Below are 89,102 nucleotides of genomic sequence, written 5' to 3'. Positions count from 1 at the left end.
CTGCGGCACGACCGGTGGCGCGGGCCCGAGCGGCGGCTCCGGCGTCCCCGCGCCGGCCGGTGCGGCGCCGCCGGACTCCTCGGCCGGGGACGGGCCGCCGGAGCCGAGGTAGTCGTCGGCATCCTCGCGCGGGTCCTGGCCCTGGCCGGACTGGTTCGGATCCCCCGATGTGGTCACGTGTGCGTCTCCCGACGGGTGTGCATGCCGGACACTTCACCCTTACGCGGAGAGCAGCCCAGAAAGGGCGTGACACGGTAAAACCGCGTCCATGCTTGGGACACCATGCGTTTAACGACCACCGGTACGGCCCCGCAACGGGCCCCGGGTGCACGAGCAGCGAAGCGTCCGACCTAAACTGAGGCACGTGCTGAAAGGCGACGGCCGGCTCGGCCATGACCTGGACCCCACCGATCGAGCTCCGCAAGACGCCTGTGGCGTCTTCGGCGTGTGGGCGCCAGGCGAGGAAGTGTCCAAACTCACCTACTACGGGCTGTACGCGTTGCAGCATCGCGGCCAGGAGTCCGCGGGCATCGCGGTCAGCGAGGGCAGCCGTATTCTCGTCTACAAGGACATGGGCCTGGTGGCCCAGGTCTTCGACGAGTCCGTGCTCGGGACCCTGCGGGGGCACCTGGCGATCGGCCACTGCCGCTACTCGACGACCGGGTCGAGCGTGTGGGAGAACGCGCAGCCCACGCTGAGCTCCACCGAGGTCGGCGGCCTCGCCCTGGCCCACAACGGCAACCTCATCAACACCGCTGAGCTGTCCCAGCGCCTGGCCCCTGGCGCGACGCGGGCCACCACCGACACCGAGGTGCTGGCCTCGCTGCTGGCGCAGGACCGCAGCAAGTCCGTCGAGGACGCGGCCGCGGAGCTGCTGCCGCAGGTCAAGGGCGCGTACTCGCTCGTGTTCATGGACGAGACGACCCTCTACGCGGCGCGCGACCCGCAGGGCATCCGCCCGCTGGTGCTGGGCCGTCTGGAGCGCGGCTGGGTGGTCGCCTCCGAGACGGCCGCCCTCGACATCGTCGGCGCCACGTTCGTGCGGGAGATCGAGCCCGGCGAGCTGCTCACGATCGACGAGCAGGGCGTCAGGTCGCGCCGCTTCGCGCTGGCCGAGCCCAAGGGCTGCCTGTTCGAGTACGTCTACCTCGCCCGCCCCGACACCACGATCGCCGGCCAGGGCGTCCAGGTGACCCGCGTCGAGATCGGCCGCGTGCTGGCCCGCGAGCACCCGGTCGACGCCGACCTGGTCATCCCCACGCCCGAGTCCGGCACGCCCGCCGCCGTGGGCTACGCCGAGGAGAGCGGCATCCCCTACGGCCAGGGCCTGGTCAAGAACTCCTACGTCGGCCGCACCTTCATCCAGCCGTCGCAGACCATCCGCCAGCTCGGCATCCGGCTCAAGCTCAACCCGCTGCGCGAGGTCGTGCGGGGCAAGCGGCTGGTCGTCGTCGACGACTCGATCGTGCGCGGCAACACCCAGCGCGCGATCGTCAAGATGCTGCGCGAGGCCGGGGCCAAGGAGGTGCACGTGCGCATCTCCTCGCCGCCGGTGTCGTGGCCGTGCTTCTACGGCATCGACTTCGCCACCCGTGCCGAGCTGATCGCCGGCTCCCTGTCGGTGGAGGAGATCCGGGACTCGCTCGGCGCCGACTCGCTCGGCTACATCTCGCTGGAGGGGCTGACCCGCGCCACCACGATCCCGGCCGACCGGCTGTGCCGTGCCTGCTTCGACGGCTCCTACCCCATCCCCATCGACCAGGACAACGTCGGCAAGTACGTACTGGAGAGCAAGGCGTGACGAGTTACGAGGCCGCCGGCGTCGACATCGAGGCCGGCGAGCGCGCGGTCGCGCTGATGAAGGACAAGGTCGCGCGCTCGCGCAGGCCCGAGGTGGTGGACGACGCCAGCGGCTTCGCCGGGCTGTTCGACGCCTCGGCGCTGCTGAAGTACCGGCGGCCGCTGCTGGCGACCTCCACCGACGGCGTGGGCACCAAGGTGATGATCGCCCAGCGCTACGGCAAGCACGACACGATCGGCATCGACCTGGTCGGCATGGTCCTGGACGACCTGGTGGTGTGCGGGGCCGAGCCGCTGTTCATGACCGACTACATCGCCTGCGGCAAGGTGGTGCCCGAGCGGGTCGCCGAGATCGTCGGCGGCATCGCCGAGGGCTGCCGGCTGGCCGGCGCGGCCCTGGTGGGCGGCGAGACGGCCGAGCACCCCGGCGCGATGGGGGCCGACGAGTACGACCTGGCGGGCGCCGGCACGGGCGTCGTGGAGGCGTCGGCCATGCTCGGGCCCTCGCGGGTGCGCGCGGGCGACGTGGTGCTCGGCCTCGCCTCCTCGGGCGTCCACTCCAACGGCTACTCGCTGGTGCGTCACGTGGTGCGCGAGGCGGGGCTGTCGCTGGACGCGGAGCTGCCCGAGCTCGGCCGGCCGCTCGGCGAGGAGCTGCTGGAGCCGACCCGGATCTACTCCCTCGACTGCCTGGCCCTCGCCGGGGCGGTGGAGGTGCACGCGTACGCGCACATCACGGGCGGCGGTGTCGAGGGCAACCTGTCGCGCTCGCTGCCCGGCCACCTCGACGCGCTGCTCGACCGCTCCTCCTGGACGCCCCCGGCGATCTTCGAGGTGCTCGCCGGGCACGGCGGGATCGCGCGGAAGGACATGGACCGCACGTTCAACCTGGGCGTCGGGATGGCGGCGATCGTCGCCCCCGAGGTCGCAGACGAGGCGGTGCGGCTGCTCGCCGAGCGCGGGCTGCCCGCGTGGGTGCTCGGCGAGGTCGTGCCCGGCTCAGGCCAGGCCCGCTACCGCTGAGCCGCGAGTGAGCCGCGCGGCACGACGAAAGCCCCACGGGCGAATGCCCGTGGGGCCCTGCTCGATGGACACGCGGCCCCACCCGACGCGGAGGTCACGCCAGGAGATGGGCCACGTCAACCAGAAGCACGTCAACCAGGAGAACGTCTACCGGCGGCCGGACGTACGGTCATCGTCGTCGTCTCCGCTCACATACTCGTCCGCGTAATCGGAGTAGCGATCCGCGAGCTCGTCGTTGAGGTCGTCGGCGTCGTCACTGCTGGAGTCTCCGACCCCGAGTTCATCGCGAAGACGGTCAAGATCCGTGCCACCGCTGTTGTACTTCAGCTGGCGAGCAACCTTGACCTGCTTGGCCTTTGCTCGGCCGCGCCCCATTGGCTCGACCCCCTCATGTGGGGTCGTCCCCGACCCCTCGTCGCTAACGCACCACACGCTGACGCCACCTGACTATGGGCGTCAGCCTATCGTTCGCCTATTACCGTACCTGTTTTGTGCCCAGCTCGGTACGTCGTATGGGCGCGGGGCGTCAGTGGCCCAGCCAAATGGCCCGAATCCGCCCGACTTCCGACATTCTGCGCTCGGCTAGCCTATCGGCTGCGACGGCCGGAGGGACGCCCTCATCGCCCGCGATCGCGAAAATCTTCAGCGTCGTGTCGTAGATCTGGGCGGCCTTCGCCCTGGCGCGTTCCATGTCGAAGCCGCGGAGCTCGTCGGCCACCTGGATGACGCCGCCGGAGTTGACCACGTAGTCGGGCGCGTACAGGATGCCGCGCTCGGCGAGCTGCTTCTCGACGCCGGGATGGGCGAGCTGGTTGTTGGCCGCGCCGCAGACGATGCTCGCCCGCAGCCGCGTGACCGTGGCGTCGTCGAGGGCGCCGCCCAGCGCGCAGGGGGCGAAGACGTCGATGTCGGCGCCGGTCAGCGCCTCGGCGTCGGCGACGACGTCCACCTCGGGGTGCCGCAGCCGCACGCGCTCCACGGCGCGCTCGTCCACGTCGCACACGACGACGTCGGCGCCGTCCTCGCGCAGCAGCTCCACCAGGCGGTGGCCGACCTTGCCGACGCCCTCGACGCCGACCCGCCGGCCGCGCAGCGTGGGCGCGCCGTACACCCGCTCGGCCGAGGCCCGCATGCCCTGGAAGACGCCGAAGGCGGTGAGGATGGAGGAGTCGCCGGCGCCGCCCTGGGCGAGCGTGCGGCCGGTCACGAAGCGCGACTCCCGCGAGACGATGTCCATGTCCTCGCTGTAGGTGCCGACGTCGCAGGCGGTGACGTAGCGCCCGCCGAGCGACTCGACGAACCTTCCGTAGGCGCGCAGCAGCGCCTCGCTCTTGTCGCGCGACGGGTCGCCGATGATGACGGCCTTGCCGCCGCCGTGGTCGAGCCCGGCCAGCGCGTTCTTGTAGGACATGCCGCGGGAGAGGTTGAGCACGTCGGCGAGCGCGGCCTGCTCGCTCTCGTACGGATAGAACCTCGTGCCGCCGAGGCCGGGGCCGAGGGCCGTGCTGTGGACGGCGATGATGGCGCGCAGGCCGCTGCGCGGGTCGGCGCAGAACACGACCTGCTCGTGCGCGTCCTTGTGAGACGGGTCGAAGACGTCGGTCACGGTAGTGACTCCCTGTCCGGTCCACCGCATCTTCGCGGCGGAGATCACCTCTCAGGGTAGTGGCCGCAACGGTGCAAGCAGGTTGTCTTCATGACACGATGCCTCCGTGCTGCCCTATGCCGCGTATCTCCGCGTCTACGAGCCGTTGACCGCATTCCCCGAGCCCGAGCAGAAGGCATGGGCCGAGTACGCCGACTCGCGTGACCGTCCGCGCCGCGCCAACGCCCTGAACGCGGAGCACGGCGAGTCGATCAGGCGTCTGCTCGGCAGGCCGCCTCACCCGGTTCCCGCCCAGGAGAGTCCCAACGCCTATCTGCGGCGAGTGGAGGACCGTCTCTACGTCTGCCCCTGGCAGACACGGCTGCGCTCCTGGATGGCGTTCTCACGGCTGCGCGGCGCCACCCCGGCCAAGCTGATGGACCGTCTCGTCCCCAAGGCGATCTCCGACCAGACGGCCGACGACTTCGACCGGTACAAGCGGGCGGCCGGCTCCTCCGCCCTGCGCACCCACATCCGCACGACGGCCTGGCACGTTCCGTCGTCGTGGTTCGTGCCGTTCGACGGCAACGAGCGCTGGCTGGTGCTCGGCGGCTCGGCCCCGGGACAGGACGTGACCACGGCCACGGGGCGCAACCTCATCTACGTCACCTCCATGGCGCAGGCCCGCAGGCGCGCGGCCAGGGCTCTGCAGGTGCTGCGGCGGCACCTGGGCGAGGTGTCGGCCCACCTCGACGTGGAGGACGTGGCCCGCTGGCTGGAGGAGTTCCACCCGCACTCGCTGGTCGAGCTCGACTACGGCGGCCTGGTGCACCTCATGGACGACGACGCGCTGCAGGCGGACCAGTCGGTGGCGGAGCTGTCGGCGGCGCTCACGGGCCTGGACACGGGTCAAGAAGAGCTTGCCTACGCCATGTACCAGAGGGTCAACCTGCGCTGGAAGTCAATGCAACTTCTGGAATCTGCCAACTGAACCCCAATACAACCGTCTGACCTGCATGAGTGGGTCATGACTAGCGGCTACTCGCTTCTGCGAACTGAGCAGTTTGCCGTTTTCACTGCGATACCACGAAACGTGTCGCTAGAATCACCGAGCGTGACATCGCCATGGGGGCGGGCAGTTGGGTCAAAGAAGGGCTCGCCAATCGCTCTGCGTGGCGGTATGGTCACTTCGGGTGATGCCGCATATGGGCCAGAAAAGCCGCACGCTTTGGGCCATAGGGGGACATCCGTGACACGCGCAAAGGCAGTCACAGGATCGCTGAGCCGGTCCACACGGAGGAGAGGCCGCACAAATGTCAGCTCGTACACCCGAGGCCGAGCCGCTGCTCACGCCCGCCGAGGTCGCGACCATGTTCAGGGTCGACCCCAAGACCGTCACCCGGTGGGCCAAGGCGGGCAAGTTGACGTCGATCCGCACCCTCGGAGGACACCGGCGTTACCGGGAGACCGAGGTTCGGGCGCTTCTGGCGGGGATTCCGCAGCAGCGCTCGGAGTAGTGCCGAGGTCGTCACGGACCTCAGGGGGGTTGAACGGTGGGCCTGGCCGGCGGTCCGGTCCACCACTGTGACGACGGACGTCGCTCTGGGAAGTTGGCGCCGCCCGCCCGGCGCCACTCTTCCGGCCGTACTTCCCGGCCGGTCCACCGGCCGGCGCGGCACATGTCCCCCGGCCCCTTCGGGCCCGGCCTACCCCGGCTGGTCTCCCGTCAGCGCGTGAAGCAGCCGGGCGGCCTCGCCGTCGCGGCGGGCGGCGACACCCAGCAGGGCCACCATGTCCTCCACGAGGAGCCGCTCCAGCTCCGCGCGCTCGATGTCGCGGTTCTCCAGCCAGTCGAGCCCCGCCGTCTCCACCGAGGCGATCCACGAGCGCAGCGTCGCCCGTAGCACCGGGCTCGGCTCCGCCACGCGCATCTGCCGCTGGATCAGCAGGAACAGCCGCCCGCGCACGCCGTCGACGATCTCGCCGACCTCGCCCGCGCGGTTCGCCGGGCCGCCACGGAGCAGGGCCGCGTAGCCGGCCGCGTGCTGCTCCACGAAGTCGAAGTAGCGCGCGATCCCCGCGGCCAGCTCCTCCAGCGGCCGGCCGCTCCCCTGCGGCCGCAGTCGCGACTCCAGCAGCTCCGCGGCGCTCCTCAGCGCGGCCACGTAGAGCTCCTGCTTGCCGCCGAAGTAGTGGTAGACCAGCGCCCGCGACGCTCCCGCCGCCGAGGCGACGTCGTCGATCGAGACGTGCTCGGCGTCGCGCCTGCTGAACAGCTCCAGGGCGGCCGTTATCAGCTCCTCGCGGCGACGGTCGACGCTCAGCCTGCGCCGCGCCGGCCGCGGCGTCTCTGTCACAGGGAGCTCTGCCACAGGGAGCACAGTATCCGACCAGATGCGGCCATAGCGGACAGGTGTCGTCATGGTCAATATGAGGCTTCCCTAACCCCAGGCCGTACCCTGCGGGGAACTCGATCGTTTGGTGAGACAGGTGCCCAACTTCGCATCGCGGGGGAGACCCATGTCAGGACCACCCGTCAAGTCTTCAACCATCAACGACCTCCGGGAGCTACCCCGGCCAAGACCCACCATCCGGAACGTCGCCGAGCGCGCCGGCGTCTCCAAATCGCTGGTGTCGCTCGTGCTCCGCGGCTCACCGCACGTGAGCGAGCACCGGCGGCAGGCCGTGCTCCAGGCGGCCCGCGAGCTCGGCTACCGGCCCAACGCGGTCGCGCGCAGCCTGGTCGAGGGCCGTACCCACCTGGTCGGCGCGCTCGTCGCCGACCTGCACAACCCCCTCTACGCCGAGGTCCTCGACGGCCTCCAGGAGAGCCTGCACGGCGACGGCCTGCGCATGCTCATCGGCAACAGCCAGTGGGACCCCGCGTTCGAGGACGAGGCCGTGGAGGCCTTCCTGGAGCTGAGGGTCGACGGGCTGGTGCTGTTAGGCATCGCGCCGACCAGCGAGACGCTGATGGAGGCCACCAGCTACACCCCCACGGTCGTCGTGGGGGAACGTGACATCGACCTCGGCGGCGTCGACATCGTGGTCGACGACGACCAGCTCGGCGCCCGCCTGGCCATCGACCACCTGGTCGAGCTCGGCCACAAGCGGATCGCCCACATCGAGGGCGCCCGGCCGACCCGCTGCGAGGGCTACCTCGTGGCCATGCGGCGGCACGCGCTGGCGCCGTACATCATGGTCGAGGCCGCGGACTCGACCGAGGACGGCGGGCGCAAGGCCGCGCTCGCGCTGCTGACCCGCGACCCCAGGCCCACGGCGATCTTCGCCGCCACCGACGCGGTGGCCCTCGGCGTGCTCTCGGCCGCCGCGGAGCTGGGCCTCGCCGTGCCCGGCGACCTGTCGGTCGTCGGTTACGACAACACCCAACTGTCCGCCTCGCACCACATCTCCCTCACCTCGGTCGACCAGCCGCGCCGTGCCATGGGGCGCTCGGCGGCGGCACTGCTCAGCGACCGCATCGGAGAGCCCGGCAAGGTCGCGCGGCTGCGCCAGGTCACCCCCGAGCTCGTCGTACGGCGCAGCACGGGCCCCGCCTAAGAGCGGTCAAAGGCTCGGTCAACACACCCGGCATCCCGGCCTCCTGGAGGTTTACTCGTCAGGTCATGCGATACGCGGCCGTACATGGTGCGGTCGCGAATCTGATCCGGGGGACAGTCATGCGTGATCCAGAACTGGTTTCCTGCGCCCAGCGCGCCGCGTCCGAGCTCGAACGCGCCTGGGCGCAGTGGCGGGCGAGCCGGGGCCGTGCCGGGGACAACGGCGCCGAGTCCGTGGCCGGGTACGTCGCCCACTCCCTCGACCACCCGTGGGGGCGGCCCCGCGTCGTGCTCGGCCTCGACGCCGAGGACGCCCGGGAGCTCGCCGCCCTCCTCCTCCAGCGCCAGGAGGTCGCCGAGCGCGTCTGGTGACAGCCGTGGACGGATCGGGCACGGGCGCGGACCGATGCCTTCGGCGGCGAACGCGCCGGGCCGGCGCGCGTCGTGACGTAAGTTGGAGCGTATGCGTGCTCTTCCCGTCACCCTTCTCGCCGCCTGCGGCCTGATCGCCTCCGCGTGCGGCACGGCCGCCACGGCCGGCGTCCCGGCCTCCGGCGTCCCCGCCGGGCAGGCGCGGTCGGCGACCGCGTCCACGGCAGGCTCCACGGCGGCCTCCACGGGGACCCCCACGGCGGGGCCGGGTGCGGGCCGGACCGGTGAGACCGGCGGGGCCAAGCCGCTCGCCGGCAAGGTCGTGGTCGTCGACCCGGGCCACAACGGCGGCAACTACCGCGACCCGAAGGCCGTGAACCGCAAGGTCAACGTGCTGACGCAGTGGAAGGCGTGCGACACCACCGGCACGTCCACCAACGACGGCTACACCGAGGCGGCGTTCACCTGGGACGTCTCCAACCGGCTCGTCAAGATCCTCAAGAGCCGGGGCGCCACGGTCAAGCTGACCAGGTCCGACAACGACAGCGTGGGCCCGTGCATCACCCAGCGGGCCGCGATCGGCAACCGCGCCAAGGCCGACGCCGCGATCTCCATCCACGGCGACGGGTCCGCGCCCGCCAACCACGGCTTCCACGTGATCATGCCGAAGAAGATCGGCGGGCCGGTCGACCCGGTCATCGGCGACTCGCGCAAGCTGGGCGTGGCGGTCCGCGACTCCTTCCGGCAGGGCACCGGTCTGCCCTACTCCACCTACATCGGCAGCAAGGCGCTGGACTTCCGCTCCGACCTCGGCGGCCTGAACCTCTCGACCGTGCCGAAGATCTTCATCGAGTGCGGCAACATGCGCAACGCCGCCGAGGCGGCCAAGTTCCGCGACCCGGCGTTCCGGCAGCGGATCGCCCTGGCGCTGGCGAACGGCATGCAGCACTATTTGCAACCGTGATTCCTCTTCCCCGCCTGATCCGCCACCTGTCCGGTTCCTTCGAGGTGACCCCCGGGTCCGTCGTCTCCGGGCCGGCCGCGCCGGTCGACGCCGTGCGCCTCGCGCTCCCCGGGCTCGACCTGCGGCCCGGCGACTCCGGTGACATCGACGTACGGCTCGACCCGGCTCTCGGGCCGGAGGCGTACCGGCTGGTCACCGGGTCGCGCGGGGTGGAGATCACGGCGGGCGGGCGGGCCGGGGCCTTCTACGCCGCGCAGACCCTCCACCAGCTCCTGCCCGACTCCTCCTACCGGGCGCCGGCCGGGCCCGGCCACGAGGGCGGGTGGAGCGTCCCGGGGGTGCGGGTCGAGGACGAGCCGCGGTTCGCCTGGCGGGGACTCCACCTGGACGTGGCCCGGCACTTCTTCCCCAAGCGCGAGGTGCTGCGCCTGGTGGACCTGATGGCCGCGCACAAGCTCAACCGGCTGCACCTGCATCTCGTGGACGACCAGGGCTGGCGGGTGGAGAGCAGGGCGTACCCGCTGCTGCACGAGGTGGCCTCGCACCGGCCGCGGACCGCGAGCCACCAGCGGGGCGAGCCCGAGTCCTACGACGGCGTCCCGCACGGCGGCCACTACAGCCTGGCCGACCTGGCCGAGATCGCGGCCTACGCGCGGGCGCGCGAGGTCGTGGTGGTGCCGGAGATCGACGTGCCCGGCCACGCCTCGGCCATCCTGGCGGCCTACCCGTCGCTGGGGGCCACCGGTGAGCGGTACGAGGTGCTGGACCGCTGGGGCATCTCCCCCGCGATCCTGTCGCCGCTGCCGCCGACCGTGGAGTTCCTGACCGCGATCTTCGACGAGCTGGCCGGCGCCCTGGGCGCGACGCCGTTCTTCCACATCGGCGGCGACGAGGTGGTGCTCGACCACTGGGCGGCCTCGCCCGAGATCGACGCCTACCGGCGGTCGCTGGGGCTGGACTCGATGCCGGCGCTGCAGGCGTGGTTCCTGCGGCGGCTGGCCGACGCCCTGGCCGAGCGGGGCTCGCGGGCGGTGGTGTGGGACGAGGCGTTCGTCAGCGGGGAGCTGCGGCCCGACACGGTCGTCATGCCGTGGCGCGGCATGGGCGTCGGCCGCCGCGCCGCCGCGGCGGGCCACGACGTGGTGGCCACGCCGGTGTTCCCGCTGTACTTCGACTACGCCGAGTCGGCGTCGCCGGACGAGCCGGTGGCGATCGGCGACGAGATCACGGTGGCGGACGTGGCGGCGTTCGTCCCGGCGCCCGCCGACTGGACGGACGAGGAGCGGTCGCGGGTCCTCGGCGCGCAGGCCCAGCTCTGGACCGAGCGCATCCCCGACGCCCGCGTGCTCGACTACCGGGCCTGGCCGCGGGCGTGCGCCCTGGCCGAGGTCGTCTGGGGCGGCGAGGCGGGCCCGGACTTCCCCGACCGGCTGCGGGCGCACCTGGGGCGGCTGGACGCCCTCGGGGTCGAGTACCGTCCGCTGGACGGGCCGCGGCCGTGGCAGCGGCGCCGGCCGCACCGGGCGAGCGCCACGCGGGTGGCGGACGTCATGGAGCGGCTCGACCGCATGACCCACGACGCGGAGTCCACGCGGCCCAGCGTCTAGGTCACAGCCCCGGGGTCACAGCGCCGGGGTCACAGCGTGGGCGTGCGGTCGTTGAGTATGCGCTGGTAGACGCGGTGGTCGCGCCACTGGCCGTCGATGTGGATGAAGTTCGGGGCGACGCCGTACGGCTCGAAGCCGGCCTTCTCCAGCACCCGCTGGGAGGCCACGTTGTCCAGCAGCGTGGCCGCCTCCACGCGGTGCAGGCCCAGCCGCTCGTCGGCGTCGCGGCACACCGCCGCCACGGCCCTGGTGGCCAGGCCGCGGCCGGTGTAGCCGGCGTCGAGCCAGTAGCCCAGGTTGGCGCTGTGGAAGGCGCCGTACACGATGCCGGACACGTTCATGCAGCCGACGATCCGGTCGCCGTCCGCCAGCACCCACGGCATGAGCCGGCCGTCGCGGCACTGCTGGAGCTGCGCCTCCAGCCGCTCGCTCTGGCCGGTCAGGGTGAAGAAGGTGTCCGGCCTGCGCGGCTCCCAGCGCCGCAGGTGGTCGCGGTTGCGTACGTAGGCGTCGGTGAGCGCCTGCGCGTCGTCCTCGGCGACGGGGCGCATGACGACGTCGTCTGCCAGCGAGATCCTCACCGTCCAACCCTAGGGCCGCCCGCGCCCCCGGCTCTCACAGAGGTCCCGCCGACACGGGCGTCCGGGCGGCCCGGCGGTCAGGAGCCGGTGCGGGTGCCGGTGCGGGTGCCCGGACCGGGGGCCGTGGCCGAGCCAGGGGCGGTGCGGCCGATGACCTCGGTGACGGAGGTGAGGCCGTGGCGGCGGATCCGGCGCGAGAGCTGCCGGTGGATGTGCGAGGCCCACAGCGGCCCGCCGTACACCCAGCCGGTGTACCCCTGCACGAGCGTGGCCCCGGCCAGCAGCCGCTCCCAGACGTCGTCCACGTCCTCGACCCCCCCGACGGAGACCAGCGTGAGCCGGTCGCCGACGCGGGCCCGCAGCCGCCGCAGCACCTCCAGCGAGCGCGCCTTGAGCGGCCGGCCGGACAGCCCGCCCGTCTCGCCGCTGTGCCTGATCGTGGTGTTGGTCGCGATGATGCCGTCCAGCCCCAGCTCCAGGGCCAGGTCGGCGACCGCGTCCACGTCCTCGTCGGCGAGGTCGGGCGCGATCTTCACGAGCAGCGGGGTACGGCGGGGCGTGCCGTCGGCGACCTCCTTGACCGCGGTGAGCAGCGGGCGCAGCAGCGAGACGGCCTGGAGGTCGCGCAGCCCCGGCGTGTTGGGCGAGCTGACGTTGACCACGAGGTAGTCGGCCAGGGGCGCGAGCTCCTTGGCGCCGGCGACGTAGTCGGCCGCCGCCTCGGACTCCGGCACCACCTTGGTCTTGCCGATGTTGACGCCGACCACCACGGGCACCCCGCGGACGCGGCGCAGGCGGCGGGCGGCGGACGCGGCGCCGGCGTTGTTGAAGCCCATGCGGTTGACGACCGCCCGCTCGGCCACCAGCCGGAACAGGCGGGGCCGCGGGTTGCCGGGCTGGCCGTGCGCGGTGATCGTGCCGACCTCCACGTGGCCGAACCCGAGCGCGGCGGCCCCCTCGGCGCACGCGGCGTCCTTGTCGAAGCCCGCGGCGAGCCCGAGCGGGCCGGGGAAGTGGACGCCGAACGCGCTGACACGCAGCGCCGGGTCGTGGGGCGCCAGGGCCCTGTGGAGCAGCCGCTTGACCAGCGGCAGCGCCGACAGCAACGCGAGGGCGCGGACGGTGAGGTGGTGCACGGCCTCGGCGTCGAAACGCCGCAAGACCTGCGTGAACACGAGGCGATACATCACGCGTCAGGCTACCAAGCCGGCCTCGTGGGCGATGATCGCGGCCTGCACCCGGTTGCGCACGTCGAGACGGGTGAGGATGGCGCTGACGTACGCCTTCACCGTGCCCTCCACGATGTGCAGCCGTCTGGCGATCTCCGCGTTGGACAGGCCGGCGCCGAGCAGGGCGAGCACCTCGCGCTCCCGCTCGGTCAGCGCCTCGACCCGGTCGCGGGCCGCCGCGCCGCGTGACACGCGCCCGGCGGCGAGCTGGGTGATGACGCGCTGGGCGACCTTGGGCGACAGGTACGCGGCGCCGCCCGCGACGGCGTGGACGCCGGCGATCAGCTCCCGCGGGTCGCCCGACTTGAGCAGGAAGCCGCTGGCGCCCACGTCGATGGCCTTGGCGATGTAGTCGTCCTCGCCGAACGTGGTGAGCATCACCACGGCCGTCCCCGGCGCCGCCCGGCGGATCTCGGCGGCGGCGCCCAGCCCGTCGAGCCTGGGCATGCGGATGTCCAGGAGGGCCACGTCCGGGTGGTGGCTGATGGCCAGGTCCACCGCCTCGCGGCCGTCCCCCGCCTCGGCCACCACGGCGAGCGTCGGATCGGTGGCGAGGATGGCCCGCACCCCGGCCCGGATCATGGCCTCGTCGTCAGCCAGGAGCAACCGGATCATTCCCCTATAGTGCCGCACATGGCACAGGTGAAGCTTTACGGGCGCAGGGACGTGTGGGCGGGACGGCAGCGCGAGGTGTCCGACCTCGTCCACTCCTGCCTGGTGGAGGCGTGGGGGCTGCCGGAGGAGAAGAGGTTCCACCGGTTCCTGCTGCTGGACGCGGACGACCTCATCTGCCCGCAGCGCGGCGACGGCTACCTGATCATCGAGGTGCTCTGCTTCACGGGGCGCAGCGACGAGGCCAAGCGGGCGCTCATCCGGGCGATCTACGACAGGTGCCCGTACCCCGCCGATGACGTGGAGATCACCATCGTCGAGATGCCCAAGGTCAACTGGGGCATCCGCGGGGTGCCGGCGGACGAGCTGTCCCTGCCGTACAAGGTGGAGGTCTGACGGAAGGGCGGACGTCGCCCGTCACGACCTCGTAAGGGTTGCCCCGGGTCGCGAGCTCTACGGTCGGTCACATGAAGATCGCCCTGGAGGCGGCATGACCACCATCGTGACCATCGCCAAGGAGCCGGTGGCCGGGCGGGTCAAGACCCGCCTCACCCCGCCGCTGAGCCCGGCCCAGGCCGCGCTCCTCGCCGAGGCGGCGATCGAGGACACCCTGCGGACCGTCGCCGCCACTCCCGCCGGTCAGCGGGTGCTGGCCCTGGACGGGCTGCCCGGGAGCTGGCTGCCGCCCGGCTTCGTGGTGATCCCCCAGCGCGGGACCGGTCTGGACGAGCGGCTGGCCGCCGCCTTCGCCGACTGCCGGCGGCTCCGGCCGGAGCCGGTGGTGCTCATCGGCATGGACACCCCGCAGGTGACCCCCGGCCTGCTGCGCGACGCGGCGGAGGCGCTGACGGAGTGTGACGCGGTGTTCGGCCCGGCCGCCGACGGGGGGTTCTGGCTGCTGGGGTTGCGGCGGCCCGATCCGGGGCTGCTGCTGGGCGTGCCCATGTCGCGGCCGTACACCGGGGCCGCGCAGCTCGAACGGCTCTCCCGGGCCGGGCTGGCGGTGCGGCGCCTGCCCGAGCTGACCGACGTGGACACCGCGGCCGACGCCTTCCGGGTGGCCGCGGAGACACCGGCCTCCCGGTTCGCCGCGACGCTGCGCGGGCTGGCGGGCTCCCCCGAGGCACGGGTCACCGAGGCACGGGCCACCGAGGCGGGCGCGCTGCGATGATGGGAGAGATCTACGCCGACGCCCTCGGCGGCGCCCCCGTCGAGATCGAGCACGTCGACGGGGCCCGCGCCGTCCTGGAGGCCGCCCGCTGGCTGGCGCCCATGGACGGCGACGAGGCCATGCTGCGCCGGTGCGCCGGCCCGACCCTGGACATCGGGTCCGGCCCCGGGCGGCTCACCGTCGCGCTCAACCGCCGCGGCGTCGCGGCCCTGGGCATCGACATCACGCCCCACGCCGTACGACTGACCCGCCGGGCGGGCGGCTTCGCCCTGCTGCGCAGCGTGTTCGACGAGCTGCCCGGCAGCGGCCGGTGGGAGACGGCACTGCTCGCCGACGGCAACATCGGCATCGGCGGCCACCCGAACGTCCTGCTGCGCAGGGTCAGGGAGCTGGTACGGCCCGGCGGCGAGGTCATCGTCGAGGTGGAGCCGCCGGGCGTGGCCAGCCGGGTCGAGCGGGTGCGGCTGCGCCGCGGGAGCACCGTGGGCGAGTGGTTCGGGTGGGCGGTGGTGTCGGCCGACGACATCGCGCGGGTCGCCCGCTCCAGCGGCTTCGCCCTGGCCGACTGCTGGGAGGAGCTGGGGCGCTGGTTCGCCGGCCTGCGCTGAAGCCCGGAGCCCGTCATCCCATGCTGCCCAGCACCACGGCCCCGGCCCCGAGCGCGAGCGCCAGCGGGACGGCCCACCACCGGGGCGCGGGCCCCGCACGCAGAACCCTCACCCCGTACGGGACCAGCGCCACGCACAGCCCGGCGACGGCCAGGACCGACATCGGGCCGGTCCCCTTGAGCACCCCGATCGGCAGCGCCGTCATCAGCCCGAGGGCGACGCTCGGCACGAGCCCCAGCGTCCCGGCCCGCCACAGGCCGGCAGCCAGCACGGCCCAGCCGAAGAGCACCGCCATGTTGAACGGCTGGAAGACGTGGAACGCGCCGTAGGCGTCGGCCACGGCCCGCTGCGCGGAGGCCAGGCCCTGGACGTCCACGAGCTGGAGGGCCAGGTGGCTCACCCCGGCGTGGAAGGCGCGGGCGAACAGGCCGCACAGCACCATCACCCCGCCGCAGAGCACCAGGCGGGAGGCGGGCGAGCGCCGGACCAGCCCGAGCACACCGGGCCAGAGCAGGACGCTCCCGAGGGCGAAGCACCCGTACGAGGCGGACATCAGGGTGGGGGCGTCGGCGAAGGCGGCGAGCTGGGCGGGGAAGAAGCCGTCGTACTCGACGCGGAGCAGCACGCCGGCGAGCATGAGGACGGGCGCGAGAACCAGGCTCACGCCTTCGGCCCAGCGGCCGGGGAAGTCGGTCATGGGTACGATCCAAGCCGCCGACAGGCTCCGTATCACTGGGGCAGGGGCGAGGGTCAGGGGTAGACCTGGGTGGACGGTATGGTCCGACTCATGAGCACTCACTATGACGTCGTCGTTCTCGGCGCGGGTCCCGGAGGGTACACGGCCGCGGTCCGCGCCGCCCAGCTCGGGCTGCGCGCAGCGGTCATCGAGGAGAAGTACTGGGGTGGCGTCTGCCTGAACGTGGGCTGCATCCCCTCCAAGGCGCTGCTGCGCAACGCGGAGCTGGCTCACATCTTCCACAACGAGGCCAAGACCTTCGGCATCAGCGGCGAGGTCTCCTTCGACTACGGCGCCGCCTTCACGCGCAGCCGCAAGGTGGCGGACGGCCGGGTCAAGGGCGTCCACTACCTGATGAAGAAGAACGCCATCACGGAGTACGACGGTCGCGGCACCTTCCTGGACCCCAACTCGATCCAGGTGAACGGCGAGACGATCACGTTCGACCATTGCATCATCGCCGCCGGCGCCACCACCCGGCTGATCCCCGGCACGTCGCTGTCGGAGCGCGTGGTGACGTACGAAGAGCAGATCATGACCGGCGAGCTGCCGGGCAGCATCATCATCGCGGGCGCGGGCGCGATCGGCGTGGAGTTCGCGTACGTGCTGCACAACTACGGCGTCAAGGTGACGATCGTGGAGTTCCTCGACCGGGTGGTCCCCCTGGAGGACGAGGAGGTGTCGGCGGAGCTGGCCAAGCGCTACAAGCGGCTCGGCATCGAGATCCTCACCTCCACGCGGGTGGACGCCATCGACGACAACGGCTCCTCGGTCAAGGTCACCGTGACGCGCGACGGCCGGCAGGAGGTGCTGGAGGCCGACAAGGTGATGCAGGCGATCGGCTTCCAGCCGCGGGTCGACGGCTACGGCCTGGAGAAGACCGGCGTGGCCCTCACCGACCGGGGCGCCATCGCGGTCGACGGCCGCTGCCGGACGAGCGTGCCGCACATCTTCGCCATCGGCGACGTCACGGCCAAGCTGATGCTGGCCCACGCCGCCGAGTCCATGGGCATCATCGCGGCCGAGACCATCGGCGGCGCGGAGACCATGGAGCTCGACTACGTGATGATCCCCCGGGCGACCTACTGCCAGCCGCAGGTGGCGAGCTTCGGCTACACCGAGACGCAGGCCCGTGACCTGGGCTACGACGTGAAGGTGGCCAAGTTCCCGTTCACCGCCAACGGCAAGGCCCACGGCCTCGGTGACAGCGGCGGCTTCGTCAAGGTCATCAGCGACGGCAAGTACGGCGAGCTGCTCGGCGCCCACCTCATCGGGCCCGAGGTGACCGAGCTGCTGCCGGAGCTCACCCTGGCCCAGCAGTGGGACCTGACGGTGCACGAGGTCGCGCGCAACGTCCACGCCCACCCGACGCTCGGCGAGGCGGTCAAGGAGGCGATCCACGGCCTGGCCGGCCACATGATCAACATGTAGGGACATTCCTGACGAGATCGGTACGGCCGCCGCCGTACCGATCGTGCCTCGGCCTCTCCGGAACGTGCTCAGGCTTTGGCGACCGCCTCCCGTACGGCGGGGACGACCTCCCTGGCCCAGCGGCCGAGCAGGAGAGGGTCCGGCCCGGCGTGGCCGGCCGAGAAGAGCATGAAGCCCGACGCGCCGTGCTCCAGCACGGCCCCGGTCAGTTCCTCCACCCACTGCTCGGCGGAGCCGCCGATCCAGCGGCCGTCTCGGTCACGCGTGGCGGGCAGCGGCCGGTCGGTGATGCGCCCGGGGAAGTTGAAGACCGTGCGGATCTCGCCCGGGTCGCGGCCCACGGCCGCCGCCGCTTCGTCGATGACCGGCCGGGACGCCCGGTACCGCTCGCTGAGCCAGTCCGCCGCGTGGCCGGGGATCCAGCCGTCGGCCACCCGCCCGGTGGCGGCCAGGGACTTGCGGCCCACCGATCCGGTCCACACGGGCGGCGCGGCCACGGGAGCCGGCTCGATCTGGTTCACCTGGTAGTGGCGGCCCTGGTAGGTGACCGGGGGGCCACCGCCCGACAGCAGCTTGACCAGGGTGATCGCCTCCTCGAAGGCGTCCACGGCATCGCCCGGTGACAGCTGCGGCACCCCCATGGCGGCGATGCGCTCCCACAGCCCGCCCGCGCCCATGCCGAGCACGACGCGGCCGCCCGACAGCGCCGACAGCGACGTCACGCTCCGCGCCAGCATGGCCGGAGGCCGGGTCGGCAGGTTGGTGACGTTGGCGAAGCCCGTGATGCGCTCCGTGCGTCCCAGGATGAAGCCGAGCGCGGCGTAGGCGTCGAGGCGCTCGCCGATGTAGGGGTGGTCCGACAGCGAGAAGAGGTCGAGCCCGTCGCGGTCGGCCTCCTGGGCCATGCGCAGCAGCTCGGTCAGCTCCCCGATGCCGCTGTGCGCGCCGAAGCCGAAGAGGACTTTCCTGTCCATGGGTGTTCCGCCTTTCCGTCAAGCATGTTCAGTGGTCACCAGGCGCGGGCCTCGGGCGGCCCGGGCGGGTGTGTCGCACGTCTTCCGGTCCTTCAGGCCGCGCTGAACTGCTCGGTGAAGCGGCCGGTGAACAGGTCGGCGCCCTTGTACTCCGAGACGGTCGTGGCGGGGACGACGGCGGGACCGTCGGGTGTGGGCAGCTGGCCGGCGCCGCCGCGCGGTCCGAGCGGGAGCAGGATCATGGGGTCGGCCGCGGCCCGGTAGGTGGCCGTGGGCCGCTCGCCGCGCAGCTGGGCGATGATGTTCCGCGCCACGACCTCGGCGTGCTGCATCGCGTACCCGGCCATCTTCGCCTCGGGGACGTCGGTGATGTCGCCGATGGCGTAGACGTGCTCGTACCCGTGGATGTTGAGGGTCTCGGTGACAGGGACCTGTCCCCGCGGCGTGCGGGTCGTCAGCCGGCCGTCGGCGAGGTAGTCGCTGTTGACGCGCACGCCGTGGGCGCGGAACCAGATGTCGGCGGTGATGTCGTCGCCGCCGGTGGTGGTGACGGTGAAGGTGCGGCCTGGCCTGGCTCGGTCGCCGGCGGCGCGGTCAGGCCGGTGCCCAGCCGTAGCCGGATGTCCAGCTCGTCGAGCTGGCGGTGCAGGTCCTGGCGCAGCTCCGGCTGGAAGGCGGGCAGCAGCCGCTCGGCCGGGTCGACGACGGTCACCTGCGCCTCCCGGGGATCGACAAGGATGACGCCCGCCTCGGACTCCAGCGCCTTGGCGACCGCCGAGCCCCCGTAACCGCCGCCGATGACCGCGACTGTACGACGCATGATTCACTCCCCCACATGCAAAAACGAGTTTCAGTTCGTGACACGAACAATAATAGTTCGTCACACGAACTGCAACTCGTCTCGGGAGCTGCGGGGCGTTCTCAGTGCTCGGCGAGGGACCCTTCGCCGGGCTCCCGGAAGACGACCGGGACCTTGTTGTCCAGCACGATCCGGGCGAGCAGGCCGGCGAGCGTGTCGCGTTCGGCGGCGCCGAGCCCTTCCGTCAGCCGCTCGACGCGCCGGCAGGTCTCGACGTAGAAGTCCCTCGCGAGCCTGTCCCCGCGCCGGGTCAGCGCGACCCGCACCGCGCGCGAGTCCTGCGGGTCCGGCCTGCGCTCGACCAGGCCGTTGCGCTCGGTGCGGTCCACCAGGCCGGTCAGGCTCGACTTCGCCAGGCCCAGCATCGCGCCCAGCTCGCTCATGCCGTACGGCTGCGGCATCAGCACGCACAGCAACTGACCCTGCTGCGAGGTGAGGCCGTACTCCCGGGCCGACTCGGCGTACACGGCATTCACCAGGAACGTGGACCGCACCAGCCCGGCCACAACCCCTATCTGGCCATCGTCATCTTTAACCACTCGGCCAGGATAACATCAAAGCGCCACACAGTTCGTGAGACGAACTTTGACTTTCCAGGCCAGGAGCTGATTCAGGCCAGGAGGAGCGCAACGCCGGTGAGCACGAGAGCGGCGGCGCAGGACAGGCTGCGCACGTGGTTCCAGCGCGTCCAGCGCGGCGAGTACGCCGCCCAGTCCATGTCGCCGGCCTCCAGCGCGTTGTTCATCGGCACGTTGAGCGCGGCCGTCGTCGCCAGCGTGCCGAGCCCGTAGACGGCCGCGGCCGCCAGGCACAGGATCCCCGCCGCCGCGCTCCCGCCCGCGAGCAGGAACACCCCCGCGGCCAGCGACGCCGCCGGCGCCAGCAGGAACACCGGCAGGAACCACGGGTTGAGAATCGTCCGGTTGACGCTCCGCATGGCCGCCGTGGCCTGAGCCGGCTCGACGGCGTCGAGGGCGGGCATGACCGTGGTGGAGAAGGCGTAGAAGAGCCCGGCCATGAGCCCGTTGAACAGCAGGGAGATGATCGCGAAGGCCGTGGACATGACCTGATCATCCCAGTCTTCCGCCGGGCCGGCGCCACCGGGTGAGCCGCTACCAGGTGACGGTGGGACTCTCCTTGCCGCCGCCCCAGTCGCGCGCGCCGGTCGGCTTCCACCGCTGTCGCACGTCGTGCAGCTCCCCGACCCTGGCCACGTGGACCTTGACCGGGCCGCACATGGCGACGCCGTTGGCCGCCGGTGGGACGTCCACGCAGATGAGCGGCTGGGACGCGACGTGCTCGGCTTCGGTGTTGTAGAGCTGCACGTGGATGTTCCCGTCGCCCGCGGCCTTCTTGAGCTTGCCCTTCATGAGGATCGTGTCGCCCACCACGGCGATGCACGGCGACATCAACGCGCTCGTGCCGGGCCCCGCGGAGACCCAGGGGCGGCACTGCCATTCGGGCGTCGTGCCCCGGCTCGTGGTGTCGGTCTTGTCGGTGCCGTCGTCGGGCTTGACCTCGGTCGCGGTCTTGGAGTCGTCCGGCTCGGGCGACCGCACGCGCTCGCTGGTCCTGGTCGGCCCGGTGTCCGGCTTGTCGGCCGTCTTCCTTTTCGGCTCGGTGGACGGCGGCTCCGCGGGCACGGTCGTGCGGTCCCGCACCGGGTGCGTCTCGCCCTTCTTCGGCTCGCCGCTCTTCCCGGTGCCGGGGGTGGAGACGGGGGTGTGCGGCGTGGACCCCACGGGCAGCGACTGTACGGCCAGCGGTTGCCGGGACGCGGGGTCGTGGGACGTTCCGGACGCCGGGGCGCGCCAGGGGGCCACGACCGCGACGACGGCGGCGCTGGCGGCCAGGGCGACGGTGACGGCGCCGAGCACGGTCATCCGCCGCCGCGACCGGCCCGTGGGCGCTCCCGGACCGTGCGTGGGCTCGGTGGGCGCATGGGGCCGGCGGGGACCGGATGGTCCGGTGGTCACGGCGGGCCGGACGTGACCCGTCGCGGGCGGGGCGCCAGGCGACAAGGGCGACGGGGCGAGGGGCTCCGAGGTGACCGAGGGGGCATCGGAGCGCGAGACCGCCGGAAGCGCGGGCACGCCCGCCAGCGCCGGCCCGGCGTCCCGGAGCGCCGCCGCCACCGCTCCGGCCGGCGGCCGGGCGGCCGGGTCCTTGGCGGCGCACGCCGAGACGAGCGCCCACAGCGTGTCCGGCATCCCGGGCAGCCGCCGGGGCACGGCCATGGCGTGCTGCCGGATCAGCACCATCGGGTGGTCGCCCACGAACGGCGGCCGCCCGGCGAGCAGCTCGTACAGGATCAGCCCGAGGGCGTACACGTCCACGGCAGGCGTCGCGGCACCGCCGTCGGCCACCTCGGGCGCCATGTAGACGGGCGTGCCGATGACGGCGCTGGTCTGGGTGAGGCCGGGGCCGTGGAGGATGCGGGCCACCCCGAAGTCCGTCAGCCGTACCTGTCCGGTGGCCCGGTCGAGCAGGACGTTGCCGGGTTTGACGTCGCGGTGGACGATCCCGAGGTCGTGGGCGGCGGCCAGGGCTCCGGCCGTCTGCGCCAGCAGCCCGGCCGCCTCGGCCGGGGGCAGCGTGCCGCGCCGCTGGACCAGCGTGCGCAGATCACCGCCCTCGACGAGGTCCATCACGAGCGCGAGCCGCTCACCCTCGACGACGAAGTCGCGGATCGTGACGATGTTGGGGTGACGTAGGCTGCGCATCACCTGACGTTCCTGGACGAACCGCAGCACCAGGTCCTGGTCGGCGCTGAGGCCGTCGCGCAGCAGCTTGACCGCCACCACCTCGCCGGAGTCCCGGTGCCGCGCCCGCCACACGGTGCCCATCCCACCGGCGCCGATCTCGTCCATGAGCACGTACCCGCTGCCCAGTGAGATCTCGGGCCCGTCTGCCATCAACCGCTTTCCCCCTCCGAGAATGGAGATCACAATAGTCAGGAAGATCCCGTTGCAGAAAGATGGGCACATGCCGCCCGTCACGATCGCGCCCTTCGCCACCCACCGGCTCGACCTGCTGCCCCTGGCCGTCGAGCACGCCGCCGAGATGGCCGTGGTCCTCGCCGACCCCGCGCTGCACGCGTTCATCGGCGGTGAGCCGCTGGACGAGGACGCGCTGCGGGCCCGCTACGCGCGCCTGGCCGCCGGATCGCCCGACCCCGCCGTGTCCTGGCTCAACTGGGTGATCGGGGTGCGGGACGAGGGCCGTCTCGCCGGGTACGTGCAGGCGACCGTCACCGCGGAGTCCGTCGCCGAGGTCGCCTGGGTGGTCGGCACCGGCTGGCAGGGCCGGGGCATCGCCACCGAGGCCGCGCGCGGGCTCGTCGGCTGGCTCCAGGACGCCGGAGCGCGCACGATCGTCGCGCACGTCCACCCGGACCACGCGGCGTCGGCCGCCGTGGCCGCCTCCGCCGGCCTCTCCCCCACCGACGAGTGGCAGGACGGCGAGGTCAGCTGGGTTCACATGCCAGAACCATCGAACACGCCGGAAGTATCACACCCACGCACAGCCCGGTGACCTCTGAGATCTGAACGGGCCGTCCGGGGTACGCGCTGCACCCGATGGTGCAGCCGGGCTAGTCGCAGGTACGGGTGCTGACGGGCGTGGTGACGGTGGCGGACTGGCGGGCGTCGGAGGACACCTCCGAGGCGGTCAGCACGTACCCCGTGTCCTTCTGGCCGACGACGACGCCGAAGACCACGCCCAGCACCCGGCCGCCGGTGTCGAGCAGCGGCCCTCCGGAGTTGCCCTGCTCGACGGTGCCGCGGATCACGTAGACGTCCCGTGACACGTCGCCCTCGTGGTAGATGTCAGGGCTGAGAGCCTCCCGGCGGGCGGCGATCCTGGCCGGCTGTGGCGCGTACCCCCGCCCCTGGGGGTAGCCGGCCACGATGGCGTCGTCGCCCTTGACCGCCTCACCGTGGAAGGCGAGCAGCGGCAGCCCGGCATTCGGGACGTACAGCACCGCGATGTCCCGCCGCGGGTTGAAGCGCACCACCGTGGCGGGGCGCGCCTGCCCGGTGTGGTCGATGACCTGGAGGGCCGTGTCCACGCCCGCGACGACGTGCGCGTTCGTCATGACGTGGTCGGGCGCGAACACGAACCCGGTGCCCTCGATCTGCTTGGCGCAGGAGCTCGCCGTGCCCCGCACCTGGACGATCGCGGCCCGCGCCTGCTGGAGCCCGGCGCCGCCGAGCACCGCCGGGTCGGGCGGCTCCACGTCCACGACGTCGCCCCGGATGGCGTCGAGCACGGGCGGGAATTCGGACCGGTCAATGAATTTCTTGAACGGTTTCTGCCAGGCTCTCACGCCGTCCGGCATGGCGCCGTCCACGGTGGACAATAACAACGAGCCGCGAATCTGCTCCACGACCGGCGTGAATGTGCTGGCGACCAGCAGGCTGCCCACCATCCAGGAAATGACGAGCACCGACAGCACCCCGGCTATTGTGCCGCCCACCGCGTCCACCACCTTGGCCGGCGGCCGCCGTACATATGAACGCACCACGGCGCCCAGGGTGGACGAGAGGAGCTGGCCCAGCAGGGCCGCCACCAGCACGACCACCACCGCGACCAGCGCCTGCATGACGTCCCCGTCGACCAGGGCGCCGGCGATCGGCGGCGCCACGTACACGCCGAACACGCATCCGCCGACGAAACCGACGAAGCTCATCACCCCGAGGATGAATCCCTGCCGATAACCCGAGAAGCCGAATGCGACCGCCATGGCGAGCAGAACGAGATCCAGCAGATCACCACGCACGCGGCCAAGGAAACCACAGGCTCATCCCCTTTCCCAGCCTCGTTCTCCCGCGGCACGGGCGGCCCGGGAAAAGGGACGGAGAAAAGGACGCCGTTTCCGGCGATTTCGGCTGCGGGCTCAGCCGCCGAACATCGCGACGGCCTCGCGCCCGTGCTTCTGGTTCTCCTCGACGTACGGCCTGAGCTCGTCCTCGTACGCGCGGAAGGCGGCGGCGTGGTCGCCGGCCGACGCGGCCAGGTGCCGCGCCAGCGCGTGCGCTCCGATGAGGGCCTGGGAGGTGCCCATGCCCGAGGTCGGCGCGGCGCAGTGTGCCGCGTCGCCCACCAGCACGATCCGGCCGTCCGACCAGAGGTCCATCTCCACCTGGCACGCGGAGGAGAAGAGGAAGTCGGACGCCCCGTCCATCTCCTCCAGCAGGCGCGGCACCACCCAGCCCGCGCCCGCCAGCCTCTCCCGGACGATCTCCTGCTGCCGGTCGCGCTCCAGCAGGTCGAGCGCCGCCGAGTCGGTGGCGAAGGACAGGCTGACCGTCATCCGGTCGGCGTCGGCCGCGCTGAACAGGTAGACGGCCCTGCCGGGAGCGCTGTGCAGCAGTCCCGCGTGGTCCAGGCCGAGGTGGTTGGCCGTGGTGAAGCCCACTCCGGACATGCCGAGGTGGCGGACGAACCGGTCGTGCGGGCCGAACGCCAGCCGCCGCACCGTGGAGTACACGCCGTCGGCGCCGACGACGAGGTCGAAGGTGGCGGCCTCGCCCCGCTCGAACCCGACGTGGACACCGGTGTCGTCCTGCTCGATCCGGTCGATCGAGTCGCCGAACACGTACCGGACGTCCGCCTCGGTGATGCGGTGCAGGATGCGGGTCAGCTCCCGCTTCGGCACCTCCAGGTCACCGGCGAACGCCTCGACGGGCAACTCGCCGACCTTCCGCCCCTCCTCGTCCACCAGGTCGGTGCCGCGCATCCCGGTCTCGCAGCCGCGCACCTCGTCGAGGATGCCCATCCCCTCCAGGACGTCGAACGCGGCGCCGCGGAAGTCGACCGCGTACCCGCTGTCGCGCAGGACGGGCGCGCGCTCCACCACCGTCACCTCGTGACCATGACGGTTCAGCCAGTACGCCAGAGCAGGCCCGGCGACACTGGCGCCGGAGACGAGGACCTTCACGTTCATGCTCCTTCAGGGATACCGACAAGGCCCCCAGCATGGAATACCGTGCGCAACCGCAACAATGACAAAGTTCGCACCACACCATCAACACCGACTTAACGATCCAGAGGGATCATGGAGCTTCGCGACATCGAGATCTTCCTGACGCTGGCCGAGGAGCTGCACTTCGGGCGCACGGCCGAGCGGCTGCGCCTCACCCCGGCCCGCGTCAGCCAAGCGATCAAGAAGCAGGAACGCAGCCTCGGCGGCCTGCTCTTCGAGCGGACCAGCCGCACCGTGCGGCTGACCCCCCTCGGCCGCCAGCTCCGCGACGACCTCCAGCCGATCCGCCTCGCCCTGCGCGAGACCATGCGGCGGGCCAGGGCCACCGCCACCGGCACCGCTGCCACGCTGCGGATCGGCATGATGTCCGGCAACCTGCATGACCTGCGCCCCTACTGGGACGCCTTCCGCGCCCGCCACCCGAGGTGGGAGCTGCAGTTCCGGCACGCCCCGTTCGTCGATCCCTTCGGCGGGCTGCGCAGGGGCGAGGTGGACGTGCTAGTGACCTGGTCGCACATCGAGGAGCCGGACCTGACCGTGGGGCCGGCACTCCACAGCGAGCGCAGGGTGCTGGCCGTGGCGGCCGGTCACGAGCTGGCCGGACGGCCTTCCGTCACGCTGGAGGCCCTGGCCGACTTCCAGCACTCCGGGGCCGTATCGGTCCCCGACTACTGGGAGGCCGGCTATGTCCCCTTCCACACCCCCTCCGGACGCCCCATCGAACGCGGCCCTGCCGGCACGAGCGCCGAGGCGGTCCTGACGCTGGTCAGCAGCGGCGAGGTCGTCAACATCTTCCCCGCCCACGCCTCCCGCTACTGGGCCCGGCCCGACATCGTCTGGCTGCCCGTCACCGACATGGACCCGTTCACCTCCAGCCTGGCGTGGCGGGGCGAGGCGGAGAACGACGTCATCCGCGCCCTGGCCGACGTGGTCCGCGACCTGGGCGTACCAGGAGCACTGTGACGCGGTCAGCCGCCTATCGCCAGGGCCGCGTGGAGCGACCCTTGCTCGTCCAGACGGCGGAGCATGCAGTCGGCCAGGTCGGCCCTCGACACCCGGAGGCGCCGCGCACGCGGTCGATCGCGCTGCGGTAGGAGCCGGTACGCGGCCCCTCGGTGAGCGGCGGCGGGCGGACGATCGTCCAGTCGAGCCCGCTCGCCCGGACGACGTCCTCCATGCGGAGCATGTCGGCGAAGGGGTTGCGCGGCACCCGGCCGAGAACGGGCTTGAACACCAGGCGGGTCACGGGGCCGTCGCCCTCGGTGATCATGCCGTTGGCGGTGACCACGACCAGCCGCCGCGCCCCCTCGGCCGCCGTCGCCCTGACAATGGAGATGGTGCGTCGGCGCAGATCGTGGTGGGCGCGCGCCCCTGCGGCCCGAGCGCGGACACCACCGCGTCCCGTCCCGCGACGGCCGGACGGAGGTCGTCCGGGTTCATGACGTCCGCCCGGAGCACGGTCAGGCGGGGACCGTATCGGGGCGAGCCTCGCCGGGTCGCGGACCACGGCCGTCACGTCGTGGCCGGCCTCCAGCGCCTGCTCGACCACTCGCCGCCCGGTGCGGCCGGTGGCTCCGAAACAGTGATCCTCATCTCGGCCCCCATGGTTGGTTGATGATCACTAACTTCGCCAGGATGGGTGGACGCCTCCCGCCCTGTCAGCTCCGGGCGGGTCAGTCGTCCAGCACCGTCAGGTCGAGGGCGTTCAGCCGGTCCGGGTCCGACAGCACGTCGACGGCGGCGATCTGCCCGCCCGCGACGGTGAAGGCCATGACCGAGATCGGCCGCTCCTGAGCGACGACGACGATCCCGGCGGCGCCGTTGATCAGCGCCGGCCGCGCGAACGGCGAGAGCCGGCCGAACGTGACCGCCTGCGCGGCCACCGCCCGCGCACCGGAGATCAGGACCGTCTGGCGGGCCCGCGCGGTGCCGCCGTCGGAGCGCAGCACGACGTCCGGGTGCAGCACCGAGACCAGCGCGTCGAAGTCGCCGTCGCGGGCGGCGGCCAGGAACGCGTTCACGACGTCCCGCTGGCGGCCGAGGTCGGGGTCCGGAGAGGGCGCCTGCCCTTGCACCCGGCGGCGGGCCCTGCTGGCGAGCTGCCGCGCCGCGGCCGGCGACCGCTCGATCATCGGGGCGATCTCCTCGAACGGCACGGCGAACATGTCGTGCAGCACGAACGCCAGCCGCTCCGCGGGCGTCAGCGTCTCCAGCACCACCAGCATCGCCAGCCCGACCGAGTCGGCCAGCACCGCCTGGCGCTCCGGGTCCGCACCGTCCTCGGAGCTGATGATCGGATCGGGGACGCGCACCTCAAGGGGGTCCTCGCGCCGATGCTCGCGCGAGCGCAGCGCGTTCAGGCACACCCGGGCCACCACCGTAGTCAGCCACGCCCCGAGGTTCTCCACCTCGCTGGTGTCGGCCCGGTTGAGCCGTAGCCAGGCGTCCTGCACGGCGTCCTCCGCCTCGCTCACCGAGCCGAGCATCCGGTAGGCGACCGCTCGCAGCTGAGGCCGGTGCTCCTCGAAACGATCCGTCAGCCAGTCCTGCCCGTCGGCCCTGGTGTCCACCGTGTCACGTTCCTTCCTCGCGGGGTTCGTAACGGTAGACCCGCGAGAACCGGCCGATGTGACGGAGCCTTTCCCGTCGCCTCCCATCCACCGATCGGTGGATGTCCACGGCGTCGTACGTCGGCGACTCTTCTGCCATGGCAGTCATCGAGATCAACGACCTGCGCAAGACGTTCAGGAGCGGCACGGCGGTGGACGGCGTCTCCCTGACCGTGGAGCGAGGCGAGATCTTCGCGATCGCCGGCCCCAACGGAGCGGGGAAGACCACGATCGTGGAGTGCGCGTCCGGGCTGCGGCGGCCGGACGGCGGCACCCTCCGCGTCCTGGGCCTGGACCCGCACCGCGACCGGCGCGAGTTGCTCCAGCGCATCGGCGCCCAGCTGCAGGAGGCCGCCCTGCCCGACGCGATCAAGGTCGGCGAGGCCCTGCGGATGTACGCCTCCCTCTACCGCAAGCCGGCCGACTGGGCGGCCCTCATGGACGAGTGGGGCCTGGCGGACAGGAGGAACGCCCGCTTCGCCGATCTGTCCGGCGGCTGGAAGCAGCGGCTGTTCATCGCCCTGGCCCTGGTCGGCGCCCCGGACGTCGTCTTCCTCGACGAGCTCACGACCGGCCTGGACCCCGACAGCCGCCGCACCACCTGGGGCCTGATCCGGGACATACGCGAGCGCGGGGTCACCGTCGTGCTCGTCACCCACTTCATGGACGAGGCCGAGGCGCTCTGCGACCGCATGGCGATCGTCGGCCGGGGCCGCGTCATCGCCGAGGGGACCCCGCGCGAGCTGATCGCCGAAGCGGGGGCCGGCTCTCTGGAGAACGCCTACTTCGCACTGACGGGAAGGGCCGGAGGAGAAAGCGCATGAGAGGTTTCACGCACGTCATCGCGGTCGAGCTCAAGCTGATCATGCGTGATCCGATGTCGGGGTTCTTCGCCCTGGCCTTCCCGGTGATCATGCTGTGGGTCAAGCTCCGCGGCGGGAACAAGCCCCTGCCCGGCGGGGTGCCAGTCGTGGACGCCACGGTGCCGATGCTCATCGTCTTCGTCATCGGCCTGGCCGCCCTGGTCGTCCTTCCCGCCACGCTGGCCCAGTACCGGGAGCGGCGCGTGCTGAAACGGCTCCGCGTCACGCCGGCCTCGCCCGCGATGCTGTTCGGCGCCCAGTGGGTTGCCCACATGCTGCTGGCGGTGCTCGGCACGGCCCTGCTGACGCTCATCGGGCTGACCGCCTACGGGCTGACCGCGCCCGCGGACCCCGGGAGCGTGCTGCTGGCATGGCTGCTGGGCGCGCTGAGCCTCGGCGCCATCGGTCTCCTCGTCGGCTCGCTCGTCCCGAGTGGCCGCACCGCGACCGTGATCGGGCTGAGCGTGTTCTTCCCGATGGTCTTCCTGTCCGGCGCCGTCATTCCCCGCGAGACCATGTCCGGCCCGATGCGCGCCATCGGCGACCTGACCCCCATGGCGCCCGCCGTCCAGGCGATCCGCGACGGATGGGCCGGCGCCCCGGTGTCCCCGGCTACCCTGGGCGTCATGGTCGCGGTATTCGCCGTCTTCGGCGGCGTCGCCCTCAGGACCTTCCGATGGTGATCGCCGGCGACGCGGTCGTCTCCCGCTGGGACCGCGTCCAGGCCGCCGTGCCGTACCTGCTCGTCCTGATCCCGGCGGTTTTCGCCCTGCTGCGGGAGTGGCGGCCGGAGGTGCTGGCGCCGGCGCTGTTCGCCGCGGCCTGGCACTGGCTGATGGTGACCTCGCACCCCGCCCGGACCTCACGGCCGGCGCTCGTGACGGTCTACTTCGTCGTGCTGCTCGCCACCGTCGGGACGCTGGTCCGGCTCGACACCGTGTTCACGGTGACCGGCATAGGAGTTTTCGTCCAGTGCTTCGCCCTACTGCCCGGCTGGTGGGCGTACGGAGGGGTGGCCGTGACGGTCGGGGTGCTGATCGCCTCCCGCCCGCAGACCGGGCGGACACCGAGCGAGCTGTTCCTCTCCTTCGTCGTCGGGGTCGTGGTCGCCTCCACCGTCGGCCTGATCATCCACACCATCGCCGACCAGAGCGAGAAGCGCCGGACGATGATCGCGCAGCTGAGGGAGACGGGCGCCAAGCTGGCCGCGCTCGCCGAGGAGAACGTGAGCCTGCAGGCCCAGCTCCTGATCCGGGCCCGTGAGGCCGGCGTGCTCGGGGAGCGGCAGCGGATGGCCAGGGAGATCCACGACACCCTCGCGCAGGGCCTGACCGGGATCCTCACCCAGTTGGAGGCCGCCGACGAGGCGCTCGGCGACGTGCCGGCCACCCGCTCGCGCCTGGACACGGTACGCGCCCTGGCCAGGGAGAGCCTGACCGAGGCCCGGCGGTCGGTCCAGGCGCTGCGCCCGGCGCCGCTGGACGAGGCCCAGCTTCCGGCCGCCCTGCACGACGTCGCCGCGCGATGGTCGCGGAGCAGCGGCGTGCCCGCCTCGGTGACCGTCACCGGCGAGGCCCGGCCGCTGCACACGGAGGTGGAGGCCACCCTGCTCCGGGTGGCCCAGGAAGCGCTGGCCAACGCCGCGAAGCACGCCTCGGCGGGCCGGGTCGGCCTCACCCTGTCGTACATGGAGGATGTCGTGGCCCTGGACGTGCGCGACGACGGGTCCGGCTTCGTCCCCGAGGAGACGAACCCCCTCAACGGGGGCGGCTTCGGCCTCGTCGCGATGCAGCAGCGCGTCACCCGCCTCGCCGGGACCTTCGCGATCGAGACGGCCCCCGGCCAGGGAACCGGCGTCTCCGCCACCGTTCCCGCCATCCCCGCCGGCTCCGGCCGGGGCTGGTGAGCCGTGCCGGTCCGTATCGTCGTCGTGGACGACCATCCCGTCGTACGCGACGGGCTGCGTGAGATCTTCGCCGCCTCCGACGACTTCGAGGTCGTCGGCGAGGCCGCCGACGGGGCCGAGGCGCTCGTGGTGGCCCTGCGCACCAGGCCCGACGTCGTGCTGCTGGACCTGCGCATGCCGAAGATGGGCGGGGCTGAGGTCATCCGCCGTCTGCGCGAGCAGGCGCCCGGCATCCGGGTGCTGGTCCTGACCACCTTCGACGACGACGCCGACGTCCTGCCGGCGATCGAGGGGGGCGCCACCGGGTACCTGCTCAAGGACACCCCGCGGGCCGACCTGCGCCGCGCCGTGCTGGCGGCGTCCCGTGGGGAGACGGTGCTGTCCCCGGTCGCGGCCGGAGCGCTGACGCGGAGGGCCCGCGCGCCGGAGCCGCGGACGCTGAGCCGCCGGGAGCTGGAGGTGCTCGCGCTCATCGCCCGCGGCGCGACCAACCGTGAGGTGGCCGGGCAGCTGTTCATCACGGAGGCGACGGTCAAGACGCACCTGCTGCACGTCTTCGCCAAGCTGGAGGTCGGTGACCGGGCGGCGGCGGTCGCTGCCGCCTACGAGACGGGCCTGCTCAGGCCGTCCCCCGGCGGCTGACGGAAGCCCGCGGGTAGCGAGCCCTCGATCACGCCAGGCGCGGGAGCAGCAACTGCCCGATGGACACGACGCCGACTCCGAGGACGAGGACGCGCAGCACCGGAGGCTTCAGACGGCGGCCCGCCGTGGCCCCGATCTGGCCGCCCAAGGCGGAACCGCCGGCGAGGAGCGCGACGGCCGTCCAGTCGAAGTCCGCGACGACGAGGAAGAGGAGGGCGGCGACGGTGTTCACGACGGCGACCAGGACGTTCTTGACGGCGTTGAGGCGCTGCGCGCTGTCGTCGAGGAGCATGCCCATGAGCGCCATGTAGATGATGCCCTGGGCGGCGGCGAAGTAGCCGCCGTAGACGCTCGCCAGCGTCAGCCCCGACGACAGCAGCAGGCCACCGCCGCGGTGGCCGGGCTCGCCCGTCACCTCGCGGCGACGCCGCACGTGCCTGCTGATGCGGGGCTGGAGGACGACCAGGATGAGCGCGAGAGCCACCAGGGCGGGCACGACGCTCTCGAACGCCGTGCTGGGCAGGGTCAGCAGGAGAATGGCACCCGCGAGCCCGCCGATCCCGGCGCCGACGCCGAGCCGCGCGACCCGCCGTCCCTGCCCGGCCAGCTCCCTCCGGTAGCCGATGGCCCCGCTGACCGAGCCGGGGATCAGTCCGAGCGCGTTCGAGACGGTGGCGGTCACGGGCGGCAGGCCGACGGCGAGGAGAACGGGAAAGGTCACCAGCGTGCCCGAGCCGACGACGGTGTTGACGGCCCCGGCGATGACGCCGGCCCCCAGGACGGCGAGCATCTCCGGCGGCGTCACGCCGCACACCCGTTGACGACTCCGTCGGCGGGCAGCGGACCGTCAGCACGAGGGCTCATGCTCTGGAGCGTAGGGACAGGACGCTTCGGCCTGCGCCGAAGCGTTCCCGCCCCCTCCCGGCGCGCTTCTACACCACCGCCCCCGGTCCCTCGCGGGTCCGGCGCACCCGCGGCTTGGGCGGTTCGGGTGGCGGCTGCTTGCTGCGCCGTTCCAGCTCGATCGCCAGCGGCCCGGCCACGAACGAGGAGGACGCCGTTCCGGCCACGATCCCGATGAGCAGCGCGATGGCGAAGTCGCGCAGCGAATCGCCGCCGAAGACCGCCAGCGCGGCGAGGATGAACAGCGCGCCGAGTCCCGTGTTGAGCGTGCGGGGCACGGTCTGCAGGATCGCGTCGTTGACGACGTCGGCGAACGGCGCCCGCCGCCGCGCGCTCCACAGCTCGCGCACCCGGTCGAAGACCACCACCTTGTCGTTGATCGAGTACCCGATGACGGTGAGCATGGCGGCCAGGAAGACGCCGTCGATGGGCTTGCCCAGCCAGGCGAAGACGCCCACGACGGCGGCCGTGTCGACCACCAGGGCGAGCACCGCCGCCGTGCCGAACGTCCACCTGAACCTGACCGCCAGGTAGACCATCTGGGCGGCGAGCGCCACGCCGAGCGCGATGACCGCGTTGCGGCGCAGCTCCTCGCCCAGGCTGGGGCCGATCAGCTCGTCGCGCTGCTTGGTCACCTCGCCGAGCTTGCCGTCGAGCGCCCGCTCGATACCGGCCACGTCGTCGGCGCTGATCTGACCGGCGCGCACGGTGACGAGGTCGCCGGAGGACTGCCCGGCGTTCTGCCCGGTGATCTGCACGGTCGCCGTCGGGTGCCCGGCCTCGGCCACCGCCCGGCGGGCCGTCTCGGCGGTCACCGGCTCGGTGGCGGCGAACTCGACGATCCGGCCGCCGGTGAACTCCACACCGAAGTTCAGGCCGTGCACGGCCGGACCGGCGACGGCGACGGCCACCAGCGCGGCGGCGACGGCCAGCCAGAGCCTGCCGCGGGCCATGAGCCGCACGTCACGCCGGTTCACCCAGGCCCGTACCCGGCCCTCGCTGCCCAGCCCCGACGCCCGGGCGCCCATCCTGCCGATCAGGAGGTGGGTGAGGACGCGGGTGATGAGCATCGCCGAGATCAGCGAGGCCAGCACGCCGATGGCCAGGGTCACGCCGAATCCGCGCACCGGCCCGGAGGCGAGCCAGAACAGCAGCCCGGCGGCCAGCAGCGTGGTGATGTTGGAGTCGGCGATGGCGCTCCAGGCGTTCCTGAAGCCCCGGTCGAGTGCGGCGCCCAGGCCGCGCCGGGGCGAGCGGCCGTACTCCTCCCTGGCCCGCTCGAACACCAGCACGTTGGCGTCCACCGCCATGCCGATGGCCAGCACGAACCCGGCCAGTCCGGGCAGGGTGAGCGTCGCGCCGAGCGCGAGCAGGGCCGCGTACGAGAGGAGCCCGTAGACGGCGAGGGCGATGGCGGCGAGCAGCCCCACCAGCCGGTAGACGGCGACGATGAACGCCGCCGTGAGGAGCACGCCCGCGACGCCCGCCTTGGCGCTGGCCTCGATGGCCTGCGAGCCGAGCGTGGGGCCGACGGTCCGCTGCTCGATCAGCTCCATGGGGACGGGCAGCGACCCGCCCTTGATGAGCACGGCGAGGTTCTGCGCCTCCTCGGGCGTGAACGAGCCGGTGATCTGCGTGGATCCGCCCTGCATGCCTGCCTGGCAGGGTACGGACGCGTCCACCTGGGGCGAGGAGATGATCTCCTTGTCCAGGACGATGGCCAGCCGGCGCTTGGGATCGCCGACCTGCTCGCAGGCGAGGGCGCCGGTGAGCCGCTGCCAGGCGGCGGGGTCGCGGAAGTCGACCGTGACGAACCAGCCGGGGCCCTGCTGCGGATCAGTGCGGGCGGCGGCGTCCGTCACGCCGTCGCCGGTGATCGCGGCTGCGCCGAGCGAGAGCCGCTGCCCCGACTCGTCGGCAACGGCTTGGGCGTCGCCCGCGTCGGCCTGGCCGGTGACCGGGTGGAAGGCGAGCTGCGCGGTCTTGCCGATGACCTCGGCCGCTTGGCGCGGGTCGAGCACGCCGGGCAGCTCGACGATGATCCGCCGCTCGCCCGACCTGACCAGGGTGGGATCGACGACGCCGAGCGCGTCGGCGCGGCGCCGGAGCACGTCCAGGGCCCGGTCGGTGGCGTCGGAGTCGGCCTTGGCGGTGGGCGAGTCGCGGGTCTCGAAGACGAGCTGGGTGCCGCCGCGCAGGTCGAGCCCGAGGCGCGGCGACATGGTGAAAGCGAGGATGAAAGCGGTGATCACGAGGGCACACGCGATCACCGCGCGCCACACGGGCGCACGGGACATGGAAGCCTCCACAGGCTGTCGGGAAGAAGGACGTCAGCGCGTCGTGGAGGGTGGCGCGCGAGCGCCGGCCACGCGGTGGCCCGGCCGGGGTGGGGCGGGGGGCCGGGTGGCGGTGAAGGAGGCGCGGCGCGTGGCCTGGCCCGGTTGCCAGACGGGCGGCGCGACGGCGAGCCACACCGGCAGGACCGGCGTGGCGCGTGCCGGGTGGAGGTCGGGCGGGGCAGGGTCACCCAGCCCCGCGTGGCCGGCGATGCCCGGAGCGCTCCACCAGGCGGACTGGAGTACGTGCTGGTGGGCGTTCCGATCGGCGTCGCCGTGAGCTCCGGGACCGGCGAACACGAACACCGACATCAGCAGGAGCAGGACGGCGGGCACTCTTCCGCGCACGTCTCCTCCTCACCGGACGGGTGGTGCCGGATGTGTCTCCGGGCGTCTGGCGGCCACCGTACCCCGCCCGGGACAGCGACGGGGACAACCCGGCGATCAGCGAAAAAGCGGACGTCTAACTCTTTTCGTCTTTCGGGTCCTCTCGGCTATGGTCGGCCGTATGACGGGACCGTGGGCGACACCACGCGGGCCCATCGCGCGTGGCAGCGTGATGGCCCTGGTCCTGCTGTCCCTGCTGCTGTCCGTGTGCAGCTACGCCCGCTACGGCGGCGACACGGGCCACGGGGCGCCGCCCGTTCCCGGTCAGGCGTGGAGCCTGGGCGCATGGGACGCCCAGCTGACGAGCCTGCCGCCGCAGAACGCCAACGCCCGCGAGCACCATGTGCTGTCGTTGTGGCCGCCGCCGCGCCGTGAGCGGCACGACGCGGCCGCCCATCTCGCGCTGCTGCTCCCGCCGCGCCCGGACATGCACCAGATCCGCGATCCCCAGCAGCTGGCGCACCGCGCCGCGGGGTCGCGCAGCCCTCCACTGATCTAGCCGCCCCTCCTTCGTCTGCTGTCTTACGGCTGCTCGCGCGCCGTGGGGCCGGCCATGCGTGCCCGGACTCCCGCCGTCGCGCCGGCTCGGCCACCGGCACCCCCGCGTGGGGCGTGCCGTCCTCCCTTCGTGTGAGCACCTTCTTTCGTGTGAGCGCCTGCCTCCGTGTGAGCGCTTTCTTCCGTGTGAGCAAGGAGCCGATCATCGTCATGGCCGACGTCAGATCAGTCCACACCCATCTGCAGCACTACGAGCAGCACATGGCGCGGCTGGAGGAGCTGCGCGGGCTGCTGTACGACCAGCTCGCCCACGCCGTCGCGCAGCCCTGCCCGTCAGCCGGCCGCGTACGCCGGCGCACGGCCCGGCGCAGGGTCGCCGCCATCGAGGCCGCGCTGGAGCGCATGGACCGGGGCCTCTACGGCACCTGCCAGTGCTGCGGGGCGTTCATCGCGTTCGAGCAGCTGCGGCGGCGCCCCCACCGGCGCACGTGCGAGGGATGCGCCCTCGCGCGCCGCCACGAGGTGACGGCATGAACGCCGCCGCCCCCGTTTCCACCCGCCGGGGCTATGTGGCGCTCGACCTGGGCACCTCGCGTACCCGGTGGCTGTCGGCGAGTGCATGCGTCGTCGCCGACCGCCCGTCGGCCGTCCCGTCCGGGGTCGGTGTTCCCGGATGGGGTTCGGCCGGTCCGGTGCGGCCGATCCGGCACGGCATGGTCGCGGACCCCGGTGCCTGCCTGCGGCTGGTCGACCTGGTGCTCCGGGACGCCCGCCCGCCGGACGGCCGGCCGCTGGAGCGGGCGATGGTGGGCGTGCCCGTGGCCGCGACGCCGAGTGACCGCCGGGCGGTGCGCGCCGCGGTCGCCGAGGCGGCCGCGTGCGAGGTGACGCTGGTGGAGGAGCCGCTGGCCGCGGCCGTCGGCGCCGGTCTGGACGTCACCGATCCCCGGCCGTGCCTGCTGCTGGACGTGGGAGCGGGCATCGTCGAGATCGTCGCCATCCGCGACGGCGCCATCACCGACGCCGCCGCCCTCCAGCTCAGTGCCACGACCGGCGCCGGCCTGCTCCCGTACGCGCTGGAGGGCGTCGTCGAGATGACGGCCGGCCTGCTGCGCCGCCTGCCCGCCTGCCTCCGGGCGACCGCGCGCGGCAACGGTCTGCTCGTCACCGGCGGCGGCGCCCAGCAGGGGAAGTTGCTGCACCGTCTGCACACCGCGCTGCGCATGCCGGTCACCGCGGCGCCGCACCCCGCGCACGCCACCATCCGTGGCCTGACCCGCCTGTGCCTGCAACCGGCTCTCGCGGCCGGCATCGCCGCACGCGGCCGCTGAGCCGCCCCGAACTCGCCCGTCTTCTCACCAGGAGTCTCCACATGACCGACTTCCACGAAACACCCATCCGCGAAACGCCCATCCGTGAAACCTCCATCGGTGAAACCCCCATCGGTGAGACGCCGCATCTCAGCACCGTGCAGCTGCAGACGCTCCGTCAGGACCTGCAGGAGCAGCTCGACCGGCGTACCCGCCAGCTCCTCGGCCTGCAGGCCCAGGCGGAGGACAGCAACGGCGCCGACGACACCTACCAGGAGCTGCTGGTCTCCCTGACCACCGCCGACCGTGCCATCGCCGAGCTCGGCAAGGCCCTCAGCCGGATGGAGGCCGGCAGCTACGGCCGCTGCGCCCACTGCGAGGCGGGCATCCCGTTCGAACGGCTCAAGATCCGGCCGTTGGCCCGCTACTGCATCAAGTGCCAGCGCCGCTACGAGGCCGCCTAGCATCCACGCGCCGGGTGCCCTCCTGCGATGGGGCACCCGGAGGGCGACGATCCGACAGGGAACAGCTCATGATCAGACTGGACCGCTTGGTCAACGTGCTGGGCGGATACGGGGTGCGGCTGTGCGGCCGGCCCGACTCGCGCTCGGCGCCGTTGCGCAGCGTGGCGATGCCCGACGCCATCGACAGCCGGGTGCCGGGCGATGTGCTGCTGGCCGTGGGCGCCGCGTCGGTGACGGAGGCGGTGCGGTGGGCGGTGGCGGCCCAGGCCGCGGTGGTGCTGGTGCGCGCCGGGGCCGACGCCGAGCGGGAGGCGTCCCTGGCCGGCGCGAGCGAGGGCGTGGCGGTGATGCTGGTCGACCCGGCCGTCTCGTGGAGCCAGCTGGCCGGCGTGGTCTACGGACTGGTGCTGGAGGGGCGGGAGACCGAGTCGGGGCGCGGCCCCACGGACCTGTTCGCCCTGGCCGACAGCCTGGCCGACGCGGTCGGCGGCGCGGTGACCATCGAGGACCGGCTCTCGCGGGTGCTGGCCTACTCGCGTTCGCAGCAGGCGGGCGATCCCGCCCGGGTGGAGACCATCCTGGCCCGGCAGGTTCCGGATCGGCTGCGCAACCTGTTCCACGCCCGGGGGGTGACGGCCCACCTGGCGGCCGTGGACGAGCCGGTGTTCGTCGAGCCGGACCCGGAGCACGGCCTGGCCGGGCGGATGGTGGTGGCGGTCCGAGCGGGACGCGAGCTGCTGGGCTCGGTGTGGGTGATGTGCGCGACTCCCCTGGCCGGGGCCCGGCGCGCCGCCCTGGCGGACGGCGCCCGCACGGTGGCGCTGCACCTCCTGCGCTCCCGGGCGAGCGCCGACCTGGAGCGGCAGGTGGAGTCGGACCTGGTCATCCGCCTGCTGGAGGGCAGCGCCGATGCCGCGACGGTGGTGAGCCAGCTCGGCCTGCCGCACGGTGCCATGCGCGTCATCGCGGTCCGCGCGTACATCGCCACCGAGCGGCACGCCGCGCTGCTGCTCGCCTTCGAGCGGGCCACCACCGGCTTCGGCTGGTCCCGGCCGGGACGCAGCACCCTGCTGGGCAACACGATCTACACGATCCTGCCCGGCGAGCAACCGGACGCGGCGCGGGAGTGGGTGTCCGCGCTCCAGGCGGCACTGCCGGCCCAGGTACGCGTCGCCGCCGGGATCGGCGCGGCGGCCGAGGCGGCGGAGCTGCCGGCCGGCAGGCAGGAGGCCGACGAGTGCCTGGCCCTGCACGAGACGCGCGATCCCCGCACCACGCCGCCGGCCTACGACGAGTCCTGGGACGACATCCTGCTCCAGCGCCTGCGCGTCGCGGCGCGTACCGGACGGACCCCCGCGCGCGGGCCGGTCAGCGCCCTGCGCCGGCACGACACCCTGCACGCGACCCAGTACGTCGCGACGCTGCGGGCGTGGCTGGAGGCGCAGGGCGATCCCGCCGTCGCCGCCGAGCGCCTCGGCGTCCACCGCAACACCGTCCGCAACCGGCTGCGCAAGATGAGCGAGGTCACCCCGCTGGACCTCGGCGACGCCCGCCAGCGCCTGGCCATGATCATCGGTCTGGCCGCCGCCGAGGAGTCCTGAGCGTTGTCCCCGTCGCACAAGGCCGCCGCTCCGATTGTCTGCCACGCACAACGTCAGACCGCGGCCTCCGGGCCATGCTGACGTCGAGAGCAGCATTCGTTCCGGGGTACGGAGGTAGGGCATGGGCGGCACCGAGCGCATCGGCGACTGGCCGCGATCGGTGATCGTGGTGGGCGCGGGCATCGTGGGCCTGTCGACCGCGTGGTTCCTGCAGGAACGCGGCGTCGAGGTCCACGTGGTGGACCGCGGCGGGGTGGCGGCCGGCGCGTCCTGGGGCAACGCCGGATGGATCGCCCCCGGCCTTGCCATCCCGCTGAACGAGCCTTCCGTCCTGCGTTACGGCCTGCGCTCGCTGCTGAACCCCGCCGCCCCGCTGCACATCCCCGCGACCCTCGACCCGGGGCTGTGGGCGTTCCTGGCCCGCTTCGCCGCCAACTGCCGCTGGTCGTCGTGGAGCCGGGCGGTGCGCGCCAACCTGCCGCTCAACCAGGAGTCCATCGAGGCGTACGAGATCCTCGGCGCCGACGGGCCGGCCGTCTCGACCGTGGCGGCACCGATCACCGCGGCCTTCCGCACCCCGCGCCAGGCCCAGGGCCTGCTGCGCGAGCTGCGCAGGCTGGCGGACGCCGGGCAGCAGGTCGACCACACCGTCCTGGACGCCGGCCAGGTGGCCGAGCACGTCCCGCTCGCCTCGGACGCCCTGCGGGCCGGGGTACGGATCGACGGTCAGCGGTACGTCGACCCGGGCCGCTTCGTCCACGCCCTCGGCAGGGCCGTGATGGCCCGAGGCGCGACCGTGTACGCCTTCGAGGTCGACGACGTGCGCAGCGACGACAGGAAGGCCATCGTGGTCTCCCGCCACGGCACGATGCTGTCCGCCGACGCGGTGGTGCTGGCCACCGGCGCCTGGCTGCCGCGCCTGGCCTCCCGCTGGGGAGTGCGCTCCCCGGTGCGCGCCGGGCGCGGCTACTCCTTCACCGTGCCCGTGGACCGCCCCGTCCCGGGACCGGTCTACCTGCCGGACGTACGGGTGGCATGCACGCCGTACCAGGGAGGGCTGCGTGTGGCGGGCACCATGGAGTTCCGCGACCCCGACGCCCCGGCCGTCCCGGCCCGGCTGGAGGCGATCATCGCCTCCGCGCGCCCCCTGCTGGACGGGGTGCGCTGGGACGAACGCACCGACGTCTGGGTCGGCCCGCGACCGGTCACCCCCGACGGCCGTCCGCTGATCGGCGCCACCCGGACCCCGTGCGTGTACGTGGCCGGCGGGCACGGCATGTGGGGCCTGGCCCACGGCCCCGCCACGGGACGCCTCCTGGCGGAGCAGATCACCACCGGCAAGCAGCCCGCCGCCCTGCGCGAGTTCGACCCGCTCCGCTGACGGCCGAGCCTCGCTAGCCGGTCTTGTCGACGGTGCCGGTCCTGGCGTCGATCTTGAGGCCGTGCCAGGCACCGTCCGGGGTGAGGACATCGACATCCCAGACGAGAACCTTGTCGGTGTACCTGTCCAGGCTGATGTGGGTGATCTTGCCGTGCGGCACCGCGGAGGACACCTTCTTCACCACGTCGTCGAAGGAGAGCTCGGCGTCCTTGATGATGCCCATGACCCTGGTTTTCTCGCCTTTGCCGGTGTCCTTGGTCCGGGGCTTCGAGACGACGTCCCCTGACGCGTCCACCTCCATCAACTGCTCGGTGCCGTCGGGGCGGGCCAGCTGGACCTCCCAGACCTGGCCGCCGTTCTCCGACTGGACCGAGAGGACATGGGTGCCCTTGACGGCGTTCGTGGCCGCGGTGGCCGCCTTTTCGAGGCTTCCCATGCCGCCGGATTCCTGGGCGGGATCATCGCTGGGGTCCCCGGGTGACCTGAGAGCGGCTGCGGCTCCTCCCGCGGGCGCGGTCTCGACGGCACTGATCTGGATGGGGGCGTTCCCGCAGGATCCGGCCGCGAACAGAAAGAGGAGGCCGATGATGGGCTTGAACCGTTTTCCACCATTCATACTGACGACGCTGCCCGGAACTCCATAAAGGCACGCCCAGAGCCCGGACAATACGGTCCAGACCCGTTCGTACGGGGCAGTCCATGCGCCAGTTCGGTCAGTCCGGGAGGTCCGCAGGGACGGGCAGGTCCAGGGCCTCAAGGAACCGAGCGGTCTTGACCTCGACGAAGACCTCCCCGTCGTCGAGTACGTCGACGTCCTCCTCGTCCTCGTCCAGGTCGAGCTCCCAGGGATCGCGGTCTTCGGCGAGGTAGCCGAGCAACTCGCTCGCCTTCACCGCATGCTCCACCTCGCCACCACCCTGGCTTCGCAGCATCCACCAGTCGGCGAGGCCCGTGGCCTCCCGGACGACGTCGGTCGGCGACGAGGCGTCCTCGTCCTCGAAGTACGTGCGAGGGGTGAACCCCAGGTAGGCGACGCCGCTCCCACGCCCCGCCGGCCGGTAGACCACGGTCGCGATGTCACTGTCATGGATGTCGACCCTCAGCCACGGCTCGACCTCGGGCGGCACCGGCTCCTCCTGGTGCTCCGTCCACTGTCGCCCGTCGAACAGGTAGATGGCGGAGAATCCCATCAGGCGCTCATGGCTGGTCGGGACGGGCGACGACGGAGCTCTTGAAGACGGAGCCCGCCAAGACGGAGCCCTCGAAGACGAGCGCGGGGGGCGGGCAGGCCCCGTCCGCGCTGCGACCGGCTACGGCGTTCGCCATCTGTTCCCACTTGTAGAACCTTGATCACAAGACGACTCTAAGGACCCCGCTAGGTCTGAGCATAGGACTTTCGCCGGCGGCCCGGCGGCCCGGCAGTGAACGTGTGCATGGGACTCGTCCTTCACCACCTGCCACGCGGGTTGAGGAGCACGTCTGTGGTTGGGCTGGGACGTTCAGGGCCGCAAATGCAGGCGTCATCCAGAATGCCGGGATGTGTGAAGGAGCGAGAAGCCGTGTCGGATGAAAATCAACGCATAGCGCTCAATGCGCGTTCGATCTTCTCGCTCGGATACGGCGTTGTCCGCCGATCGGACCAGAACAGGTCCCAGTAGAAGTCGTTCATGGCTTCCGCCACGGGCGCGTACCGGCGGAGCATGGCGGCGACAGTCGGCGGGGCACCAGCGGGATCCGCGCCGTCCGCGCACGCGCGGATGTACGCGTTGCGTTGTTCCAGTACGCCGTTCCGTGGCACCGGCACTCCGCAGATATCGGTGACGAGCCAGTTGACCAGCCGCATCAGCGCGTAACCGACGTCGTGAGTCCGGTTGCGGTGCAAGAACTCGATCTCCTGCTTGGACAGGTCGAACCGGGAGGAGGTCGCCAGCCCGAGATCGGCGATGTACAGCCGTTCACCATCGGTGAGGACGTTGCGGAAGTGGTTGTCGAAGTGCATCAGCTCCTGGCCGTTCATGAACGCCACGTCGCTCAGCAGGCACGACTCGACCATGGCGCTTGCCGCTACCGCAGCGTCCTGGCCGGCGGCGAGCTGGGTGGCCAGCCAGTCATTGAGGCTGTAGGGGATGAACTCCTGAAAAAGCACGATACTGACCGAAGCCTGCGCGACGGCGTGGAGACGATCCCGTACCGCCGGTGACCCATCCCAGTACCGCACGACCGCCTCGACGTCGGCAAGCTGATCGCTCTGCGGCGGCGCCCCCGGCAGCACCCTCCAGTGATACAGCAGCGGAAAAGCCGCGCTGCGCCCGGCCAGGACCCAGTTGGTCGTCATGACGCAGGCCGCGAGTTCACGCCACGCACCGAAGCTCGGCCCACCGATCCCGTACTGGCAAAACGGAGGCAGCCCGAACAGGTTCGCGGTGGACATCATGTTGCCCGCACGAAGTTCCAGGTCGGTCAGCGGCACTCGCTTGGCGAAAACCGGCACACCGTCCATGGCCAGCAGGGCCGAGGCGCCGCCTATCCCCGTCCCCAGAATCTGCGCCTGCTCCAGCAACTCGCCGAGCTGCCGGTCGCTGTGCAAGGCCAATGCACTGGCGACATCGCTGTATCTGCTGACACGCTCACCGTGAGACATGTCCAGTCGTGTGTCTTGCAGCTGCAATGGCAGGCACCCTTCGTGATCGACTTCGCGTTCAGACGCTACACCTGTCGGGGACGGGCCTTGCGCTGCCATCCGGCGAGAACACAGGGGTCACGATCGAGACGCGTCGAGAGCGATCCGGTCGTCGAGTCGGGCTTCCAGCGGGTCGCTGGCGTTCGCCATCTGCTCCCGCTGGTAGAACCTTGATCGCAAGACGACTCCAGGGACCACGCCACTCCAAGCACAGGACTTCAGCGAGGAACTACCTGAGTGCGCACGCCAGGGAGATCGTCGAATGCGGCAGACGCATCCATCGTCAGCACCGTTCTCGCGGTGGCCGCGCCGTAGCCGCGATCAGCAGATCGTAGGCGCCTCGCGACTTGCCCTCTCGTCGGACATGCGCCATAAGACGGGCATGGACTCTGGCGACGTCCGTCGTGTACTCCTCGACAGGGATCAACGCGAGAACTTGATCCACGAAGGCCTGCCGATCGGGCTGTCGTGCCGCATCGGCCAGTTCTACGCCGACGAGCAACTCGGCCACAGTGATCGCCGAGATCGCCACGTCATCGACGTCTCCTATCACCGCGTCCACGGATGCCTTGCCTCGCTCGGCCGCAATGAGCACACCGGTCTCAAGGATCAGGCGTCGGGCCACGTGGCCCTCATCTCGTTGTCGATCGCCTCGCGGGCCGCTGCTACGTCAGCTTCGAAATCGGCGTCCAACGTCCCCGCTCTGCTGGCCAGAAACGCCTTGACCGTACGTCCCGGCGCTGTCGGCGCGGGGCCGATCACAGCGATCTGCTTCCCGCCGCGAGTTACCACGATCGTTTCTCCATGCTCGACCGCATCGAGAACCGCCGCAAAGCTTCGAGACGCTTCAGTGGCAGTCATCACCTTCATAAGATCAGATTGTCTGATCCACGAGGATCCGTCCTGCGGAACCGACGACCCATGTCAGGTGCATCGTGGGCCCGATACCTCCTGGTTCATGCCTGTCGCCTCCCTGCAGGCGACCATCCGTCTGGCGTTCTGCTGTCACCTTCGCCAAGGTCACCGGGTGCGGGGCCCTAGCGGATGAGCTGGCAGGCATCTCCCGCAGGAGGGGCGCTCCGCAGGAAGCGCAAAGCCTCCACTCCGCTCTCTGGAACGAGGCCAAGTGCTGGGGTTGCCGACCGGACGGACACTACTTCTCATAGTGATAGCGACAGGCAGCGATCATGATCGTGTCGTCATTGACGCGGTAGACGAGCCGGTGTTCTGAGGTGATGCGCCGGGACCAGTAGCCGGACCATTCGTACTTCAGCGGCTCCGGTTTGCCGATGCCTTCGTTCTCGTTGCGCGCTATGTCGGCGATCAGCTGGTTAATCCTTTTGAGAATGCGTCGATCTTCTCGCTGCCAGTAGCAGTAGTCCGCCCAGGCGAGTTCGTCGAAAAGGATCTTCACGAAGTGGCGTCCCCATCGGCCAGTTCTCGGACGGCGCCGCCTCCAGACTCCAGACGGGCGACCGCCTCTGACAACCGTCTGCGGTTGACGGGAGAGGCCATCAGGTAGAGCGTCTCGCGCATCGATTCGTATTCGCGCTGCGACACCATGACGACCCCTTCTCTGCCGGGGCGGGTGATGAGGACCTCTTCCTGGTCGTCGATGACGGCGTCGAGGGTGGCGGCGTAGTTGGCCCGCGATTCGGACATGGTCATCACCTTCATGTCATCACTGTACATGATGATGTACATCAACGTGCGACAATGCCTCCGCACACGGGCACGCGCAGAGATCAGGCTGTTGGAACAAGGTGGGAATGGCATCCGCTCGCCATGAAGGGGCCCAATGGCGGCGGCGTTGCTGTCACAGACGCGAAACGCCCTGGAGTGATCTTCGATGTCAGGGCGTCTTGGCTCGTCAAGAGTGGTGGTCAATGAGCAGGGCCAAGGCGGCGACGTACGAAGCTGCTATCACCTCAACACGACCTCCACCCCGCGCTCCGCAAAGATCGTCTGGATGATCTCGAAAAGAGTCGGAGCGTCGTCCATCTCCTCCAAGATCTCTGTCAGGGACTGTCGCGCAGCTTGGGAGTCGCTCCAGATCAAGGTGAACGGTGTCGTTGCTCCGAACCCACCGCACAGACAGTCATTCAGCGCATCGAGATTCCAACCGAAATAACCCCCTGGCCCGTTGATGGCTTCCCCGGCAGCGAGGTAGAAGGAGGTCTCATCGGTGACGTGAGCTCCATCGAGGTGGTAGGTACGCCCTGCCGGACGATCAGCCGGCCCCGTCTGCCGGAAGCTGCTGCGGCCGACAACGGTCAGCCATTCCCGTCTGCCCTCCGAGCCGTACACCGCCCACTGGTTGATCTGGTCAGGCCGGGCCGTACGCCAGCGCTCCCAGATATGCCGTGCACCGGACTGCGGGCTGTCGTATCCCCACTCAGCGATGATGTCCACTCGTTCGGGGTCGAGTTGTGAGGGGCGCCACTCGATGATTTGGCTCACCCAGAAGTCCGCGAGCGGCTCTCCTGCCGCGTCGAGCATCCGGAGCCCTTCCAACCAGAGAGGGTTCCTCAGGCGGTATCGCTTGGACCCCTCAAGGTAGTCACGTAATCGCTGAACAGGAAGGCATCCCAGGATCTCGACTGTCGCAGACTCGGCGCTTTTCGTCGGCTCAACGAAGACGCCCTCGGCATCGAGGCACGCCCCCAGCACCTGCCCATCCCCGTCGATCAAGAGGAACTTCGGCTGACTGGAATCCACGGACTCCGCCCTCACCCCGTGCACCTATGACGTTGCTGTCACTGTTGCTGTCAGCGAACATCAAAAAGCCCCGAACGGTGATCCGTTCGGGGCGTTCTTGCTGTTCAAAAGGTGGTCAGGGGCAGGGTCGAACTGCCGACCTTCCGCTTTTCAGGCGGACGCTCGTACCAACTGAGCTACCTGACCCAGAGCGGTCCTGACGGGACTTGAACCCGCGACCTCCACCTTGACAGGGTGGCGAGCACTCCAAACTGCTCTACAGGACCTTGCTTGTCTTGCGTATCTTGCTGTTCTTGCCTTGCGACTCGCTTAGCTTACCAGTTCTTCGGTGGCCTTCGACCATCCGTTTCCCGGTAGCGCCAGGCGCTTCGCGGTGCCCCCAACGGGATTCGAACCCGTGCCGCCGCCTTGAAAGGGCGGTGTCCTAGGCCGCTAGACGATGGGGGCTCAGGATTCCCTGTCGCCTTCCGTCGGAGACCTCTGAAGCATAGGGGACGATTGCCCCTGATGCCAAAGTGGCGGGCCGGCGGCCGGCGACTGCGTGCCCGTCACGGTCCCCGATGGCGTCGGGGTGTTCGTTGGCGCTGGAGAAATCATACGTCCAGGGTTCTCCTCCACGTGACGCTGGATGTAGACCGACTGCTCCCCCAGTCCGCCGAGCGTGATGTCGTCCCACGCCTGCAGACGCTTGGTCTCGCGGTCGAAGTACAGGACCGACGCCTGTACGGGGGTGGGCTCGGCGTGTTCGAGGGCGCGCAGGCCGGCGCCGCCGGTCGAGCCCTGGACGAGGACGCGCGTGCCGGTGGGCAGCATGGTGGTGGAGCGGGCGTGGGCGTGGCCGGCCAGGACCATGGGCGTGGCGCCGGAGAAGCCGCGGCCGATGATGCCGTCGTGGACCGCCACGAGGTCCGGCTTGCCGACCTCGGGAAGGTGGTCACGTCCCCATTGCTCCAGCTTCGCCGGGTCAGAGTCGATGGCCACCGACTTGTCCGGGGTGAAGCGGGGGTCGCCGAGCCCGTAGATGGTCAGGCCCCCGACCTGCTGCGACCTGTCGTCCAGGACGACGGCGTTCTTCTGCTTGGCGACGGCCTTCTGAGTGGTCATGGAGTCGTGGTTGCCGCGAATGAAGACGTAGGGGACGCCGAGGCGGCCGATCTCCTCCACGAACTTGTTCTCGGGCTTGGTGCCGTGGTCCGAGATGTCGCCCGTGTCGATGATCATGTCCACGGCGAACTGGTCCTTCAGGGACCGGATGACGTTCCAGGCGATCGGATTGAGATGAATGTCCGAGATGTGAAGGACGCGGATGGAACGCGGGTCCCCGTCGTACACCGGCAGGGTCGAGACCGTGTTGTACAGCTTGGAGACGTTCGTGACCAGCTTGGTGAGCTGCGACCGGTACGACTCGAACTTCGTCACGATCGACTCCGCGCTGCCGACCAGCGACGGCGCGGCGGCGATCAGGCCCGAGTACCGCGGCTCGACCAGCGAGTCCGGCCGGAACGTGTACGCGGCGAGCACGCCCGTCCCGGCGAGCCCCACGGCGGCGGCGAGCAGGCTGAGCAGCGCGACCTTGGGCCGCCTGAACACCAGCAGCACCGCCACCAGCGCCCCCGCCCCCGCGCACAGGAGCGACCGGATGACCAGCGCCCGCACGCCGTCCAGCAGGTCCCGCTCGATGATGCCGGGCAGCCGGTCGGTCAGGCGCGGGTCCTCGATGAGGGCCTTGGCGCGCTCCTGGTCGATGTTGTCCAACGTGATGCGCAGCCGTAGCGGGGCGTCGTGGGTGTGGAACGTGAGCGTGCCCAGCGGGCTCGCGTCCACGACCGTCTCACCGCCCCACGCGGGACGCAGCGACATGCCCGTCTCCACGGGCCCGATCTGGGCTCGTACGGTGCCGCTGAGGAAGATGCCGAGCCAGGCGCCGACGGCCGCGACCATGAGGGCGGCCACGACCCTCGACGCCTTCGACGCGATGACTGTCCGAAGGATGCGAGCGACGTTCATACGTTTACTTGCCTACCCCCGGCGCGAGGCAGAATGGCACATGTGATCGATATTTCGCGGGAAACGTTCGAGGAGCTGGTCGCCGAGGCGCTGGACACCATCCCCGCCGAGCTGGCCCGCGTCATGAACAACGTCGTCGTCACGGTGGTGGACGATCCGCCCCAACCCAACCTTCTGGGCCTGTACACCGGAATTCCCCTTACCGAACGCGGCGACTGGTACTCCGCGGTTCTTCCCGACCGCATCGAGATCTACCGCAATGCGATCTGCCGGATCTGCGACACCGAGGAGCAGGTCGTACGAGAGGTACGGATCACGGTGGTGCACGAGGTGGGCCACCACTTCGGCATCGACGACGCCCGCCTGCACGAGCTCGGCTGGTGAGCCCCCGGGCGCCGGTTGCCCTCTTCTGCTTGCGGTACGGGGCCTGATCAGGCACCTTAGGTGACGTACTGAATACTCAGAGTCAGGCACAGCGGAGTCCAATGGGGGCCATGCGGACGCGACGGCTGCCGGGGCGGCATCGCCGTGCTGAAGAGCACCAAGCCACCTACGGCGAGGTCATCGCCATCGGCGAGTTCCGGGCACTGTGGTACGGCCAGGGCCTGTCACTCCTCGGCGACCAGCTCGCCCAGGTGGCGCTCGCCGTCCTCGTCTACGACCGCACCGGCTCGCCCCTCGCGACCGCCGCCGTCTACGCCCTCACCTACCTGCCCTCCATCGCCGGCGGCCCGCTGCTGGCCGGCCTCGCCGACCGGTTCGCCCGGCGGGGGGTCATGGTGGCGTGCGACCTGCTGCGCGCGGCCCTGGTGGCCGTGATGGCGCTGCCCGGCATGCCGTTCTCCGTGCTGTGCGCGCTGGTGTTCCTGGTGGTGCTGCTCAGCGCGCCGTTCTCGGCCGCTCGGGCGGCGCTGCTGCCCGAGGTGCTGGAGGGCGACCGGTACGTCGTGGGCACGGCGCTGCAGAACATGACCAACCAGGGCGTGCAGATGCTCGGCTTCGCCGCGGGCGGCGCGGTGATCGCCACGCTCGGCCCGTACCGCGCGCTGGCGCTGGACGCCGCCACGTTCCTCGGCTCGGCGCTGATCCTGGTCTCCGGCGTGCGGCGGCGGCCGGCGGCGGCCGCCGAGGAGGACCGGCCGTCCATGTGGGCGATGACCAGGGCCGGGGCGCGCCTGGTCTTCGGCGACAGGCGGCTGCGTACGCTGGTGATGTTCGCCTGGCTGTGCGGGTTCTACGTGCTGCCGGAGGGGCTGGCCGCGCCGTACGCGGCGGCCCTCGCCCCGGAGGGGCTGCCCGTCCCGGTGGTCACCGGGCTGCTGATGGCCGCGATGCCGACGGGCACGGTGCTGGGGGCGTTCCTCTTCAGCAGGTTCGTGTCGCCGTCGCGACGGCTGCGGTTGATGGGCTGGATGGCGGTGCTGAGCTGTCTGCCGCTGGTCGTCAGCGCGTTGCGGCCGCCTCTGGCCGTGGTGCTGGCGACCTGGGTCCTGTCGGGGGTGGGCGGGGCCTACCAGCTCGCGGCCAACGCCGCGTTCGTACAACGGGTGCCGGCCGAGCGGCGTGGGCAGGCGTTCGGCCTGGCGCAGTCGGGGCTGATGGCCGCGCAGGGCGCCGGGATCCTGGTGGGCGGTCTGGCCGCCGAGAGACTCGGTCCCGAACTCGTGGTCGCACTGTCCGGCGTCATGGGAGTGACGTGCGCGGCCGTGCTGGCCATGGTCTGGACCGAGTCCCGCGGCGACGAGTCCCGCCGGGTGCGAGCCTCGGCGCCCACCTGATCACTGCTGGGGCTTCTGCTCGTCGTCCCAGGTGCCGGGGGTGGTCGTCGTGCCGCTCTGCCAGGTGGACTTGGCCTGCTGCTTGTTCAGCAGGTCCTGGACGATCGAGGTGTCCCTGCCCGCCTCGGGCATGAGCAGCCAGCCGATCGCGTACAGGCCGACCCCCACCCCGCCGAAGAGCGTCGCCACCGCGAGCGCGATGCGGACCAGGTTGGCGTCGATGCCGAGGTACTCCCCGACACCGGAGCAGACGCCCGCGATGATCCTGCCGTCGTGAGTCCTGCGCAACTGCTTGATGTTCTCGTTCATGTCTCAAGCGTGCCCCCGCTGCCCTCTTTGGCACATCGGGAATTCCCCTGTAGAAACCCTGGTAGCCCCTTACATAAAGGCGCTTGTGCGAGGAGAGGATCGCCATGGACGACCTGCTGCGCGTCGACGACCGGCTCAACGGTGACCAGAGGCTCATCCGCGACACGGTCGCGTCGTTCGTGTCCGACCGCGTCCTGCCGCACGTGGCGGGCTGGTTCGAGGAGGGCGTGTTCCCGGCGCGCGAGCTCGCGCCCGAGCTCGGCTCGCTGGGGCTGCTCGGCATGCACCTGGAGGGCTACGGCTGCGCCGGCACCGACGCGGTCTCGTACGGCGTGGCCTGCCGCGAGCTGGAGGCCGGCGACTCGGGGTTGCGGTCGTTCGTGTCGGTGCAGGGCTCGCTGGCCATGTTCCCCATCTGGCGGTACGGCTCCGACGAGCAGAAGGAGGTGTGGCTGCCCCGGATGGCGGCGGGCGAGGCCATCGGCTGCTTCGGCCTGACCGAGCCCGACCACGGCTCCGACCCGGCCGGCATGAGAACGTACGCCAAGCGCGACGGGTCCGACTGGATCCTCAACGGCTCCAAGATGTGGATCACCAACGGCTCGGTCGCGGACGTCGCCGTGGTGTGGGCGCAGACCGACGAGGGCATCCGGGGCTTCGTCGTCCCGACCTCCACGCCTGGCTTCTCCGCCCCTGAGATCCACCGCAAGCTGTCCCTGAGGGCGTCGGTCACCTCGTCCCTGTACTTCGACGACGTACGCCTGCCCGGCTCCGCCGTACTGCCCGGGGTGACGGGCCTGAAGGGCCCGCTCTCGTGTCTGTCGGAGGCCCGCTTCGGCATCCTGTGGGGGGTCGTGGGAGCGGCCCGCGCGTGCCTGGAGTCGGCGGTCGAGTACGCGAAGACGCGTGTGCAGTTCGACAAGCCGATCGGGTCGTTCCAGCTCACCCAGGAGAAGCTCGCGTGGATGTACGTGGGCATGACGCAGGCGTCGCTGACGGCGTTCCACCTGGGAGAGCTCAAGGACGCGGGACGCCTGAAGCCCGTCCAGATCAGCTTCGGCAAGCTGGCGAACGTCCGCGCGGCCCTCGACATCGCGCGCCAGGCACGGTCGGTGCTGGGCGGCAACGGGATCACCCTGGAATATCCGGTCATCCGGCACATGAACAACCTGGAGAGCGTGCTCACCTACGAGGGCACCCAGGAGGTGCACCTGCTGACCTTGGGCAAGGCGCTCACCGGGCTCGACGCCTTCCGCTGACAAGCCTCTTCCCGATCTGGGCAAGCGCACGATCCGCTACTGTGATGGGGCGAGAACGGCGTCGCGTACCGGCCGGTAGTCTCTGTACCCTTGCTGTGCATGGGGCGTTAGCTCAATTGGCAGAGCTGCGGACTTTTAATCCGTAGGTTCCGGGTTCGAGCCCCGGGCGCCCTACCAGCTCGAACGCCTCTCCTCGATCTTGTCTGGCGAGGTCGTACAGCCAACATTTACCGCCAAGAGGGCCGGAACCCATTTTCTCTGGGAGTCCGGCCCTTCGTGGTTTCGATGCTTATCCGAAGAGCTGCTGCGCGACCGCGTCGACGGCCGCCCGTTCAATGTCCAAAAGCATGTGCAGCTGGTGAGAGCGTCCCGGTATCAGCCACCGCCACCAGCGGCCCTGTTCGACACCGCCAAGGAGATCAGCGCCGCCGGCTTGCCCCTCAACGTCATCTGCCAGAGCTACCCCGACCACCGGCTCAAGCGCCTGCTGGAGACAGGCACGCGCCGCCGCTGCCTGTTCCAGCCCTACCTGCCACAGGCCCGCGGAGTCGACTCACCTACGCTGGTGATCGCGGACAACACCGCCGCAGACGGCCTCTTCCCCGTCTTCGACCAGGTCTTCACCGACATGTGGGAGCGGAGCACACCCCTATGAGCATCGACGCCCGCTCTCTGCTGCCCATCGCGGAACAGGCCACCACCATCGCCGCCGACATCATCCGCACCAAGGCCCCCGGCGTGGTGACCGCCAAGGGCGACCGCGACATGGCCACAGAGGTGGACTACGCCGTCGAAGACGCCGTCCGAGACTTCCTTACCCGCGAGACTCCCGAGATCGGGTTCCTCGGCGAGGAGGAAGGACTCAGCCACGCCGGCAAGGGCCTGCTCTGGGCGCTGGACCCCGTCGACGGCACCGCCAACTTCCTGCACGGCCTCCCTCTGTGCGCCGTCTCCCTGGGCCTGATCGAGGACACCGCTTCCATCCTGGGCGTCATCGACCTCCCCTTCCTGGCGACCTGCTACACAGCGGCTGAGGGGGCAGGCGCCCACGCCAACGGCACGCCGATCCACGCCAGCGACACCCGCGACCTGGACGCCGCCATCGTCGCCATCGGCGACTACGCCGTTGGCACCAACGCCGAAGAACGCAACCGCCCCCGTCTCGCCCTCACCCACGAACTCGCCGCCCGGGTACAACGCATCCGCATGTTCGGCTCCGCCGCCATCGACCTCGCATGGCTCGCCCACGGCAAGACCGACGCCCTCATCATGCTCAGCAACAACCCCTGGGACACCGCCGCAGGTGTCCTCATCGCCCGCCAAGCCGGAGCCGTAGTGGTCGACCTCGACGGCAGCCCCCACACCACAACGTCGCGAGCCACCATCGCCGCCGGCCGCACCCTTATCGCCGACCTCCTCGCGCTCATCGGACAGGCATCGGAGACGGCGTAGCGTTGCTGAATCGCTCTCTTAGAGATCAAGCGGCGGCCCGTCGCTTGCCCCTCGCACGGAGCGAGCTCGCCTACCTCAGCGCCACGCCGCCGCACAAGGACAGCCCTACAATCGCCACGTGGGGTCTGGCCTTCGTTGTTGGTCGGTGGCGATCGACGATCCGGGTGATGGTCGTCCGCCCGTACGTCCACGCCCATCCCCATGCATGCGCTGGCGCGATCAAGGCAGTTCACCGACCGGCGCGACGGTATGCGTCCCATCGCCGGTGCACCGCCAAACGGCCATCCCATGTTCGTATCCGGCGTGCAGGCCACGATCGTGCGTGGCGCAGACAGGCCACACTTCAGAATCATTCCCATGAACGTTTCTTGGACAGCATCGGCGACTTCCCCGAGCGCACCTTGAGCGCTACTGCCCGCGATGGGGTCGATGCCGTTGCCGTGATAACCACCAAGGAACTCCACCCAGGCGCGACCCCTGCTGTCCCAGTCGTGAGTGACCAAGCGAAACGTACTGGTGATCCCTCCGGCGCGAACGTCGCGCTTCACGACCTCCAGCGCATGCTCCAGCGTCGCCCACAGACGGGGTTCGAGGGCGAAGCTCGGCTCGAAGTTGGCGTCACGGAGAAGGCTCTCGCCCAGGCGGGTCAGGTCGGCCGCGGTCAGATGGGCAGCGGGGCGTTCGAGGATCTCCTGCGTCGCCGGAGTACTCATACCCCATTCCTCCAGCGAGCAGGCAAGTTCGAGGACGGGTTCGGCGTCGAGGCCGCCGTCACGCAATGCCGTGTATATACGGCCCAACAACTCGTCTACCAGCTGTTCGGCTCGCTCTTCGGAGTGCACGCTGCAGTGTTGCCTACCGCATGAACCCAGGCAAGCGAGATCTCCCGCGCGGTATCGACGCCGGCATGCCGGATCGCCTACTCCTCGAACCAGGCCACCAAGCGGACAGCATCGTCTCCGTGGACGTGCGCGAGCGTGCGCATGACTGTCCATACCCCGTGCCACAGGCTGTCAGGCGGTACGGCATGGCCGCGCGTGGCACGCTCAACACGGAAGACGGTGTCTCCGTCCTTCCACTCGGTGCCTTCGTCCCACAGCACGGCGATCTGATCAGGATCAACTGCCAAGGTGTTCACGCCACTTACCCGAGCGAATCTGCGGCTCCATACCGAACGGTATACGAGTTCGAGGCTCTGATCAGGAAGCCGTCGATACTGGGCCACGTTGGTCGGATGGAGGGCTGGTTCATCCCAGTCGATCGCGGCGACCTCATCCCCGTTCAACCACGTGACACCGAAGGCAGCTTCTCCCCATTCCGCCAACCCCGCTTTGGTGCTCTCCGACGCATCCTGAGGAAGTCCGCGACCGGCCGCGACCGGCCGCCAGTGACCTGAGCTGCGAACGCCGAAGAGACAATCTAAGGCAGCGTAATCTCTCCCCACCAACATCCCTAGCGAGATAGCGGCGCACCACGCGGTCTCCCCGACATCGAGTCCGGGAGTCCATGTGCGGCACTCGATGAATCCGTGGATGTCGGCTCCCATGCCGAGATCTTCTTCTCCGCGCATGGTGCTGTCCAACCCTTCACGATCACGAGCGCTCTCCGGTGAGGGCCGCAGGTTGCCGAGGCAGTCTTCCCAAGCTGACAGTGCCTTGGCCGTACAGCCACAGCTACAGCCAAGGGGGTGAACGACGGCGGAATCCCGCGGACGTCTACGGACAGTGCGACCGCAGGTCAGATCTTCTGACCTGCGATCGGATCGACGCAAGCCGCTCCGCTCCGATCGGCCACTCGGCCTCAAGACGGCGCACACGGCGATTAACGGCTCTATCAGCGGCTATGCCAACCTCTACGCCATGCACATCAGAGCCGGTACCCAGGACGACGCCGAGCCCATCGCAGAGCTCCACACTCGTAGCTGGCTGACCGCCTATGCCGAGATCATGCCCGCCAGCTACCTGAACGGGCCCATGCTCGACGAGCGCAAGGCCATGTGGAGCACGCGGCTCGCCACTGTCACCGCGGAGCAGGATCACACCCGTTGCCTGCTCGTCGCCGCCGACGGCGACGCCCTCCTGGGGTTCGCCTATCTCGCCGTCGAAACCGACGGGCGCATCCTGCTCGACAACCTGCACGTCGAGCCGGAGCGCAAGCAGTCCGGCATCGGCCGCCAACTCGTCCATCACGCCTTTGGGTGGGCCGCCGAGCGACACCCTGACAAGACGGTCTACCTGGAGGTGTTGCGCGACAACCTCGCCGCGATCGCCTTCTACCGGCGCCTCGACGGCCGGCCGACCAGGGAGTTCATGGAACGCTTCCCCGCGGGATTCGAACTACCCGTCGTCGAGTACACATGGGGTCCTGACAACGTCCGAAGCCTTGCCGACAACCGTTCCACCACCGATCGGCTCGTCTCCTAGAAGCGCCCCCGCCGCCGGTTGTTCAGCGGCTGGGGCGCGCCTGCGCTTGCGGAGTGCGGCCGGCGTCCGTCCGGGACGGGGGACGGTCAGATCAGTAGGTGGCTGAGGTGGAAGCCTGATCATCCCGCCCGGCCCGCGAGTACGCGGCAAACCAGGGAGTCATCGCGTGACCCAACCCGGCAAGGTCCTCTACATCATCGTCTGCGCCGCCGGCCCCGCCCCCGATGTCGGCTGCCTCGTCACCCTCGCCCGAGATGCCGGCTGGACCGTCCAGATCATCGCCACCCCGTCGGCACTCGACTTCATCGACGTCGCCGAACTGGAGGAGCAGACCGGCCGCCCCGTCCGCAGTCAGTACCGCAAACCCCACGAACCCAAGTCCCCCAGAGCCGACGCCATCATCGTCGCCCCAGCCACCTACAACACCATCAACAAGTTCGCCCAAGGCGCCGCCGACACCTACGCACTCGGCCTGCTCTCCGAAGCACCCGGGCTTGGCATCCCGGTGGTGATCCTGCCCTTCGTCAACACCGCACTGGCATCACGCAGCCCGTTCCAGCGCAGCGTCGACCAACTCCGCGCCGAAGGCGTCCGCGTCCTGCTCGGCCCCGGCCAGTTCGAGCCGCACCCGCCAAGCTCCGGGGCCGAGCGCATCGACGGCTACCCCTGGTCACTGACTCTGGAGAACCTGCCGAATTGATCCTTGGTCATCAGTGTTGATCACGGGGCGGAAGGAACCGACGCCCAGGTCTGCGACGAGCAGCGTCCGCAGGACAGCGGGATTCTGATGAGAAGATGGCGGCAGGCGATCAGCTGACGGCAGCCGACAGGGAGGCCTGTGTCCGCAGGTGAGACTCGAGTATGGGATCCGTTCGGCACACTCGGCCGGGTCCTGTGGATCGGCGGGGGGCAGTGGGCCGGCAAGTCCACCGTGGCCCGGCTGCTGGCCCAGCGATACGGACTGACCGCCTATCACTACGACTACCACGACGCCCGTGGCCACAACGATCGCCGGATCACTCGCCGTGTCCGGCTCGGTCAGCCTCCTGAGGACCCTGACCCCGATGTCACCTGGGTGAACACCACCCCGCAGGAAATGGCCGCCGAAACGCTGGCCGGCTTCCCCGTCCGGTTCGCATGGGTACTGGACGACCTGCGGGCTCTGGTCGCCGGACGCCCCATCGTCGCCGAAGGCTGGGGGCTGCGCCCCGAGCTGGTCGTACCCGTCGCCGGCTCGTCCCGGCAGATGGTCGTCATGGTGCCCACCGAAGAATTCCGCGACCGGCAACTACGCACCCTCACCCGGGCCGCCACCCTCGGACACAACGTCAGCGACCCCGCCCGGGCCCAACGCAACCGGCTCGAACGAGACCGCCTCATCGCCGACGATGCCCTCCGCACCGCCCGGCGCCTGGGCATCCGCGTGATCGAGGTCGATGGGACCCTCGACGCCACCGCTGTCGCCGACCTCGTCGCCGACCACTTCCGTCCCTACCTGCCACCACCGGAAGATCATGAGGCAGCCCGCGACGGGACCCGATCACCCTCGGAGGCGCCCGAAGCGCCCTGATGCCCCGTGGCCGCCCACCGGGGTCACGAGGGCCGTCATTCCCGCGAAGCCGGCACGGCGAAGGGGTCCCCGCCCTCCCGGACTCAAGCCTGACCAGGGTCGAGGGCGAGAGCCCGGTCGAGAGCGAGCGTGTGCTCGGGCCTGGCCAGGATGGCCAGGGCAGCCTGTTGACGTCGGTGCAGGGCCTTGGCCTGTGCGCGGAGGGCGCGGAGACGGGCACGCATGCGCAGCCGGCTCCGCCACGGGTGCCAGAGCGCCTGGAGGAGGAGCTGGGTGGTCCCCTCCCGGTAGTCATCGCCGGCAGCGGTGAGCGCGTCGAGGTCCGCCTCATCCAGGACGCCGCCGAGGCGGAAGTCGATGAGGCGTAAGACCTCGCACTGGAGCGCCTGTTCCTCACCGCCGCCCGCGAAATCCAGGACTCTGCGCGGCACACCGGCGGACAACGCGCTCACGACGAGGCCATCGAGCGCTTCGCGCAGCGCGCGTTCGGCGTCCATGCCGTCCTCAAGCTGCACCGACAGCCTGAAGTGCTCCGCGGCCGGCAGGCGTTCGCCCGCCACGTACCGGATCCGTCGCCTGTTCCTGGCCCCCCTCGGTGCGATGTCGCGGACACCGGCCCGTACCGCGGCGACGCGTTGGAGCCGCTGCTGCACGTCGGCGCGCAGGTGGCGCCGCTCATGGTTACGCGCCAGGTACGTGGTCACCGAGGCGCCCACGATGCCGCCGGCGGTGGTGTACACGAGGTCGATCAGTTCAGCCATCGCTGCCGGCCTGAGGAGCGCCGAACGCCGACGCGAACGGCTGCTCGACGATCGTGCTCAGGCCGTGGCCTCGGTGAAGAACGCGGCGAGCACGGGGGCGATGGCCTCCGGGTCCACGTTGTGGGGTTGACCGGTGAGGGTGGCTCGCCGTACGTCCGGCAGCAGATCGGCCACGGCCTGCGCCGTGCTGCTGATCCACGGGATCGTCTCGCCGTCGATCACCAGAGTGGGCGCCGTGACGCCGGTCAGCCGGTCGGCGGGCAGGGAGAAGTCGCCGGTGATGGTGGCGTCGTAGATGAGCGTGTGGGCCACGGCCTCCATCGCCGGCCAGCCCGGGAAGTCGCGCATCGGGGCCACGTACTCGGCCGGAATGCCGACCGCGGCGGTGAGGAACAGCTCGCACATGTCGCCCCTGCGGCCCTCGGCCAGCAGGGCCACGAGCTGCTCCCGGTAGTCGGCCGGCACCGGCGTACGGGTGCCGGGCAGGATGTAGGGGACCTCCCACACCGCCAGCCTGTCGACGGCGAGCCCGCGGGCGGCGGCCTCCAGGGCGATGATTCCGCCACCGGAGGTGCCGTACAGGTGTGCCGAACCGCCCGCCGCGGTGATGATCGCCTCGATGTCCTCGAACTCGCGGTCCACCGCGTAGGGGGCGGTGTCGCCGCTGTCGCCACGGCCGCGCCGGTCGTAGTTGTAGACGGTCAGGTCCTTGGCCAGCAGTTCGGCCAGGGGCGCGGTCGCCGACCGGTCATTGGGACCGGCGCCGATGAGGATCACCGCCGGGCCCTGCCCGATCCGGTCGTAGGCGATCGCCGTGCCGTCCTGCGAGATGACCTTGTTCATGTCGGCTCCCTCGTGTTCGTCCTTGTCGGTTACATGATCAGAGTGCTCCCCGCGGCCCTGGTCCCGCATCCGTGCTCTCCACCGATTCGCCACTGAGAGATCCATCGCGCCCGCACGTACGTGATGATGTCCGCATGATCGCAAAGGTGTCCCAGCGCGAGGCCGAGGTGCTGGCGGCGGTCGCGGAGCGGCTGTCGAACGCGCAGATCGCGAACAGGCTGCACATCTCCGTCCGCACGGTCGAGAGCCACGTCGCCTCGCTGCTGCGCAAGTACGGCGTGGCCGACCGGCAGGAGCTGGCTCGGCAGGTGCCGCAGGCGGGTGTGGACCGCGACATCCCGGACGCGCCGCAGGCGGGGATTCCCACCCCGATGACCTCGTTCGTCGGGCGCGAGCGGGAACACGAGGCGATCCTGGCGGCGTTCGGCGCCTCCCGGCTGGTCACCCTGCTGGGGCCGGGCGGCGCGGGCAAGAGCCGCCTCGCGGCGGAGATCTGCTCCTCGTACCCGGCGGGCGGGGCGTTCGTGGATCTGGTTCCCGTACGGGATGGGTTCGTGACGCAGGCGGCGGCCAAGGTGCTCGGGGTCAGTGAGCGCGCCAGGCAGCCGTTGGAGGATGCCGTCATGGAACGGCTTCGCCGGGATCGGGCGCTGCTCATCCTCGACAACTGCGAGCACGTGCTGGACACCGCAGCCGGTTTCGCGGAGCGAATGCTGGCAGCCTGTCCGGGCACGCGGATCCTGGTGACGAGCCGCGAGCGCCTCGGCGTGCCGGGCGAACGTACGGTGCCGATCGGCCCGCTGCCTCTGGCCTCCGACGCGGAGGCGCTGTTCCTCGACCGTGCCACCGCGGCCGATCCGGAGTTCGACGCCGACCCGGCCCTGCTGACGGAGATCTGCGCCCGGCTCGACGGCATTCCCCTCGCCATCGAGCTCGCCGCGGCCCGCAGCGCCTCCCTGGGGCTTGCCGGACTGCTGGTCGCGCTCGACGACACTCTGAGGCTGCTCACCGGGGGACGGGCAGCCGACCAGCGGCATCGGTCGCTGCGCGCGGTGCTCGAATGGAGTCACGACCTGCTCGACGACGAAGAGCAGGCGCTGTTCCGGCGGCTGTCGGTGTTCTGCGGCGGCTTCGACCTGGCCGCCGCGACGGCGCTCACCGCCGGCCGCCGGCCCGGCGCCGTGAGCGATGTGCTGGGGCGACTCGTCGACAAGAGTCTCGTCGTACGCGCCCCGGGGACGGCGAGCCGATGGCGGCTCCTGCAGACCGTCAGGGCCTTCGCCGAGGATCTGTTACGTGGCGCCGGTGAGTACGACGAGGCTCGGGAACTCCATCTGCTGTGGGCCGCCGGCACCGCGACAGCGATAGAGGAGCGGCTGATAGCCGCCAGACAGCATGGGGCCAGGGCAGCGGCGCCGATCGAGGTCTGGCGGCGGGAGTTCGACGGGGTCGCGGACGATCTCCGTGCGGCGCTGGCCGCCGCACCGCCCGGACCGGGCGGGGCGGGGCACCATCTGGCCCGCTCGCTGGGTCACCTCACCTTCGCCCGCCGGTTCCTGGCGGAGGCCCAGGGCCACTACCTGCAGGCAGCGCAACGGGCGCCCGGTCCCGCCGAAGCGGCCAAGGACCTGCGTAGCGCGGCCGACTGCTCCCTGGACAACATCTCCGGGCAGTACGTGTTCGACCTGCTGCTCGCCTCAGCGGCACAGGCCCACGCCGCAGGCGACAGGAACGGCCGCGCGGTGGCCCTGGCCCGTGCGGTGGAGACGGCAGCGAGGTTTCTCGCCTCCTTCTCCGAAGGCATTCCCGGCGAGCGGCTTCGCCGTCATCTCACGGAGGCCGCCGAGGCCGGAGACCCCGGCGACCCGATCGTGGCGGCGGCCCTCGCCGCGGCGGCAGCCTGGACCGAGCGGCCGGCCGCCTTCGACCCGGACCCGACCCTGGCCGCCAGGGCACTCGCCGTCGCACGGGCGACGGGCGACGCCGTGCTCATCAGCGCGGGGCTCGACGCGGTGACGACCGCCGCCGTACGGGCCGGTCGGCATCGCGAAGCCCGGGGGTACACCGAGGAGCGGCTGGCCCTGCTGTCGGAGATGGACCGCGACGACCCGCGTTCGGCCATCGAGATCGTGGACACCCTGCACGTGGCCTGCACTGACGCGATCGTCGCGGGAGATCTGCCCGCGGCGATCACTGCCGGTCGGCTCATGGTGGCCGACGACCTCGTCGGCGACCACCCGTACATCTCGGCCAGCAGGCTGATCCCCGCGCTCGTCCTCACCGGAGACCTCGGGCCGGCCCTGCGCTACGGCGAACGGATGTGGGAGGGCTGGGAACGAGCCGGCCGCCCTCCGGCCGGATGGCTGCTGCCTTCGGTGTCGGCTGTCGCGCTCGCCTACGGACTTCTCGACGACCGGGTCCGTTTTCGGCTCTGGCGTCACAGAGCCGGCGTGGTGGTGGACCATGCGCGGGTCGGGCATGCCCGGCTGACCTCCTTCGGGGCGTTCGTCGACGCGCGGGCCGCGTTGCACTCCGGCGACCTGAGCGACGCCGCCGTCCTGGTGGAGCGGGCTTTCGGTACGTTCTCCATGGGACGTTATGAGGCGTACGCGCAGGCGGCGGGAGCCGAGCTGGCCGTCGTCGCCGGGCTGCCCGACGCCCCGGAACGGCTTGCGGCCGCGCTCCTGACAGCCGGTGAGAACTACTGGGCCTCCGCGTGCCTCGCTCGCGCCGGCGGCAGGCTCCACGCGGACCAGGACGCGCTGGCGGCCTCGGTCGCCCAGTGGGAGGGCATCGGCGCCCGGCTGGAACGAGCCCACACCCTCCTGCTGATCCCGCATCGCGCCGAAGAGGGCCGAGCCGCCCTGGACGCTCTGAGACCACCTCAGTAGGCGACCTCCGGCACCCCGGTCGGGCGAACACGGGCTGGACGCGGATGCGCGGCGGGACGCCCGCGACTACGGGCTGCAGGACCCCCTGCTGTCGGCGACTCGCAAACTCAGCGACGTGCCGTAGTGCTCGCGCATGCTCTGGCCGGCGGGCGGGTCCTGGGTGCAGACGGTGCGTTCGAGGTGCGCATTGTCGTCGTACCCCTCGATCATGAGGGGCTCGCTGCTGACGTACGGGAAGCCGAGCTGCAAGGCGGCCTGTTTCGCCTCGTGGCCTGTCTTGCCGACGTAGTTCGGCACGACGGCCCAGTGGGTGACGCGGCCGTCAGGCGGGCAGGGCACCTGCGGAGGCAGGAAGCCGAACTCCACCTTCTTCGCCGAAGAGTCCTCGACCTGTGTGCAGACGATCCAGGTACCGGAGTAGGACTCACCGTCGAACAGATGACCGTCCGGCAGGGCCCTGTACGCGCTGGTATAGGCAGGCCAGGAACGTCGGAACTCGTCACTGACGGCGTCGAGCGTCTTTCCCTTGAAAGAGGGCAACGCAGGTGACGGACGTTGCGATTCTGTGCCGCTCCCACCGGTCGCTCCGGTGGAGGCGTTGTCCTCGCCCCCGCCCGAGCAGGCCGTCAGCCCGAGCACGGACACCGTCAACAGACCGAGAACACGGAGCCTGATCCCCACCATTGCGCTTTCGCTCCCCGAGCGTGATCGGACACGACACGACGATCATGGTCATCTTCGCGTCGCAGGGCAACGCATTGGCGATCGTTCGGTATCAGTGTGTGCGGGCGACGACTACGGATTTGTTGAGTTCACGCTTGGACGCTGAGGTGCGGGCCGACTCCTACGCTGGTTCGTACATGAGCGCGACGGGCGCGGACAGTGTGGATCGAACGGGAAACGATGACGGCGGCCCCGGCCAGCGCGGCTGTGGCGGCCCAGATGTAGAGCGCGAGCCAGACGTAGGTGATCTGGTCCAGCGTGCCCACCCTGTTCATCAGGAGGCCGATCAGGTCGGCCAGGCCGACGAAGAGCGCGATCGGCAGCGCGTAGGGGACCATCCGTACGGCGAGGCGCCACATGGGGCGGCCCGCTCGGCGGCGGGCCCAACTGCGGGCACGGTAGGCCCCCAGGAAGCCGAGTCCGAGGTTGAGCAGGGTCAGGCCGCCCAGCCAGGGGTCCGCGGCCGTGGTGAAGGGCGCGGCTCCGGCGTCGGGGCGGCCCTCGATGATGTCGATCAGGCCGTCGGTGATGAGGAGCGCGTCGTCACCGGAGATCATTCCAGTGTTGGTGACGACGGCGATGCCATATCCGGTGGCGGGCAGGAGGGTCTGCGCGGAGTTGTGGGTGAGCAGCCAGCCGGTGTGCCGGAGTTGCGGCGCTCCACCGGCGGTCCTCCCGCTCTGCCATCCCATGCCATAGGTGCTGCCGCCCACACCGGACGCGGTCTGGGCGGTCTTCACGGTCTTCTCGGGGAAGACGCCGCCGGCACCGTTCTGCGTGATCAGCCATTCAGCCAGATCGCCGGCGGTGCTGACGACGCCGAAAGAGCCATTGAGGAACCATTTCGGGTGGGAGCGCTCTATGAGGCGGCCGTAGGCGCGGATGTAACCGGCGCCCTCGCCGGGAAGGTCTCTGGTGGTGTTCACGGTCCTGGTGGACGTCATGCCGAGCGGACGGAACACGGTGGCGGCCATGTAGTCGGCGAACGGCACGCCGGCCACCACCTCGACCAGCCGGGCCGCGACGGCATAGTTGGGGTTGTGGTAGGCCATCTTCGTGCCCGGATCGGTGGCGAGCGGGGCGGTGCGCAGCATCGCGACGGCGTCCTTGAGGGTGTCCGGCGCGGGCAGCGTCAGCTCGGGGAAGGTCTGATCGCTCATCCCGGAGGTCTGCTGGAGCAACTGCCGCACAGTGATCTTCTCAGCGCGGGCGTCGGCCATGGTGAATTCCGGCAGGTACGTCCTAACCGGGGCGTCCAGCCTGATCTTGCGCTGGTCGGCGAGGTGCAGCACCGCCAGTGCCGTGAACGACTTGGAGATCGAGGCGAGCGGCATCGGCGTGTCCTTGGTGATCGCCTCGCCGTCGGCCGTGTGGCCGTAACCCGCGACATGTACGACCTGATCATTCTTGGTGACCGCGACCAGGGCACCGGGCAGCCGGGTCCGTGTGACGTAGTCACGCATGTAGGCATCGACCGTGCTCGCACTCAGCTCGCCGGTCTTCGGCGCAGTCATCGAGGCACTCGCCGCCGTCACCCCTGCCGCCAGTGACACACCGGTAAGTACGGCAATCGCCGCGATCGTGCGTATCCTCATCGAGTTTCCCCCGAGCTCTTCGTCCGCTGAGAAACGAACGTTAGAAGTCGGCGGGGGCGCCGCACAGCGTACGATCGGCGGGACCTCACCCTGACTTTCGTCAGGTATCCGGGGTCCGGGCTGCGTGGCACGCCGAGTTCCCACGTCGCGTGCCAGCCCGGCTGGGACGTCAGGTCAGGTGGATCCGCACAGCCTGTTGAGCTCCGCGACGTCTGTATTGATATCCGCGATCACCTGGTTGGGATCGCCGCCGGTCATGCCGGTCAAGCGGAAGTTCAGCTCCCGGAATTCGGCCGCCAACCGGCTGATCTTCGCCCCCACCACTCCCTGCGCGTCGAGGACCGCGCCCATCAGGTCGCTGTACGTCTGCTGAGCCGCGGCCGCCTGGCTGCTGCGGACGGTCCCGGCGTTGCGCACGTATGCGGTCAGCGCCGCCGCCGCCTCATCGCAGCCGCCGGGACGGACCGCTGCCAGCGGTGTGGGGGAGACCGGATCCGCTCGCTCGGGGCTCGGCTTTGGTCGCCGGGGCTTGCGGGACTCAGGTGACGGGCTCGGGGTCGGCGGTGCGGGCCGGGTGGTGACCGGATCCGGCGACGATGACTGCTCGGCCGGGGTGGGGACCACCGGGTCGGACCGGGTGGACGGAGGCGGGGTCGGCAGAGGCGGGGTCGGGGTCGGGGTCGGCGGCATCAGGTAGGCGACGAGCGCGACCACGGCGGCGACCGCAGCGGCCAGAGCGCTCACTGCCGTCCAGTCCAGGCGCAAGCCCGCTCCTCCGCCCGCCCTCGGAGGCTGCGCCGATCCGCTCTTCGTCATGCCCTCATCGTGGCCGAGCCGCCGAGCTCGGTCCATGTCTCCTGCTGATCTTCTCGAACCGACAGGTCATAGATCATCGTTCAGCCAGCCGGCCAGTTCGGCGACGGAGGAGACCGCGCGGAGGCCAGGCCTGACCTCCGCGGTGGCCGGGCCGAGGTGGCAGTAGGGGACGAAGGGCAGGCACACCAGACCGAGGATTCCGCCATACCCGGAGAAGTCATAGTTGTCTCCGCTTCGGTGGGCGATCAGGGTGCCCAGGCGCGACTCCCACTCGGCCACGAAGGAGTCGCAGCGGGCGGCCAGGTTCCGGATGACGGCATGCTCGCCGGAGTCGTACTCCGGGCTGTAGGGGACGCTCTTGGCCGACACCGCCAGCAGCACGCCGTCGCGTTCACCGACCGCGTCCAGGTCGGTCACCGTACGCCCGCCGACGCGTAACGCCCGCCCGCGGAGCGCGCGCAGACGATCACCCGGCCGCCAGGCCGAGGCGTCGATGACCTCCTGGACGTCGCGTTCGAAGTGACTGGCGCGCAGATTGACCAGGCGGCCGCCGCCGCGGCGGGCCACGGTGGTCAGGTGACGCAGATGGGCGGTGGCTGCGAGCAGGTCCACGTAGAGGCCGTCCGGAACCAGGCGGATCACCGGGCCCGGGATGAGCGGCCAGAACGACCCGCGCAGGTCGAGCAGCGTCTGCCAGGAGGCATCGGGGTCCGCATCGTGGAAGGCGGCGGTGAAGCTCGCGTGGTCGTACAGGGCGTAGCCGCGCTGGAGCACGGAGACCAGGCTGTCGAGCGAAACCATCGCGGCACGCATGCAGGCCAGCACCGCGGACAGCTCGGCACCCCACCAGGGTTCACCGGCGGGGGTGAGCTCCTGGAACGCGCGCAGGGTGCCCTGCTGGAAGCAGGCGACGCCGTACGCGGCGTCGATGGCGACCGTGTCGACGATCGGCGGCAGATCGAGGACCGGGCGCAGCAGGTCCGCGTCGACCTCCACCGTCGCGGAGGAGCGCATCCTGACCGCGCCCATGACGGTGCCCGCTTCCGCCACGTCTTCGGCCCGCACGACCAGGCGTGCTCCCGTCGGTGTGAACAGGTCGTCCGCGGGATCGCTGATCCGCCGGTCGTAGAGCTCGACCGCGCGGGCGGTGGCGTCGTCGTACCTGAGGACGTGCCGCCCGTCGACCGACAATCTGAGAGTGGCGCCCTTCGCGCACGCCCGGTACATGGCCTGGTAGGTGACCGCGGCGGAGGCCGTGATGACCAGGCTGGTCAGGGCGTGGACCGTGGCGGGGGTGATCTCGAAGCGCAGACCGTCCTCCCCCCGCGCAGGAGCCGCCGCGGCGGTGGATCGAGCGCTCAACACCTCGGCCGCCGCGTGCCGTACCGGTCCGGTGGTGGGGTGCCTTCCGGACAGATGTCCATGCGGCAGGCGACGCAGCAGGAACAGCCACTGCGCCGGCGAGAGCGACTGGCTGATCTCGGTGCCGGCCCGTTCGAGGGCTCCGATCAGCCCGGCCAGGTGGGCGCAGGCGTCCGCACTGTCCAGGACCCGCCCGGGCTCGCCGCCGACGTTCACACGGCGCAGCAGCTCGGCTTCGAGCGCCGCCGTACGGGGCCAGACCGCCGCGACCAGCTCACCGACCTGGCGCGCAGTGGGGTCCTCGAGGCGGACGGTGAAGCTCAAAGCCGGCTCGCGGCGAGCTCCTGGACCTGGTCGACCCGGCCGTCCGCGTGGTGGCGCAGGCCGACGACGAGGCCGTCCAGGATGATCTCGGCCTGGACGTACCCGGCGGGCACGCGCTTGGACTTGAAGAGCACGTGGCCGGCCGGGCTGACGTATCTCTTCCAGTTGACGCCCCGCTCGTCGAACACCAGATAGCCGACCTGGAAGTCGAGCGGTTCCAGACCCTCGACGATCTGGGTGATCAACCCCGCCGCCGCCTGGTCAGGGCCGGACGCCACGAAGTTGTAGGTGCCGAGCGGGCGGCGGGTGCCGGCGTCGATGTGCAGCGCGATCGGGCCGTCGGGGTGCTCAACGAGTTCGTAGAGGCCATACCTGCCCTGGATCAGGATGGTCTGGACACCTCCGGGGCGTTCCATCACCATCGGCGCGCCCAGCGGGGTGTCGCCGATGAGGTCACTGATCCACCGGACCAGCTCTGTCAGATCGTGAGATGCCACTCCGGGCCGCCTTGGGTAGGAGTTCGGGAAAGTCCGTGCGGAGCTGGTCGGCGACCTCGGCATGCGGAACCAGCTCCAGGTTGGAGATCCGGCGCCGGGGCACGAGGGCGCCGCCGGGGTCGAGGAACGTGATGAGCGCGCGCAGGTTGGCGCCGGCGGCGATGAGCCGGTCGACGACGTAGGGGTCCCCCTGGGCGGCGTGCTGCAGGAACGCGTCCAGATCGGCGAACCAGCGGCGGAGCTGGGCGTCGCGTTCGTGCGCCACGGCGAACGAGGAGAAGCTGAGAGGCGCCTTCCCCTCCTGGTCCAGCGCGACCTCGCCCATGGCCGACAGCATCAGCCGGGGAAGCTGCGAGGCATCCACCGCAGCCGAGTCTTTCGACCAGCCGAAGTAGGAGAAGCTGGACAACGCCTTGAAGGGGCCGTAGAGCCGTCGGTTGAACCGTTTCCCGAAGCGCGAGGATTCGTACGGCAGGAAGCCGAACTCCTCCTCGATGCTCCGCACCCACGCCAGAAAGTTCGCGAAAGTATATATGCTGCTCAACCGGTAATACGGCGATGATTCATACCAGTCCTCGCCGATATTCCGCACGAAATTGTTGATGCGGCGCTCCAGCGACTCGGCGGAGCGGACCAGTGGCGTCGTATATTTCCGGACCGTGACGCTTGTCGCACGTCTCGCCCCGAAGAAGGGACGCAGCAAATCCTCGAAGAAGAACTTCACTCCTGCGCCGATGATCCCACCCACGAGGGACGAGAGCAGAATCCAGAGAACGGAGTACTGCTGGAACGAGCGCGTCAACCAGTCCGTCATCGTGTCTCCGTCAGGACGCCCCGCCGTGATTCTCCCCGCACCTGGTGACGCCCGCAAGGGACAGGAGGGTACGGCGCATGGCGAAGCTCCACGGGTCATGAGCCGACGTTCGGGCCGCCGCGGAGGAGGGCCTGGCCGAGAGGGGTCAGGGTGTGGAGTACGGCGCCGCCCGTCCGGGTGGTCGAGATGAGTCCGGCGTTGCGCAGTATCGCGGTGTGCTGGCTGGCGGAGCCGAGGGAGATGCCGACCCGTTCGGCCACGGACGTGGTGGTGGCCGGGTCGCGCAGCGTGGCCAGCACGGCTGCGCGGGTACGGCCGAGCAGGGGTCCGAGCACGTCGGCCTGGTCGGTGGACCGGTCCGTGACGACGATCGGATAGACCAGCACGGTGGCGGCGTCCGGACGGTACAGCACCATGGGGCGGGGTGCGAAGTACGACGGGATGAGCAGCAGCCCGCGTCCGCACAGGGGGATGTCGTGGTCGCCGTCGATCGGGATGTGCAGGGTCGGCGGCTGCCAGCGGCAGTCGGGATGGAGCGTGGCCAGCAGGGCGTCGACCCCGCCGCGCATCAGGGTTTCGGCGCGCAGGGCGCGGTCGGCGGCGGCCTCGGCCTGGATGTGCGGCCACAGCGACTCCACGGATGAGGTGAAGTACCGGTGCAGGTCACCGGCGAGGGTCTGGCGTGCCGCGGCGGTGCCGGCAGCCAGCTCCCCCGCCCACCGCCCGCTCCGCTGGGCGGGCGACAACGAGCTCAGATCAACCGCCAGATACGAGCTGGGGGTCTGACTGGCCAGCTCCACACCGGTGGCGAAGTCACCGGCGTCCGGCTGGAGCAGGAACGCGGGCACGAGACTCTTCGGGGTGACGAGGGGCGCGAGCACCCCCGCCCGCTCCACCAGGCTTCCCCTCACCTGCCGGTGCAGCCGCCGGACTCCGGGCCGCGACCAGCTCCTGCCGGTCGGCGCGCCGCGGAGCAGGCGCACGCTCAGCACCGTCTCCCACAGGGCGTTCAGAGCCTGAGTGAACGTGATCAGGCGAAGGTCGGCGTCGGAGAAGTGCACACGCATCATGCCGATGATTCTCACGCGGCCGGTCCTGTTCAGCCAGGGCCGAGTAACCCTTTTAGTCAGGGCTAAAAGGCGTTGCGGCCGGAATTCGACTGGGGCAGCCTTACCGCCGCGGCCCCCGATCAGGAGCCATTGATTCATGTTCACGGCACCTTGCGCCCGGAACTGCAAAAGGGGCCGAAGAGACGAAGGAGTTTGTCATGAAGGTCACGGCAAAGGCACTCGGCACGATCGGTGCGATCGGAATCGCGGCCGGCATCGTGGCCGCCCCCACGGCGGCGTCGGCCACGGCGAGGGCGGCCGGCGATCTCAAGTACTACTACGAATGTGGCACCAGCATTTGTGTGAAGACCATCACCACATGGGGGTCCTTCGGCCTGAACTCCTACGGCGATCACCTGTACGCGGGGGGATGGTCGGGCTACGTGAGAGTCAGCACGGGCAAGAAGATCTACTTCTGCGACTGGCAGACCATCCAGTTGCAGCTGGAGCCCAAGGTCACCGAGATCTTCGTGTCCAGGCTCAAGGCGTCCTGGTGCCAGTAGGGGATGGCGCCCGCAGCACGTCTGGAGCCGTGCGGAGCTCCCCGAGTGGAGCGCGGCCGGGTTGCTGAACTCCCGTGCCCACTCATCCGGCTCGCCTCGCCCCATCCGCCCCTGAGGACGGAATAGGCTCATGCGTGCAGTCGGCCTGGGCGCAAGGTAAGGGGAACAGGTGAGCGATTCGTTCGTGCATCTTCACGTACACACCGAGTACAGCATGCTCGACGGAGCGGCCAAGATCCGGCCGCTGTTCGCCGAGGCCGAGCGGCTCGGGATGCCGGCGATCGCGATGTCCGACCACGGCAACATGTTCGGCGCCTACGAGTTCCAGAAGGTCGCCCAGGGCAGCGGCGTCAAGCCCATCATCGGGATCGAAGCCTATGTGGCTCCGGACAACCGCTTCCACAAGAAGCAGGTGTTCTGGGGCGCCCGCGCCGAGACCGGGGTGGCGGACGGCGAGGGAGGCAAGGACGTCTCCGGCGGTGGTCGCTTCACGCACATGACCATGTGGGCCAAGAACGCCGATGGCCTGCGCAACCTGTTCCGGTTGTCCTCGCTCGCCTCCTTCGAGGGCTACTACGGCAAGCCGCGCATGGACATGGATCTGATCTCCCAGCACTCCTCAGGGATCATCGCCACCACCGGCTGCCCGTCCGGGGCGGTGCAGACCAGGCTGCGGCTCGGCCAGTACGACGAGGCCGTCAAGGTCGCCTCTGCCTACCAGGACATGTTCGGCAAGGACAGCTACTTCCTGGAGCTGATGGACCACGGGATCAGCATCGAGCGTGAGGTGCGGGCCGACCTGCTGCGCCTGGCCAAGGATCTCGACATCCCGCTGCTGGTCACCAACGACTCCCACTACGTGACCGAGGACCAGGCCGACGCGCACGACAGCCTGCTGTGCGTGGGCGTCGGCAAGAACAAGGACGACCCGAACCGGTTCCGGTTCAACGGCTCGGGTTACTACCTCAAGAGCGCGGCGGAGATGCGGGAGCTGTTCTCCGAGCTGCCTCAGGCGTGTGACAACACGCTGCTGGTCGCCGAGATGGTCGGCGACTACAGCGACGTGTTCGCCGAGGTGAACCGGATGCCGGACTACCCGGACGTGCCGGAGGGCGAGACTCAGGAGTCGTGGCTGCGCAAGGAGGTCGAGCGCGGCCTGGAGATGCGCTACGGCACGCCGGTGCCGGCCGAGGTCCTGGAGCGCTACGAGACCGAGATGAAGGTCATCGGCCCCATGGGCTTCTCGTCCTACTTCCTCGTCGTGGCCGACATCTGCCGATACGCCCGGGAGAACGGCATCGCGGTCGGCCCCGGCCGAGGGTCCGCCACCGGCTCGATCGTCGCCTACGCCACCCGCATCACCGAGCTCGACCCGCTGGAGCACGGCCTGCTGTTCGAGCGGTTCCTGAACCCCGAGCGGATCAACCCGCCGGACGTCGACCTCGACTTCGACGACCGCCAGCGCGACCGCATGGTGGCCTACGTCACGGAGAAGTACGGCAGCGAGTACACCGCCCAGGTCAACACCTTCGGCACGATCAAGGCCAAGGCCGCCGTCAAGGACGCCTCGCGCATCCTCGGGTACCCCTTCGTGGTGGGTGACAAGATCACCAAGGCGATGCCGCCGGACGTCATGGGCAAGGGCGTCCCGCTGGCGAAGCTGTTCGACAAGGATCACCCCCGCTACGTGGAAGGCATGGAGATCCGCGCCCTGTACGAGAACGACCCGGACGTCAAGAAGGTGATCGACACCGGTCTCGGCATCGAGGGCCTGATCCGGGGGACCGGCGTCCACGCCGCCGCGGTGATCCTCTCCTCCCATCCCCTGCTGGACCTGATCCCCATGCACAAGCGGGACAAGGACGGCGTGGTCATCACCGGGTTCGACTATCCCTCATGTGAGGAAATGGGCCTGGTCAAGATGGACTTCCTGGGTCTGCGGAACCTGGGCATCATCGACCACGCCATCAAGATCATCGAGCAGAACCGGGGCGTCAAGCTCGACACCCTCACCCTCCCCCTGGACGACGAGACCACGTACAAGCTGCTCGCCCGCGGCGACACCCTGGGCGTGTTCCAGCTCGACGGCGGCCCCATGCGGCAGCTTCTCAAGCTGATGGAGCCGAGCCGGTTCGAGGACATCGCCGCCGTGCTCGCGCTGTACCGGCCGGGCCCGATGGCGGCCAACGCGCACACCAACTACGCGCACCGCAAGAACGGCCGCCAGGACATCGAGCCCATCCACCCCGAGCTGAAGGACGCGCTCGACCCCATCCTCGGCCCGACCTTCCACCTGCTGGTCTACCAAGAGCAGATCATGGCCGTCGCCCGGGAGCTGGCCGGCTACACCCTCGGCGGCGCCGACCTGCTGCGCCGCGCCATGGGTAAGAAGAAGCCCGAGATCCTGGCCAAGGAGTTCGTCAACTTCCAGGCCGGCATGCGCGGCAACGGCTACTCCGACGAGGCGATCCAGGCCCTGTGGGACGTCATGCTGCCCTTCTCCGGCTACGCCTTCAACAAGTCCCACACCGCCGGATACGGACTGGTGGCCTACTGGACCGCCTACCTGAAGGCCAACTACCCGGCCGAGTACATGGCCGCCCTGCTGACCAGCGTCGGCGACGACAAGGACAAGGCCGCCGTCTACCTGGCCGAGTGCCGCAAGATGGGCATCCAGGTGCTGCCGCCCGACGTCAACGACTCCCAGCTCGACTTCGTCGCGGTCGGCGACGACAAGGTCCGCTTCGGGCTCGGCGCCGTCCGCAACGTCGGCGAGAACGTCGTCGAGGGCATCGTCAAGGGCCGCAAGGAGAAGGGCGCCTACGCCGACTTCAACGACTTCCTCGACAAGGTGCCGCTGGTGGTGTGCAACAAGCGGGTCATCGAGTCCCTCATCAAGGCGGGCGCGTTCGACTCGCTCGGCCACCCGCGCAAGGGCCTGCTCATGATCCACGAGCAGGCCGTCGACTCGGTGATCGACATCAAGAAGAACGAGGCGCACGGCCAGGACTCGCTGTTCGGCGGCCTGACCGACACCGGCGACGGCGAGAGCTTCACCATCGCCATCCCGGACCTGGCGTGGGACAAGAAGACGCAGCTCGACTTCGAACGGGAGATGCTCGGCCTGTACGTGTCCGACCATCCGCTGGCCGGCACCGAGCGGCTGCTCGCGCGCAACCGCGACACCACGATCGCCGACCTGCTGGAGAGCGGCCGGGACGACCGAGGCGACGTCCGGGTGTGCGGTCTGATCACCAAGGTCGACAAGCGGGTCAACAAGGCCGGCAACATGTGGGCGATCATCACGGTCGAGGACATGGACGCCGCGGTGGAGTGCCTGTTCTTCCCGAAGACGTACGAGCTCTATGTGCCGTACCTGCGCGAGGACCTCGTCGCGTCGGTCGGCGGGCAGATCAACAACCGCGACGGCGCGATCAGCATCTTCGCCCAGGATCTGACCACGATCGACATCTCCAGCGTGACCAGCGACTCCGGGCACCCGGTGACCATCCAGATCCGCGAGGACCGTCTCAACGACAGGCTGGTCGAGGAGCTGCGCAACGTGCTGAAGATGCACGAGGGCAGCGTGCCGTTGCGGATCAATCTGCGTCGGCCGAGCGGCAAGACCACCGTGCTCGCCGTCCCGGAGTTCCCGGTCAACGCCGAGACGTCGTTCGCGGCCGACATCAAGGCGCTGTTCGGGCCGGAGGCGATCAGTCTCTGACCGCGCGGCGGCGCGTCGACCTGGTCGTCAGCGACGCGCCGCCGACCTGCCTCCGCCGCGCGAGCGTTGATCATCGGCGCTCGAAGATTATGCATGGTCCATCCGAAGAATGACACCTCTAGCCGTGAATGGATCATGCGGTTAGCATCGGCGCTGACCGCACGGACACATCTGTCAGCACTCGGGTCGCGAGACCGCCGTAAGTATCTCGCCGATCTCTGATCGGCGATGCGACAGCTCTCCCAGCAGGCTCGTTCCTTCCCCAGCAGAGGTGTTGATGGCGTATTCGCATGCACAGGCCTCGGTCGTCGGCGGAAATCCGTGGAACTCCCTGCTCGCGTGCGTGGGAGACGCCCTCGACGGCGGCACGTGCGTGACCGTCTCGGGCGCCGTCGTGGCGCTTCTCGAGTCGCCCGTGTGGGCGCGGATCCAGGGAGGCGATGTGTGATGGATCGACCGGCCGAAATGATCGCGCTGATCGGGATCGGCTGCCGCCTGCCTGGCGGCGTCCGTTCGGCGGACGAGTACTGGAGCCTGCTGTGCGAGGGCAGGGACGCCAGCGGACCGGCGCCCGCCGACCGCTGGCGCGACTACGCCGAGCGCGGCCCCTCGTACGCGGCGGCGGTACGGCGGACCCTCGCACACGGCAGCTTCCTGGATGGGGCCGCCGACTTCGACGCGGAGTTCTTCGGGCTCTCGCCGCGCGAGGCGGAGCTGATGGACCCGCAGCAGCGCCTCGTGATGGAGACCGCGTGGGAGGCGCTGGAGCACGCCGGGGTGTCGCCGGACAGACTGGCCGGCACGGACGCGGGCGTGTACGTGGGCGTCTGCACCGGCGACTACGGGCATCGGCTGCTGGAGGACCTGCCCGACATCGAGGCGTGGACCGGGATCGGCGCCGCCACCTGCGCGGTGGCCAACCGTGTGTCGTACGCGCTCGACCTGCGCGGCCCGAGCCTGGCGGTGGACACGGCCTGCTCGGCGTCGCTGGTCGCCGTCCATCTGGCCGTGCAGGCCCTGCGAGCCGGCGAGACCGACGTGGCGCTGGCCGGCGGGGTCAACCTGATCCTGTCCCCCGGCGAGACGCTGACCCTGGACGCCGCCGGCACGCTGGCACCGGACGGGCGGAGCAAGTCGTTCGACGCCGCCGCCGACGGGTACGGGCGGGGCGAGGGCGCGGCGGTCGTGGTGCTCAAGCGGCTCGCCGACGCCGTACGGGACGGCGACCGGGTCCTCGCCACCATCCGTGGCAGCGCGGTCAGCCAGGACGGTCGCACCGCGGGCATCATGGCGCCGTGCGGCCAGGCGCAGGAGCACGTCATGCGCCGCGCGCTGCGGCAGGCGGGCGTCGAGCCGGAGACGGTCGGTTACGTCGAGGCGCACGGCACCGGCACCGCGATAGGCGACCCCCTGGAAGCCGGCGCGCTGGGCGCCGTGTACGGGAAGGGCAGGCCGGCGGAGCAGCCGTGCCTGATCGGTTCGGCCAAGTCCAACATCGGTCACCTTGAGGGTGCCGCCGGCATCGCCGGCCTGGTCAAGGCCGTCCTGGCGCTCGAACGCGGCGAGCTCCCGCCGAGCCGGCACGACACGCCCAATCCGGCCGTCGACTGGGCGGGCGCCGGGCTGCGCGTGGTCGACAAGCCGACGCCGTGGCCCGGCTCCGCGCATCCGCGCCGGGCCGCGGTCTCCGCCTTCGGCTACGGCGGCACCATCGCCCACGTCGTCCTCGAACAGGCCCCGCCGGCAGGGCCGCCGGCCGGAGGGCCCGCGGGCCGGCTGTATCCGGTGTCGGCCGCGTCGCGGGCGGCGTTGCTGCAGGCCGCCGGCAACCTCGCCGGCGTCGTCGGCGACCTGCCGGCGGCCGACGTCGGGCACACGCTCGCGCTGCGCCGAGCCCACCTGTCCCACCGGGCGGTGGTGGCGGCGGAGAGCCCGGCCGCGCTGGCCGACCGGCTGCGCGCCCTGTCGACCGGCGCCGCGCACAAGGCGGTGACCACCGGGCGGGTGCTCGTCGATCCCGGTCCCGGCCCGGTGTTCGTGTTCTCCGGACACGGCTCACAGTGGGCCGGCATGGGCCGCGAGCTGCTGGCGACCGAGCCGGCGTTCGCCGCGGTGATCGACGAGCTGGAGCCGGTGTTCGCCGCCGAGATCGGCTTCTCGCCGCGGGAGGCCCTCACCGAGGACGAGCTGACCGAGGTGGACCGCGTCCAGACCATGATTTTCGCGATGCAGCTCGGCCTCGTCGAGCTGTGGCGTCAGTACGGGGTGCGTCCGCACGCGGTCATCGGTCATTCGGTCGGTGAGATCGCCGCCGCCGTGACGGCCGGGGCGCTGAGCCGCCTGGACGGCGCCCGGTTGATCTGCCGCCGGTCCCGACTGCTGCGACAGGTCGCCGGCCGTGGTGCGATGGCCATGGTGCAGCTGCCGTTCGCCGAGGCGACGCGGCTGCTGGGCGACCGTACCGACGTGGTCGCCGCGATCGCGTCGTCACCCGGCTCGACGGTCGTCTCCGGCGATCCGGACGCCGTGGCCGAGGTGCTGGCCGGCTGGATCGAGGAGGGGATCCCGGCCCGCCGGGTCACCTCGGACGTGGCGTTCCACGGGCCGCAGATGGATCCGCTCCTGGCCGACCTGACCGCCGCCGCGGCCGACCTCGCCGTCGGCGCCCCCGACATCCGCGTCTACTCGACGGCGCTGGACGATCCACGGGCGGCCCCTGGCTTCGACGGCGCGTACTGGGCCGCGAACCTGCGCCGGCCGGTGCGCCTGACGGACGCGGTCGCGGCGGCCGCCGACGACGGATACCGCTCGTTCGTCGAGCTCTCCCCCCACCCGGTGGTCACCCACTCGGTGCTGGACACGCTGAGCACGGCCGGGCACGACGTCTTCGTCGGCGCGTCGTTGCGGCGGAACCGTCCCACCCGGGCCACCCTGCTGGCCGGCGTGGCCGAAGCACACTGCGCCGGCCTCGATGTGGACTGGCATCGGCTGCAGCCGTCCGGCGGGCCGGTCGTGCTCCCGTCATACCCCTGGCAGCACCGCAGGCACTGGCGGACGCCGTCGGCCCCCGACATGGCCGGTCGCGGCCACGATCCGGACACGCACACGCTGCTCGGCGACGGCGTCGATCTCGCGGGCACCGACATACGGCTCTGGCGGACCGGCGTGGACGACCAGACCCGGCCCTATCCCGGCAGCCATGCCATCGAGGGCGTGGAGATCGTGCCGGCCGCGGTGCTCGCGGCGACCTTCTTCGCCGCCGCCGGTGGTCAGGTGCTCGGTGAGGTGACGATGTCGGCGCCGCTGCTGACCGCCGAGCGCCGCGAGGTCCAGGTCGTACGACAGGGAACCGGGCTGCGGCTGGCCGCCCGTGCCGCGGGCGAACCGGACGCCGCCTGGCAGATGATCGCCACCGCCACGGTGCCCGCCTCGCCGGGGGAGGCGCCGGCTCAGCCGGCGCGGCTGATCCCGCCGGCGGATCCGGACCTGGTCATGCAGCGGCTCGCCGCCGTGGGCGTACCCGGCACCGGGTTCGACTGGACGGTCGAGGAGCTGCTGCGCGGCCACGGCGCGCTGCGCGCCCGGGTACGGTGCGGGCCGGCCGCCACGTGGGCGCCCGTCCTGGACGCGGCGATGTCGGTGGCGCCGAGCGCGTTCCCCGGCGACCCGCTGCTTCGCATGGTGACGCACGTGGATCGGCTGGTCACGGTCGGGGAGCCACCGGACATGGTGGACATCGAGGTGTGGCTCGACCCCGAGCGCACCGACACGGTGCAGGTACGGGTGACCGACCGCGCCGGCGCCGTCGTCGGCTGGCTGTCGGGACTCCGGTATCCGGTGATCGACGCGCCGGCCCCCGCCGAGAACGGCGCCGACGGCGTGCGGCCCGCCGAATCCATCGCCGGCCTGGGGCCTGAGGAGCTGCGCGCGTTCCTGCTGGAGGAGGTCGGCGCGCAGATCGCCGAGGAGATGCGGCTGGCCCCCACGGACCTGTCGCCGCACCGTCCGCTGATCGAGCAGGGGCTGGACTCGGTGCTGACGGTGGTCGTCCGGCGGCGGCTGGAGAAACGGTTCCGATGCTCGCTGCCGACGACCCTGCTGTGGCGGCAGCCGACCGTCGCCGCGGTCTCCGACTACATCGCCGAGCTGGTGTCCGCCTCGGGCGGCGGGAGCGCCGACGATGCCGAATCGCCCTCTTGATACGAATGCGGCAATATCTCCACAATGGCTTCCCGGATCGTCATTCCCTTGATCGCTCTGTGCGCGGCCTCGGCCTGTGCCCAGTCCCCCGAGGCCGGGCCGCGCATGTCGGCTCCACCGGTGACAACGCTGCCTTCCTCCGCTCCGCCGTCCTCGACCGCCGCGAGCAGCGCCGCTCAGGACACCCGCCCGGCGCTGGCGCGGACATCCAGCACGATGACCGAGAATCTCAAGGTCGAGGTCGTCGGGCTGAACCGGGTCAAGGGCAAGCACCTGATCGCCCAGGTCAGGCTGACCAACACAGGCAGCGAGAAGCGGCTGCCATGGACGGGCGAGCTGGGCGACAACACCCGCCCGCTCGGCGAGATCCGATGGGCCTCCGGCATCGGAGTGCTCGACGCGCGGGCGCGCACCTGGATCCTGCCGTACCAGCCGGCCGACTTCCCGTGTCTGTGCAGCGATCAGGACCGTGACGGCCTCGGCTACTTCATCGACCCGGGTGAGTCCATCAGCCTGTACGCGGTCATGCCCGCTCCCTCAGGCGACCCCTCCACCGCCACGGTCGTCACACCTGTGGGACCGCCGATGGTGGAGGTCCCGATCAGCGACGACCCACCGGTCACGCCGCCCGGGATGACGATCCCCGATCCGGACGCCGAGCCCGTCACCACCGTCACCCGCCGCCTGGTCGCCCCGTCCGAGTCGCTCGACAGGTCGGAGGAGACCGCCGACGACGGCACGGATCTTCACGTCAATCTCTCTTCCGACCTGCTGTTCGCGGTGAACAAGGCCACGCTCACGCCCAGGGCGAAAGTGATCCTGGCGCGCACCGCGAAGCTCGTCGACGCCTCGTCCGGCGCCACCGTGCAGGTGGAAGGGCACGCGGACTCCTCCGGCAACGACGCCATCAACGACCCCTTGTCCACCCGCCGCGCCCAGGCCGTGCGCCAGGCGCTGTCCAGGGTGGTCACGAGGCAGGGCGTGGATTTTCAGGCTGAGGGATACGGGTCGCGCCGTCCGCTCTACAGCAACGACACCGATGAGGGCAGACGCCGCAACCGCCGCGTCACCGTGACGTTCGCCAAGCCCCAGCCGGCCGCGACCGTCGCGCCGTCCACGACCCCCGCTCCCGGCGCGACGGGCCTGACGGGAACCGGCAAGGCGGACGGCCAGCCGATCTCCATGGAGATCACCGGCCTGCGGAAGCTGCCGGGCGGCCTCGGGCTGCTGACGTACCGGATCACGAACCAGGGTGCGGAAGAGGCCTGGTTCAACGAGCTCCACCATGCGAAGGACTGGATGTCGTTCAAGTACCAGGCCGCCTTCAACGTCACGCTGACCGACGTGGAAGCCCGCCGCCGGTATCTGCCCGCTCGCCTCCAGGTGGCCGACGGCGACAGCGTGGACTCGTACTGCGCCTGCACTGACGTGTCCGGCGTACGCCTGAGCACCGAGAAGTTCGGCCCCGGCCGGCAACGCGAATTCTGGAGCCTGTTCGCGCTGCCCGAGACGGCCGGCACCTTGAAGGTCAAGATCGCCGACTTCGCCGACCTTCAGGTGCCTGTCGGATAGGCTCAGCCGCGAGGGGCGTACATGATCACCAGGACGCCGATGAGACAGATGGCCGAGCCGATGACGTCCCAGCGGTCCGGGCGGAACTTGTCCACCACCACGCCCCACAGCAGGGAGCCCGCCACGAACACGCCTCCGTAGGCGGCGAGGATGCGGCCGAAGTGGGCGTCCGGCTGCAACGTGGCGACGAACCCGTACAGGCCGAGAGTGATCACCCCGGCGCCGATCCACAGCAGCCCGCGCTGCTCTCTGACTCCCTGCCAGATCAGCCAGGCCCCGCCGATCTCGGCGAGCGCCGCGAGCACGAACAGCAGGAGAGAGCGCGCGACCGTCACGAATCCGACTGTAGGGGATCGCCGCCGGGAAGCCGATCCCGCTCGGCGAACGGCAGCGGGCAGTGCGGGCTCGTGGCGCACTCCACCAGATCGTCGCATCCGGTGTTCACCGCCTGGATCAGCGTCTCCCGGACTGCTCGGAGGTCCTCGATCCGCCGCTCGACCTCCGCGAGCTTCGCCGGCGCCCGCACCAGCAGACCGTGCCCGGAAATGCCGAGGTCGGCGATCTCGTCCAGGGTGAAGCCGAGCTTCTGGGCCGCCTTGATCGCACGCAGCGCGACCACGGTCTCCGGCGGATACAGCCGATGGCCGCCGTAGGTCCGGCGCGGCTCTCGTAGCAGGCCACGCCGATGGTAGTAGCGCAACGTCTGCGCGTTGACCCCTACGGCCCTGGCGACCTCACCGGTGCGCAGCCACCCGCCGTTCACGGCGAGACCCGCGGGGCACTACGGAGCGCGCGAGCCTGGAGGCCGTCGAGCACGCCGGCATGGGCGGAGGGCACCTTCACGTCCAGGACCAGCCGCGCGCCGTCAGCGGTGAGGGAGCCGGTGGTGGGAGAGCCGGTGGTGAGAGAGAAGGTGAAGAAGGAGCAGCAGCTCGTCTCCCTGGCGGTCAGGCCGCGCGTGGTCTCCTCCACCTGGGGTCCGCCGTCCAGTGCGAGCCGCAGGTGCGTAGGTCCGATCCGCTCCAGCCCCCGCAGGGCCGTCGCGAACAGCTCGTCGAACTCCGCCACGCGCAGCGGGCGTTCCTCGGTCGGCAGAGTGCATTCCGCCGGCGCCCATTCCATGGATGCCTCCAGTGGCCGTGAACGTGTCTGTGCTCGACGGTAACCCTGTACCTGGGTACGGGATGCAACTCCGGCCGGCGTGGCAGGCTGTCCGCGTGCGAATTGTCTTGCTCGGCCCGGTGCAGGTCCACGGCGACGACGCGAAGCCGGTGGAGATCGCCGGTGCCCGGTTGCGCATGTTGCTGGCCCGGCTGGCTCTGGAGGCGGGCCGGCCCGTGTCCGCCGACTCGCTCATCGACGATCTGTGGGGCGCCGAGGCGCCCGCCGGGGCGTCGGCGGCGTTGCAGGGGCTGGTGTCCCGGCTGCGCAGGGCCCTGGTGGGGGTGGGGACGGTGGAGCTGGTGGCGGGAGGCTACCGGCTGCCCGTACGGGCCGAGGACGTGGACGCGCACCGGTTCGAGGAGCTGGCCGGGCAGGGCCGGAGGGAGCTGGCCGCGGGCCGGCTCCAGGAGGCCGCCGCCCTGTCCGGCGCCGCCCTGGACCTGTGGCGGGGCGCGGCGCTGGCGGATGTGCTGGAGGCCCCGTTCGCCCGCAACGCCGCCACGCGGCTGGACGAGCTGCGGGTCGCGGCCCTGGAGGACCGCTGCGACGCGGAGGTGCGGCTGGGCCGGCACGCCGAGGTGCCGGCGGACCTCGGCGCGGTGGCCGCCGCGCACCCTCTGCGCGAGCGTACGGCGGAGCTGCGGATGCGGGCCCTGTCAGCGGCGGGACGTCAGTCGGACGCCCTGGCGGGGTACGAGGAGATCCGCGGCAGGCTGGGCGAGGAGCTCGGCGGCGATCCGTCGCCCGAGCTGCAGGAGGTCCATCTGGCGTTGCTGCGCGGCGAGCTGGACCGGCCGGTGGTGCGGCCCGAGGCGGCGGCGAGCCGGCTGCCGGCGCAGCTCACCAGCTTCGTCGGCAGGGAGGACGAGCTCGACCGGCTCGCTGGGCTGATGGCCGCCTTCCGGCTGGTGACGATCGTCGGGCCCGGAGGGGCCGGCAAGACGAGGCTGTCGCTGGAGGCGGTGTCCCGTGACCGGGCCTGCGGGCGCGGCCGGGTGTGGTTCGTGCCCCTGGCCGGTGTGGGGCAGCCGGACCAGCTGGCCGACGCGGTGCTCGGCGCGCTCGGCGGCCTGTACGGCAGCGGGCAGCCGCGGCAGGCCGATCCGGCGGACCGGATGGTCGAGCGGCTCGACGTCGGCGACGCCGTACTGCTGCTGGACAACTGCGAGCACCTGGTCGAGGAGGTGGCGGCACTGGCCGATCGGCTGCTGGAGCGATTGCCGCAGCTGAGGATCCTGGCCACCAGCAGGGAGCCGCTGGCGATCACCGGGGAGTCGCTGTGCCACCTGGGCCCGCTGGACGTGCCCTCGGGAGAGCCGGAGCCGGAGGAGGCGGCCGGGGCGGCGGCGGTGCGCCTGTTCGTCGACCGCGCCGCGAGTGTGCGGCCGGGGTTCGCGCTCGACGCGTCCACGGTGGACGCCGTGGTGGAGATCTGCCGCCGGCTCGACGGGATGCCGCTGGCCCTGGAGCTGGCGGCGGCGAAGCTGCGCTCGATGGGCGTGGAGCAGATCGCCCGCCGGCTGGACGACCGGTTCCGGTTGCTGACGTCGGGCAGCAGGGCCGCGCTGCCGCGCCAGCGCACGCTGCTGGCCCTGGTCGAGTGGAGCTGGGACCTGCTGGACGAGCCCGAGCGGGTGCTGGCGCGCAGGCTGTCGGCGTTCCCCGGCGGTGCGAGCCTGGCGGCGCTGGAGGCGGTCTGCCCGGACGAATCCCTGCCGGCGGAGGACGTGCTGTACGTGGTCGGCTCCCTGGTCGAGAAGTCCATCGTCCAGCAGGCCGGCGACCGTTACCGCATGCTGGAGACGATCAGGGCGTACGCCGCGTCCCGGCTGGCCGCGTCCGGTGATGACGTGTCCGCCCGGTTCGCCGGCCACTTCCTGGCGCTGGCCGAGGAGCACGAGCCGCTGCTGCGCACCGGGGACCAGCTCCGCGCGATCGCTGTCTTCGACGCCGAGTACGACAACCTGGCCTTCGGGCTGCGGACGGCCCTGGACGCCCGGGACACGCCCATGGCGTCCGGCTTCGTCAGGTCGTTGTTCTGGTACTGGGGGCTCAGGGGGATGACCAGCCAGTGCGCGACGTCCGTGGAGGAGGTGCTCAAGCTCGGCGACGCGCTGCCCGCCCACGTTCGCGACGCCTTCGGCGTGATGCGGGGCGCCGCCGGCCCCCTCTTCGGCGGCGAGCGGGTGCCGGACGCGGACCCGGCGGCGGTGGCGGCGTTCCATCCCGCGCTGCCGATGCTGCGGATGGCGCAGCTGGCGTCCGTCCCCGACGGCTCCGAGCTGGTGGAACGCCAGCTCCAGGAGGCGCTGCGCTCTCCAGACCCATGGGTGCGGGCGAGCGTGCTGTGGACGCAGGACCACATCCGGGTGGAGCGGGGCGACCTGACCACCGGCGCCCGGAGCAGGCAGGAGGCGCTGCGCGGCTTCGAGGCGGTCGGCGACCGGTGGGGACTGGTGATGAGTCTGCTCCGTGTCAGCCGCGACCACTCGCTGCGGGCCGAGCACGACCAGGCCGTCGCCACCGCGCAGCGAGCCGTCGCGATCGGCTCCGAGCTCGGCACGGAGATGCACCTCTACTGGACCCGGTCCAGGCTCGCGCGGGCGCGGATGAACAGCGGCGACCTGGACGGCGCCCTGCGGGACATCCATGCCGCCCTGCGCCAGGCCAAGGAGCGCGGTCACCGGCGCATCGAGGCCAACATGCTGTCCTCCCTGGCCACCGCGTACCGCCTGGCGAAGGACGTGGAGCGGGCCCACCGAACCCTGGACCGGATGGAGGAGCTGGCCCGGCGGCTGCCGTCCGAGGGGCTGCCCGGCGACGCGGTCGCCGGGTTCAGGATGGCCAACCGGCTGGCGGAGGGAGCGGCGGGGCCGGCGCGTGAGCTGCTGCCCGGTGTCGTCCGCATGGTGTTCGCCCATGGCCAGGCGAACGCCCTGGCCTGGGCCGCCGAGCTGCTGGGGTGGCTGCTGGCGCTCGAGGACGACCCGGCCGGGGCGGCGACGGCGCTGGGGATGAGCGCGGTCATCCGCGGCTGGTTCGACGAGGGCGACCCGGAGCTGCGCGTGGTGGTCGCCGGCCTCGCCGGACGGCTGGGCGAGGAGGCGTACCGGGCGGCCTACCGCCAGGGCGCGGAGATGCCGAGGCGGGAGGCGCTGGACCGGCTGGCGCAGGCCCAGCTCGTCGGCGGTGACACCGGTCCCGTCCAGCCTTCTGACCAGCGCGGACAACAGCATCGGATCGTCGGCCCAGGCGGCTCGGCAGCACCAGGTTCTCGACGCCCGACAGGGACTCGTCCACGGACGCGTACCGACCGGTGAGCCCGGTCAGGGGCGGCGGCACAGCCGCCCTGCCGGGGACTCCCCATCTGGACACCGCGCTTTCCGGAAATCCGACATCACGCAGCGTGTCACTGTGAAAACTCTCTTCCGGAAACCTCCCCTTTCTGTACTGCCCTTTCCGGAAACAGCGGTTTCTCGAAATCGAACTTTCCTCATATTTCTCACAAACCCTTGAACCCAGCTCACGCTCGCCCCCGTACATCCCCACACACAAGCAATTCCTTTCCGAGACAAGGAGCGCCATGTTAACCACCCGTACCACCATCGCCGCGCCGGTCCTCGCCGCCGCATTCGTTCTCATAACCGTTCCCGCCAGCGCCCAGGCGCAGAGCCAGGCACCCGCCGCCTCTGCCTGCCGCCAGATCGTCATCACGGGATCCAACGTCGGTGTCCGAGAGTTCGCCCACAACAACGCGCAGGTGTTGCAGACGCGCAAGACTAAAAGCGTTCTCACTTCCTGCCAGTTCGTCCGCGGCAACGGCAGCAATTCGTACACCCCCAAATGCGGAGCAAGTGGTCGCAACTGGTTCCAGGTCAATATCAAGCCCACGCGCGACGAAGTCGGCTTCGAGGTCAACAAGGGGTACGTCCCCGCCACTTGCGCCCGCGTCCGCTGACGCGCCTCTGCTCTGACCGCCCCCAGAGCGCACAAGTAACCCGGCGCGGGACGACTCCTCCCGGTGCCGGGTTTCTCATGATCATGTAGGGGGCCGTGCAGTCGCCGGCAAACGTCGCTCCGCTCCGCCCTTCGGGTGCCTACGGCATCAACCGGCCACTTCACTCCGTCTCGTGACGCAGCTCAACCCCCGGCATGCTTCGAGGTACGGCGGCACACTCGCATCCCCACCCTTCGCGGCGAGCCCGGACCGTGGCGCAGATCAACCGCACGCTGCGGAGGAACCTCTCGTCCTGGTCGTGGATCGGCGCGGTGGCGACGGTCAGCGGATAGCGGGCGCGGAGGTCGGCGAGCTCCTGTTCGCCGATGGCGGGGGTCTGCGACTCGCTCTGCTCCTGCAGCACGAACCCGGTGACGTGGCTGAGCAGCGTGTCCGCGACGACGATGAGGTCCTCGGCCGGCACGCCGGCGTCGGCCAGGGTCCGCAGCAGCCGCTCCATCAGGGACAGCGCCCCCGCGCTGAGCACCTTGGGGCTGCCGGCGAGCAGGATCGCCCCGCCGGCGTGCCGCTTGATGCTCTCGCGCAGCGTGACGACCTGGACCTCGACGCGCCGGCGCCAGTCCGCCTCCTCCGGCAGGGCGGCCAGCGCCTCCGTGCCGGCGTCGTACGCCTGCCGGGCCACCCGGTCCGCCATGAGCCGCAGCAGGGCGCTCTTGTTGCGCACGTGGTAGTAGAGGCTCCCCGCGTGCACGTCGAGCCGCTCGGCCACCTGCCGCATGGACAGGCCCTGGTAGCCCACTTCGGCGAAGGCGGCCATGCCCGCGTCGACGATCCGATCCGTGGTCAGCTTCACGCCGCTCACCCTAGCGTGCTTTTCAAACAGCGTTTGAATCGCGGCGCCGGCAGCGCTAGAGTCGGCGCAGAGAATTCAAACACTGTTTGAAAGAGGCGGCCGGATGGACGTACTGCTGTTCAACGTGACCACGGCCGCGCTGCTGGTGCTCATGTTCACCTGCGCGCGAACCCTGGTGGGGCCGGAGACGGCAGGACGGCGCCCCATCCCCTGGGCCGCCGTGGGGCTGACCGCCGTGGCCGTGGCCGGGGTGGCGATTCAGGCGTCCTGGCACGGGGCGATGGCGGCCCTGGACGCCGACCCGAGCAAGACGGGCTGGTGGCGGGGCGTCACCTCGGTCTTCATGCAGAACGGCGGCGTCAGCGGAGCGGCCTGGAACATCGTCACCCTGGCCGTCATCGCCGTCCTGGCCGCATGGTTCTGGAGCGGCCCGCTGATGCTCGCGCTGTTCCTGGCCGGCGCGCTCCTGCCGGAGCACATCGACGCCCTGCTCGGGCTCGCGAGCGACAGCACCGATCCCCGCAACTTCGCCGGCAGCTCCGGGGCGACGTACTTCCTCGCCGCGACCCTGGCCGGCGCCCTGCTGCTGCGCGCCCGCGCCCCCAAGGAGAGGTTGCTCGCGCTCGCGGCGCCGGCGCTCGGGCTGGCGCTGTGGTTCGCGCAGGACAACGGGCACGGGCTGGTGGCGGTCTACGGGTTCGCGGTGGGCGCCCTCGTCTGGGCCGTGGTACGCCCCCTGCGTCAGGGGCGCGCCGTCCCGGCGTAGCGGCGCAGGCGGGCCGCCGCCGTGGCGAGGTCGGCGGCGGCCGTCGCGCAGGCGGCCACGTGGGCCTCGACGGCCTGGCACAGCCAGGGCGGCGCGACGCCGGCGGCCTTCAGCCCGGCCTCGATCGCGCGCAGGCGCTCGGCGCATTCGGCGAGCGCGCGGGCGTCGGACTCCAGGACCACGGCATGGGCGGCGATCACAGGAGATCTCCGGGGCGCCGGACTCTCCGCGGGCGTCGTGGGATCGGCGGGCATCGGTCCTCCGGTCAGGGGGCCGGCACCGGGACGGCGGCGTCCCGGAGCGTCTGGCGGGTGGTGGCCGACAGGCACAGCAGCGGGCGCGCGCCGTCGAGGCCCAGCTCGCGCAGCCGGCGGGCCAGCGGATCGGCCGAGCGCGGCTCGACGGCCAGCCGCAGCCGTGGAACGGGATGCAGACGGGCCGCGCCGCGGGTGCGCACGCACGAGCGCAGCGTCGTGTCCGCCGCCCGCGCGTAGCCGACCAGGTCGCGATCGCCCACGGGCAGTCCGGGGCCGAGGCGCCCGCGCAGGGTGAGCAGCCGGTCCCCGGGAGCGCCGACGGCGACGCGCACCGACCTCGCGGTCAGCTCGAACTCCAGCGGCGCCAGGTACGGCTCCCCACCCCACAACCGCGGCGCCAGCGCGGAGACGGCGGCGGCGTCCACCACGGAGCCGGCCAGGAAGCCACCCGAGCGCCGCCGGTCGGCGCCACGCGGCAGATCCGGCCAGACGAGCACCGGCCGGGACCGCCACGGGCCGGGCACGACGACGCCGAGGTGCAGCTCGCGGTAGGCTCCCACGCTCGTACGACGGTTCCAGGCGGCGTGCACGGCGACGACGGCGCGCCCGGCCACCCGCACGGCCGGGGCCAGCCCGGTGCCCTTCAGCAGCGCCGCCGCCGCGCCCGCGTCCGCGGCGAAGTACGCCGTGAGGGCGCTGCCGTCCTGGCACCTGATCGGCAGCTCCACGGGCCCCTCCGGACCCGGCACCGTGTGGGTGGGCACGGCGAGGAACGGGAACCCCTCGGGCCGGGGAGCCCGGTCGAACAGCTGGTACGCCTGTGTGCGCACCACCGCCCCCCGGTAGGGCGCGAGGCGCCCGTCGATCCGGTCACGGGCCTCGGGGAGGTCGTCGGCGAGGTTGGCGATGTAGCGCTCGACGCTGTGGCAGAGCGGGAACAGGTGCGTGGGGTCGGCGTAGTCCACCACGTACCAGTCGGGGTGCAGGTCGAAGCAGCCGCCCGCGCCCTGCCCGTCGAGAGTGGGAACGATGTCGTGCTGGTTGGTGACGCTGGCGACCCAGGTGCGCGGGTCGGCGGGCCGCTTGAAGTCGACGGGAGAGCCGACCGCGACGGCGTGGGTGACGGTGTAGCGGGCGCAGAATCCCGCGTCCTGCGCGAGGTTCATGACGGCGGCGCCGCCCGCGCTGTGCCCGATGAGGGCCAGCTCGGCGCCCTGGGGCAGGCCGTAGTCGGCGACGGCCAGCGCCACGGCACGGCTGTAGGGGCTGCGGGCCAGCACGGCGCTGCTGAAGGCGCCGAGCAGGTCCTGGGGCGAGTCGTGGTCGGGCCGGCCCGCCCGCATGCCGGGCGCCTGGACGACGTGGCGCACCACCCCGTCGGGGCCCTCGACGCTCTGGATGAGCATCCGGCCCGTGGTGCCGACCGCGCTGATGTTGCGCAGGAAGCCGAGGAGGGATCCCTTCGCGGCCAGGCGCGCGGCCTCGGCCTCGGCCAGCTCGATCCGGCGCGCGGCCCCCTCCCCCGTGTCGAGGGCGGCGACGGCCCGGTTGCTCATGCCGGTGATCGGGTCGGCCGTGGCGAAGCCCGTTCCGGTGGCGATCAGCCAGGCGGTCGCGTCGTTGAGCGGGTTCTCGTCCAGCAGCGCCCGCAGGGCGAGGACCTCGCCGAAGACCGGGGCGAGCTGACTCAGCACGCGCACCGCGCCGCGGTCCCTGAGCAGCGCGCGCAGCGCGCGAACGGCCTCCAGGTCCCGGTCGGCGGCGGCGGCCTCGATCAGCCGGTCGAGCATGGGGTCGCCGGTCAGCTCGGGGTGGTCGGCGACGACGGCCACGACACCACCGGCCCGTGGAGCGTCAAGGTCATGATGATCGACGCCCGGACGTTCCGCGGCTCGTACGCCTCCTCCCTCGGTACCAGCGTCGCCGCCCGCGAGAAGGTCTCCGCCATGGCCAAGGCCGCGCACGCGGTCGCGGCCGTCAACGGCGGCTTCTTCAACATCCACACCGCCAAGAACCTCCAGGGCGAGCCGGTCGGCGCGTCGGTGGTGGCGGGCAAGCTGCTGAGCGAGGCCGTGCCCGGCCGCTCCGCCGTCGTCCTCAAGGGCCGCACGGCCCGCATCACCGAGGTCAGCACCACGGTGACGGCCATCGCGCAGGACGGCTCCAAGAGCCCGGTCAACGGCCTCAACCGGGCCGCCGCCGCGGACGAGCTGGTCCTCTACACCGAGGAGTTCGGCGCCAAGACCCCGGCCGACGACGGCGTCGACGTGGTGATCGACGCCACCGGCAAGGTCGTCGGCACCCGAGCGCCGGGCGCCGACGTGGCGCGCGGCACGCGGGTGCTGCACGGCACCGGCGTCGCCACCGACTGGCTCGCCGCGCACGCCACCGACGGCACCACGCTCAGGATCGACACCAAGGTCGTCGACCTGCGCAAGCGCTCGGCCATCAAGCTGACCCCGGACGTGAGCGTCATCGCCGGCAGCGTGGGCCTGGTCCGCAACGGCAAGACCAAGATCACGGCCAAGCTCAACGGTCACGACTCGCTCAACATGATCCTCCGCCGGCACCCGCGCACCCTGCTCGGCACGACCCGCAACGGCAGCCTCATCGTGGCCGTCATCGACGGCCGCCAGCCGGGGGCCTCGGTGGGGGCCAACTTCATCGAGGCGGCCCGGTTCATGCGCTGGCTCGGCGCCAAGGAGGCCATCAACCTGGACGGCGGCGGCTCCACGGCCATGGTGGTGGGCGACAAGGTGGTCAACCACCCGTCGGACGGGGTGGAGCGCGGGGTCGGCGACGCCCTGCTGATCATGCCCAAGTAACGACGGGACACCCGGGCCCTGGGGGCGGGCGCGACACCTCGCGCTCGCCCCCGTCTGTGCCGCCCCTCAGACGGCTCCATTCTCAGATTCTTCGCACAGTCCCCGGGATCCCGTCTGATCATCACGATCAGGCGGGATCTTGTCGTTTCAGGGGTCTATGGTCGCGCCGACGCTCGGCCACACGTTCCCGATCTTCAGGTCAGCCGGGCCCGATGTGCTTGGCCCCGGCATAGGGAAAGATCGCCCCATGCGCCTCGCTCGCAAACCCCTCGCCCTGCTTTTCACCGGCGCCATCGGGCTCGCCTCGCTTCTGACGCTCTTTGAGCTGAGCGCTCCCGGCCTGTCCTACTGGGCATCGCTGCTGGCGCTGTACTGGCTGGCGCTCGCCATCATTTGGTCCGCGCTGCTAGGTGAAGGCGCGCGGGGGCGGGCGCCCTGGATGTTCGTCCCACTCGTACTGGTGCTGGGCACCGTGCTGCTGGTCACGGTCGACGCACCCCTGCACATGCGCTTCGCCTTGTCGGAATCGAGCCTGGAGCGCTACGCCATGTCGGTGCGCGACGACGACGATGGCCGTGATCGGTGGCGGGGCCTGTATCAGGTGGGCTACACGGAGAAGATCCCGGGAGGAGCGCAGTTCATGGTCACCTCATTCACCTGGGGATGGAAGAGCTACGGCTTCGCCTACATCCCGGATCGGGTACCGGGCCCGAACGAGGTCTGGTACGAGCATCTCAAGGGCCCTTGGTACATCTGGACCGATGGGCCCTGAACCCCACGGTGCACGACCTCCCGGTTCGACGCCGATGTGTGCCGCGCGCAGAGCGCTGTCGGTACCTGAAGGCGCCGAACAGTTGGGAAACGATCAGTTGGGTTACGGGAAGCGGTCATCACCATCCCCCGACTCGGTGCAGGCCACGCCTATTCGTGAACGCCCCAATGCCGGCCCCACGTGAATGCCAGTCCAACAGAGACACTGAGCCAACGGAATGCCGGCTCAACCAACACCAGCACGACGCACAGGCCTCCCCAACGTAACTGCCCGGTACAGCCCCCATGGCCGACCGACGATATGCCCCGTGCTACAACCGCACCCGTACACCTCAGGACCCGTACACCTCAGGACGCGCACCCCTCAGGACGCGTACAACGCAAGAAAGGGCCCCACCCTCCGCCTCCCGGAACCATCACTGGCCCGAGAAGCTCCGGGTGGAGCCCTCTCCTATCAAAGATTGTCCGGCGGTGACCTACTCTCCCACACCCTCCCGAGTGCAGTACCATCGGCGCTGGGAAGCTTAACTTCCGGGTTCGGAATGTAACCGGGTGTTTCCTTCCCGCCATAACCGCCGTA

The 89,102-nt window shown here is 70.9% G+C and carries 89 protein-coding genes, 4 tRNA genes, 1 rRNA gene and 2 pseudogenes; 45 read left to right on the top strand and 51 right to left on the bottom strand.

The genetic code is table 11. The features are described from left to right. Nucleotides 1–364: 364 nt before the first annotated feature. Nucleotides 365–1,801, top strand: coding sequence for an amidophosphoribosyltransferase (gene purF, locus MTP10_RS37590; RefSeq protein ID WP_310716116.1), 1,437 nt, complete (start codon nt 365–367; stop codon nt 1,799–1,801). Then, nucleotides 1,798–2,823, top strand: a complete 1,026-nt coding sequence (gene purM / locus MTP10_RS37585; protein WP_310716115.1) for a phosphoribosylformylglycinamidine cyclo-ligase — start codon at nt 1,798–1,800, stop codon at nt 2,821–2,823. Before purF ends, purM begins: the two co-directional genes overlap by 4 nt. A gap of 147 nt (nt 2,824–2,970) precedes the next feature. Here purM and MTP10_RS37580 read toward each other — a convergent pair whose 3' ends face one another. Both MTP10_RS37580 and MTP10_RS37575 read right to left on the bottom strand, forming a co-directional pair. Next, a complete protein-coding gene (locus MTP10_RS37580) occupies nt 2,971–3,198 on the bottom strand; it encodes a DUF3073 domain-containing protein (protein ID WP_310716114.1) in 228 nt (75 codons plus the stop codon). A gap of 151 nt (nt 3,199–3,349) precedes the next feature. Further along, on the bottom strand, nt 3,350–4,429 hold the full coding sequence (locus tag MTP10_RS37575) for a Glu/Leu/Phe/Val dehydrogenase dimerization domain-containing protein (protein ID WP_310716112.1): 1,080 nt from the start codon (nt 4,427–4,429) through the stop codon (nt 3,350–3,352). Between the two features lie 106 nt (nt 4,430–4,535). Here MTP10_RS37575 and MTP10_RS37570 point away from each other — a divergent pair, with 106 nt between their 5' ends. Next, nucleotides 4,536–5,399 (top strand): hypothetical protein, encoded by an 864-nt coding sequence (locus tag MTP10_RS37570; protein ID WP_310716111.1) that lies wholly within the window; start codon nt 4,536–4,538, stop codon nt 5,397–5,399. 322 nt (nt 5,400–5,721) lie between these two features. Further along, on the top strand, nt 5,722–5,925 hold the full coding sequence (gene bldC, locus MTP10_RS37565; RefSeq protein WP_013133571.1) for a developmental transcriptional regulator BldC: 204 nt from the start codon (nt 5,722–5,724) through the stop codon (nt 5,923–5,925). 189 nt (nt 5,926–6,114) lie between these two features. Here the strand turns inward: bldC and MTP10_RS37560 are convergent, their stop codons facing one another. Next, a complete protein-coding gene (locus MTP10_RS37560) occupies nt 6,115–6,780 on the bottom strand; it encodes a TetR/AcrR family transcriptional regulator (RefSeq protein WP_310716089.1) in 666 nt (221 codons plus the stop codon). Nucleotides 6,781–6,928: 148 nt separating this feature from the next. Here MTP10_RS37560 and MTP10_RS37555 point away from each other — a divergent pair, with 148 nt between their 5' ends. The 4 genes from MTP10_RS37555 to MTP10_RS37540 all read left to right on the top strand — a co-directional run bounded on the left by MTP10_RS37555 (nt 6,929) and on the right by MTP10_RS37540 (nt 10,911). Next, a complete protein-coding gene (locus MTP10_RS37555) occupies nt 6,929–7,969 on the top strand; it encodes a LacI family DNA-binding transcriptional regulator (protein WP_310716087.1) in 1,041 nt (346 codons plus the stop codon). A 119-nt stretch (nt 7,970–8,088) separates the two neighbouring features. Beyond that, nucleotides 8,089–8,340 carry a hypothetical protein gene (locus MTP10_RS37550; RefSeq protein WP_310716086.1) on the top strand — a complete coding sequence of 84 codons (252 nt, stop codon included), beginning with the start codon at nt 8,089–8,091 and terminating at the stop codon, nt 8,338–8,340. A gap of 91 nt (nt 8,341–8,431) precedes the next feature. Then, nucleotides 8,432–9,304: an N-acetylmuramoyl-L-alanine amidase gene (locus MTP10_RS37545; protein WP_310716084.1), complete on the top strand. Its 873-nt coding sequence runs from the start codon at nt 8,432–8,434 to the stop codon at nt 9,302–9,304. Beyond that, nucleotides 9,301–10,911, top strand: a complete 1,611-nt coding sequence (locus MTP10_RS37540; protein ID WP_310716082.1) for a beta-N-acetylhexosaminidase — start codon at nt 9,301–9,303, stop codon at nt 10,909–10,911. Before MTP10_RS37545 ends, MTP10_RS37540 begins: the two co-directional genes overlap by 4 nt. A gap of 29 nt (nt 10,912–10,940) precedes the next feature. Here MTP10_RS37540 and MTP10_RS37535 read toward each other — a convergent pair whose 3' ends face one another. The 3 genes from MTP10_RS37535 to MTP10_RS37525 all read right to left on the bottom strand — a co-directional run bounded on the left by MTP10_RS37535 (nt 10,941) and on the right by MTP10_RS37525 (nt 13,336). Continuing rightward, nucleotides 10,941–11,492, bottom strand: coding sequence for a GNAT family protein (locus MTP10_RS37535; protein WP_310716080.1), 552 nt, complete (start codon nt 11,490–11,492; stop codon nt 10,941–10,943). Between the two features lie 77 nt (nt 11,493–11,569). Beyond that, nucleotides 11,570–12,679 carry a quinone-dependent dihydroorotate dehydrogenase gene (locus MTP10_RS37530; protein ID WP_310716078.1) on the bottom strand — a complete coding sequence of 370 codons (1,110 nt, stop codon included), beginning with the start codon at nt 12,677–12,679 and terminating at the stop codon, nt 11,570–11,572. A 6-nt stretch (nt 12,680–12,685) separates the two neighbouring features. Next, nucleotides 12,686–13,336 carry a response regulator transcription factor gene (locus tag MTP10_RS37525; RefSeq protein WP_310716076.1) on the bottom strand — a complete coding sequence of 217 codons (651 nt, stop codon included), beginning with the start codon at nt 13,334–13,336 and terminating at the stop codon, nt 12,686–12,688. Between the two features lie 18 nt (nt 13,337–13,354). Here MTP10_RS37525 and MTP10_RS37520 point away from each other — a divergent pair, with 18 nt between their 5' ends. The 3 genes from MTP10_RS37520 to MTP10_RS37510 all read left to right on the top strand — a co-directional run bounded on the left by MTP10_RS37520 (nt 13,355) and on the right by MTP10_RS37510 (nt 15,112). Further along, nucleotides 13,355–13,729, top strand: a complete 375-nt coding sequence (locus MTP10_RS37520; protein ID WP_310716074.1) for a tautomerase family protein — start codon at nt 13,355–13,357, stop codon at nt 13,727–13,729. A gap of 94 nt (nt 13,730–13,823) precedes the next feature. Beyond that, nucleotides 13,824–14,504 carry a TIGR04282 family arsenosugar biosynthesis glycosyltransferase gene (locus MTP10_RS37515; RefSeq protein ID WP_310716072.1) on the top strand — a complete coding sequence of 227 codons (681 nt, stop codon included), beginning with the start codon at nt 13,824–13,826 and terminating at the stop codon, nt 14,502–14,504. Then, nucleotides 14,501–15,112, top strand: coding sequence for a methyltransferase domain-containing protein (locus tag MTP10_RS37510; RefSeq protein WP_310716070.1), 612 nt, complete (start codon nt 14,501–14,503; stop codon nt 15,110–15,112). The genes MTP10_RS37515 and MTP10_RS37510 overlap by 4 nt, the downstream gene beginning before the upstream one ends. A 13-nt stretch (nt 15,113–15,125) precedes the next feature. Here MTP10_RS37510 and MTP10_RS37505 read toward each other — a convergent pair whose 3' ends face one another. Next, nucleotides 15,126–15,809: a hypothetical protein gene (locus MTP10_RS37505; protein WP_310716068.1), complete on the bottom strand. Its 684-nt coding sequence runs from the start codon at nt 15,807–15,809 to the stop codon at nt 15,126–15,128. Nucleotides 15,810–15,899: 90 nt separating this feature from the next. On the opposite strand from MTP10_RS37505, the gene lpdA reads away from it, so the two are divergent. Then, entirely contained in the window at nt 15,900–17,279 is a 1,380-nt protein-coding gene (gene lpdA / locus MTP10_RS37500) for a dihydrolipoyl dehydrogenase (RefSeq protein WP_310716067.1), read from the top strand. A 68-nt stretch (nt 17,280–17,347) separates the two neighbouring features. On the opposite strand, the gene MTP10_RS37495 is transcribed toward lpdA, so the two are convergent. The 6 genes from MTP10_RS37495 to MTP10_RS37470 form a co-directional block, all read right to left on the bottom strand. Next, nucleotides 17,348–18,253, bottom strand: a complete 906-nt coding sequence (locus MTP10_RS37495; protein ID WP_310716066.1) for an LLM class flavin-dependent oxidoreductase — start codon at nt 18,251–18,253, stop codon at nt 17,348–17,350. Between the two features lie 92 nt (nt 18,254–18,345). Beyond that, complete coding sequence (locus MTP10_RS37490; RefSeq protein WP_310716120.1) at nt 18,346–18,768, bottom strand: hypothetical protein; 423 nt, start codon at nt 18,766–18,768, stop codon at nt 18,346–18,348. After that, complete coding sequence (locus MTP10_RS37485) at nt 18,708–19,073, bottom strand: NAD-binding protein (RefSeq protein ID WP_310716064.1); 366 nt, start codon at nt 19,071–19,073, stop codon at nt 18,708–18,710. Before MTP10_RS37485 ends, MTP10_RS37490 begins: the two co-directional genes overlap by 61 nt. Before the next feature lie 101 nt (nt 19,074–19,174). After that, a complete protein-coding gene (locus tag MTP10_RS37480; protein WP_310716062.1) occupies nt 19,175–19,651 on the bottom strand; it encodes a MarR family transcriptional regulator in 477 nt (158 codons plus the stop codon). A 71-nt stretch (nt 19,652–19,722) separates the two neighbouring features. Continuing rightward, on the bottom strand, nt 19,723–20,175 hold the full coding sequence (locus tag MTP10_RS37475) for an anthrone oxygenase family protein (protein WP_310716060.1): 453 nt from the start codon (nt 20,173–20,175) through the stop codon (nt 19,723–19,725). A gap of 49 nt (nt 20,176–20,224) precedes the next feature. Then, on the bottom strand, nt 20,225–22,027 hold the full coding sequence (locus tag MTP10_RS37470) for a protein kinase domain-containing protein (protein ID WP_310716058.1): 1,803 nt from the start codon (nt 22,025–22,027) through the stop codon (nt 20,225–20,227). A 70-nt stretch (nt 22,028–22,097) separates the two neighbouring features. On the opposite strand from MTP10_RS37470, the gene MTP10_RS37465 reads away from it, so the two are divergent. After that, complete coding sequence (locus MTP10_RS37465; RefSeq protein WP_310716056.1) at nt 22,098–22,646, top strand: GNAT family N-acetyltransferase; 549 nt, start codon at nt 22,098–22,100, stop codon at nt 22,644–22,646. Between the two features lie 58 nt (nt 22,647–22,704). Here the strand turns inward: MTP10_RS37465 and MTP10_RS37460 are convergent, their stop codons facing one another. Beyond that, nucleotides 22,705–23,892: a MarP family serine protease gene (locus MTP10_RS37460; RefSeq protein WP_310716054.1), complete on the bottom strand. Its 1,188-nt coding sequence runs from the start codon at nt 23,890–23,892 to the stop codon at nt 22,705–22,707. A 117-nt stretch (nt 23,893–24,009) separates the two neighbouring features. Beyond that, complete coding sequence (locus MTP10_RS37455; protein WP_310716052.1) at nt 24,010–25,059, bottom strand: FAD-dependent monooxygenase; 1,050 nt, start codon at nt 25,057–25,059, stop codon at nt 24,010–24,012. A gap of 111 nt (nt 25,060–25,170) precedes the next feature. Here MTP10_RS37455 and MTP10_RS37450 point away from each other — a divergent pair, with 111 nt between their 5' ends. After that, nucleotides 25,171–26,061, top strand: a complete 891-nt coding sequence (locus MTP10_RS37450; RefSeq protein WP_310716050.1) for a LysR family transcriptional regulator — start codon at nt 25,171–25,173, stop codon at nt 26,059–26,061. A gap of 13 nt (nt 26,062–26,074) precedes the next feature. On the opposite strand, the pseudogene MTP10_RS42170 reads toward MTP10_RS37450, so the two are convergent. The 3 genes and pseudogenes from MTP10_RS42170 to sigJ all read right to left on the bottom strand — a co-directional run. Then, nucleotides 26,075–26,404 (bottom strand): annotated as a pseudogene (locus MTP10_RS42170) (NAD(P)H-binding protein); the annotation flags it as partial. Then, nucleotides 26,365–26,647: pseudogene (locus MTP10_RS42165) on the bottom strand (NAD(P)-dependent oxidoreductase). The pseudogenes MTP10_RS42170 and MTP10_RS42165, both read right to left, overlap by 40 nt. Nucleotides 26,648–26,771: 124 nt before the next feature. After that, nucleotides 26,772–27,668: an RNA polymerase sigma factor SigJ gene (gene sigJ, locus MTP10_RS37440; RefSeq protein ID WP_310716049.1), complete on the bottom strand. Its 897-nt coding sequence runs from the start codon at nt 27,666–27,668 to the stop codon at nt 26,772–26,774. A 137-nt stretch (nt 27,669–27,805) separates the two neighbouring features. Here sigJ and MTP10_RS37435 point away from each other — a divergent pair, with 137 nt between their 5' ends. Genes MTP10_RS37435 through MTP10_RS37420 form a run of 4 tightly spaced genes read left to right on the top strand, consistent with a single transcriptional unit; the run spans nt 27,806 to nt 31,118 of the window. Next, nucleotides 27,806–28,531, top strand: a complete 726-nt coding sequence (locus MTP10_RS37435) for an ABC transporter ATP-binding protein (protein ID WP_310716047.1) — start codon at nt 27,806–27,808, stop codon at nt 28,529–28,531. Then, nucleotides 28,528–29,253 (top strand): ABC transporter permease, encoded by a 726-nt coding sequence (locus MTP10_RS37430; protein WP_310716046.1) that lies wholly within the window; start codon nt 28,528–28,530, stop codon nt 29,251–29,253. Before MTP10_RS37435 ends, MTP10_RS37430 begins: the two co-directional genes overlap by 4 nt. Further along, nucleotides 29,247–30,476: a sensor histidine kinase gene (locus tag MTP10_RS37425; RefSeq protein ID WP_310716045.1), complete on the top strand. Its 1,230-nt coding sequence runs from the start codon at nt 29,247–29,249 to the stop codon at nt 30,474–30,476. Before MTP10_RS37430 ends, MTP10_RS37425 begins: the two co-directional genes overlap by 7 nt. Before the next feature lie 3 nt (nt 30,477–30,479). After that, nucleotides 30,480–31,118: a response regulator transcription factor gene (locus MTP10_RS37420; protein WP_310716044.1), complete on the top strand. Its 639-nt coding sequence runs from the start codon at nt 30,480–30,482 to the stop codon at nt 31,116–31,118. Nucleotides 31,119–31,146: 28 nt separating this feature from the next. On the opposite strand, the gene MTP10_RS37415 is transcribed toward MTP10_RS37420, so the two are convergent. From MTP10_RS37415 to MTP10_RS37405, 3 genes are all read right to left on the bottom strand, one after another. After that, nucleotides 31,147–31,908 carry a sulfite exporter TauE/SafE family protein gene (locus tag MTP10_RS37415; RefSeq protein WP_397334572.1) on the bottom strand — a complete coding sequence of 254 codons (762 nt, stop codon included), beginning with the start codon at nt 31,906–31,908 and terminating at the stop codon, nt 31,147–31,149. Between the two features lie 142 nt (nt 31,909–32,050). Then, entirely contained in the window at nt 32,051–34,318 is a 2,268-nt protein-coding gene (gene secD, locus MTP10_RS37410; protein WP_310716042.1) for a protein translocase subunit SecD, read from the bottom strand. Nucleotides 34,319–34,351: 33 nt separating this feature from the next. Beyond that, nucleotides 34,352–34,705, bottom strand: a complete 354-nt coding sequence (locus MTP10_RS37405; protein ID WP_310716041.1) for a hypothetical protein — start codon at nt 34,703–34,705, stop codon at nt 34,352–34,354. A gap of 160 nt (nt 34,706–34,865) precedes the next feature. Here MTP10_RS37405 and MTP10_RS37400 point away from each other — a divergent pair, with 160 nt between their 5' ends. The 6 genes from MTP10_RS37400 (at nt 34,866) to MTP10_RS37375 (ending at nt 39,998) form a co-directional block, all read left to right on the top strand. Beyond that, nucleotides 34,866–35,243: a hypothetical protein gene (locus MTP10_RS37400; RefSeq protein WP_310716039.1), complete on the top strand. Its 378-nt coding sequence runs from the start codon at nt 34,866–34,868 to the stop codon at nt 35,241–35,243. 185 nt (nt 35,244–35,428) lie between these two features. Further along, nucleotides 35,429–35,776 carry a TraR/DksA C4-type zinc finger protein gene (locus MTP10_RS37395; protein ID WP_310716036.1) on the top strand — a complete coding sequence of 116 codons (348 nt, stop codon included), beginning with the start codon at nt 35,429–35,431 and terminating at the stop codon, nt 35,774–35,776. Continuing rightward, nucleotides 35,773–36,573, top strand: coding sequence for a rod shape-determining protein (locus MTP10_RS37390; protein ID WP_310716035.1), 801 nt, complete (start codon nt 35,773–35,775; stop codon nt 36,571–36,573). Before MTP10_RS37395 ends, MTP10_RS37390 begins: the two co-directional genes overlap by 4 nt. Nucleotides 36,574–36,614: 41 nt before the next feature. Next, nucleotides 36,615–37,016, top strand: coding sequence for a TraR/DksA C4-type zinc finger protein (locus MTP10_RS37385; RefSeq protein WP_310716033.1), 402 nt, complete (start codon nt 36,615–36,617; stop codon nt 37,014–37,016). A gap of 68 nt (nt 37,017–37,084) precedes the next feature. Next, the gene (locus MTP10_RS37380) at nt 37,085–38,617 is read left to right on the top strand and encodes a helix-turn-helix domain-containing protein (protein WP_310716031.1); all 1,533 of its coding nucleotides are present in this window, start codon (nt 37,085–37,087) and stop codon (nt 38,615–38,617) included. Between the two features lie 121 nt (nt 38,618–38,738). Then, nucleotides 38,739–39,998, top strand: coding sequence for an FAD-dependent oxidoreductase (locus tag MTP10_RS37375; RefSeq protein ID WP_310716029.1), 1,260 nt, complete (start codon nt 38,739–38,741; stop codon nt 39,996–39,998). A gap of 13 nt (nt 39,999–40,011) precedes the next feature. Here the strand turns inward: MTP10_RS37375 and MTP10_RS37370 are convergent, their stop codons facing one another. The 12 genes from MTP10_RS37370 to MTP10_RS37315 all read right to left on the bottom strand — a co-directional run bounded on the left by MTP10_RS37370 (nt 40,012) and on the right by MTP10_RS37315 (nt 47,349). Further along, nucleotides 40,012–40,434 (bottom strand): PepSY domain-containing protein, encoded by a 423-nt coding sequence (locus tag MTP10_RS37370; RefSeq protein ID WP_310716028.1) that lies wholly within the window; start codon nt 40,432–40,434, stop codon nt 40,012–40,014. A gap of 277 nt (nt 40,435–40,711) precedes the next feature. After that, nucleotides 40,712–41,188 (bottom strand): hypothetical protein, encoded by a 477-nt coding sequence (locus MTP10_RS37365; protein WP_310716026.1) that lies wholly within the window; start codon nt 41,186–41,188, stop codon nt 40,712–40,714. Between the two features lie 383 nt (nt 41,189–41,571). Next, nucleotides 41,572–42,666 (bottom strand): serine/threonine protein phosphatase, encoded by a 1,095-nt coding sequence (locus MTP10_RS37360; protein ID WP_310716024.1) that lies wholly within the window; start codon nt 42,664–42,666, stop codon nt 41,572–41,574. A gap of 295 nt (nt 42,667–42,961) precedes the next feature. Continuing rightward, nucleotides 42,962–43,303: a PIN domain-containing protein gene (locus MTP10_RS37355; RefSeq protein ID WP_310716022.1), complete on the bottom strand. Its 342-nt coding sequence runs from the start codon at nt 43,301–43,303 to the stop codon at nt 42,962–42,964. Next, nucleotides 43,288–43,548 (bottom strand): type II toxin-antitoxin system prevent-host-death family antitoxin, encoded by a 261-nt coding sequence (locus MTP10_RS37350; protein ID WP_310716020.1) that lies wholly within the window; start codon nt 43,546–43,548, stop codon nt 43,288–43,290. Before MTP10_RS37350 ends, MTP10_RS37355 begins: the two co-directional genes overlap by 16 nt. Nucleotides 43,549–43,831: 283 nt before the next feature. Further along, nucleotides 43,832–44,092 (bottom strand): Txe/YoeB family addiction module toxin, encoded by a 261-nt coding sequence (locus MTP10_RS37345; RefSeq protein WP_310716018.1) that lies wholly within the window; start codon nt 44,090–44,092, stop codon nt 43,832–43,834. After that, entirely contained in the window at nt 44,089–44,382 is a 294-nt protein-coding gene (locus MTP10_RS37340; RefSeq protein ID WP_310716118.1) for a type II toxin-antitoxin system prevent-host-death family antitoxin, read from the bottom strand. The genes MTP10_RS37345 and MTP10_RS37340 overlap by 4 nt, the downstream gene beginning before the upstream one ends. Nucleotides 44,383–44,601: 219 nt before the next feature. Then, the gene (locus MTP10_RS37335) at nt 44,602–45,396 is read right to left on the bottom strand and encodes a barstar family protein (RefSeq protein ID WP_310716017.1); all 795 of its coding nucleotides are present in this window, start codon (nt 45,394–45,396) and stop codon (nt 44,602–44,604) included. 112 nt (nt 45,397–45,508) lie between these two features. Next, nucleotides 45,509–45,582 (bottom strand) — tRNA-Phe (locus MTP10_RS37330). Nucleotides 45,583–45,587: 5 nt separating this feature from the next. After that, nucleotides 45,588–45,662, bottom strand: a tRNA-Asp gene (locus tag MTP10_RS37325). A 108-nt stretch (nt 45,663–45,770) separates the two neighbouring features. Next, nucleotides 45,771–45,843, bottom strand: a tRNA-Glu gene (locus MTP10_RS37320). After that, nucleotides 45,844–47,349 (bottom strand): metallophosphoesterase, encoded by a 1,506-nt coding sequence (locus tag MTP10_RS37315; RefSeq protein ID WP_310716015.1) that lies wholly within the window; start codon nt 47,347–47,349, stop codon nt 45,844–45,846. A gap of 87 nt (nt 47,350–47,436) precedes the next feature. Here MTP10_RS37315 and MTP10_RS37310 point away from each other — a divergent pair, with 87 nt between their 5' ends. Both MTP10_RS37310 and MTP10_RS37305 read left to right on the top strand, forming a co-directional pair. Then, complete coding sequence (locus tag MTP10_RS37310; protein ID WP_397334571.1) at nt 47,437–47,787, top strand: metallopeptidase family protein; 351 nt, start codon at nt 47,437–47,439, stop codon at nt 47,785–47,787. Nucleotides 47,788–47,897: 110 nt separating this feature from the next. Further along, nucleotides 47,898–49,181, top strand: coding sequence for an MFS transporter (locus MTP10_RS37305; protein WP_310716012.1), 1,284 nt, complete (start codon nt 47,898–47,900; stop codon nt 49,179–49,181). Here MTP10_RS37305 and MTP10_RS37300 read toward each other — a convergent pair whose 3' ends face one another. Beyond that, nucleotides 49,182–49,490 (bottom strand): PspC domain-containing protein, encoded by a 309-nt coding sequence (locus MTP10_RS37300; RefSeq protein ID WP_310716010.1) that lies wholly within the window; start codon nt 49,488–49,490, stop codon nt 49,182–49,184. 104 nt (nt 49,491–49,594) lie between these two features. On the opposite strand from MTP10_RS37300, the gene MTP10_RS37295 reads away from it, so the two are divergent. The 5 genes from MTP10_RS37295 (at nt 49,595) to MTP10_RS37275 (ending at nt 53,067) form a co-directional block, all read left to right on the top strand. Then, nucleotides 49,595–50,749 (top strand): acyl-CoA dehydrogenase family protein, encoded by a 1,155-nt coding sequence (locus tag MTP10_RS37295; RefSeq protein ID WP_310716008.1) that lies wholly within the window; start codon nt 49,595–49,597, stop codon nt 50,747–50,749. Nucleotides 50,750–50,850: 101 nt separating this feature from the next. Next, a tRNA-Lys gene (locus MTP10_RS37290) sits at nt 50,851–50,926 on the top strand. A gap of 181 nt (nt 50,927–51,107) precedes the next feature. Next, the gene (locus MTP10_RS37285; RefSeq protein WP_310716006.1) at nt 51,108–51,404 is read left to right on the top strand and encodes a hypothetical protein; all 297 of its coding nucleotides are present in this window, start codon (nt 51,108–51,110) and stop codon (nt 51,402–51,404) included. Beyond that, complete coding sequence (locus tag MTP10_RS37280) at nt 51,401–52,201, top strand: inositol monophosphatase family protein (RefSeq protein WP_310716004.1); 801 nt, start codon at nt 51,401–51,403, stop codon at nt 52,199–52,201. The genes MTP10_RS37285 and MTP10_RS37280 overlap by 4 nt, the downstream gene beginning before the upstream one ends. A 368-nt stretch (nt 52,202–52,569) precedes the next feature. Continuing rightward, nucleotides 52,570–53,067, top strand: a complete 498-nt coding sequence (locus tag MTP10_RS37275; RefSeq protein WP_310716001.1) for a hypothetical protein — start codon at nt 52,570–52,572, stop codon at nt 53,065–53,067. A 53-nt stretch (nt 53,068–53,120) separates the two neighbouring features. Here MTP10_RS37275 and MTP10_RS37270 read toward each other — a convergent pair whose 3' ends face one another. Further along, the gene (locus MTP10_RS37270) at nt 53,121–53,783 is read right to left on the bottom strand and encodes a hypothetical protein (RefSeq protein ID WP_310716000.1); all 663 of its coding nucleotides are present in this window, start codon (nt 53,781–53,783) and stop codon (nt 53,121–53,123) included. 277 nt (nt 53,784–54,060) lie between these two features. Between MTP10_RS37270 and MTP10_RS37265 the strand changes: the two genes are divergently transcribed. The 3 genes from MTP10_RS37265 (at nt 54,061) to MTP10_RS37255 (ending at nt 56,194) form a co-directional block, all read left to right on the top strand. Continuing rightward, nucleotides 54,061–54,624, top strand: a complete 564-nt coding sequence (locus MTP10_RS37265) for a GNAT family N-acetyltransferase (RefSeq protein ID WP_310715998.1) — start codon at nt 54,061–54,063, stop codon at nt 54,622–54,624. A 166-nt stretch (nt 54,625–54,790) separates the two neighbouring features. After that, a complete protein-coding gene (locus tag MTP10_RS37260; RefSeq protein WP_310715996.1) occupies nt 54,791–55,324 on the top strand; it encodes a flavoprotein in 534 nt (177 codons plus the stop codon). A gap of 138 nt (nt 55,325–55,462) precedes the next feature. Beyond that, entirely contained in the window at nt 55,463–56,194 is a 732-nt protein-coding gene (locus MTP10_RS37255; protein ID WP_310715994.1) for a hypothetical protein, read from the top strand. An 83-nt stretch (nt 56,195–56,277) separates the two neighbouring features. On the opposite strand, the gene MTP10_RS37250 is transcribed toward MTP10_RS37255, so the two are convergent. Next, nucleotides 56,278–56,955 carry a hypothetical protein gene (locus MTP10_RS37250; RefSeq protein WP_310715993.1) on the bottom strand — a complete coding sequence of 226 codons (678 nt, stop codon included), beginning with the start codon at nt 56,953–56,955 and terminating at the stop codon, nt 56,278–56,280. 57 nt (nt 56,956–57,012) lie between these two features. Further along, on the bottom strand, nt 57,013–57,798 hold the full coding sequence (locus MTP10_RS37245; protein ID WP_310715991.1) for an alpha/beta hydrolase: 786 nt from the start codon (nt 57,796–57,798) through the stop codon (nt 57,013–57,015). A 134-nt stretch (nt 57,799–57,932) separates the two neighbouring features. Between MTP10_RS37245 and MTP10_RS37240 the strand changes: the two genes are divergently transcribed. Beyond that, a complete protein-coding gene (locus MTP10_RS37240; protein WP_310715989.1) occupies nt 57,933–60,689 on the top strand; it encodes a LuxR C-terminal-related transcriptional regulator in 2,757 nt (918 codons plus the stop codon). 66 nt (nt 60,690–60,755) lie between these two features. Here MTP10_RS37240 and MTP10_RS37235 read toward each other — a convergent pair whose 3' ends face one another. The 7 genes from MTP10_RS37235 to MTP10_RS37205 all read right to left on the bottom strand — a co-directional run bounded on the left by MTP10_RS37235 (nt 60,756) and on the right by MTP10_RS37205 (nt 67,890). Continuing rightward, nucleotides 60,756–61,373, bottom strand: coding sequence for a PASTA domain-containing protein (locus MTP10_RS37235; RefSeq protein ID WP_310715987.1), 618 nt, complete (start codon nt 61,371–61,373; stop codon nt 60,756–60,758). A 128-nt stretch (nt 61,374–61,501) separates the two neighbouring features. Beyond that, nucleotides 61,502–62,926 carry a serine hydrolase domain-containing protein gene (locus MTP10_RS37230; protein ID WP_310715984.1) on the bottom strand — a complete coding sequence of 475 codons (1,425 nt, stop codon included), beginning with the start codon at nt 62,924–62,926 and terminating at the stop codon, nt 61,502–61,504. A 255-nt stretch (nt 62,927–63,181) separates the two neighbouring features. Beyond that, nucleotides 63,182–63,772, bottom strand: coding sequence for a hypothetical protein (locus MTP10_RS37225; protein ID WP_310715983.1), 591 nt, complete (start codon nt 63,770–63,772; stop codon nt 63,182–63,184). Nucleotides 63,773–63,889: 117 nt separating this feature from the next. After that, on the bottom strand, nt 63,890–65,509 hold the full coding sequence (locus tag MTP10_RS37220) for a hypothetical protein (RefSeq protein WP_310715981.1): 1,620 nt from the start codon (nt 65,507–65,509) through the stop codon (nt 63,890–63,892). Then, nucleotides 65,506–66,006, bottom strand: coding sequence for a hypothetical protein (locus tag MTP10_RS37215; RefSeq protein ID WP_310715979.1), 501 nt, complete (start codon nt 66,004–66,006; stop codon nt 65,506–65,508). The genes MTP10_RS37220 and MTP10_RS37215 overlap by 4 nt, the downstream gene beginning before the upstream one ends. Next, nucleotides 65,963–66,808: a hypothetical protein gene (locus MTP10_RS37210; protein ID WP_310715977.1), complete on the bottom strand. Its 846-nt coding sequence runs from the start codon at nt 66,806–66,808 to the stop codon at nt 65,963–65,965. Before MTP10_RS37210 ends, MTP10_RS37215 begins: the two co-directional genes overlap by 44 nt. Nucleotides 66,809–66,915: 107 nt before the next feature. Then, a complete protein-coding gene (locus tag MTP10_RS37205) occupies nt 66,916–67,890 on the bottom strand; it encodes a winged helix-turn-helix domain-containing protein (protein ID WP_310715975.1) in 975 nt (324 codons plus the stop codon). Between the two features lie 197 nt (nt 67,891–68,087). Here MTP10_RS37205 and MTP10_RS37200 point away from each other — a divergent pair, with 197 nt between their 5' ends. The 5 genes from MTP10_RS37200 (at nt 68,088) to MTP10_RS37180 (ending at nt 77,928) form a co-directional block, all read left to right on the top strand. After that, entirely contained in the window at nt 68,088–68,432 is a 345-nt protein-coding gene (locus MTP10_RS37200) for a hypothetical protein (RefSeq protein ID WP_310715973.1), read from the top strand. Between the two features lie 169 nt (nt 68,433–68,601). After that, nucleotides 68,602–72,156: a DNA polymerase III subunit alpha gene (gene dnaE, locus MTP10_RS37195; protein WP_310715971.1), complete on the top strand. Its 3,555-nt coding sequence runs from the start codon at nt 68,602–68,604 to the stop codon at nt 72,154–72,156. 277 nt (nt 72,157–72,433) lie between these two features. Continuing rightward, nucleotides 72,434–72,604, top strand: a complete 171-nt coding sequence (locus MTP10_RS37190) for a hypothetical protein (RefSeq protein WP_310715969.1) — start codon at nt 72,434–72,436, stop codon at nt 72,602–72,604. Further along, a complete protein-coding gene (locus MTP10_RS37185; RefSeq protein WP_310716117.1) occupies nt 72,604–76,356 on the top strand; it encodes a beta-ketoacyl synthase N-terminal-like domain-containing protein in 3,753 nt (1,250 codons plus the stop codon). The genes MTP10_RS37190 and MTP10_RS37185 overlap by 1 nt, the downstream gene beginning before the upstream one ends. A 120-nt stretch (nt 76,357–76,476) precedes the next feature. After that, nucleotides 76,477–77,928: an OmpA family protein gene (locus tag MTP10_RS37180; protein WP_310715967.1), complete on the top strand. Its 1,452-nt coding sequence runs from the start codon at nt 76,477–76,479 to the stop codon at nt 77,926–77,928. Nucleotides 77,929–77,930: 2 nt separating this feature from the next. Here MTP10_RS37180 and MTP10_RS37175 read toward each other — a convergent pair whose 3' ends face one another. The 3 genes from MTP10_RS37175 to MTP10_RS37165 are packed head-to-tail and all read right to left on the bottom strand — an operon-like array spanning nt 77,931 to nt 79,050. Beyond that, entirely contained in the window at nt 77,931–78,263 is a 333-nt protein-coding gene (locus MTP10_RS37175; RefSeq protein ID WP_310715965.1) for a YnfA family protein, read from the bottom strand. Continuing rightward, a complete protein-coding gene (locus MTP10_RS37170) occupies nt 78,260–78,691 on the bottom strand; it encodes a MerR family transcriptional regulator (RefSeq protein WP_310715963.1) in 432 nt (143 codons plus the stop codon). Before MTP10_RS37170 ends, MTP10_RS37175 begins: the two co-directional genes overlap by 4 nt. Continuing rightward, nucleotides 78,688–79,050, bottom strand: coding sequence for a hypothetical protein (locus tag MTP10_RS37165; protein ID WP_310715961.1), 363 nt, complete (start codon nt 79,048–79,050; stop codon nt 78,688–78,690). Before MTP10_RS37165 ends, MTP10_RS37170 begins: the two co-directional genes overlap by 4 nt. A 95-nt stretch (nt 79,051–79,145) precedes the next feature. Here MTP10_RS37165 and MTP10_RS37160 point away from each other — a divergent pair, with 95 nt between their 5' ends. Both MTP10_RS37160 and MTP10_RS37155 read left to right on the top strand, forming a co-directional pair. After that, a complete protein-coding gene (locus tag MTP10_RS37160) occupies nt 79,146–82,412 on the top strand; it encodes a BTAD domain-containing putative transcriptional regulator (RefSeq protein WP_310715959.1) in 3,267 nt (1,088 codons plus the stop codon). Nucleotides 82,413–82,675: 263 nt separating this feature from the next. After that, nucleotides 82,676–83,050 carry a hypothetical protein gene (locus tag MTP10_RS37155; protein WP_310715958.1) on the top strand — a complete coding sequence of 125 codons (375 nt, stop codon included), beginning with the start codon at nt 82,676–82,678 and terminating at the stop codon, nt 83,048–83,050. A gap of 160 nt (nt 83,051–83,210) precedes the next feature. On the opposite strand, the gene MTP10_RS37150 is transcribed toward MTP10_RS37155, so the two are convergent. Then, nucleotides 83,211–83,903 carry a TetR/AcrR family transcriptional regulator gene (locus tag MTP10_RS37150; RefSeq protein ID WP_310715956.1) on the bottom strand — a complete coding sequence of 231 codons (693 nt, stop codon included), beginning with the start codon at nt 83,901–83,903 and terminating at the stop codon, nt 83,211–83,213. Nucleotides 83,904–84,006: 103 nt separating this feature from the next. On the opposite strand from MTP10_RS37150, the gene MTP10_RS37145 reads away from it, so the two are divergent. Continuing rightward, nucleotides 84,007–84,669, top strand: coding sequence for a hypothetical protein (locus tag MTP10_RS37145; RefSeq protein WP_310715955.1), 663 nt, complete (start codon nt 84,007–84,009; stop codon nt 84,667–84,669). Here the strand turns inward: MTP10_RS37145 and MTP10_RS37140 are convergent. Both MTP10_RS37140 and MTP10_RS37135 read right to left on the bottom strand, forming a co-directional pair. Continuing rightward, the gene (locus tag MTP10_RS37140) at nt 84,645–84,869 is read right to left on the bottom strand and encodes a hypothetical protein (RefSeq protein ID WP_310715954.1); all 225 of its coding nucleotides are present in this window, start codon (nt 84,867–84,869) and stop codon (nt 84,645–84,647) included. The two genes, MTP10_RS37145 and MTP10_RS37140, sit on opposite strands and share 25 nt — an antisense overlap. 65 nt (nt 84,870–84,934) lie before the next feature. After that, nucleotides 84,935–86,758: a hypothetical protein gene (locus tag MTP10_RS37135; protein ID WP_310715952.1), complete on the bottom strand. Its 1,824-nt coding sequence runs from the start codon at nt 86,756–86,758 to the stop codon at nt 84,935–84,937. Between MTP10_RS37135 and MTP10_RS37130 the strand changes: the two genes are divergently transcribed. Together MTP10_RS37130 and MTP10_RS37125 are read left to right on the top strand one after the other, a co-directional pair. Further along, nucleotides 86,738–87,751 (top strand): phosphodiester glycosidase family protein, encoded by a 1,014-nt coding sequence (locus MTP10_RS37130; RefSeq protein ID WP_310715951.1) that lies wholly within the window; start codon nt 86,738–86,740, stop codon nt 87,749–87,751. The genes MTP10_RS37135 and MTP10_RS37130 overlap by 21 nt on opposite strands. A gap of 247 nt (nt 87,752–87,998) precedes the next feature. Beyond that, on the top strand, nt 87,999–88,523 hold the full coding sequence (locus MTP10_RS37125) for a hypothetical protein (RefSeq protein WP_310715948.1): 525 nt from the start codon (nt 87,999–88,001) through the stop codon (nt 88,521–88,523). A gap of 462 nt (nt 88,524–88,985) precedes the next feature. Here MTP10_RS37125 and rrf read toward each other — a convergent pair. Then, nucleotides 88,986–89,102, bottom strand: a 5S ribosomal RNA gene (gene rrf / locus MTP10_RS37120).

It is taken from the genome of Nonomuraea sp. 3-1Str (assembly GCF_031570565.1).
GTDB lineage: Bacteria > Actinomycetota > Actinomycetes > Streptosporangiales > Streptosporangiaceae > Nonomuraea.
The sequence above is the reverse complement of the archived record's forward strand: the minus strand, read 5'-3'. Positions and strand labels throughout refer to the sequence as shown.

What these genes read in the sequence shown, in the direction of transcription:
- MTP10_RS37580 (WP_310716114.1), bottom strand. Translation starts at nt 3,198, where the DNA reads ATGGGGCGCGGCCGAGCAAAGGCCAAGCAGGTCAAGGTTGCTCGCCAG.
- bldC (WP_013133571.1), top strand. Translation starts at nt 5,722, where the DNA reads ATGTCAGCTCGTACACCCGAGGCCGAGCCGCTGCTCACGCCCGCCGAG.
- MTP10_RS37555 (WP_310716087.1), top strand. Translation starts at nt 6,929, where the DNA reads ATGTCAGGACCACCCGTCAAGTCTTCAACCATCAACGACCTCCGGGAG.
- MTP10_RS37550 (WP_310716086.1), top strand. Translation starts at nt 8,089, where the DNA reads ATGCGTGATCCAGAACTGGTTTCCTGCGCCCAGCGCGCCGCGTCCGAG.
- MTP10_RS37545 (WP_310716084.1), top strand. Translation starts at nt 8,432, where the DNA reads ATGCGTGCTCTTCCCGTCACCCTTCTCGCCGCCTGCGGCCTGATCGCC.
- MTP10_RS37530 (WP_310716078.1), bottom strand. Translation starts at nt 12,679, where the DNA reads ATGTATCGCCTCGTGTTCACGCAGGTCTTGCGGCGTTTCGACGCCGAG.
- MTP10_RS37525 (WP_310716076.1), bottom strand. Translation starts at nt 13,336, where the DNA reads ATGATCCGGTTGCTCCTGGCTGACGACGAGGCCATGATCCGGGCCGGG.
- MTP10_RS37520 (WP_310716074.1), top strand. Translation starts at nt 13,355, where the DNA reads ATGGCACAGGTGAAGCTTTACGGGCGCAGGGACGTGTGGGCGGGACGG.
- MTP10_RS37515 (WP_310716072.1), top strand. Translation starts at nt 13,824, where the DNA reads ATGACCACCATCGTGACCATCGCCAAGGAGCCGGTGGCCGGGCGGGTC.
- MTP10_RS37510 (WP_310716070.1), top strand. Translation starts at nt 14,501, where the DNA reads ATGATGGGAGAGATCTACGCCGACGCCCTCGGCGGCGCCCCCGTCGAG.
- MTP10_RS37505 (WP_310716068.1), bottom strand. Translation starts at nt 15,809, where the DNA reads ATGACCGACTTCCCCGGCCGCTGGGCCGAAGGCGTGAGCCTGGTTCTC.
- lpdA (WP_310716067.1), top strand. Translation starts at nt 15,900, where the DNA reads ATGAGCACTCACTATGACGTCGTCGTTCTCGGCGCGGGTCCCGGAGGG.
- MTP10_RS37495 (WP_310716066.1), bottom strand. Translation starts at nt 18,253, where the DNA reads ATGGACAGGAAAGTCCTCTTCGGCTTCGGCGCGCACAGCGGCATCGGG.
- MTP10_RS37485 (WP_310716064.1), bottom strand. Translation starts at nt 19,073, where the DNA reads ATGCGTCGTACAGTCGCGGTCATCGGCGGCGGTTACGGGGGCTCGGCG.
- MTP10_RS37475 (WP_310716060.1), bottom strand. Translation starts at nt 20,175, where the DNA reads ATGTCCACGGCCTTCGCGATCATCTCCCTGCTGTTCAACGGGCTCATG.
- MTP10_RS37470 (WP_310716058.1), bottom strand. Translation starts at nt 22,027, where the DNA reads ATGGCAGACGGGCCCGAGATCTCACTGGGCAGCGGGTACGTGCTCATG.
- MTP10_RS37465 (WP_310716056.1), top strand. Translation starts at nt 22,098, where the DNA reads ATGCCGCCCGTCACGATCGCGCCCTTCGCCACCCACCGGCTCGACCTG.
- MTP10_RS37455 (WP_310716052.1), bottom strand. Translation starts at nt 25,059, where the DNA reads ATGAACGTGAAGGTCCTCGTCTCCGGCGCCAGTGTCGCCGGGCCTGCT.
- MTP10_RS37450 (WP_310716050.1), top strand. Translation starts at nt 25,171, where the DNA reads ATGGAGCTTCGCGACATCGAGATCTTCCTGACGCTGGCCGAGGAGCTG.
- MTP10_RS37435 (WP_310716047.1), top strand. Translation starts at nt 27,806, where the DNA reads ATGGCAGTCATCGAGATCAACGACCTGCGCAAGACGTTCAGGAGCGGC.
- MTP10_RS37430 (WP_310716046.1), top strand. Translation starts at nt 28,528, where the DNA reads ATGAGAGGTTTCACGCACGTCATCGCGGTCGAGCTCAAGCTGATCATG.
- MTP10_RS37425 (WP_310716045.1), top strand. Translation starts at nt 29,247, where the DNA reads ATGGTGATCGCCGGCGACGCGGTCGTCTCCCGCTGGGACCGCGTCCAG.
- MTP10_RS37415 (WP_397334572.1), bottom strand. Translation starts at nt 31,908, where the DNA reads ATGCTCGCCGTCCTGGGGGCCGGCGTCATCGCCGGGGCCGTCAACACC.
- secD (WP_310716042.1), bottom strand. Translation starts at nt 34,318, where the DNA reads ATGTCCCGTGCGCCCGTGTGGCGCGCGGTGATCGCGTGTGCCCTCGTG.
- MTP10_RS37400 (WP_310716039.1), top strand. Translation starts at nt 34,866, where the DNA reads ATGACGGGACCGTGGGCGACACCACGCGGGCCCATCGCGCGTGGCAGC.
- MTP10_RS37390 (WP_310716035.1), top strand. Translation starts at nt 35,773, where the DNA reads ATGAACGCCGCCGCCCCCGTTTCCACCCGCCGGGGCTATGTGGCGCTC.
- MTP10_RS37385 (WP_310716033.1), top strand. Translation starts at nt 36,615, where the DNA reads ATGACCGACTTCCACGAAACACCCATCCGCGAAACGCCCATCCGTGAA.
- MTP10_RS37380 (WP_310716031.1), top strand. Translation starts at nt 37,085, where the DNA reads ATGATCAGACTGGACCGCTTGGTCAACGTGCTGGGCGGATACGGGGTG.
- MTP10_RS37375 (WP_310716029.1), top strand. Translation starts at nt 38,739, where the DNA reads ATGGGCGGCACCGAGCGCATCGGCGACTGGCCGCGATCGGTGATCGTG.
- MTP10_RS37370 (WP_310716028.1), bottom strand. Translation starts at nt 40,434, where the DNA reads ATGGGAAGCCTCGAAAAGGCGGCCACCGCGGCCACGAACGCCGTCAAG.
- MTP10_RS37365 (WP_310716026.1), bottom strand. Translation starts at nt 41,188, where the DNA reads ATGGGATTCTCCGCCATCTACCTGTTCGACGGGCGACAGTGGACGGAG.
- MTP10_RS37350 (WP_310716020.1), bottom strand. Translation starts at nt 43,548, where the DNA reads ATGAAGGTGATGACTGCCACTGAAGCGTCTCGAAGCTTTGCGGCGGTT.
- MTP10_RS37340 (WP_310716118.1), bottom strand. Translation starts at nt 44,382, where the DNA reads ATGTACATCATCATGTACAGTGATGACATGAAGGTGATGACCATGTCC.
- MTP10_RS37310 (WP_397334571.1), top strand. Translation starts at nt 47,437, where the DNA reads ATGGCACATGTGATCGATATTTCGCGGGAAACGTTCGAGGAGCTGGTC.
- MTP10_RS37305 (WP_310716012.1), top strand. Translation starts at nt 47,898, where the DNA reads ATGCGGACGCGACGGCTGCCGGGGCGGCATCGCCGTGCTGAAGAGCAC.
- MTP10_RS37300 (WP_310716010.1), bottom strand. Translation starts at nt 49,490, where the DNA reads ATGAACGAGAACATCAAGCAGTTGCGCAGGACTCACGACGGCAGGATC.
- MTP10_RS37295 (WP_310716008.1), top strand. Translation starts at nt 49,595, where the DNA reads ATGGACGACCTGCTGCGCGTCGACGACCGGCTCAACGGTGACCAGAGG.
- MTP10_RS37280 (WP_310716004.1), top strand. Translation starts at nt 51,401, where the DNA reads ATGAGCATCGACGCCCGCTCTCTGCTGCCCATCGCGGAACAGGCCACC.
- MTP10_RS37265 (WP_310715998.1), top strand. Translation starts at nt 54,061, where the DNA reads ATGCACATCAGAGCCGGTACCCAGGACGACGCCGAGCCCATCGCAGAG.
- MTP10_RS37250 (WP_310715993.1), bottom strand. Translation starts at nt 56,955, where the DNA reads ATGGCTGAACTGATCGACCTCGTGTACACCACCGCCGGCGGCATCGTG.
- MTP10_RS37245 (WP_310715991.1), bottom strand. Translation starts at nt 57,798, where the DNA reads ATGAACAAGGTCATCTCGCAGGACGGCACGGCGATCGCCTACGACCGG.
- MTP10_RS37240 (WP_310715989.1), top strand. Translation starts at nt 57,933, where the DNA reads ATGATCGCAAAGGTGTCCCAGCGCGAGGCCGAGGTGCTGGCGGCGGTC.
- MTP10_RS37235 (WP_310715987.1), bottom strand. Translation starts at nt 61,373, where the DNA reads ATGGTGGGGATCAGGCTCCGTGTTCTCGGTCTGTTGACGGTGTCCGTG.
- MTP10_RS37230 (WP_310715984.1), bottom strand. Translation starts at nt 62,926, where the DNA reads ATGACTGCGCCGAAGACCGGCGAGCTGAGTGCGAGCACGGTCGATGCC.
- MTP10_RS37205 (WP_310715975.1), bottom strand. Translation starts at nt 67,890, where the DNA reads ATGATGCGTGTGCACTTCTCCGACGCCGACCTTCGCCTGATCACGTTC.
- MTP10_RS37200 (WP_310715973.1), top strand. Translation starts at nt 68,088, where the DNA reads ATGAAGGTCACGGCAAAGGCACTCGGCACGATCGGTGCGATCGGAATC.
- MTP10_RS37190 (WP_310715969.1), top strand. Translation starts at nt 72,434, where the DNA reads ATGGCGTATTCGCATGCACAGGCCTCGGTCGTCGGCGGAAATCCGTGG.
- MTP10_RS37185 (WP_310716117.1), top strand. Translation starts at nt 72,604, where the DNA reads ATGGATCGACCGGCCGAAATGATCGCGCTGATCGGGATCGGCTGCCGC.
- MTP10_RS37165 (WP_310715961.1), bottom strand. Translation starts at nt 79,050, where the DNA reads ATGGAATGGGCGCCGGCGGAATGCACTCTGCCGACCGAGGAACGCCCG.
- MTP10_RS37155 (WP_310715958.1), top strand. Translation starts at nt 82,676, where the DNA reads ATGTTAACCACCCGTACCACCATCGCCGCGCCGGTCCTCGCCGCCGCA.
- MTP10_RS37145 (WP_310715955.1), top strand. Translation starts at nt 84,007, where the DNA reads ATGGACGTACTGCTGTTCAACGTGACCACGGCCGCGCTGCTGGTGCTC.
- MTP10_RS37125 (WP_310715948.1), top strand. Translation starts at nt 87,999, where the DNA reads ATGCGCCTCGCTCGCAAACCCCTCGCCCTGCTTTTCACCGGCGCCATC.